At 69.9% G+C, this 103,770-nt stretch carries 104 protein-coding genes (1 of these 104 cut by a window edge); 36 read left to right on the forward strand and 68 right to left on the reverse strand.

Annotated elements, in window-relative coordinates; genetic code table 11:
- Together B7K20_RS08560 and B7K20_RS08565 are read left to right on the forward strand one after the other, a co-directional pair.
- Window positions 1-100, forward strand: the end of a protein-coding gene (locus B7K20_RS08560) for a Fur family transcriptional regulator (RefSeq protein WP_084102109.1). 320 nt of this gene lie to the left of the window's left edge; 100 of the gene's 420 nt are visible here — the last part of the coding sequence; its start codon lies beyond the left edge, outside the window; its stop codon occupies window positions 98-100.
- The gene (locus tag B7K20_RS08565) at window positions 100-630 is read left to right on the forward strand and encodes a DedA family protein (protein ID WP_084102110.1); all 531 of its coding nucleotides are present in this window, start codon (window positions 100-102) and stop codon (window positions 628-630) included. Before B7K20_RS08560 ends, B7K20_RS08565 begins: the two co-directional genes overlap by 1 nt.
- On the opposite strand, the gene B7K20_RS08570 is transcribed toward B7K20_RS08565, so the two are convergent.
- From B7K20_RS08570 to B7K20_RS13070, 11 genes are all read right to left on the reverse strand, one after another.
- Complete coding sequence (locus tag B7K20_RS08570) at window positions 584-1,342, reverse strand: isoprenyl transferase (protein WP_084102111.1); 759 nt, start codon at window positions 1,340-1,342, stop codon at window positions 584-586. The two genes, B7K20_RS08565 and B7K20_RS08570, sit on opposite strands and share 47 nt — an antisense overlap.
- A 53-nt stretch (window positions 1,343-1,395) precedes the next feature.
- Complete coding sequence (locus tag B7K20_RS08575) at window positions 1,396-2,052, reverse strand: HAD family hydrolase (protein WP_084102112.1); 657 nt, start codon at window positions 2,050-2,052, stop codon at window positions 1,396-1,398.
- A gap of 1 nt (window position 2,053) precedes the next feature.
- Window positions 2,054-2,911 carry a MurR/RpiR family transcriptional regulator gene (locus tag B7K20_RS08580; RefSeq protein ID WP_084102113.1) on the reverse strand — a complete coding sequence of 286 codons (858 nt, stop codon included), beginning with the start codon at window positions 2,909-2,911 and terminating at the stop codon, window positions 2,054-2,056.
- Entirely contained in the window at window positions 2,889-3,746 is an 858-nt protein-coding gene (gene phnE / locus B7K20_RS08585) for a phosphonate ABC transporter, permease protein PhnE (RefSeq protein WP_084102114.1), read from the reverse strand. The genes B7K20_RS08580 and phnE (B7K20_RS08585) overlap by 23 nt, the downstream gene beginning before the upstream one ends.
- A complete protein-coding gene (phnE, locus tag B7K20_RS08590; RefSeq protein ID WP_084102115.1) occupies window positions 3,743-4,570 on the reverse strand; it encodes a phosphonate ABC transporter, permease protein PhnE in 828 nt (275 codons plus the stop codon). The genes phnE (B7K20_RS08585) and phnE (B7K20_RS08590) overlap by 4 nt, the downstream gene beginning before the upstream one ends.
- A complete protein-coding gene (phnC, locus tag B7K20_RS08595; protein WP_084102116.1) occupies window positions 4,567-5,403 on the reverse strand; it encodes a phosphonate ABC transporter ATP-binding protein in 837 nt (278 codons plus the stop codon). The genes phnE (B7K20_RS08590) and phnC overlap by 4 nt, the downstream gene beginning before the upstream one ends.
- Window positions 5,404-5,407: 4 nt before the next feature.
- Window positions 5,408-6,457 carry a phosphate/phosphite/phosphonate ABC transporter substrate-binding protein gene (locus tag B7K20_RS08600; RefSeq protein WP_084102117.1) on the reverse strand — a complete coding sequence of 350 codons (1,050 nt, stop codon included), beginning with the start codon at window positions 6,455-6,457 and terminating at the stop codon, window positions 5,408-5,410.
- Between the two features lie 39 nt (window positions 6,458-6,496).
- Window positions 6,497-7,165 (reverse strand): HAD family hydrolase, encoded by a 669-nt coding sequence (locus B7K20_RS08605; RefSeq protein WP_084102118.1) that lies wholly within the window; start codon window positions 7,163-7,165, stop codon window positions 6,497-6,499.
- 335 nt (window positions 7,166-7,500) lie between these two features.
- On the reverse strand, window positions 7,501-8,238 hold the full coding sequence (gene recO / locus B7K20_RS08610) for a DNA repair protein RecO (RefSeq protein WP_084102119.1): 738 nt from the start codon (window positions 8,236-8,238) through the stop codon (window positions 7,501-7,503).
- A gap of 47 nt (window positions 8,239-8,285) precedes the next feature.
- Window positions 8,286-8,936, reverse strand: coding sequence for a TetR/AcrR family transcriptional regulator (locus tag B7K20_RS08615; RefSeq protein ID WP_084102120.1), 651 nt, complete (start codon window positions 8,934-8,936; stop codon window positions 8,286-8,288).
- Window positions 8,937-9,049: 113 nt separating this feature from the next.
- A complete protein-coding gene (locus B7K20_RS13070; RefSeq protein ID WP_159449368.1) occupies window positions 9,050-9,214 on the reverse strand; it encodes a hypothetical protein in 165 nt (54 codons plus the stop codon).
- Window positions 9,215-9,400: 186 nt separating this feature from the next.
- Between B7K20_RS13070 and B7K20_RS08620 the strand changes: the two genes are divergently transcribed.
- Both B7K20_RS08620 and B7K20_RS08625 read left to right on the forward strand, forming a co-directional pair.
- A complete protein-coding gene (locus B7K20_RS08620) occupies window positions 9,401-10,447 on the forward strand; it encodes an NAD(P)-dependent alcohol dehydrogenase (RefSeq protein ID WP_234985781.1) in 1,047 nt (348 codons plus the stop codon).
- A 43-nt stretch (window positions 10,448-10,490) separates the two neighbouring features.
- Window positions 10,491-11,237: a DUF4386 domain-containing protein gene (locus B7K20_RS08625; protein ID WP_084102121.1), complete on the forward strand. Its 747-nt coding sequence runs from the start codon at window positions 10,491-10,493 to the stop codon at window positions 11,235-11,237.
- A gap of 75 nt (window positions 11,238-11,312) precedes the next feature.
- Here B7K20_RS08625 and B7K20_RS08630 read toward each other — a convergent pair whose 3' ends face one another.
- The 11 genes from B7K20_RS08630 to hrcA all read right to left on the reverse strand — a co-directional run bounded on the left by B7K20_RS08630 (window position 11,313) and on the right by hrcA (window position 21,159).
- Complete coding sequence (locus tag B7K20_RS08630; protein ID WP_084102122.1) at window positions 11,313-11,735, reverse strand: GNAT family acetyltransferase; 423 nt, start codon at window positions 11,733-11,735, stop codon at window positions 11,313-11,315.
- Between the two features lies 1 nt (window position 11,736).
- Entirely contained in the window at window positions 11,737-12,219 is a 483-nt protein-coding gene (locus tag B7K20_RS08635; RefSeq protein ID WP_144018605.1) for a hypothetical protein, read from the reverse strand.
- Between the two features lie 74 nt (window positions 12,220-12,293).
- On the reverse strand, window positions 12,294-14,036 hold the full coding sequence (gene leuA, locus B7K20_RS08640; RefSeq protein WP_084102124.1) for a 2-isopropylmalate synthase: 1,743 nt from the start codon (window positions 14,034-14,036) through the stop codon (window positions 12,294-12,296).
- Window positions 14,037-14,217: 181 nt separating this feature from the next.
- The gene (gene era / locus B7K20_RS08645; RefSeq protein WP_084102125.1) at window positions 14,218-15,126 is read right to left on the reverse strand and encodes a GTPase Era; all 909 of its coding nucleotides are present in this window, start codon (window positions 15,124-15,126) and stop codon (window positions 14,218-14,220) included.
- Window positions 15,119-16,375: a hemolysin family protein gene (locus B7K20_RS08650; protein ID WP_084102126.1), complete on the reverse strand. Its 1,257-nt coding sequence runs from the start codon at window positions 16,373-16,375 to the stop codon at window positions 15,119-15,121. Before B7K20_RS08650 ends, era begins: the two co-directional genes overlap by 8 nt.
- A gap of 7 nt (window positions 16,376-16,382) precedes the next feature.
- Window positions 16,383-16,835: an rRNA maturation RNase YbeY gene (gene ybeY / locus B7K20_RS08655; RefSeq protein WP_084102127.1), complete on the reverse strand. Its 453-nt coding sequence runs from the start codon at window positions 16,833-16,835 to the stop codon at window positions 16,383-16,385.
- Entirely contained in the window at window positions 16,832-17,902 is a 1,071-nt protein-coding gene (locus tag B7K20_RS08660) for a PhoH family protein (protein WP_200809055.1), read from the reverse strand. Before B7K20_RS08660 ends, ybeY begins: the two co-directional genes overlap by 4 nt.
- The gene (locus B7K20_RS08665) at window positions 17,887-18,228 is read right to left on the reverse strand and encodes an HIT domain-containing protein (protein ID WP_084102128.1); all 342 of its coding nucleotides are present in this window, start codon (window positions 18,226-18,228) and stop codon (window positions 17,887-17,889) included. The genes B7K20_RS08660 and B7K20_RS08665 overlap by 16 nt, the downstream gene beginning before the upstream one ends.
- A 4-nt stretch (window positions 18,229-18,232) precedes the next feature.
- Complete coding sequence (locus tag B7K20_RS08670) at window positions 18,233-19,009, reverse strand: 16S rRNA (uracil(1498)-N(3))-methyltransferase (protein ID WP_084102129.1); 777 nt, start codon at window positions 19,007-19,009, stop codon at window positions 18,233-18,235.
- A 3-nt stretch (window positions 19,010-19,012) separates the two neighbouring features.
- A complete protein-coding gene (gene dnaJ, locus B7K20_RS08675; protein WP_084102130.1) occupies window positions 19,013-20,146 on the reverse strand; it encodes a molecular chaperone DnaJ in 1,134 nt (377 codons plus the stop codon).
- Complete coding sequence (gene hrcA, locus B7K20_RS08680; protein WP_084102131.1) at window positions 20,143-21,159, reverse strand: heat-inducible transcriptional repressor HrcA; 1,017 nt, start codon at window positions 21,157-21,159, stop codon at window positions 20,143-20,145. The genes dnaJ and hrcA overlap by 4 nt, the downstream gene beginning before the upstream one ends.
- A 156-nt stretch (window positions 21,160-21,315) precedes the next feature.
- Here hrcA and B7K20_RS08685 point away from each other — a divergent pair, with 156 nt between their 5' ends.
- The 4 genes from B7K20_RS08685 (at window position 21,316) to B7K20_RS08700 (ending at window position 22,937) form a co-directional block, all read left to right on the forward strand.
- Entirely contained in the window at window positions 21,316-21,609 is a 294-nt protein-coding gene (locus B7K20_RS08685) for a DUF4870 domain-containing protein (RefSeq protein ID WP_159449369.1), read from the forward strand.
- A gap of 79 nt (window positions 21,610-21,688) precedes the next feature.
- Window positions 21,689-21,997 (forward strand): DUF4870 domain-containing protein, encoded by a 309-nt coding sequence (locus B7K20_RS08690; protein ID WP_159449370.1) that lies wholly within the window; start codon window positions 21,689-21,691, stop codon window positions 21,995-21,997.
- Window positions 21,998-22,070: 73 nt separating this feature from the next.
- Window positions 22,071-22,424 (forward strand): DUF4870 domain-containing protein, encoded by a 354-nt coding sequence (locus B7K20_RS08695; RefSeq protein ID WP_084102134.1) that lies wholly within the window; start codon window positions 22,071-22,073, stop codon window positions 22,422-22,424.
- 99 nt (window positions 22,425-22,523) lie between these two features.
- Entirely contained in the window at window positions 22,524-22,937 is a 414-nt protein-coding gene (locus tag B7K20_RS08700) for a DUF4870 domain-containing protein (RefSeq protein WP_084102135.1), read from the forward strand.
- Here B7K20_RS08700 and hemW read toward each other — a convergent pair.
- Both hemW and lepA read right to left on the reverse strand, forming a co-directional pair.
- Window positions 22,930-24,129 (reverse strand): radical SAM family heme chaperone HemW, encoded by a 1,200-nt coding sequence (gene hemW / locus B7K20_RS08705; protein ID WP_084102136.1) that lies wholly within the window; start codon window positions 24,127-24,129, stop codon window positions 22,930-22,932. The two genes, B7K20_RS08700 and hemW, sit on opposite strands and share 8 nt — an antisense overlap.
- A gap of 2 nt (window positions 24,130-24,131) precedes the next feature.
- Window positions 24,132-25,997 carry a translation elongation factor 4 gene (gene lepA, locus B7K20_RS08710; RefSeq protein WP_084102137.1) on the reverse strand — a complete coding sequence of 622 codons (1,866 nt, stop codon included), beginning with the start codon at window positions 25,995-25,997 and terminating at the stop codon, window positions 24,132-24,134.
- A 150-nt stretch (window positions 25,998-26,147) separates the two neighbouring features.
- Between lepA and B7K20_RS08715 the strand changes: the two genes are divergently transcribed.
- The 3 genes from B7K20_RS08715 (at window position 26,148) to rpsT (ending at window position 28,795) form a co-directional block, all read left to right on the forward strand.
- Window positions 26,148-27,905 carry an EAL domain-containing protein gene (locus B7K20_RS08715; RefSeq protein WP_084102138.1) on the forward strand — a complete coding sequence of 586 codons (1,758 nt, stop codon included), beginning with the start codon at window positions 26,148-26,150 and terminating at the stop codon, window positions 27,903-27,905.
- 38 nt (window positions 27,906-27,943) lie between these two features.
- Window positions 27,944-28,453, forward strand: a complete 510-nt coding sequence (locus tag B7K20_RS08720; RefSeq protein WP_084102139.1) for a type II toxin-antitoxin system PemK/MazF family toxin — start codon at window positions 27,944-27,946, stop codon at window positions 28,451-28,453.
- Between the two features lie 81 nt (window positions 28,454-28,534).
- A complete protein-coding gene (rpsT, locus tag B7K20_RS08725) occupies window positions 28,535-28,795 on the forward strand; it encodes a 30S ribosomal protein S20 (RefSeq protein ID WP_084077945.1) in 261 nt (86 codons plus the stop codon).
- A gap of 72 nt (window positions 28,796-28,867) precedes the next feature.
- Here rpsT and holA read toward each other — a convergent pair whose 3' ends face one another.
- From holA to B7K20_RS13075, 6 genes are all read right to left on the reverse strand, one after another.
- On the reverse strand, window positions 28,868-29,851 hold the full coding sequence (holA, locus tag B7K20_RS08730) for a DNA polymerase III subunit delta (RefSeq protein WP_084102140.1): 984 nt from the start codon (window positions 29,849-29,851) through the stop codon (window positions 28,868-28,870).
- Window positions 29,852-29,855: 4 nt separating this feature from the next.
- Complete coding sequence (locus B7K20_RS08735) at window positions 29,856-32,141, reverse strand: ComEC/Rec2 family competence protein (protein ID WP_084102141.1); 2,286 nt, start codon at window positions 32,139-32,141, stop codon at window positions 29,856-29,858.
- 23 nt (window positions 32,142-32,164) lie between these two features.
- Entirely contained in the window at window positions 32,165-32,863 is a 699-nt protein-coding gene (locus B7K20_RS13305) for a ComEA family DNA-binding protein (RefSeq protein ID WP_234985782.1), read from the reverse strand.
- Between the two features lie 99 nt (window positions 32,864-32,962).
- Window positions 32,963-33,835: a DegV family protein gene (locus B7K20_RS08745; protein WP_084102142.1), complete on the reverse strand. Its 873-nt coding sequence runs from the start codon at window positions 33,833-33,835 to the stop codon at window positions 32,963-32,965.
- Window positions 33,836-33,881: 46 nt separating this feature from the next.
- Window positions 33,882-36,374, reverse strand: coding sequence for a leucine--tRNA ligase (gene leuS / locus B7K20_RS08750; RefSeq protein ID WP_144018618.1), 2,493 nt, complete (start codon window positions 36,372-36,374; stop codon window positions 33,882-33,884).
- Between the two features lie 97 nt (window positions 36,375-36,471).
- Window positions 36,472-36,876 carry a hypothetical protein gene (locus B7K20_RS13075; RefSeq protein ID WP_159449371.1) on the reverse strand — a complete coding sequence of 135 codons (405 nt, stop codon included), beginning with the start codon at window positions 36,874-36,876 and terminating at the stop codon, window positions 36,472-36,474.
- A gap of 19 nt (window positions 36,877-36,895) precedes the next feature.
- On the opposite strand from B7K20_RS13075, the gene B7K20_RS08760 reads away from it, so the two are divergent.
- Both B7K20_RS08760 and B7K20_RS08770 read left to right on the forward strand, forming a co-directional pair.
- Window positions 36,896-38,275 carry an S-layer homology domain-containing protein gene (locus tag B7K20_RS08760; protein WP_144018606.1) on the forward strand — a complete coding sequence of 460 codons (1,380 nt, stop codon included), beginning with the start codon at window positions 36,896-36,898 and terminating at the stop codon, window positions 38,273-38,275.
- 188 nt (window positions 38,276-38,463) lie between these two features.
- Window positions 38,464-40,026: a D-alanyl-D-alanine carboxypeptidase family protein gene (locus B7K20_RS08770; protein ID WP_144018607.1), complete on the forward strand. Its 1,563-nt coding sequence runs from the start codon at window positions 38,464-38,466 to the stop codon at window positions 40,024-40,026.
- Between the two features lie 27 nt (window positions 40,027-40,053).
- Here B7K20_RS08770 and B7K20_RS08775 read toward each other — a convergent pair whose 3' ends face one another.
- The 3 genes from B7K20_RS08775 to B7K20_RS08785 are packed head-to-tail and all read right to left on the reverse strand — an operon-like array spanning window position 40,054 to window position 43,369.
- Window positions 40,054-40,890: a transglutaminase family protein gene (locus B7K20_RS08775; RefSeq protein ID WP_084102147.1), complete on the reverse strand. Its 837-nt coding sequence runs from the start codon at window positions 40,888-40,890 to the stop codon at window positions 40,054-40,056.
- On the reverse strand, window positions 40,887-41,810 hold the full coding sequence (locus tag B7K20_RS08780) for an alpha-E domain-containing protein (protein ID WP_084102148.1): 924 nt from the start codon (window positions 41,808-41,810) through the stop codon (window positions 40,887-40,889). The genes B7K20_RS08775 and B7K20_RS08780 overlap by 4 nt, the downstream gene beginning before the upstream one ends.
- Window positions 41,804-43,369 (reverse strand): circularly permuted type 2 ATP-grasp protein, encoded by a 1,566-nt coding sequence (locus B7K20_RS08785; protein ID WP_234985787.1) that lies wholly within the window; start codon window positions 43,367-43,369, stop codon window positions 41,804-41,806. The genes B7K20_RS08780 and B7K20_RS08785 overlap by 7 nt, the downstream gene beginning before the upstream one ends.
- Before the next feature lie 184 nt (window positions 43,370-43,553).
- On the opposite strand from B7K20_RS08785, the gene B7K20_RS08790 reads away from it, so the two are divergent.
- The 8 genes from B7K20_RS08790 (at window position 43,554) to B7K20_RS08825 (ending at window position 49,340) form a co-directional block, all read left to right on the forward strand.
- Window positions 43,554-44,090, forward strand: a complete 537-nt coding sequence (locus B7K20_RS08790) for a PH domain-containing protein (RefSeq protein ID WP_084102150.1) — start codon at window positions 43,554-43,556, stop codon at window positions 44,088-44,090.
- 119 nt (window positions 44,091-44,209) lie between these two features.
- Complete coding sequence (locus B7K20_RS08795; protein WP_084102151.1) at window positions 44,210-44,707, forward strand: molybdenum cofactor biosynthesis protein B; 498 nt, start codon at window positions 44,210-44,212, stop codon at window positions 44,705-44,707.
- Window positions 44,704-45,117: a molybdenum cofactor biosynthesis protein MoaE gene (locus tag B7K20_RS08800; RefSeq protein WP_084102152.1), complete on the forward strand. Its 414-nt coding sequence runs from the start codon at window positions 44,704-44,706 to the stop codon at window positions 45,115-45,117. The genes B7K20_RS08795 and B7K20_RS08800 overlap by 4 nt, the downstream gene beginning before the upstream one ends.
- Window positions 45,114-46,115, forward strand: a complete 1,002-nt coding sequence (gene moaA / locus B7K20_RS08805) for a GTP 3',8-cyclase MoaA (RefSeq protein WP_084102153.1) — start codon at window positions 45,114-45,116, stop codon at window positions 46,113-46,115. The genes B7K20_RS08800 and moaA overlap by 4 nt, the downstream gene beginning before the upstream one ends.
- A 145-nt stretch (window positions 46,116-46,260) precedes the next feature.
- Complete coding sequence (locus B7K20_RS08810; protein ID WP_084102154.1) at window positions 46,261-46,674, forward strand: molybdopterin-binding protein; 414 nt, start codon at window positions 46,261-46,263, stop codon at window positions 46,672-46,674.
- On the forward strand, window positions 46,671-47,489 hold the full coding sequence (gene modA, locus B7K20_RS08815) for a molybdate ABC transporter substrate-binding protein (RefSeq protein WP_234985783.1): 819 nt from the start codon (window positions 46,671-46,673) through the stop codon (window positions 47,487-47,489). Before B7K20_RS08810 ends, modA begins: the two co-directional genes overlap by 4 nt.
- A gap of 8 nt (window positions 47,490-47,497) precedes the next feature.
- On the forward strand, window positions 47,498-48,337 hold the full coding sequence (locus B7K20_RS08820; protein WP_200809056.1) for an ABC transporter permease: 840 nt from the start codon (window positions 47,498-47,500) through the stop codon (window positions 48,335-48,337).
- Between the two features lie 13 nt (window positions 48,338-48,350).
- On the forward strand, window positions 48,351-49,340 hold the full coding sequence (locus B7K20_RS08825) for a sulfate/molybdate ABC transporter ATP-binding protein (RefSeq protein WP_159449372.1): 990 nt from the start codon (window positions 48,351-48,353) through the stop codon (window positions 49,338-49,340).
- Here B7K20_RS08825 and B7K20_RS08830 read toward each other — a convergent pair.
- From B7K20_RS08830 to B7K20_RS08915, 19 genes are all read right to left on the reverse strand, one after another.
- On the reverse strand, window positions 49,337-49,576 hold the full coding sequence (locus B7K20_RS08830; protein ID WP_084102157.1) for a MoaD/ThiS family protein: 240 nt from the start codon (window positions 49,574-49,576) through the stop codon (window positions 49,337-49,339). The genes B7K20_RS08825 and B7K20_RS08830 overlap by 4 nt on opposite strands.
- Entirely contained in the window at window positions 49,576-49,863 is a 288-nt protein-coding gene (locus B7K20_RS08835; protein ID WP_084102158.1) for a DUF6457 domain-containing protein, read from the reverse strand. Before B7K20_RS08835 ends, B7K20_RS08830 begins: the two co-directional genes overlap by 1 nt.
- A complete protein-coding gene (locus B7K20_RS08840; RefSeq protein ID WP_084102159.1) occupies window positions 49,860-50,420 on the reverse strand; it encodes a molybdenum cofactor guanylyltransferase in 561 nt (186 codons plus the stop codon). Before B7K20_RS08840 ends, B7K20_RS08835 begins: the two co-directional genes overlap by 4 nt.
- On the reverse strand, window positions 50,417-50,887 hold the full coding sequence (gene moaC / locus B7K20_RS08845) for a cyclic pyranopterin monophosphate synthase MoaC (protein WP_084102160.1): 471 nt from the start codon (window positions 50,885-50,887) through the stop codon (window positions 50,417-50,419). The genes B7K20_RS08840 and moaC overlap by 4 nt, the downstream gene beginning before the upstream one ends.
- Window positions 50,884-52,071, reverse strand: a complete 1,188-nt coding sequence (gene glp / locus B7K20_RS08850; protein ID WP_084102212.1) for a gephyrin-like molybdotransferase Glp — start codon at window positions 52,069-52,071, stop codon at window positions 50,884-50,886. The genes moaC and glp overlap by 4 nt, the downstream gene beginning before the upstream one ends.
- A gap of 1 nt (window position 52,072) precedes the next feature.
- Window positions 52,073-52,792, reverse strand: a complete 720-nt coding sequence (locus tag B7K20_RS08855; protein ID WP_084102161.1) for a HesA/MoeB/ThiF family protein — start codon at window positions 52,790-52,792, stop codon at window positions 52,073-52,075.
- Window positions 52,776-53,465, reverse strand: a complete 690-nt coding sequence (locus B7K20_RS08860; RefSeq protein ID WP_084102162.1) for a sirohydrochlorin chelatase — start codon at window positions 53,463-53,465, stop codon at window positions 52,776-52,778. The genes B7K20_RS08855 and B7K20_RS08860 overlap by 17 nt, the downstream gene beginning before the upstream one ends.
- Entirely contained in the window at window positions 53,462-54,574 is a 1,113-nt protein-coding gene (locus tag B7K20_RS12910) for a uroporphyrinogen-III synthase (RefSeq protein WP_144018609.1), read from the reverse strand. The genes B7K20_RS08860 and B7K20_RS12910 overlap by 4 nt, the downstream gene beginning before the upstream one ends.
- Window positions 54,575-55,804: a uroporphyrinogen-III C-methyltransferase gene (cobA, locus tag B7K20_RS12915; RefSeq protein WP_144018610.1), complete on the reverse strand. Its 1,230-nt coding sequence runs from the start codon at window positions 55,802-55,804 to the stop codon at window positions 54,575-54,577.
- Window positions 55,801-56,199, reverse strand: a complete 399-nt coding sequence (gene nirD, locus B7K20_RS08870; RefSeq protein ID WP_084102163.1) for a nitrite reductase small subunit NirD — start codon at window positions 56,197-56,199, stop codon at window positions 55,801-55,803. Before nirD ends, cobA begins: the two co-directional genes overlap by 4 nt.
- Window positions 56,196-58,769: a nitrite reductase large subunit NirB gene (gene nirB, locus B7K20_RS08875; RefSeq protein ID WP_084102164.1), complete on the reverse strand. Its 2,574-nt coding sequence runs from the start codon at window positions 58,767-58,769 to the stop codon at window positions 56,196-56,198. Before nirB ends, nirD begins: the two co-directional genes overlap by 4 nt.
- 11 nt (window positions 58,770-58,780) lie before the next feature.
- Window positions 58,781-60,241, reverse strand: a complete 1,461-nt coding sequence (locus B7K20_RS08880) for an FAD-dependent oxidoreductase (RefSeq protein ID WP_084102165.1) — start codon at window positions 60,239-60,241, stop codon at window positions 58,781-58,783.
- Window positions 60,238-62,412 (reverse strand): molybdopterin-dependent oxidoreductase, encoded by a 2,175-nt coding sequence (locus tag B7K20_RS08885; protein WP_084102166.1) that lies wholly within the window; start codon window positions 62,410-62,412, stop codon window positions 60,238-60,240. Before B7K20_RS08885 ends, B7K20_RS08880 begins: the two co-directional genes overlap by 4 nt.
- 2 nt (window positions 62,413-62,414) lie before the next feature.
- On the reverse strand, window positions 62,415-63,824 hold the full coding sequence (locus tag B7K20_RS08890; RefSeq protein ID WP_084102167.1) for an MFS transporter: 1,410 nt from the start codon (window positions 63,822-63,824) through the stop codon (window positions 62,415-62,417).
- Between the two features lie 414 nt (window positions 63,825-64,238).
- Complete coding sequence (gene hemL / locus B7K20_RS08895) at window positions 64,239-65,537, reverse strand: glutamate-1-semialdehyde 2,1-aminomutase (protein WP_084102168.1); 1,299 nt, start codon at window positions 65,535-65,537, stop codon at window positions 64,239-64,241.
- Window positions 65,534-66,469, reverse strand: a complete 936-nt coding sequence (gene hemB / locus B7K20_RS08900; RefSeq protein ID WP_084102213.1) for a porphobilinogen synthase — start codon at window positions 66,467-66,469, stop codon at window positions 65,534-65,536. The genes hemL and hemB overlap by 4 nt, the downstream gene beginning before the upstream one ends.
- A gap of 41 nt (window positions 66,470-66,510) precedes the next feature.
- Window positions 66,511-67,341, reverse strand: coding sequence for a uroporphyrinogen-III synthase (locus tag B7K20_RS08905; RefSeq protein ID WP_084102169.1), 831 nt, complete (start codon window positions 67,339-67,341; stop codon window positions 66,511-66,513).
- Complete coding sequence (gene hemC / locus B7K20_RS08910; RefSeq protein ID WP_084102170.1) at window positions 67,338-68,258, reverse strand: hydroxymethylbilane synthase; 921 nt, start codon at window positions 68,256-68,258, stop codon at window positions 67,338-67,340. The genes B7K20_RS08905 and hemC overlap by 4 nt, the downstream gene beginning before the upstream one ends.
- Window positions 68,259-68,322: 64 nt before the next feature.
- Window positions 68,323-69,000: a copper resistance CopC family protein gene (locus B7K20_RS08915; protein ID WP_159449373.1), complete on the reverse strand. Its 678-nt coding sequence runs from the start codon at window positions 68,998-69,000 to the stop codon at window positions 68,323-68,325.
- Between the two features lie 116 nt (window positions 69,001-69,116).
- Between B7K20_RS08915 and B7K20_RS08920 the strand changes: the two genes are divergently transcribed.
- Genes B7K20_RS08920 through B7K20_RS08930 form a run of 3 tightly spaced genes read left to right on the forward strand, consistent with a single transcriptional unit; the run spans window position 69,117 to window position 72,267 of the window.
- Window positions 69,117-70,274, forward strand: coding sequence for a glycosyltransferase family 1 protein (locus tag B7K20_RS08920; protein ID WP_084102172.1), 1,158 nt, complete (start codon window positions 69,117-69,119; stop codon window positions 70,272-70,274).
- Window positions 70,271-71,416, forward strand: coding sequence for a glycosyltransferase (locus B7K20_RS08925; protein ID WP_200809057.1), 1,146 nt, complete (start codon window positions 70,271-70,273; stop codon window positions 71,414-71,416). Before B7K20_RS08920 ends, B7K20_RS08925 begins: the two co-directional genes overlap by 4 nt.
- Window positions 71,413-72,267 (forward strand): GDSL-type esterase/lipase family protein, encoded by an 855-nt coding sequence (locus B7K20_RS08930; RefSeq protein ID WP_084102174.1) that lies wholly within the window; start codon window positions 71,413-71,415, stop codon window positions 72,265-72,267. The genes B7K20_RS08925 and B7K20_RS08930 overlap by 4 nt, the downstream gene beginning before the upstream one ends.
- Here the strand turns inward: B7K20_RS08930 and B7K20_RS08935 are convergent.
- From B7K20_RS08935 to B7K20_RS08945, 3 genes are all read right to left on the reverse strand, one after another.
- A complete protein-coding gene (locus B7K20_RS08935) occupies window positions 72,264-72,851 on the reverse strand; it encodes a hypothetical protein (protein ID WP_144018612.1) in 588 nt (195 codons plus the stop codon). The genes B7K20_RS08930 and B7K20_RS08935 overlap by 4 nt on opposite strands.
- 308 nt (window positions 72,852-73,159) lie before the next feature.
- The gene (locus B7K20_RS08940) at window positions 73,160-73,741 is read right to left on the reverse strand and encodes a DoxX family protein (RefSeq protein ID WP_084102175.1); all 582 of its coding nucleotides are present in this window, start codon (window positions 73,739-73,741) and stop codon (window positions 73,160-73,162) included.
- A gap of 169 nt (window positions 73,742-73,910) precedes the next feature.
- Entirely contained in the window at window positions 73,911-74,519 is a 609-nt protein-coding gene (locus tag B7K20_RS08945; protein ID WP_200809058.1) for a TetR/AcrR family transcriptional regulator, read from the reverse strand.
- A 72-nt stretch (window positions 74,520-74,591) separates the two neighbouring features.
- Between B7K20_RS08945 and B7K20_RS08950 the strand changes: the two genes are divergently transcribed.
- Complete coding sequence (locus B7K20_RS08950) at window positions 74,592-76,835, forward strand: glycoside hydrolase family 3 N-terminal domain-containing protein (RefSeq protein ID WP_234985784.1); 2,244 nt, start codon at window positions 74,592-74,594, stop codon at window positions 76,833-76,835.
- An 8-nt stretch (window positions 76,836-76,843) separates the two neighbouring features.
- Window positions 76,844-78,082 carry an MFS transporter gene (locus tag B7K20_RS08955; protein ID WP_084102177.1) on the forward strand — a complete coding sequence of 413 codons (1,239 nt, stop codon included), beginning with the start codon at window positions 76,844-76,846 and terminating at the stop codon, window positions 78,080-78,082.
- 208 nt (window positions 78,083-78,290) lie between these two features.
- Here B7K20_RS08955 and B7K20_RS08960 read toward each other — a convergent pair whose 3' ends face one another.
- The 7 genes from B7K20_RS08960 to B7K20_RS13460 form a co-directional block, all read right to left on the reverse strand.
- Complete coding sequence (locus B7K20_RS08960) at window positions 78,291-83,405, reverse strand: LamG-like jellyroll fold domain-containing protein (RefSeq protein ID WP_084102178.1); 5,115 nt, start codon at window positions 83,403-83,405, stop codon at window positions 78,291-78,293.
- A gap of 112 nt (window positions 83,406-83,517) precedes the next feature.
- The gene (locus tag B7K20_RS08965) at window positions 83,518-85,464 is read right to left on the reverse strand and encodes a glycoside hydrolase family 127 protein (RefSeq protein ID WP_084102179.1); all 1,947 of its coding nucleotides are present in this window, start codon (window positions 85,462-85,464) and stop codon (window positions 83,518-83,520) included.
- 3 nt (window positions 85,465-85,467) lie between these two features.
- Complete coding sequence (locus B7K20_RS08970; protein ID WP_084102180.1) at window positions 85,468-86,295, reverse strand: carbohydrate ABC transporter permease; 828 nt, start codon at window positions 86,293-86,295, stop codon at window positions 85,468-85,470.
- Window positions 86,295-87,254: a carbohydrate ABC transporter permease gene (locus B7K20_RS08975; protein ID WP_084102181.1), complete on the reverse strand. Its 960-nt coding sequence runs from the start codon at window positions 87,252-87,254 to the stop codon at window positions 86,295-86,297. Before B7K20_RS08975 ends, B7K20_RS08970 begins: the two co-directional genes overlap by 1 nt.
- A gap of 81 nt (window positions 87,255-87,335) precedes the next feature.
- Window positions 87,336-88,616 carry an extracellular solute-binding protein gene (locus tag B7K20_RS08980; RefSeq protein ID WP_084102182.1) on the reverse strand — a complete coding sequence of 427 codons (1,281 nt, stop codon included), beginning with the start codon at window positions 88,614-88,616 and terminating at the stop codon, window positions 87,336-87,338.
- Window positions 88,617-88,659: 43 nt separating this feature from the next.
- On the reverse strand, window positions 88,660-89,751 hold the full coding sequence (locus B7K20_RS08985) for a LacI family DNA-binding transcriptional regulator (protein WP_371327881.1): 1,092 nt from the start codon (window positions 89,749-89,751) through the stop codon (window positions 88,660-88,662).
- A gap of 122 nt (window positions 89,752-89,873) precedes the next feature.
- Window positions 89,874-90,059: a hypothetical protein gene (locus B7K20_RS13460; RefSeq protein WP_371327880.1), complete on the reverse strand. Its 186-nt coding sequence runs from the start codon at window positions 90,057-90,059 to the stop codon at window positions 89,874-89,876.
- On the opposite strand from B7K20_RS13460, the gene B7K20_RS08990 reads away from it, so the two are divergent.
- Entirely contained in the window at window positions 89,983-90,807 is an 825-nt protein-coding gene (locus B7K20_RS08990; RefSeq protein WP_304441311.1) for a fructosamine kinase family protein, read from the forward strand. The genes B7K20_RS13460 and B7K20_RS08990 overlap by 77 nt on opposite strands.
- Window positions 90,808-90,813: 6 nt before the next feature.
- Here the strand turns inward: B7K20_RS08990 and B7K20_RS08995 are convergent, their stop codons facing one another.
- Entirely contained in the window at window positions 90,814-91,281 is a 468-nt protein-coding gene (locus B7K20_RS08995; RefSeq protein WP_084102185.1) for a MarR family winged helix-turn-helix transcriptional regulator, read from the reverse strand.
- Between the two features lie 85 nt (window positions 91,282-91,366).
- Between B7K20_RS08995 and B7K20_RS09000 the strand changes: the two genes are divergently transcribed.
- The gene (locus B7K20_RS09000; protein ID WP_084102186.1) at window positions 91,367-91,987 is read left to right on the forward strand and encodes an NAD(P)H-dependent oxidoreductase; all 621 of its coding nucleotides are present in this window, start codon (window positions 91,367-91,369) and stop codon (window positions 91,985-91,987) included.
- A gap of 6 nt (window positions 91,988-91,993) precedes the next feature.
- Here B7K20_RS09000 and B7K20_RS09005 read toward each other — a convergent pair whose 3' ends face one another.
- The gene (locus tag B7K20_RS09005) at window positions 91,994-92,638 is read right to left on the reverse strand and encodes an MBL fold metallo-hydrolase (protein WP_084102187.1); all 645 of its coding nucleotides are present in this window, start codon (window positions 92,636-92,638) and stop codon (window positions 91,994-91,996) included.
- 130 nt (window positions 92,639-92,768) lie between these two features.
- Between B7K20_RS09005 and B7K20_RS09010 the strand changes: the two genes are divergently transcribed.
- From B7K20_RS09010 to B7K20_RS09035, 6 genes are all read left to right on the forward strand, one after another.
- Entirely contained in the window at window positions 92,769-93,956 is a 1,188-nt protein-coding gene (locus tag B7K20_RS09010) for an LLM class flavin-dependent oxidoreductase (RefSeq protein WP_084102188.1), read from the forward strand.
- Between the two features lie 7 nt (window positions 93,957-93,963).
- Entirely contained in the window at window positions 93,964-94,446 is a 483-nt protein-coding gene (locus B7K20_RS09015) for a MarR family winged helix-turn-helix transcriptional regulator (protein ID WP_084102189.1), read from the forward strand.
- Window positions 94,443-95,120, forward strand: a complete 678-nt coding sequence (locus B7K20_RS09020) for a CE1759 family FMN reductase (protein ID WP_084102190.1) — start codon at window positions 94,443-94,445, stop codon at window positions 95,118-95,120. The genes B7K20_RS09015 and B7K20_RS09020 overlap by 4 nt, the downstream gene beginning before the upstream one ends.
- Window positions 95,121-95,242: 122 nt before the next feature.
- Window positions 95,243-95,521 (forward strand): zf-TFIIB domain-containing protein, encoded by a 279-nt coding sequence (locus tag B7K20_RS09025; RefSeq protein WP_084102191.1) that lies wholly within the window; start codon window positions 95,243-95,245, stop codon window positions 95,519-95,521.
- 45 nt (window positions 95,522-95,566) lie between these two features.
- On the forward strand, window positions 95,567-95,872 hold the full coding sequence (locus B7K20_RS09030) for a GNAT family N-acetyltransferase (RefSeq protein WP_084102192.1): 306 nt from the start codon (window positions 95,567-95,569) through the stop codon (window positions 95,870-95,872).
- Entirely contained in the window at window positions 95,869-96,807 is a 939-nt protein-coding gene (locus B7K20_RS09035) for a pirin family protein (protein WP_084102193.1), read from the forward strand. Before B7K20_RS09030 ends, B7K20_RS09035 begins: the two co-directional genes overlap by 4 nt.
- Window positions 96,808-96,810: 3 nt before the next feature.
- Here the strand turns inward: B7K20_RS09035 and B7K20_RS09040 are convergent, their stop codons facing one another.
- From B7K20_RS09040 to B7K20_RS09050, 3 genes are read right to left on the reverse strand one after another with little or no spacing between them, the layout of a single operon-like run.
- Window positions 96,811-98,124, reverse strand: coding sequence for an Ig-like domain-containing protein (locus tag B7K20_RS09040; protein WP_084102194.1), 1,314 nt, complete (start codon window positions 98,122-98,124; stop codon window positions 96,811-96,813).
- Entirely contained in the window at window positions 98,121-100,061 is a 1,941-nt protein-coding gene (locus B7K20_RS09045) for a family 43 glycosylhydrolase (protein WP_084102195.1), read from the reverse strand. The genes B7K20_RS09040 and B7K20_RS09045 overlap by 4 nt, the downstream gene beginning before the upstream one ends.
- A gap of 9 nt (window positions 100,062-100,070) precedes the next feature.
- The gene (locus B7K20_RS09050; RefSeq protein WP_234985786.1) at window positions 100,071-100,706 is read right to left on the reverse strand and encodes an NADPH-dependent F420 reductase; all 636 of its coding nucleotides are present in this window, start codon (window positions 100,704-100,706) and stop codon (window positions 100,071-100,073) included.
- 40 nt (window positions 100,707-100,746) lie between these two features.
- On the opposite strand from B7K20_RS09050, the gene B7K20_RS09055 reads away from it, so the two are divergent.
- Both B7K20_RS09055 and B7K20_RS09060 read left to right on the forward strand, forming a co-directional pair.
- Window positions 100,747-101,562 carry an HAD-IIB family hydrolase gene (locus B7K20_RS09055; protein WP_159449374.1) on the forward strand — a complete coding sequence of 272 codons (816 nt, stop codon included), beginning with the start codon at window positions 100,747-100,749 and terminating at the stop codon, window positions 101,560-101,562.
- Window positions 101,563-101,696: 134 nt separating this feature from the next.
- Window positions 101,697-103,160 (forward strand): MDR family MFS transporter, encoded by a 1,464-nt coding sequence (locus B7K20_RS09060; protein WP_084102198.1) that lies wholly within the window; start codon window positions 101,697-101,699, stop codon window positions 103,158-103,160.
- A 9-nt stretch (window positions 103,161-103,169) separates the two neighbouring features.
- Here B7K20_RS09060 and B7K20_RS09065 read toward each other — a convergent pair whose 3' ends face one another.
- On the reverse strand, window positions 103,170-103,679 hold the full coding sequence (locus tag B7K20_RS09065; protein ID WP_084102199.1) for an NUDIX domain-containing protein: 510 nt from the start codon (window positions 103,677-103,679) through the stop codon (window positions 103,170-103,172).
- Window positions 103,680-103,770 lie beyond the last annotated feature (91 nt).

Raw genomic sequence — 103,770 nt, forward strand, 5'->3', positions numbered from 1 at the left:
GTGGGCCGAGCGCGTCGCCACCGAGCACGGCTTCGCGCGCATGGACCACACGGTGGAGATCACCGGCGTGTGCGCCGCCTGCACGGCGAAGGGCCACTGATGCCGGGAGTGCCCAGCGCGGTCACGGACCTCGGATGGTGGGCGCTGGCGATCTTCCTGTTTGGCGTCATCTTCACCCGCACCCAGGCCACCTACTGGATGGGCCGCTGGGTCCGCACGGGCGCGCGGCGCCTCGCCGACAGCCCCAGCGAACGGTTCCTCGCCCGCGCCTCACGCCGGCTCGATGGCCCCATGATGGCGCGCGGCGAGGCGATCCTGGACCGCTGGGGCTACGTCGCGATCCCGCTGTCGTTCCTCACCGTGGGCGTGAAGACGGTCGTCAATGCCACCGCGGGCTACGTGCGCATGTCGTGGCCGCTGTACACGCTCGTGATGCTGCCCGGGTGCGTGCTGTGGACGGTGACGTACACCGTCGTTGGCGCGTCGATTGTGCACCTGTGGCACCGCTCCCCCGCGCTCGCGATCGGCACGGTCGTGGGCGTCGTGATCGTCGCTTGGGCCGCGACTCGCGTGGTGCGCGAGGTCAGGCGGCGCCGAAGCGTCGATTCCGTCGCGCGTATTCCTCAATAGCCGCCCACAGGTGCGTGCGGTCCACGTCCGGCCACAGCGTGTTCGAGAACACGTACTCGGCGTAGGCCGCCTGCCAGGGAAGGAAATTCGAAGACCGCTGCTCGCCGCTCGACCGCCAAAACAGGTCGACATCGGGCATGTCCGGCTCGTCCAGGTGCGCCGCGAGGGTCTTCTCCGTCACCTTCGACGGATCCAACTCGCCGGCCGCCACGCGCAGCGCGATCTCACGCGCCGCATCGGCGATCTCGGCGCGACCGCCGTAGTTGACGCACATCGTGAGCGTGAGGCCCGTGTTGTGCTGCGTAAGCTCCTCGGCCTTCTCGAGCTCCTTGATGACCGAGGTCCAGAGCTTGGGGCGCCGCCCGGCCCAGCGCACGCGCACGCCCCACTCGTGCATCTCGTCGCGCCGGCGGCGGATCACGTCACGGTTGAAGCCCATGAGGAAGCGCACCTCTTCGGGGCTGCGCTTCCAGTTCTCCGTGCTGAACGCGTAGGCGCTGAGGTGGCTCACGCCGATCTCGACGGCGCCCGCGACGACGTCGAGCAGCGACGCCTCGCCGCGCTCGTGGCCCGCGGTGCGCGCCAGTCCCCGGTCCTTGGCCCAGCGGCCGTTGCCGTCCATGACGACGGCCACGTGCGCGGGGATCGCCTCGGGGGGCAAAGCGGGCGGCGTGGCGCCGCCGGGGTGAGGGAAGGGGCGAGCGTAGGTCACCGGCTCAGCCTATCGGCGGCCGATGCCGTGGCGGGTTTTCCCTGCCCCTCGCCCTATGGGTGGGTCGCCGCCCACGCCTCGATCTGGCCGTACAGGTCGACGATCGACGCGCCGGCCATCGTCACCGGGCCCGGAGGCGCGGACGCGGTGGCTCCCACGAGCGCGGTGTCCGCGCCGAGCGCCGCGGCAGGTGCCAGGTCGTTGACGTACATGTCGCCCACCGAGAGCACGGCGCCGCGGGTCAGGGCTTCGCTCACCGTCGCCTCGATGCCCACGGGCTTGCGCGCGGAGTGCACCACGTCGGCGAAGACGTCGCCCACTCCCAGGAAGGCCAGGGCCTCGCTCAGGCGCGTGTCGGGCGCGTTGGTGACGAGCACCACGGTGGCGTGGGCCGCGAGCCTGTCCATGAAGTCGCCCAGGCCGGGGACGGGTTCGATGGGTCCACGGTCGGTGGCGAGCAGGGTGCGCGACAGGCGGTAGCCGCGCCCCAGGGTGTCCTCGTCGATCCCGAGCGAGTCCGCCGCGATCCGCACCGCGTGATACTCGTCGCGGATATCTGCATCGCCTTCGGCGAAGCGAGTACGAGAGGCGGCCACGGCATCGGCCACCCCCGGGATCCCGGCGACCTCGGCGAGGCTCGCGGCATAGGCATCGATCGGCCCGGACCCGAGCGCGAGGGTGCCGTCGAAGTCAAAGATCACGGTAGGCATGTCAGTCCCCCAGGGAACGCGAGAGCACGGTGAGGGCGGCGGCGCGCGCCTCTTGGGCGCGCGGCCCGCGACGCGCGGCGAGGGCCTCGACGAGCGCCTCGATCACGAGCGTGAGCGCCACGCGAGAGGTCAGGAGCAGCTCGTCTTGGAAGGACTCGCTGACCGGCGGCACCACGAGGGTGTGGGTGGCACGATCCACCAGCGCCGACCGGGTGAAGCTCGTGACGGCCAAGACCGAGGCACCGGTGCCGAGCGCGGCGTCCACCACATCGAGCGTCGCCTGGTTGGCGCCCGAGCCGGACAGCACCAGTAGCACCGCGTCGGACGGCATCTGCGCGGCGAGGATGCGCTGACCCAGGGTGTCGGGAATGAACTCGGCGGGACGGCCGATGCTCGACAGCCTCAGCGCCGCGTCGTAGCCCAGCGGCGCGGACAGCCCGTTGGCGGCGATGAGCACGCGCGGCGCCTCATCGAGCGCGGCGAGGAAGGGCTCGAGGACCTCCTCGGTGATGGCCGCGGCGGCGTGCGGCAGCGCCCGGCCCAGCCGCTCCATGGCGCCGCGGACGATCCCCAAGGCGCCGGGAGCATCGGCCACCGGCGGTCCCGAAAACGCGCGCTCGCGTGCCAGTGCGACCCTCAGCTGCGGGTAGCCGTCGTAGCCGAGCGTCTGCGCGGTGCGCACCACGGAGGCGCGGCCCACGCCGACGCTCTCCGCGATCTGCTGCGCGGTCATATCGACCGCGGCGGCAACGTCGGCCGCGATGGCCTCCGCGACGCGGCGCTCACTGGGCTGCAGGGACGGCGCGAGGGCCGCGATACGCACCGTGGGAGGCGCGTCAGTGGATCCGTTCCACGCCACGAACCTTGGCCCCTTCCATGATCCGCCGCCGGATGGCCCCGGAGATGGCGTCGATGATCATCGTGACCACGATCACGACGATGATGAGGACGCCCACGGTATCCCACTGGCGGAACTGCGTGTAGTTGGTCAGCATCGCGCCGATGCCGCCCACGCCGATGAGGCCCAGGATGGCCGACGTGCGCACGTTGATTTCGAAGCGGTACAGGGCGAGGCTCATGAGCTCGGGGGCGGCGACGGGCCACAGGCCCCAACGGATGACCTCGGTGAGCGAGCCGCCCGAGGCGCGCACGGCCTCGGCCGTACCAGGCGGGACGGCCTCGATGGTCTCGTAGGTCCACTTGGCGTGCGTGCCGATGCCGCCGATGGCGAGCGCGAGGGCGCCGGTAAAGGGAGTGAGGCCCGTCACGGTGAGGATGATGATGGCGATCAGCACCTCTGGCATGGCGCGGATCACGGCGAAGATCCACCGCAACGGCAGGCGCACCCACACGGGGCCCACGCCCTGTGCGGCGGGGATGCCCAGCAGGGTCGACAGCACCACACCCAGGATCGCGCCGATCCATGCCATCGACACCGAGCGCCACGTCTGCAGCGCAGCCTCGCCCAGCATGGACCAGTCGGGGCTGGAGAACATTAGCGCGCTGTAATGCACCAGGTCGGACGGCAGCTGAGCGACCTTGTCCCACTCGAGGTCGATGTCCCAGAAGGCCAGCAGGATCACGGCGGTGACGGCCCAGCTGGCGATGCGGGCGGCGACACGGCGGGGCTTGGGCGGGATGGCGAGGGCCGACGCCGGGGTGGGCTGCGCGGGTTCGGTGGTGGTCGCGGTCATCGCAGCCTCTTTCGCAGCAGGTTGGACGCGACCTCGATCGCGATGACGACCACGAGAATCTCCAGCACGATGGTGCCCAAGGCGTCGTAGCGGTAGAAGCCGCGCATCTCGTCGATGAGGCGGCCGATGCCGCCCGCTCCCACGAGGCCAAGGATCGCCGAGATGCGCACGTTGAGCTCGAGCGAGTACAGCACCTGGCTCGCGATGGCGGGCCAACTCTGCGGCAGCGCGGTGACGCGGTTGATCTGCGTCTGGGTGCCGCCGGCGGCGCGGCCGGCCTCCATGTAATGGGCGTCCGCGGAGTCGATCGCCTCGCTGACCAGCTTGACGACGATGCCGATGTCGAACAGCACGAGCGTGATGATGCCCGGGAGCGTGCCCACTCCGACCATCGCGACGAGGACGGTCGCGTAGACGAGGTCGGGAACGGCCCGCACGACGTTGAGCACAAAGCGCACAGCGCGCCGGGCGACGCCGTTCGGGTTGGTGGGACGCGCGGCCCACAGCGACAGCGGCACCGCGAGCACCGCGGAGATCGCGGCGTCCACGAGCGCCATCTCGAGCGTCTCGAGCAGCGGCTGCCACGTGCGCGGCAAGATCGACCAGTCCGGCGTCAACATCTGGACGATGCGGTCCGCGCCGTTGGTCCAGTTCCGCGCGATGGACGCGAAGTCCAGCTCGACGCCGCCGATTGCGGGGATGGTGGTGAGGATCGTGAACGCCGCGAGGGCCGCCACGATGGCCGCGGCACGCGGCCACGTGCGCGGGCGCGGCGGGATGGTGAGCTGAGAGCGTTCCCCCGCCACGGCATCGGCCGCTGTCACTGCTGACCCAGCCTGTCGCGCTGCTGGACGGGGCGCCCGTAGATCTGCTCGAAGTCGGCGTCGGTGGCCGACGCGGCCGGGCCGTCATAGACCACCTCGCCGGCGCGCAGGCCGATCATGCGGGTCGTGTACTGGCGCGCGAGGTCCATGAGGTGGAGGTTCACGAGCACGGTCAGGCCGCGGTCGGCGTTGATGTCGGCGAGGTCGGCCATCACGGAGTGCGCGGTGGGTGGGTCCAGGCTTGCGACGGGCTCGTCGGCGAGCATCACCGCCGGCTGCTGGGCGAGCGCCCGGGCGATCGCGACGCGCTGCTTCTGTCCGCCCGAGAGCGCCCCGGCGCGGTGCCAGACCTTCTCGAGCATGCCCACGGAGTCGAGGGCTCGCATCACGATGTCGCGGTCCTCGGCGGTGGTGAGGCCCAGGAGGGTGCGCCACGTGGGCGTGTGCGAGAAGCGGCCCACCATCGCGTTGCGGTACACGCTGGTGCGGTCGGCGAGGTTGAACGACTGGAAGATCATGCCGATGTCGCCGCGGGCGCGACGCAGCGCCGCCCCCTTGAGGCGGCTGATCCGGTGCGGGCCGACCGTGACGGTTCCGGCCGTGGGGGTGACGAGGCCGTTGATGGTGCGGATCATCGTGGACTTGCCCGAGCCGGATAGGCCCACGACGGCGACCATCTCTCCCGCGCCGATCTCGAGGCTGACGTTCTTCATAGCGACCACGCCGTTGGGGTAGCGCACGGTCACGTCGTCGAGGGTGATGGGCCACGGCCCGGAGGCCGGGGACGCGTGGTCCCCGGCCTCTGGCCGCTGCGTGGCAGCGGTGTTGTCCACGTGCTTACTGTCCCGAGAAGCGGGAGTTGACCTCGCGGGCCAGGTCGATCGCGGCGGCGTCCGCGGGGACCCAGTCGGTCTGGTCGAAGATCTCCTGCAGGGTCTCCGGGTCGACTTCCGAGAAGCCGTCCATGAGGGTCGTGATCTCGGTGCGCAGGTCCTCGGGCAGCTCGTCCGAGAGGACCACGCCGCCGTTGGGGTACATCTCCGACAGGCCGAACACGACGACCTTCTCGCCGAGGTCCGCGACCTCGGCCGCGTCGATCGAGGAGCGGGCGTCCCAGTAGGCGAAGCCCACCTCAGCGTCGCCGTTGTAGACCGCCATCAGGAGCGTGTCGTTGCCGGTCACGGGCACCTGCTGCAGGTCGTCGATGTTGACGCCCTGCTCCTCAAGCGCGAGGACGGGCAGCTGGTAGCCGGCGGGCGACGTGGTGTTGCCGAACGCGACCGTGGTGCCGGGCTCGATCTTGGACAGCGCGTCCACCGCGACGGGGCCCACGCCCGAGTTGTCCTCGCCCTCGGCGGTGCCGTTGCAGTACAGGAACTCCTGGCCCGTGGCACCGTAGGTCGCCATGACGGGCTCGTCGTCGCAGTACTTGTCGGGGTTGTTGGTGAAGAACATCGAGGCGTACTGCGAGGCGCCAAAGCGGACGTCCTGCAGGACGGCGTGGGCGCCGTACATGTCCTCGGCGGCGGCGAGCGAGCCCGCGTCCGCGATGGCGATCTGGGCCTGGCCCGATCCGATGGCCTCGACGGCGGCCTGGTAGTCCTGGGTCACGACGCCCTCGACGGTGATGCCGAGCTGCTCCGACAGGTAGTCCGTCAGGGGCGCGACGGTCGTGACGAGGTCGGTGACGTTTTCGTTGGGGATCAGGGCGAGGGTGATCTCCTCGGGCCAGTCGGCGCCGGCAGCGGCGCCCGCGTCGGCGGTCGCCTCGGTGGTGGCGCCGGCGCTGGACTCGTCGGTCGCGTCGGCGTCCGAGTCGGCGCTACAGCCCGCGAGTGCGATGAGGGCCGTGGCGGCAACACCGGCGGCGGTGAGCGTGGTGCGCATGGGGTGGGACCTTTCGTATCTGTGCTCGGGGCCGGGCGGCTAACCGAGGAGGACGGACTGGGCCGCCCACGTCTGCATGGCCGGATAGAGCTCCGGCAGGGTGAGGGCGGCCATGGTCACACCGGTGGGCGGCTGGGTGGCGGCGGGGCCCACGAGCGCGGTGCTCGCGCCGAGCGCGGCCGCGGGAGCGAGGTCGTACTCGTGGATGTCACCCACGGACAGGACCGGGCCGCGGGTGAGGCAGTCGGTCACGACGGGCTCGAGCCCTAAGGGCTTCTTCGCGGACGTGACGATGTGCTCGATGCGTCCCGCGGCACCCAGCGCCTCGAGCGCCCGGTCGATGCGGACGTTCGGGGAATTGGTGACGAGGTATCGGTCGGCGTGCTCGCCCAGCGCCTCGAGGAACTCGCTCAGCCCCGCGGGCGCCTCGATGGGGGCCTCGGCGGTGGCGAGCAGCTCGCGGCTCGCGAGGTAGGCCGCGTCCATCGTCGCGGCGTCCACGCCGTGCACGGCCGCCGAGGCGGCGACCGCGTGATAACCATCGCGGAAGGCCGTCGAGCCCGCCGCGATGCGGACCATGGCGTCCTCGAAGTCGTCGACGATGCGGGAGTCCCCCGCGGCGTCCGCCACACACCGCGCGTACGCCCGGACCGGGCCGTCGCCCAAGGCGAGGGTGCCGTCGAAGTCGAAGATGACGGTGGGGCGCATGGGACTCCTCGCGGCGCTCGGGGGCCGCGCGGTCCGCGCCACTCCCCCTCGGTGGACATTGCGTCCACGCTAGCGCGTCGTTGTGGACGGATTGGCCACGAACTGGTTACAAGTATGTGAAATCTTCACGGCCCCAGCCCGCGCGTCCCGTCCCGTCCCGTCCCGTCCCGTCCCGTCCCGTCCCGTCCCGTCCCGAAGTGACGGTGATCGAGCACGACACTCCGGAAACGCGCCTCATCTCGCGGCGTGTCGCCTGCATCACCGTCACTTCGTGACGCGCGCGGAGTAAAAGAACCCGAGGCGGGAGGCGCGTGGAGTGGCGTGCGTGGAGCGCGTCAGGCGCCGGTGCGGTCCACATGGGACAGGGAACGCACCTTGCGCTCAAGGTGGAACTGCGCGTACGCGGCGATCAGGCCCGCGGCGTCCTTGCGTGGGCGCTCTGCCGAGGCGTCGGCCTGCTGCCAGTCCCCGGCGAGCAGCGCCTCCAGCAGCGAGAAGGTCTCGGGCGCGGGAGCGGCGGCGCCGGGAGGGCGGCACGCCTCACACACGGCCCCTCCCCCTGCGACCGCGAAGGCACGGTGAGGCCCGGGGCGCCCGCAGGCGGCACAGTCGTCGAAACTGGGCTCGTAACCCGCGAGTGCGAGCGAGCGCAGCAGGAACGAGTCGAGCACCAGGCCCGGGTCGTGCGCGCGACGGCTGAGAGCCCCGAGCCCGCCGTGGAGCAGACGGTAGTGGTCGTACGAGGGCTCCTTCTCGTGGTCGACCAGCTTGTCGGTGGTCTCGACCATGGCGGTGGCGGCGGTGTACAGCGCGTAGTCCTCGGCGATCCGGCGGGCGTAGGGCTCCTTGGTCTCGACCTGGCTCACGATGTCGAGGCTGCGGCCCTCGTAGAGCTGCACATCGACGAGCATGAATGGCTCCATGCGCGACCCGATGCGGCTCGTGGTGCGCCGCACGCCCTTCGCAACGGCGCGCACCTTGCCGTAGCGGCGCGTGAGCATCGTGACAATGCGGTCCGCCTCACCCAGCTTGTGGGTGCGCAGGATGATCGCGTCGTCTCGGTACAGGGGCACGCCCTATTGTCTCCCGTCTGGCGCGTCGCGCGGGGAGGCGGCCTCGATCAGGCGGCAGCCGCGGCGAGCCCGTCGAGGATCATGTCGAGCCCCACATCAAAGGAAGCCCCGAAGGAGTAGCCGGGCTGCGCCACATGTTCCATGGCAAGACGGGTCATGTGGGGATAAAGCCCGGAGGTGAAGACCTCTGTCATCTGCTCGGCCACCTCGGCAAGGCCCTCACCGCCTTGGTCCGGCAGGTTGGCCTCCTCGATCGCGAAGCCATAGACGTAACTATCGAGGATGGCGTAGCCGTGCGCCATGAGGGCGAGCGGGAGCCCGCCCCGATCAAGGGTGGCAAGCATCGCCTCATGATGCCGGAGCAACTCGGGGCCCGGAGACCTCCTCGATTCGAGCAACGGCACGGCCCAGGAATGACGCACCAACACGGCGCGCGCCGAGCGGCAGCGTGTGCGGATCGCGTCGCGCCACTCCAGCTCCTCGGGCGGGAGTTCCATCTCACCGAACACCCGCTCCACCATCAGATCAAGAAGATCCTCCTTGCCAGCGACGTGTGTGTACATCGTCATGGGCTTGGTGCCGAGCTCTGCGGCGAGGGCTCTCATGGTGAGAGATTCGACGCCGTCACGATCCGCGAGGCCCATGGCCGCATCGACGATGCGATCCTGCGAGAGCTTCGCGCGAGTTGCGGGGGGCATGTGCGCATTCCTCCGTCGAGTCGAGTGAGGCGTAGGGCTGATCAAGTGTCACAGATGCGGGCTTGCGCATCGCCTATCCCGGACCGCGCGTGTCTCGCCGGCATGGCATCCCGTCAGTACGTGGCCGACGACATTTGGGCGATGCCGTACCCGAGGAGCGCGACCATGGCGCCCGAACTCACCATCAGCATGGACAGGATCGCCGGGATCGCATACCAGGGGTACTCCTTCTTTACTGGCTTGCTGGCGGGGTTCGCGGTGGACTCCTGGTGGGTCATGATCTTCTCCTACGGATTGTCGTACTTAGTACGCTTCCGAGCGTACGCCGTACTTAGTACGCAGTCAATGCCCCAGGTAAAGAGTCATGCTTGTCGCGAGCGTTTGCGCGTCGTACTTAGTACGTCTACGCTCGGATGCAGCAGGCGTACTAAGTACGAACACCGCTCATCCTCGGGAGGGACACCATGACCGCACACCACAGCACCACCACCGCAGCCACCGGCTCTGCCTCCGAGCACCCCGCGACGATGGCCGCGGCGGTCCAGCGTCACTACGCCGCACCGGAAGAGATCCACCTCGACAGCGTGGCCGTACCGCAGCCGGGCAAGGGCGAGGTACTCATCGAAGTTCACGCCGCTGGCGTCGATCGGGGTGTGTGGCACCTCGCCACGGGTCGCCCGTTCGTGATCCGCGCACTCGGGTTCGGCCTGCGTCGGCCCAAGCAGCCCGTGATGGGGTCCGACGTGGCCGGCGTCGTGACCGCCGTCGGCCCCGACGTCGACGCCTTTGAGGTGGGCGATGAGGCGTTCGGCACCGCAGACGGTTCCTATGCCCAGTTCGCGATCGCTCGAGCCGACAGGCTCGCGCACAAGCCCTCTGGACTCTCGATGGTCGACGCCGCCGCGATGCCGGTGTCGGCCGTTACCGCGATGGAGGCCGTCCACGATGCGGCCCGCGTCGAGGCCGGGCAACGCGTCCTTGTACTGGGCGCGTCGGGAGGGGTCGGCTCGTTCGCCGTACAGCTCGCTGTGGCCGCCGGAGCCCACGTCACCGGCGTGGCGAGCGAGGCAAAGGCGGCACTCGTGACCGCGCTGGGAGCCGAGCGCTCGATCGACTATCGCACCACCGACGTCACGGAGCTCGACGAGAGCTTCGACGTGATCATCGACGCCGGGAGTCTCACTTCGCTGCGCCGCCTGCGGCGCGTCCTCTCCCCCACGGGCGCGCTCGTCGTTGTCGGCGGCGAAGGCGGTGGCTCGCTCATCGGAGGCTCCGGCCGCGCACTCGTCGCCCCGCTGGTCTCGCTTTTCACCGGGCAGCGCCTCCTGGGCCTCATGTCAGCCACCACCGCTGCACACCTCGAGCGTCTCTCGGCGCTGGTGCAGGCCGGCGTGGTCCGGGCCGCGGTCGACAGCACCTACCCACTCGATGCCGCCGGCCAAGCCGTCACCGATCTGGCCGCGGGCCGTGTCGCGGGGAAGGCCGTAGTCACCATCCGCAACCGCGATTAATTACCCCTACCCCACACCGACCCAGCAGTCAGGAACGCACTCCATGAACACCCGCCATGACCTCGCTCCCGCCACCGCCGCGCGCCTTGCCGGCGTGGGGTACATCGCCATCGTGTTCCTCGCGATGGGCGCGAACTTCCTCGTCCGCAATGAGTTGGTCGTGCTCGACGACCCCGCGGCCACCATGCGCAACATCGCCGAGAACGAGACCACCTTCCGGCTCGGCATCGCTGGATTCTGCGCGATCGCCATGATTGACATCTTCATCGCATGGGCGCTCCACGTCCTCTTGCGTGTCACTGGTGAGCGCCGCTCACTTCTGGCCGCGTGGCTACGCCTCGCCTATACCGTGGCCTTCATCCCGGGTATCGCCTTCATGTACCTGGCGCTTCAGCTCTCTGTGGGAGGCGACCTGCTCGCAGGGCTCGAGGTGAGCCAACGGGAGGCGCTCACGGGGCTCGCCATGGAGGCCTTCGACATTGCCTGGCTGCTCGCGCTGGTCGCGTTCGGGCTTCACCTCACCGTGGTGGGACGCATCATCTTTGCCTCACGCATCGGCCCTCGCGCCCTCGGTGTCGGCCTCGTCATCGCGGGTATCGCCTACATCGCCGACACCTTCGCGCACGCCCTCCTCGCCAACTATGCCGAATTCGCCGGCGCGTTTCTCGCCGTCGTGGCCACCGCCTCGATCGTCACCGAGGTGTGGTTCATGGTCTGGCTGCTGGTGCGCGCCCCGCGCGCCGTGGGGGCGTTCCCCCGTGCCGAGCGGCCAACTCTCGCCACCGCCTAGCGGTCACGGAACCAGAGACTCGGGTCACCTCAACGGCGGTCCGGGGCTCTGTGGCGTCACTGGCGTGACCGACCTTTACTCGCCGATGACGCGCCCCAGGTTGAACGCGTCGAATTCCTCGAAGCCGACGGCGTCGTAGACCGCCAGGACGTCCTCGTTGGAGCGACGCACCTGCAGGTTGACCTTGACGCACCCGAGGATCTCGAGTTCGGCGATCGCGCGCTCGACGAGCATCCTGGCGATGCCCTCGCGGCGACGTTCGGGGTCCACGCCCAGGTGATAGAGCCAGCCTCGGTAGCCGTCATAGCCACCGAGGAGCGCGCCCACCACGGTGTCGCCGTCCGTCGCCACCCAGAACAGGTCGGGGTCGCGTGCGAGCTTACGTTCGATGACTCCCCGCGGCTCGTTGCGCGCGGGGTCGTCCGGGAAGCACGCCTCCCACAGCGCTACCACAGCGTCCGTGTCACGGGGGGCGAAGCGTCTGACGCGGGCGGGCATGCTACTCCTCGGGGGTCTTCTCGGTCTGGACGACGACCTCGACGCTCTGCCCGGCGGCGGCCTGTTCGATCTCGGCGTCCGTCGGTTCGTCGGGGAGCTGGTCGACCACGGCGGCAGGATCGGGCAGCGAGACCACCACGCGGTACATCACCTCGTCGTCGTACGCGGCACGGCAGGCGAAGGCCACGTCCGCGATGATCACGTCGTCGGGACAGATGAACGCGGTCACGTCCTCGGCATCGGTCGCCGACGTGATCGAGCCGATCACGTCGTCGGCGAGCGCATCGAAGGCGACGTCGGGCGCGCCGGTCCAACACTGACGCACGTAGGGATCCTCGACGGGAGTGAGCGCGTCCTGCTGGAGCTCCCCGCAGTCGATCGTGGTGAGCCCGTCAGAGGTGAGGTCGGGGAGGTTGTCGGCGGCGCGCTCGGCCTGCGCGGGGCCGGTGCAGCCGGCCGCGGCCAACGCAGCCGCGGCAAGCACCACGACCAGGCGACCACGGCATCGGCCACTCGAACGCGAAACGTCCGCCGCACGGCCGAGCGCGCCGCCGAGCCTCATCGAGCCGCTCGGTTCACCGCCGAGATGATCGCCTTGAGCGTCGCCGTGGTGATCGAGGGGTCGATGCCGACTCCCCAGTAGATCTCGTCGCCAATCTGGCACTCGACGTAGGCGGCGGCCTGGGCGTCGCCGCCGGTGGTCATGGCGTGCTCGTGATAGTCGAGCACCTCGACCTTGACGCCGCGGGTGCCGAGGGCCGCGACAAACGCCGCGACGGGGCCGTTGCCGGACGCCTCGATGGTGACGGCCGCGCCGTTGTCGGTGATGTCGGCCGCGAGGGTGTCCTCGCCCGCGTCCGTGCTGGTGGTCCGAGTGCCGCGCAGGGAGAAGCGTCCCCACTGCCCCTCGGCCGTAGGCGACGGCAGGTACTCGTCACGGAACGTCGTCCAGATGTTCTCGGCCGTCTGCTCCTTGCCCGAGGCATCGGCGACCACCTGGATCACGCGCGAGAACTCGATCTGCAGGCGGCGCGGCAGGTCGAGATTGCGCTCCGTCTTCAGCAGGTACGCGACGCCACCCTTGCCGGACTGGGCGTTGACGCGGATGACGGCCTCGTACGAGCGGCCCACGTCGCGCGGGTCGATCGGCAGGTACGGCACGCCCCACTCGATGTCGTCGACCGTGGCGCCCGCGGCATCGGCCTTCCTGTCCATCGCATCCAGGCCCTTCTTGATGGCGTCCTGGTGAGAGCCGGAGAAGGCGGTGTAGACCAGGTCGCCGCCCCACGGGTGGCGCGGGTGGACGTCGATCTGGTTGCAGTACTCGACGGTGCGGCGGATCTCGTCGATGTCGGAGAAGTCAATCTGGGGGTCGATGCCCTGGCTGAACAGGTTCATGCCCAGCGTCACCAGGTCCACGTTGCCGGTGCGCTCGCCGTTGCCGAACAGGCATCCCTCGATACGGTCGGCGCCTGCCATGTATCCCAGTTCCGCGGCGGCCACGGCGGTGCCGCGGTCGTTGTGGGGGTGCAGGCTCAGCACCACGGAGTCGCGGTAGTCGAGGTGGCGGTTCATCCACTCGATCGAGTCGGCGTACACGTTGGGCGTGGCCATCTCGACGGTCGCGGGCAGGTTGATGATGACCTTGCGCTCCGGGGTGGGCTTCCACACGTCCAGGACCGCGTTGCAGACCTTCACCGCGTACTCGAGCTCGGTGCCGGTGTAGGACTCGGGGCTGTACTCGTAGAAGACCTGGGTGTCCGGGATGGTCTCCTCGAACTTCTGGCACAGCATGGCACCGTGCGTGGCGATGTCCATGATCTCGTCCTCGTTGGCACGGAAGACGACCTCGCGCTGCAGGACGGATGTGGAATTGTACAGGTGCACGATGGCCTGCTTGGCGCCCTTGAGGGACTCATAGGTGCGCTCGATCAGGTGCTCGCGGGCCTGCGTGAGGACCTGGATCGTGACGTCATCGGGGATCCGGTCCTCCTCGATGAGGGCGCGGACAAAGTCGAAGTCGATCTGGCTGGCCGAGGGGAAGCCCACCTCGATCTCCTTGTAGCCCATGCGCACCAGCAGGTCGAACATGCGCATCTTGCGCTCGACGTTCATGGGCTCGATGAGGGCCTGGTTTCCGTCGCGCAGGTCCACGGCGCACCAGCGCGGGGCTTCGGTGATGGTCTGCGACGGCCACGTGCGGTCGGGCAGGTCAACCTTGATGATCTCGTGGAAGGGGCGGTACTTCTGGATCGGCATCGTGGAGGCGTTCTGCGCTCCGCCGGTGTAGTGCTCGCTCATGCTGTCGTCAATCCTTCGGGTCTCGGGGGCTTTCGCTCAGCCGGCGCACGAAACTCCGCGACGAGGATCCGGCCTGGGTCTAGGCCTCGTCGCGGCAGCGAAGGAGCAGCGAGCGTGCACGCATAGATTCACCATAGCGGACGGCCGATGCGTCAGTCACCATGCCGCCGCGAGGCGGCGGCTAGAACCCCAGGCGCCCCAGCTGCTTAGGGTCCCGCTGCCAGTCCTTCGCCACCTTGACGTGCAGGTCCAAGTACACACGCCGCCCAAGCAGGCGCTCGATGCCGGCGCGCGCGGTCGCCCCGACCTCCTTGAGGCGCGATCCCCCGCGGCCGATGATGATGCCCTTTTGGGACTCGCGCTCCACGAACAGGTGCGCACGAATCTCCAACACGTCGCGGTGCGCGTCCTCGGAGCCCGGCTCCACCATCTCCTCGATCACCACGGCGATCGAGTGGGGCAGCTCGTCGCGCACTCCCTCGAGCGCGGCCTCGCGGATGAGCTCCGCAATGCGCACGTCCTCGGGCTCATCCGTGACGTGACCCTCGGGATACAGCGCCGGCCCCGCAGGCAGGTGCTGGACGAGCACGTCGACCAGGGTGTCGATCTGGATGTCCTTGACCGAGGACACGGGCACGATGTCCGCCCACTCCCCCAGCTGAGACACGGCCAAGAGATGCTCCGCAACGCGCTCGCGCGACACCGCGTCGACCTTGGTGACGATGGCGACGACGGGAGCCTTGGCATCGGCCAGCTCGCGGGCGATCCATTTGTCGCCCGGCCCCACCTTCTCGTCGGCGGGGAGGCAAAATCCGATCACGTCGACCTCCGCGAAAGTCTCGCGCACCAGGTCGTTGAGGCGTTCGCCCAGCAACGTGCGGGGGCGGTGAAGCCCCGGCGTGTCGACCACGACCAGTTGAGCGTCCTCTCGGGTCAGCACGCCGCGAATCGCGCGCCGCGTGGTCTGGGGCCGGGACGACATGATCGCGACCTTTTCCCCCACCAGGGCGTTCATCAGCGTCGACTTGCCCACATTGGGCCGGCCCACAAAACATGCGAATCCGCTGCGGTGCGTCACGGTGTCAGTCATCCTCGTCCTCCTTCGGTGCGGCCTCGACGATCACCGAGGTGAGCCGTCGCCGCCTGCCCTCGACCCTGTCGGCCGTGAGCGTTACTCCATGAATGGTGCCCCGTGCGCCGCGAATCGGCACCTTGCCAATGGCCTTCGCCAACAGCCCCGCGGCGGTCTCGACGTCATCGTCGTCGATCTCGAGCTCGAACAGCTCGCCCAACTCGTCGAGCGGGAACCGCGCCGGGACGCGGAATCGCCCCTCACCCAGAGACTCGACGTCGGGCGCCAGGCGGTCGTGCTCGTCGACCACCTCGCCCACAATCTCCTCGAGAGCGTCCTCGATCGTCACGAGTCCGGCCACGCCGCCGTACTCGTCGACGACGATCGCCATGTGGAACACCTCGGACTGCATACGTCGCAGCAGGTCGTCCACCGGCACGGACTCGGGCACGAACTCTGGCTCGCGCATGAAATCGTCGACCGGTAACTCCAAGCCGCGCGAGTCATCCCAGGTGCGCTCCACGACGTCTTTGAGGTAGATCACACCCACGGTGTCGTCGACGCCGTCGCCGATCACGGGCACGCGCGAGAATCCCGAGCGCAGGAACAGCACCATCGCCTTGCGCGCGGGGGTGCCGGCCGCGATGGTGATCATGTCGGTGCGTGGCACCATCACCTCGCGCGTGAGGGTGTCGCCGAGCGAGACGACGGAGCGCAGCAGCTCCGCGTCCTCCTCTTCAAGCGCGTCCTGGGCCTGCTCGACGAGGTCCTCGGGCTCGGCCAGGGGCGGCGCCTGCAGTGCGGGCACCACGTGGCGCACCGGCGTGGTGAGACGAATGGACAGCCACGCGAGCGGCGCGAGCACGCGCACGGTCCCCAGGGGTTGGCCGCGCCCGATCTGGCGCGGCAGCGCGCGCACCAGCACGAGCGACAGGAATGCCGCGATCGCCGCGGCCAGGAGGGCGACGACAAAAACCGACCACCGCATCGGCGCCACGAGATCAGCCACGATCAAGGTGACGCCCACCAGGCCCACCGCCTCGAACGTCGCGTACGCGACGGAGGTGGCGGCGTCGGTCTGGGCGGCCGCGGCGGCCAGGCGGGCCGATGCCGTGGGTCGCCCGTCGGGGCGCCTCCCCTGGGCGAGCTCGCGCTCCTGCGCGTGTGGGAGTTGCTCGAACGCCGCGACCACGGCGTGCAGGATCGCCGCTCCCACCAGGCTCGTCCCGGCGATGAGCGCGAGGACGAGCAGCTGCGTCCCTGTCACGGGCCCCCTATCCGCGCCCGGCGAGGAACGTCAGCAGGAGCTTGCGCTGCAGCGCGAACATCTCCTTCTCCTCCTCGGGCTCGGCGTGGTCGTAGCCGAGCAGGTGGAGGATGCCGTGTGTGGTGAGCAGCAGCATCTCCTCCTCGGGGGTGTGGCCCGCGGTCTGGGCCTGGCGCGCCGCGACCGTGGGGCACACCACGATGTCCCCCAGCAGCCCGGCGGGCGTGGGCTCGTCGGCGGTGCCGGGGCGCAGCTCGTCCATGGGGAAGCTCAGGACGTCGGTGGGGCCGGGCTCGTCCATCCACTGAATGTGCAGCTGCTCCATGGCTGGCTCGTCGACGAAGATGATCGACAGCTCTGCGCCGTCCGCGACGTGCATCTCACGCAGCACGTACGTGGCGAGCTCGGAGAATTCGATCTCGTCGACGTCGATGTCGGTCTCGTTGTTGACGTCGATCATGAGCGCTCCTCCTTGAAGCGGCGCTGCTGGCCGCCGCCGCGCGGGGCGCGCGACTCGTCGGCCTTGGCGTAGGCGGTGATGATGTCCGAGACCAGGCGGTGGCGCACCACGTCTTGGGCGGACAGCTCGCAGATGGCAATGTCCTCGATGCCCTCGAGGATCTCGCGCGAGGCCCTGAGGCCCGAGCGCGTCCCGCCCGGCAGGTCCACTTGAGTGACGTCGCCCGTGACCACCATCGTCGAGCCGAACCCCAGACGTGTGAGGAACATCTTCATCTGTTCCTGGGTGGTGTTCTGTGCCTCGTCGAGGATGATGAACGCGTCATTGAGCGTGCGCCCACGCATGTACGCGAGCGGCGCCACTTCGATGGTGCCGGCCTCCATGAGGCGCGGGATCGACTCGGGATCCACCATGTCGTGCAGTGCGTCGTACAGCGGCCGCAGGTAGGGGTCGATCTTCTCGTTGAGGCCGCCGGGCAGGAACCCGAGCCGTTCGCCTGCCTCGACCGCGGGGCGGGTCAGCACGATGCGGTTGACCTTCTTGGCCTGCAACGCGGCGACGGCCTGGGCCATCGCGAGATAGGTCTTGCCGGTGCCCGCGGGGCCGATGCCGAACGTGATGGTGTGGCTCTCGATCGCCTCCACGTAGGCGGCCTGGCCCTCGGTCTTGGGCCGGATGGTGCGGCCGCGCGTGGACAGGATCGAGCGGCTGAGCACCGACACGGGACGGGCCGATGCGTCGGCCGGCTCCCGGCCCACCGCGCCCGCCGCTGCGGTCACCACGCCGCGCGCGCCCGCGAGCATGCGCACGCTCTCGCGCGCGACCTGCGGGGTCAGGGGCACGCCGGCGGCCATGACGGAGCGCAGTTCATCCACCGCGCCCGCGGCCGCGGCGACGTCCGCCTCGTCACCCGAAAAGGTGATCTCGTTGCCGCGCACCAGGATCTGGACGGAGGGGAAGGCCCGCTCGATTTCCCTCATCACGGCGTCGCCGGAGCCCATCAGCTCCTGCATGCGGTCCGCATCCTCGACGATGACGACCTGTCGTGTGCTCACGCAGGCTCCCATCCGAGCTCGCCGCCGCCCAAGACGTGGCCGTGGACGTGGAACACGCTCTGGCCGGCCTTGGCGCCGGTGTTGAAGATCCAGCGGAACTCGCCGTCGCACTCCTGGTCCGCAATCTGCTGCGCGGCGGCGGCCATGTGGGCCAGCAGCGCAGCGTCAGTCGCGGCCAGTTCCGCGACGTTGGGGACGTGCAGCCGCGGCACCACCAGCACGTGGGTGGGCGCCTTGGGTGCGATGTCGCGGAAGGCGATCACGTGGTCGTTCTCGAGGACCTTGTCGGCGGGGATGTCGCCCGCGACAATCCGGCAGAACAGGCAGTCGTCACTCATACGGCTAGCGTAGGCCCCCGCGCAAGGAGCCATCGGCCCAGGTGCCGCGCGAGGCCGCGAGCGCCGCGATGGCCGCCGGGCCCGCGCTCGAGGCGCGCAGGACGTGCGGGCCCAGCAGGACGGGCTCCGCGCCGGCGTCGGCAAGCAGGCCGATCTCGTCATCCGCGATGCCGCCCTCGGGGCCCACGATGAGCCACACCGGCTGGTCGGCGGCGGCCCAGGTGAGGGACGTGAGCGGGGTCGAGGCGTCCTCGTGGAGGACCAGCACCCTGGCTCCCGCGGCGACGGCGCGGTGCACCTGCCACGTGAGTTCCTTGGTGGTCACGACACCCTCGACGTCGGCGATGCGGGCCCGTCGCGACTGCTTGGTCGCCGCGAGCACCAGGTCCACCCACTTCTGGCGCGCCTTGTCTGCCTTGGGGCCGCGCCATTGCACGATGGCGCGCTGCGACGCCCACGGGATCACCGAGGTGACGCCCAGTTCCACCGAGGCCTCGACCGCTTGCTCGTCGCGGCCGCCCTTGGCGAGGGCCTGGACCAGGACGATTTCGGGGTCCTCGTCGCGCCCCACGGCGCCCACCCGCACGCTCATCGCGGCCGGCTGGGTCTCGAGAATCTCGCCGCGCACCCGTCGGCCATCGCCGTCGATGAGGTCGATGACCTCTCCGACCTCGCGTCTTTGCACCGTCACCGCGTGGCGAGCCTCCGCCCCGGTGACCGTGATCGTGTCGCCGACCGCGGCATCGGCCGCCTGGGGATCGACGAAGACGGGCGCGCTCACGGGTCAGCGACCCTTGAAGGCGTCGCGCAGGCGGTGGAAGACGCCGCCGCCCACGGGTGCGAGGTTCGCCTCGGGCATCTCCTCGCCGCGGAGGGCAGCGAGCTGGCGCAGCAGTTCGGCCTGCTCGTCGGTGATGTCGGTGGGGGTGTGCACATCGAGCTGGACGATGAGGTCGCCGCGCCCGGCGCGCTGGAGGCGGCCCACGCCGAGCCCCTTGAGCTTGACGCTCGAGCCCGCGTGGGTGCCCGGGCGTACCTCGACCGGCTGCTCGCCGTCGAAGGTGTCGACCATCATGGTCGCGCCCAGCGCGGCCGCGGTCATGGGGACCTCAAGCGTGCAGTGCAGGTCGTCTCCGCGGCGCTCGAATACCTCGTCGCGCTTTTCACGGATCTCGACGTAGAGGTCACCCTTCTGACCGCCAGCCACGCCGGCGTCGCCGCGGCCGGCGAGGCGGATCCGGGTTCCGGTCTCGACGCCCGCGGGAATGTCGACCTTGATGGTGTGACGCGAGTGCGTGCGTCCCTGTCCCGAGCAGTCGCCACACGGCGAGGGGATGGTGGTGCCGTAACCGCCGCACGCGGGGCACGGAGACGTGGTCATGACGTTGCCCAGGAGCGAGCGCGCCATCCGCTGCACCACGCCCTGGCCGTTGCACTGGCGGCACTGCTGAGGCTGGGTGCCCGGCGCGCAGCACGAGCCGTGGCAGGTCGAGCACACGTCGGCGAGGTCGACCTGGACCTCGCGGCTGACGCCGAACACGGCCTCCTTAAGGGTGACCGCGGTCTGCACCAGGGTGTCGCCGCCGCGCTGCGTGCGCGAGGCGGGACCACGCTGCTGGCCGCCAAACGGGCTGCCGCCGCCGAAGAACTGCTCGAAGATGTCCTCGAAGCCGAAGCCCTGGGGGCCTCCCTGCGCGCCTGCGTGGCCACCGCGCGGGTCCACGCCGCGGTCGTACTGTGCCTTCTTGTCGGCGTTGCCGAGCACCTCGTAGGCGGCTGCGACCTCCTTGAAGCGCTCCTCGCCGTCGGGACCGGCGACGTCGGGGTGCAGCTCGCGTGCGAGCTTGCGGTAGGCCTTCTTGATGTCCGCCTCGGAGGCGTCCCTGGAAAGCCCCAGGGTGGCGTAGTAATCGTTCACTCGTTCTCCACGACTCTCGACAGATAGCGGGCGACGGCACGCACGGCGGCCATCGTCCCTGGGTAGTCCATACGGGTGGGGCCCAAGGCGCCCAGCAGCGACGACGACTCTCCCGTCGGGCCGTAACCCGCCGCGACAATCGAGGTGCGCGCCAGCGCCTCGGTGTTGGTCTCGGCTCCGATGCGCACGGCCACGTCTTGGCCGGTGCCGGTCATCTCATGCAACAGTCTGAGCAGCACGACTTGTTCCTCGAGCGCGTCGAGGATGGGGCCAATCGCGTCGGATTCGAAGTCCGTGCTGGCCCTCGCCAGGTTGGACGTGCCAGCGAACACGACCCTGCGCACGGTGCCGCCCTTGGCGGCGGCCACCACCGCATCGGCCACCCCCGCGGCCCACACCACCTGGCCGGGGCGCGACACCCAGCGGGCAAGCGACTCGATCAGCGGCGCCGGGGTGTGCCCCACGGCCGCCTCGTTCAGGTCGCGCGCGACGGTCTCGAACTCGTCGTCGCTGGGTTCCATCCCGAGCGCGACGGTGGACTGTTCCACGCGGGCGTCGGCCGAGACCACCACGACCAGCGCACGATCGGTGCCGATGCGCACCAGCTCGACGCGGCGCACCGCGGACTCCCTGAGGCTCGGGTACTGCACCACGGCCACCTGGCGGGTGAGCTGGCTGAGCAGCCTCACAGACCGCTCGACGACGTCGTTGAGGTCGACGGCGTCGGACAGAAACGTGCGGATCGCGCGCTTGTGCGGGTCCTGGAGCGCCTGCGCGGCGACGTGGTCCACGAACGACCGATAGCCCGCATCGGTGGGGATGCGCCCCGCGGAGGTGTGGGGCTGCGCGATGAGCCCCTCCTCTTCGAGGATCGCCATGTCGTTGCGGATGGTCGCGGGGCTCACACCCAGGTGCCGCGACGATGCGAGCGCCTTCGATCCCACGGGCTCCGAGGTGGAGACGTAGCCCTCCACGATCGCGTGCAGGACGGCGCGGCGGCGGTCCTCGCTCATGCAATCCCTCCCGTGGGTCGTACTGGCACTCGCAGGGTTCGAGTGCTAATCCTAACGCGAGGGTGCGACAGGTAGCGTGAGCGCGGGAGGTGGGGCATGTCTCAGACACGGCGAAACGAGGGCGCCGGCGCGGCCGCGTGGGCTCAACTGGGTGCGGTGCTCGGCCCGCTCGTGCCATGGCTCGTGTGGCTCACCCAGCGCCGACGATCGGCGTGGGCGGCGGCGCAGGCGGCGGCCGCCACGAACTTCGGCACCCTGGTGCTCGCGGTGTTCGCCTCGGCGACCCTTGTGCGTGTTTTCGTGCCGCTGGTCGGATTTGTCGGTACATTGACACAGTTGGCGGTCGTCGTGGTGTCGCTTTCGCTGGGGATCCAGGGCTTTCGGGCGGTGCGCGGTGGTTTGCCGGCGACGTATCCCTATGAGATCAAGGTTGTGAGACGCCATGACTGACAGCACCACACCTCCCCCGCCTCCGCCCCACGACGGGCAGCCCTCCGGTGGTTCCGCTGGGGGTTCCAACGCCAACCTGATGCCTGCACTGGCACACATCACCACGCCGCTGGGGTTCTTGTTGCCTCTGATCTTCTGGCTCGTGGGCAAAGACCAGTCCTCGTTCGCCGATTCCGAGGGCAAGACTGCCCTGAACTTCGGCATCACCGTCACGATCGGCTACGTGATCTCCGCGATCATCGGCTTCATCCCGATCATCGGGCTGCTGTCGCTGCTGATCAACCTCGCGATCTTTGTCGTCGCGCTGATCTTCGGCATCCAGGGCTTCCAGGCCGCCCAGCAGGGCCGCTCGTACCGCTACCCGTTCACGCTCGACCTGGTGAAGTAGCCCCCACACGGCACCCGCCCCTCGCATCGGCCGGTCCGATACGAGGGGCGACGTGTGTGCAAGGCTTATCGCCATGACCGACAACTCTCCCAGCAACGCCTCCGGCAACGCGAATCTCATGGCGGTGCTCGCCCACGCCAGCGTCTTCACCGGCTTCCTGTTCCCGCTGATCTTCTGGCTCGTGGGCAAGGATCAGTCGTCGTTTGCCGACACCGAAGGCAAGAAGGCCCTCAACTTCGGCATCCTCGTCACCCTCGGGTACGTCGCGGCGAGCGTGCTGGGTGTCATCCCGTTCATCGGCTGGCTGTCGGGAATCGTCTCTGCCGCGGTCTTCGTGGTGGCCGTCATCTTCGGCATCCAGGGGGCGGTCACCGTCAACCGCGGCGTCGCGTACCGCTACCCCTTCACGATCGACGTGATCAAGTAGCCCCCGACCGTCCCTGACGGCGCACCCTGACATCCTCAGGGACACCAATCGATCAGGGGGCCGATGCCGTGGCTGGCTTGACCGTGCCAGGCTTTCCCTATGAGCGACAACAGTGTTCCCGCCTACGGCCAGCCTGCCGTCGAGCCGATGCTCGAGTCCGAGGCCCGCCAGTACTCGTTCCTGATCCACCTCATCGCCGCCATTGCGGTGGTGCTGTCGGCAGGATTCCTCGGCTTCGTGGCGCCGTTGGTCATCTGGTTGATGTTCCGCCAGCGCAGCGCCCTGGTCGACTTCCACGGCAAGCAGCAGCTCAACCTGCAGATCACGGTGTTGCTGGGCGGCCTCGCCGCCATGCTCGTGGGCCTCGCCCTCTTCGGAGTGGGGATCTTCCTCACCCTGCCGCTGTACTTCGCGTACTGGGTCTACTCGATCGTGATCTCGTTCATCGCGGCGAGCAAGGCCAACGCGGGTCAGTACTACCCGATCCGCTTCGCGGTCCCGTTCCTTAAGTAAGCAGCCGCACCGCGGCATCGGCCAACAGGCGGCCGCGCAGTGTGAGCCGAAGCGTTCCGCCGATCGCGGCACGGCCGTCGAGCACACCGTCAGCCACGAGCGACGCGATCTGCGCGGTGCGCGGCTCGGGCAGGTCCGCGACCGGCATGCCGTCGGCAAGTCGCAGGCGCAACATGACGGACTCGAGCGCCAGGTCGTCGTCGCTGAGGGGTTCGCGTTCCGCCGCAGGGTCCTCCCCCGCCGCAAGCCGCGCGGCGTAGGCGCGGGGAAGCTTGACGTTCCACCAGCGCTCGGCTCCTCTTGCGTCTCCCTCGGGACCGATACGCGGGCTCAGGTAGCTATGCGCCCCGGGGCCCACGCCCCACCAATCCTGGCTGGTCCAGTACGCGACGTTGTGTCGGCAACGCTGATCGGGCTCGCGCACCCAGTTGGACACCTCGTACCAGGCGTAGCCCGCCTCGGCGAGGCGTGCATCGGCCGCCTCGTACATATCCGCCTGCGTGTCGAGGTCCACCGCTTCGATCTCGCCGCGCTTCAACTGCCTGCCCATGCGCGTGCCGGGCTCGATGACCAGCGCGTAGGCGCTGATGTGGTCGGGCTCGAGCATGATCGCGGCGTCGAGGCTCGCGTGCCAGTCCTCGAGCGACTCCCCTGGCGTGCCGTAGATGAGGTCGAGGCTCACCGCGAGGCCCGCCTCGCGCGCCCACGCCACGGCGCGGCCCACGTTCTCGGGCCGATGCGTGCGTTCGAGCGTCGCGAGGACATGCGGCACCGCGGATTGCATGCCGAAGGACACCCGGGTGAAACCGGCCTGGGCAAGCGTGGCGAGCGACTCTCGCGTCACCGAGTCGGGGTTGGCCTCCGTGGTGACCTCGGCATCGGCCGTCAGCCCCCAGGTATCGCGCACGCCGTCGAGCATGGCGACCAACGCGCGTGGGTCGAGCATGGTGGGAGTGCCGCCGCCGAAGAAGACGGTGCGCGCCGGCCGCTCGTCGCCCGCCATGGCGCTGCGAGCCTGCGACATCTCCGCGAGCGCGGCGCCCACGTAGTCGTCGCGCGAGGAGAACTCGGCCTCGCCCGGCGCATACGTATTGAAGTCGCAGTAGCCGCACCGCACGGCGCAGAAGGGCACGTGGATGTAGACGCCGAAGTCACGCTCCGGCGCGGTCACGGTACGCACCGTGTCCGTCACCGCTACTTCTTCTTGCCCTTGTCCGAGCCGTCGTCGGAGGTCGACAGGGCCGCGATGAAGGCCTCGGGCGGCACCTCGACCGAGCCGATGTTCTTCATGCGCTTCTTACCGGCCTTCTGCTTCTCGAGCAGCTTGCGCTTACGGGAGATGTCGCCGCCGTAGCACTTGGCGAGGACGTCCTTGCGGATGGCACGAATGGTCTCGCGGGCGATGATGCGCGCGCCGATCGCGGCCTGCACGGGGATCTCAAACTGCTGACGGTCGATGAGGTCCTTGAGCTTGCCCACCATGCCCACGCCGTACTTGTAGGCGGCGTCCTTGTGGACCACGGCCGAAAAGGCGTCGACGGTCTCGCCCTGCAGCAGGATGTCGACCTTCACGAGGTCGGCGGCCTGGTCACCGTCGGGCTCGTAGTCGAGCGAGCCGTAGCCGCGCGTGCGGGACTTGAGCTGGTCGAAGAAATCGAACACCACCTCGGCCAGCGGCAGCGTGTAGTGCATCTCCACGCGCGTCTCCGACAGGTAGTTCATGGTGCCCATCACGCCGCGGCGCTCCTGACACAGCTCCATCACGGTGCCGATGAACTCGCTCGGTACCAGGATCGATGCCTTCACGACGGGCTCGCGTACCTCGGCGATCTTGCCGCCGGGGAACTCCGAGGGGTTGGTGACGGTGTGGATCTTGCCGTCCTCCATCTGAACCTCGTAGACCACGTTGGGCGCGGTCGAGATGAGCTCGAGCCCAAACTCGCGCTCCAGGCGGTCGCGGACGATCTCGAGGTGCAGCAGGCCCAGGTAGCCGCAGCGGAAGCCAAACCCGAGCGCGACCGAGCTCTCGGGCTCGTACACGAGTGCGGCATCGTTCAGCTGCAGCTTGTCGAGGGCGTCGCGCAGCACAGGGAAGTCGGCGCCGTCGAGCGGGAAGAGTCCCGAGTAGACCATGGGCTTGGGGTCGCGGTAGCCGCCCAGCGACTGCTCGGCACGGCGCGCGGCCGTGGTGACGGTGTCGCCCACCTTCGACAGGCGCACGTCCTTCACTCCGGTGATGAGGTAGCCCACCTCGCCCACGCCCAGGCCCTTGGTGGGCTGGGGCTCGGGGCTGATCACGCCAATCTCAAGCAGGTCGTGGGTCGCGAGAGTAGACATCATCGCGATCTTTTCCCGGGGCTTGAGCTTGCCGTCGACCACGCGGACGTAGGTCACCACGCCGCGGTAGGTGTCGTACACCGAGTCGAAGATCATGGCGCGCGTGGGGGCGTCCGCGTCGCCCACGGGCGCCGGGATGTCGCGCACCACACGGTCGAGCAGCTCGGGCACACCCGCGCCGGTCTTGCCGGACACGCGCAGGACGTCCTCGGGCTCGCAGCCGATGAGCTGGGCGAGCTCCGCGGCGTAGCGCTCGGGGTCCGCCGAGGGCAGGTCGATCTTGTTGAGCACCGGGATGATGGTGAGGTCGTTCTCCATCGCCAGGTACAGGTTGGCGAGCGTCTGGGCCTCGATGCCCTGCGCCGCGTCGACCAGCAGGATCGCGCCCTCGCACGCGGCCAGCGACCGCGACACCTCGTAGGTGAAGTCGACGTGGCCGGGGGTGTCGATCATGTTCAGCGCGTGCGGGGTGCCCTCGACCTCCCACGGCATGCGCACGGCCTGCGACTTGATGGTGATGCCGCGCTCGCGCTCGATGTCCATGCGGTCCAGGTACTGAGCCTTCTGCAGCCGCTCCTCGAGCACCCCCGTGATGCCCAGCATGCGGTCGGCGAGGGTCGACTTGCCGTGGTCGATGTGAGCGATGATGCAGAAGTTGCGGATCAGCTCGGGGGCGGTCGCCGCAGGCTCGATGCGGGTCGCGGATGACGCAGCAGGTGACACGGTGAAGAGCGTTCCTCGTCTGGGGTGCGGGTGGGACGCACCATTGTCCCACGTGTGACGTGATTCTCATGCGTGGGATAAACGTGCCGATAGACCCCGTGGAGGCAGGGCCACTGAGGCGCCCCGCCCGGAACCTGGGGAGATGCGATCGTGAACCACGACGCCGAGGCCTTCACCGGCACCTTCCGCGACTCGCCCATCGGGATGGCCATTCTCGATGCGAGCGGCCGGTTGGTGGACGCGAACCCTGCCCTCACCACGCTCATGGGACGCACCTCCGCCCTGCTCGCCGGCGCCGGCATTGCCGGTGCGGTCCACCCCGACGACCGCGATCAGTTTCGCCAGGTGGTCGCCCATGTGGCCCGCGGCACCTCCGAGCGCGTGCAGATCCAGGTGCGTGGCCTTCACGCGTCGGGAGACGTGCTGTGGACGAAGACCACGCTCTCCCGCATGCCGGGCGCGGCCGGTCACGTCGTCGCCTATGTCGAGGACCTCACGGAGGTGCGCCGCGCTCGTGAACTCGTGGAGCACCACTCCAATTACGACCTGCTCACGGGCCTCGCCAACCGCACCCTGCTCATTGACCGCCTGACCGTCGCCCTGCAGCGCTCCGCCGCGTCCACCGCGTGTGTGTTTCTCGACCTCGACCACTTCAAGGTCGTGAACGACTCCCTGGGGCACGAGGCGGGCGACCTCCTGCTGGTCGAGATCGCGCGCCGCATCCAGGCGACCGTGCGCCCGGGCGACATCGTGGCCCGCCTGGGCGGGGACGAGTTTGTCGTCATCCTCGAGGACATGGACGAAGAGGGCGCGACGGGCACCATGAACGCCCTTCTCGCCGCGCTCCGCGAGCCCGTGCTCATCGCCACCCATGAGGTCGTACCCACCGTGTCCGCCGGCGTCGCCGTCGGCACGCCGCGGACCACCGCCGAGACCCTGGTGCGTGACGCCGACATCGCCATGTCGCGGGCCAAGGCCGCCGGTCGAGACCGTGTCGAGGTGTTCTCCGAGGAGTTCAGGGACGACGCCATCGTGCGTCTGTCGATCGAGTCGGAACTGCGCGTTGCCCTCCGCGAGGGCCAGCTCGAGGTGCACTACCAGCCGGTGGTCGACATGGGCACCCGCGCCGCCGTCGCGTACGAGGCGCTCGTGCGGTGGCGCCACCCCCAGCGCGGCCTGCTGCTGCCCGATGCGTTCATCGAGGTGGGAGAGGAGGCGAACCTCATCATTCCGTTGGGCGAGTTCGTCCTCGACGAGGCCTGCCGCTTCATCGCGTCGCGTCCGTCCTTCACCGGCAAGGTGCTCGTCAACGTCTCCACGAGGCAGATTGGCCTGCCGGACCTCACCGGCGTGGTGTCCCGCGCGATCGCTCGGCACGCCATCGCGCCGGATCGCCTCGCGCTCGAAATTACCGAGTCCGGCATGCTCGTCGCCACGCAGGCGGCGCTTGCCGATCTCCAGGGCCTCGCGGATCTCGGCGTCGACCTGCTGCTCGATGACTTCGGCACGGGCTATTCGGCACTGTCGAGCGTGCTGCGCTCCCCCGTCACCGGGCTGAAGCTCGCCCGAGAGTTCACGCTTCGCCTGGGCGACCGTTCCACCGGCGACCGTATTTCCACGGCCGTGGCGAGCCTGGCCGACAGCCTGGGCATGCACGGCATCATCGAGGGCGTCGAGACCGAGGCGCAGTACCGCCAGGCCCTCGCCCAAGGATGGAAGCTCGCACAGGGGTTCCTGTTTGGCCATCCCACGCCCGCGGAGCAGATTCCTGGCGCCGTCGGCGCCCCCGCATCGGCCGATGCGGCCGTCACCCCTCGTACGACGCCCCGCTTCCCGTCGCCACCGGTGGGGCCTCGGTCCCCCATAGACGTGGCGGCGGACGTCCCGCTGCTCCCCTCACGCCTGTAACGCTCTCCGCGGCGCGCCGCGGCCCCTAGCCTGACGGTATGGAACTCGTCTTTGGCGTGCTCGCCGTCGTCGCCCTCGTGGTGGCCATCGCGCTCAAGGGCCGTCGGCCCGCCCCACCGGCCGGACCTCGACGCGCCGGGGCCTACCCAGGGGACTTCACGGGCACGCCAGCCATTTCATACTCACCGTCCCTCGACGGCGCGCCCGATCCCGGCGAAGTGGTGTGGACCTGGGTGCCGTTCGAGGAGGACTACTCGCAAGGCAAGGACCGTCCCGTGCTGCTCATCGGGCGCGACGGTCGCTGGCTACTGGGTCTCATGCTCACCAGTAAGGACCATGATCACGAGGGTGGACGGGATCCGCGCGGGCGCCGGCGATGGGTCGACATCGGCACGGGAGCCTGGGACCGCCGAGGGCGGCCCAGCGAGGTGCGGATCGACCGGGTGGTGCGCGTGGACCCCGCAGCGGTGCGCCGCGAGGGCGCTATCCTGGACCGAAAGCGATTCGACACGGTCGTGCGGGAGGCGAAAACCCGCCAAGGCTGGTAGCATAATCGTTCGTGTGTGAGCGCGGCTCGCGCTCCAGCCCTCTAAGTTTTCCAGATTTCACCACCATCGAGAAGGATCGCTGTGGCAAACATCAAGTCGAAGATCAAGCGTATCGGCACCAACGAGAAGGCCCGCCAGCGCAACGTTGCCGTTAAGTCGGAGCTGAAGACCAACGTGCGCAAGGTGCGTGAGGCCATCACCGCCGGCGACAAGGACAAGGCCGTCGCCGCCCTCAAGGTCGCCGAGGTCAAGCTGGACAAGGCCGTCTCCAAGGGCGTCATCCACAAGAACCAGGCCGCGAACCGCAAGTCGGCGCTGGCCAAGAAGGTCGCCGCGCTGTAAGCGCCCCGACTGACACGTCAAGCCCCGTCGCACCTCACGGTGCGGCGGGGCTTTGTCGTCTGCCGGTGCGACCTAGCGTTGCTGGGCGAGCTGCGCGACGCTGCGCACCGCACGCTCCAGCGCGAACTGCGGGGCGCGTGCCGCGCCCTTGATCTCTGCATCGGCCGTCGCCACCGCCTCGATAGCCGTCGCGAGAGTCTCGGCGTTCCACCGCTGCAGCTCCCGGCGCGCGCGGTCCACCTGCCACGGAGAGATTCCCAGGTCGCGCGTGGGGTCGAGCCTGCGACCGCGGGCGGCCCCCACCTTCGCGAGCGTGCGCAGCTTGGCGGCCATGGCCGCGTTCAGCGGCACAGGGTCGTTTCCCGTGGCGAGCGCGTGACGCACCAAACTCAGCGCCTTCGCCACATCGCCGGCGACCGCGGCGTCGGCCACCGCGAACGCCGTGGCGTTCACGCGCGTGCCGTAGTAACGCGTGACGGCGGCCTGATCGATGGTGCCGTCGACATCGCTCATCAGCTGATGGCACGCGGCCGCGACCTCGGCGATGTCGGTGCCGACGGCGTCGACCAGGCTGCGCACCACGGAGGCCTGCACCGGCCGCTTGCCGCGTTCGAACTCGCCGCGCGCGAAGTCCATGATCTCGGCGTCCTTCTTGACCGCGGGGCACGTGTACTCGGGTGCGCCGCCCTTGCGCAGGGTGTCGAGCAGCTTCTTGCCACGCACGCCGCCGCCGTGGCGGATGATCACGATGACCTCGGGGTCGGGCTGGGCGACATACGCGAGGGCGTCGGCGAGGAACTCGTCGTTCATCGACTCGGCTCCCTCGACGAGCACTATTCCAGCGTCATCGAACAGCGACGGAGACGCGGCCGCGAGGAGCGCTCCACGCGTGTACGCGCCCGCATCAAGCCGTGTCACGGCCGCGCCCGGGCGGGCCGCGACGATGCGCTCGACCGCGCGCTGACCGAGCAGGGCCTCGGGCCCCGAGACCAGCACCACAGGGGCGGGGGCGGCGCGATGCCAGGTCGGTTCTGCGGAACGAGTGCGGGCTGCCATGGCTCTAGGGTGCCATGCCGCTACGACACCGGACCGCAGCGTCCCCCGCAGCCGAGATGCTCACCACGATGTCCCCGCACGTGGCCGTCACGGCCAGGGTCCCCACGCGGTCCTCGTACAGGTCGAGCGCGGCGCGAGCCGGGTGACCGTAGTCGTTGTCACGGCCCGCGCCGATCATCCCCACGGTGGCGGTGAGGTCCGCCGCGAGCGCCTCGTCCTGCGCCGCCGAGCCGTGGTGCGCGACCTTCACGACGTCCACCGAGAGCGGCGGGAGCACGTCGGCGAGGGTGCGCTGGGCGCCGGGCTCGAGGTCGCCCAGCGCGAGCATGCGGGCGCGCTCGCCGTCGACGAGGACGACGATCGAGGCATCGTTGGCGTCGTCTGGCTCGCGGTCGAGATGCCCAAAAGAGAGCACCCGCACCGCGGCGCTCCCGGCGCTCACGGCCTGGGCAAGCGCCGGAACTTCGACCGCGACACCGGCCTGGGCGAGGTCCCTGTGGGCCCGGCCGTTCCAGCCGGCCCGCGAGATCCATGCCCGGTCTACCGTGGCGCGGGCCGCGACCGCCGTGACCGCGCCGTCATGGTCGGCGTGCGGGTGCGTCAGGATCAGCAACGGCGCATGCCGCACGCCGTAGCGCCGTAGGCACGCGTCGGCGAGCGCCGCGTCCCTTCCCGTGTCGATGACCACAGCGCTGTGGGGTCCCGCCCGCATCAGGGTCATGTCCCCCTGGCCCACGTCGCACATGACCACATCCCAGTCATCGACGACCCGGCCGGGCCACGCGCTGACCGCCAAGGCGGAGGCCGCGACGGCGACGGCGAGCGCCGCGGTGGCACGCCTGCGACGCCGCGTAGGAGCCACGGTCGCAAGGATCGCGACGAGGACCACCGCTGATGCGAGCGCGAGTCCCCGCGGCCCCTCGGGCCACGCGAGCATGGCACCCGGCACGCGCGTCACCGCCTGCGCAACCGCCGCGACCGGGATCGCAGCGGCGTCGCTGACGGCCAGTAGCGCATGGCCGGCGCTGGGCCACCAGGGCCCCACGCACGCGGCCGTCAGTCCGGCCATCATCAGGGGCAGCAGGAAGGGCACCACGACGAGGTTGGCGGGGATCGCCCATCCGGAGATCCCCGGCTGCAGCATCAGGAGGATGGGAGTCAAGGCCGCCTGGGCCGCGAGGGGGACGGAGACGGCGCGAGCGGCCCGCGGGGTCATGCGTCGCCCCATGAGGCGCGCGAGCACCGGCGCCCACAACACGATCGCGCTGACAGCGATGACGGACATGAGAAAGCCAATCTCGACTGTCAGAGCCGGCGCCGTCGCGACCACTGCGAGGACGGCCGTCGATAACGCGGGCAGGCCGCGAGCCTTGCGGCCGAGAGCCAACGCCGCCGCGACGACGGCCGCCATCACGGTGGCGCGCGCGACCGACGGGGCCGCTCCCACGAAGGCGGCGAACACGACCGCCGCTCCCGCCACGGCCACTGCCGCGACGACCCGTGGTGCCCGCACGGCGCGCGCCGCGGCGATGACGAGGAGCGTGACCACCGCGAAGTGCGCGCCCGAGACTGCCGTGAGGTGCGCGAGGCCAGAGGTGCGCATCGCGGCAACCTGGGCGTCACTCATCGCGCTCGTGTCCCCCGTCAGCATCCCGCGCACCAATCCACCACGCTCGGGCGGAAGAGCCGCGGTCGCTTCCGCGATCCATGTCCGCCCGGCCGCAAGCGCGCCCCGTGGCTCCCCCACCGCCTCCAGGGTCGCGCTCCATGCAATGGCGCCCTGGTCGCTCGCGACAAGATCGGCGGCGACCTCGATGACCTCGTCACGCTCGACAACATCGGGCTCGAGGACCACGGTGACGCGCCCCTGAACGGCCTCCCAGGCGCCCGAATCCTGCGGCCGCCACTGGGTGAGAGCCATATCGACCATGGCGGCATCCCCCGAGCGCAACGCGACGACCCGCGGTGCCTCGATGACGGTGCCACGCAGCCCCACCTCGCCTGTGTCGACGGTGGCTGTGGGGAGCCCCGAGACTGCCGCGACCCCTGCGTAGATCAGGCCCGCCGCGAAGGCGACGCTGGCGAGCGTGACCGCACACGCCACACGCGCGGCTCGCTCTGTCCGGTTCCGTGGCGGCGCCAAGCCTCTGCGTCGCTCGTGCAGGTCTCCCGCCCACTGCGCGGCGCCGGCAAGGAGTGCCATGAGCGCCACGACGGCGACAGTGGCGACGGCGTCCAGGCCCCTGTCCGCACACGCCGCCGCGCTCCATGCGGCCGCCGCTGCGGGCACGAGGCGCGCGTCATGCGCTGGCCTCACATCGTGACGAGCCCGTCGAGGCGTGCCACGAGGGCGGGACCGATGCCTGGGACGCGCTGCAGGTCATCGAGGCTCGCGTAGGGGCCATTCGCGTCCCTATCCGCGACGATATTGGCGGCCGTCACGGGGCCCACGCCCGGCAGTCCCTCGAGAGCGGCGGCGTCGGCAGTATTGAGGCGCACCGTCGAGTCCTCCTCAGCACCGGCCTCCCCCACGCGGGGCACGGAGATCTGTTCGCCGTCGAGCGGCACACGCGCGAGGTTGAGCGCGGACAGGTCCGCGTCCGCGAGGGAGCCTCCCGCACGCTCGATGGCATCTGCCACACGCTCGCCGGGGCTGAGCTCGATGAGACCAGGTGTCGCGACCGCGCCTGCGACGTGCACCACGGCCATCGGCCCGACTGTGCTCACCGAAGGAGCTGGCGCGGCGCTCGCCGCCGGCGTGGGCGTCGCGTCCGCCCCGAGGGGCTCCGACACCGCGGGGCGGGCGAGTGCCCACACGAGCAGCGCGATGAGCCCGATAGCGCCCGCCGCGGTCAGTGCGACCCGCGGCGACAGCGCCCAGCGCACCCCGCGTGACTCGTCGTCGATCTCGCGCCCGTGCGCCGTCTCGTAGGCGCGGCCCGCGGCGCGCATGGCGCTGTCGCGCCAACGGGTGAGGGCCTCGTCCTCGCTCTCGGGTGTCGTGGGAACCATGCCTGCGACGCTAGGCGGGCATCCTCACCTCCGTATGACGGCTGCCCGCACCCGTGGACGGCCGCGCACCCCGAACGCGCCTGGGGACGACGCTCGGATTCAGTGCCGCGGGGTGGCCTCAGGCGCGTCGAGGAGAGCGGCCGGCAGCTCCGCCGTCACGACGCCGAGCGCGCCTGGGCCCGCATGGACCGCGAGGACCGCGCCAATGTCGGTTCGCACCAACATCGCGGCGTCGGCGAAGGCCTCGGCCGTCGCATCGGCATACGCACCGTCGCCGACCGTGAGGATGCCGACACCGGGCCGTGTCAGCGTATCCACGGCGCGCCGCGCGCGAGTGGCCACCGCCTCCCTGGCGCGGGCCGTCGATCGCACCTTCTCCGCGGCCACGACCTCCCCGTCCACGATCTCGAGCACCGGCCGCACCTGCAGCATGCGCCCCACGGCCGCGGCCGCGGACGACAGCCGTCCGCCGCGCCGCAGGAACTCGAGTGTGTCCACGGTGAAGACGCAGCGCGCGGACGCGGCCACCTTCACTGCCGTCGCGGCGACATCCTCCGGGTTGTCGCCCGCGCGCGCGGCCGCGGCCGCGGCGAGCGCCGCGAAGCCCGTGCCCAAGGCGACCTGGCGGGAGTCCACGACCTCGACGGGGATGCCCACGGCATCGGCCGCCTTCCTGGCCCCAGCGACCGTCCCCGAGAGTCTCGACGACAGCAACACCGCGACCACGGCCGACGCCCCGGCCACCTCGACGGCACGGAAAGCCTCCGCGAACGCCTCGACAGCGGGCTGCGATGTCGTGACGGACTTGCCCGCCAGCAACGCCTCGAGGACGCCGTCGGCTCCCACGCCCTCCGGGCGCGCCTCACCGTCCACCACGACCTTTAAGGGCACCACGGTGATACCCCAACGGCGCACCAGGTCGTCGGGTAGCGCCGCGGACGAGTCCGTGACGACGGCGACGCGCTCGGTCATGACCCCACGCTAGCGGCGACCGGTCCCCTGGGGCCCGGCGCCACCATCAGGCGGTGACGATGTTGACGAGCTTGGGTGCGCGCACGATCACCGTACGGATCGCGGCGTCACCCACCGCCCTCACCACTCCAGGTGCGGCGAGGGCCAGCTCGCGCAGGGCGTCCTCGGAGATGTCGGGCGCCACCTCGAGGCGGTCACGGACCTTGCCCTTCACCTGGACGATGCACGTGACGGTGTCCTCGACCAGCAGCGACTCGTCCACGTCGAGCCATCCGGCGCGCGACACGTTCTCGTGTCCCAGAATCGACCACATGTCCTCGGCGACGTAGGGCGCGAAGAGGCTCAGCAGCACGGCGACGGCCTCGGTGGCCTCGCGCACGGCGGGGTCGGCGGGGCCGGCACCGCTGTCGATGGCCTTGCGGGTGGCGTTGACGAGCTCCATGGTGCGCGCGACCACCACGTTGAAGCGGAAGCCCTCGACCAGTTGGGCGGCGTCGTGCATGGTCTTGTGCGTCACCGCACGCAGGGCGGCGTCCCCAGTGGCAGGGTCTACGCCCGGTGCGGAGGCGACGTCGCGCGCCAGGCGCCAGGCGCGGGCGAGGAAGCGCTGGGATGCGCCGGGCGAGACGTCCGCCCAGTCGATGTCGTCCTCGGGCGGGCCTGCGAACGACATGGTGATGCGCACGGCGTCCACGCCGAACTCGTCGAGTTGCTCGCTCAGGCGCACCAGGTTGCCGCGTGACTTCGACATCGCGGAGCCGTCCATCTGGACCATGCCCTGGTTCAGCAGCGCGAGGAAGGGCTCCTCGAAGTCGATCATGCCCATGTCATGCAGCGCCTTGGTGAAGAAGCGCGCGTACAGCAGGTGCAGGATCGCGTGGGTGACGCCACCCACGTACTGATCGATGGGTGCCCACTTCTTCGCCTCGTCGAGGTCGAAGGGGCCGTCGGTCTTGCCCGGCGACAGGAACCGCAGGAAGTACCAGGACGAGTCTACGAAGGTGTCCATGGTGTCCGTGTCGCGCAGGGCCGGGCCGCCGCAGTCGGGGCATGTGGTGTTGACCCAGTCGGTCGCTCCGCCGAGCGGTGAGGTGCCCTTGGGCTTGAGGTCGAGGCCCTCGGCCGGCGGCAACTCGACGGGAAGCTGGTCGTCCGGCACGCGCACCTCACCGCACGCGTCGCAGTGGACGATCGGGATGGGCGTGCCCCAGTAGCGCTGACGCGAGATGAGCCAGTCGCGCAGGCGGTAGTTGGTCGACGAGTGGCCCAGGCTCTTGGCCTCGAGGTCCGCGACGATGGCGTCGATCGCGTCTGCCTTCGACTTGCCATCGAGGTCGCCGGAGTTGATCAGCGTGCCGTCGCCGGCCGCGGCGACGCCGGAGACGGCCGGGTCCTCGACCGGTTCGCCGTCCTCGCCGCGCACGTCGAGCACCACGCGCACCGGCAGGTCCATGGCGCGGGCAAAGTCGAGGTCGCGCTGGTCGTGCGCGGGCACGGCCATGATCGCGCCGTGACCGTAGTCGGCGAGCACGTAGTCGGAGGCCCAGATGGGCAGGCGCTCACCGTTGACGGGGTTGATCGCGTACCGATTGAGGAACACACCGGTCTTGGGGCGCTCGGTCGACAGGCGGTCGATCTCGCTGGCGGCCTTGACCTCATCGACGTACGCCTCGAAGGCCTCGGCGACCACGGCATCGGCCCCCTGAACCAGCTCGGCCGCAAGGTCGGAGTCCGCCGCGACGACCATGAAGGTCGCACCGTGGAGGGTGTCGGGGCGGGTCGTGTAGATGTCGACGGGCTCGTCGCGACCCTCGATCGTGAACGACACGTCGGCGCCGCTGGAGCGTCCGATCCAGTTGCGCTGCATGGCGATGACCTTGGACGGCCACGAGTCCTTCAGCGTGTCAAGGTCGTCCAGCAGGCGGTCCGCGTAGTCCGTTACCTTGAAGTACCACTGGTTCAGCTTCTTCTTCGTGACGGGCGTGTCGCAACGCTCGCACAGGCCGCCCACCACCTGCTCGTTGGCGAGCACGGTCTGGTCCTTGGGGCACCAGTTCACGTTCGAGTGCTTGCGATACGCCAGGCCCTTTTCATGCATGCGCGTGAAGAACCACTGGTTCCAGTGGTAGTACTCGGGACGGTGCGTCGCGAGCACGCGGTCCCAGTCGAACGAGCACGCATAGCGCTCCATCGAGGACCGCTGCTGGGCGATGTTGTCCTCGGTCCAGCCGCGCGGGTCCAGGCCGCGGGTGATCGCGGCGTTCTCGGCGGGCAGGCCGAACGAGTCCCACCCGATGGGGTGCATCACGTTGAAGCCGCGCTGGGTCCAGTAGCGCGCGATCACGTCACCGAGCGCGTAGGCCTCTGCGTGGCCCATGTGCAGGTCGCCCGAGGGGTACGGGAACATGTCGAGCACGTACTTGGTGGGACGCGAGTCCTCGGGGTCGCCCGAGCGGAAGGGCTGGGTTTCCCGCCACACGGGTAGCCAGCGGTCCTCGATCGCGTGGAAGTCGTACCTGGTCTCGTCGTTCTCGGGCATGGCAGTCACGCGTTTGATTCTATCGGGGGCGCACGCCGGCGAGGACGGCAGCAGTCCCCACGGCATTTGCGGCGAGTGTCCGTTGTCACATCAGGCTTCACCATGGCACCGCTATCGCCGATAATCTCGGCAGGCGGCGCTCGGTCGAGGGCGTCTCACGACCGTAGGAGCGCACCATTTCTTCCGTCCCCACCGCAGCCCCCGTCAGCGTCCGCGTCCGCGCGGTGCGGGCGGCTGCCGTCACCGTGTTGGGAGCGGGCCTCGCCGCGGGAATCGTGCCCAGCGCCGTTGCCCAGACCGATCCCGCCGATCCGACGCCGACCACCGTGACGACACCGACGATGGCGCCGACGGTGACACCGATCCCCTCGTTGTCACCCGAACCCTCGGCCACGCCTGCCGCCACGCCGTCCCCGACCGCCTCGCCCGGGCCGTCCGCCTCGCCCGGGCCGTCCGCGAGCCCGTCGCCTACGCCAAGCACGGACGCCTCGTCCCCTCCCACAGCCGCGCCGTCGGGCGACGTGGAGGAGCAGACCGACGCCGCAGAGCCGCAGCCGGCCATGTCGGCGCGCGGCGCCGAGCCGGCCGACGTCACCCCCACCGAGGCCCTCGAGCCTCCGTCGGTCGGCGTGCTCGCCGCGACGGGGATCACCTTCACCGACGTGTCGGCCCGCGTCGGGAGCTCGTCCTACTCGAAGTTCGCCACCGAGATCGGGTGGCTGGCCCAGGCGGGTATTACCCGCGGCTGGACGCTGTCCGATGGCACCCGCGAGTACCGCCCCCTCGACACCGTGGCGCGCGACGCCATGGCCGCGTTCCTGTACCGCTACGCGGGCGAGCCGGCCCACTACGCTCCGTCGCGATCGCCGTTCAGCGACATCACCTCAAAAACCGCCTTCTACCGCGAGATCACGTGGGCCGCGGACGCCAAGGTCTCGACCGGGTGGCGCGTGGACGGCGCGGCCGAGTTTCGCGCTCAGGAGGACATCTCGCGCGAGGCGATGGCCGCATTCTTGTACCGCTTTGCCGGCTCACCTGCGGTCTCGCTGCCGTCCCGGTCCCCGTTCACCGACGTGAAGACCTCCGACCCCTTCTATCGCGCGATCGTGTGGCTGTCGCAGACCGGCGCCACGACCGGCTGGAAGACGTCGTCGGGCGCCGAGTTCCGCCCCCGCAACGCCATCACGCGTGACGCCATGGCGGCGTTCCTGTACCGACTCGACGGCGCCGGAATCACCTATAACCCCGCCGTGGGCACCGCGACCCTGCTGCGTCACTCCACGCTGTACGTCTACGGGGCCTCGAGCCTCGCGGTCCGCGCCGCCCCCGGCACCGCCTCCTCATTGCTGGCGTACCGTCCGCGTGGGGCGGCGGTCACCCCCACGGGGAACGTCTCGCCCGACGGCTGGATCGAGATCGTGGTCGACGGCGGTCGCGGCTGGATGTCGGGCTATTACCTGCGCGGCACTGGGGGCGCGGCCGTCACGCGCGTCACCACGACCTACTCCAACGGAGCCCTGCCCCGCGATCGACTGTGTTCGCTGTCGTGGGATACGAGCGAACTGCTGCTGTGCCAGGCCGCTGCCGACCTCGAGCGACTCAACGCCGCTTTCCGGGCCCGCTTCGGGCGCAACATCCCCGTGAACGACTCGTACCGGGACTACGACGAACAGGTGCGCGCACGCGCCCTGTACGGCACTATCGCCGCGATTCCCGGCACGTCGAACCACGGCTGGGCGGCCGCCATCGACATCGCGGGGGCGTCGCTGCCCGGCGGATACCAGGGCTCCGCTTACCTGTGGCTGCGTCAGCAACTCACCGGCTACAACTGGGTCCTCCCCACCTGGGCGCGCCCCGATGGCAACAAGCCCGAGCCGTGGCACTTCGAATACACGGGGTAGCCACGCCACCTGCTCACGACATGTGAGAGGACTGCCGATATCACAGACGGCCGATGCCGCGGCGACTCCCGTTGCCCGGTTGGGGCTGACAACTGCGCACCCGCGTGCGACTCTTGTCAGGAAGCGGGCGCACATGTGCCCGTGCACCGGCGTAGCTGAGGGGCTGATGCCGGAGAAGGAGACGGGCGATGCGGCGCATCTCATCGCGGTCCATGGCACGGCGAGCATGGGCCGGGCACGTGGCGGTCATCACGCTCGCTGGCGCGTGCTTCCTTCCCGTCAGCGCGGCCAGCGCCACCGAGACGACCGACACCCCCGAGGCCTCCGCTCCGGACACCACGCAGACCGCCACCGCAGCGGCGACAGCTCCGGCGACCGAAGAGACCACCACTGCGGAGCCCACGCCGACGTCCACCTCGACACCCAAACCCACCGCGACGCCCAAACCCACCGCGACGTCGTCTCCCAAGCCGACCGCAACATCGACGCCCAAGCCCAACGGAACCGCGACCCCCGAACCCTCCACGACCTCAAGCCCGGAGCCCACGGTTACCCCGTCGCCCGAGCCCACCACGGCATCGGACCCCGATCCGGTTCCCTCCGCCACGCCCACCCCGACGACCGACGAGGCTCAGGAAGACGACGACGAGGCGAGCCCGCCCTTGTCCGTCCTGTACGCGTCGCCGACGGTGTGGAAGGCGGAGCCGGTGCGCACCACGTTCCGTGACGTCTCGGCGGCCGGTGCCGGCGGCGTCTCGGCCCCGCAGGCGGAGGCGATCGCGTGGCTGGCCCGTCTGGGCGCGGGCTTCGGGTGGGGCCTCGCCGAGGATTCCGCGACGTTCTCCCCCACCGCACCGGCAACGCGCGCCGACCTGGCCGCCTTCGCGTACCGCGCGGCCGGACTGCCGCTGCATGTCATGGACGAGGACGGCCCCTACGACGACGTCGATGCCGACCACGCCTCGGCGACGGAGGTCTCATGGCTCGCCTCTCGCGGCGTGGAACTGGACGACGACACCTCCTCGTTCGACCCTGACCGAGCCACCACGCGCGGCGAGGTCGCGCTCACGCTGCACCGCCTGGCAGGCGAACGGCGGATCGTGTTCGTGCCGGGACTGTCGTTCGAACCGGTCGAGGCACCCTCCGAGCACGAGACCTCGACCGAATGGCTCGAGAGCCTCGGAGTGGCGGCGCCCGGCTCCGACGCCGAGGCTGCGGCCGAAGAGCTCACGAAGGCCGACCTGGCGGCGCTGCTCTACGAGGTGGTCGACGCGGGCCTGGTGCTGTCGCACGAGCCCTCCCTCACGGAACGACTCGATTTCTCCGGCAGCGAGGTGCCCTCGCTCGCGGGTCTGCGCAACGGCACCCTCACGTCCGCGGTGCTCTGCGCGGTGCCGTGGGACGCCGACCAGACCCTGTCCTGCCATGCCGCCGCCGATCTGGAGACGCTGAACGCGGCGTTCTCCGAGCGTTTCGGTGTCGACATCCCCATCACCGACTCCTACCGCAGCCTCTCCGGGCAGCGCGTCGCCAAAGCCACCAAGGGCGTCATGGCCGCGACACCGGGGACCTCGCAGCACGGCTGGGGCGCCGCGATCGATCTCAACTCGGGTGGCCTCCCGGGTGGATTCCGCGGCGAGGCCTACCGGTGGCTCGTCGACCAGGCGCCCGCGTACGGCTGGGAATTGCCCGCGTGGGCGCGTCCGGGCGGACCGAAGCCCGAGCCGTGGCACCTCGAGCACCGGGGCTAGGAGCACGGCGGCGAGGACTACCCCGGCTCAGGCGATCTGAGTCACCTTCACCGTGACGTCGAGATTCTCGGTGGTGCCCGCGACCACGCCAGACAGCGGGGGCACGTCGCGGTACTCGCGTCCGCGGCCCACGATCACGTGATGGTCGCCCACCTCGCGGTCGTTGGTCGGATCGAAGCCGGTCCACTCCCCCGTCCACCACTCGACCCACGCGTGGCTCTCGCCCGCGACGGTCTCACCGATCTCGGCGTCCCGCTTGGGGTGCAGGTAGCCCGAGACGTAGCGCGCGGGGATGCCCACCGAGCGCAGCGCACCGAGCGCGAGTTGGGCGAAGTCCTGACACACGCCCGAGCGGGCACCCCATGCCTCCGCGGCAGCGGTGTGGACGGTGGTGGCGCCGGGCACGTACTTCACCTCGGAATGCAGATACTCACACACCGCGCGGGCCGTCGCCTCCGGGCCCAGCTTGTGCGAGGCCTCGCGCGCGAACTGCTCGAGATCCTCGGGCGGAGCCGTGGCATCGGAGTTCTCCAGGTACTCGCACAGCAGGTCCTGAAAACGCGGGCCTTGGAGCGCGTCCCATCCGGCCTTCTCGCCTCGGGGCACCTGGGTCGACACCTCGACCACGGACCTCGCGTCGACGGTCAGCGCGCGGTGCGGCTGCAGGACCTCGAAGGTCGTGACGTCGCACTCCCAGTAGTCGCGGTAGGACGATCGCCACGTCACCGGGGAGATGTCGACCGCGGCATCCAAGACCCGCTGACGCGGCAGCCATGCGGGGGTGACCCTGGCCTCGTTGTAGGAGCTGGTGACGTCCGAGGCGTAGCGGAAGTGCGTACGGTGCTCGATGCGAAGGGTGGTCACAATGCCTCCTGGTTCCACACGACGGTGGCGTCGGGCAGGAAGTAGCGGTCGCGGATGATGTCCGATGCCGTGGCGCACGCGCGCTGCACGGCCTGCATCTGGCCGGGAAGGTCGTCGAGGATCTCCCTGACCGGCGAGTACTCGAGGTTGGTGCGTGCCCGACCCAGCGCGAGTTGGGCGCGCCCGGCGAGGGTCCGCGAGCGCTCCGAGCCTTCGATATCGGTCAGGATCGACTCCGCCATCTCGAGGTTATAGGCGATCGAGCGCGGGAACAGGCGATCCACCAGGAGGAATTCCGCGGCGCGTTCCTCGGTGACGAGGGCGCGCACGGTGCGCAAGTACGCCTCGTGGGCCGAGCAGGTGCGCAGCAGTGTGGTCCAGTTGACGCCCGTGGTGCCGTCGAGTGAGCGGGTCATGAGGAGGCGGGCGATCATGTCCGCGCGCTCCAGGGAGCGGCCCAGCTCGAGGAAGTGCCACGCGTCGTCGCGCGACGTGGTTGCCGAGGCGAGCCCCCGCACCACCGCGGTGCGCTCGCGCACCCACACGAAGTACTCGTGAGGACGAGCGGCCTGGCTCCAGCGCGACAGCTCCATCCTGGTGGTGTTGAGCGACTCCCACACCTCGGTGGAGATGACCTCGCGGGCCCGGCGTGCGTTCTCGCGGGCCGCGGTCAGCGACCCGGCGATCGAGGACGTGCGCTCCCGGTCGAAGGCCAGGCGCTGCAGGACGTCGGAGCGGGTGACCGGCGCCTCGGTGCCCGCACTCATGACGGTAAGGATCGAGGCATTCGCGCTGGGCTCGTCGACCCAGGGGTCCTCGAGCAGGACATTGAGGTGCACGTCGAGCAGGCGCGCGGTGTTGTCGGCGCGCTCGACATAGCGGCCAATCCAGAACAGCGACTCGGCGATGCGGCTCAGCATGATGCGCCCCCGTCCTCGCCCGGCTCGGCCGGTGGCTCACTGTGCTCCTCGCGCTGCTGTTGTTGCTGCTGCGCCTGCTGGCCCGCGACCACATCCTCGGGGTGGGCGGCCTGCGGCACGGCGTGCATGCCTCCGAACTCGACCTTCGACTCGGGCGCCTGGCGTGGTGCGCGGTCGCGCACGCCGCCAAGGACCCAGGTGTCCTTGGAGCCGCCGCCCTGGGACGAGTTCACGATGAGCTGACCGCGCTGGAGTGCCACCCGGGTGAGCCCGCCGGGCAGCACCCACACGTCGTCGCCGTCGTTCACGGCGAAGGGGCGCAGGTCCACGTGACGCGGCTCGAGCCCGTCGTCGGTGAGGGTCGGCACCGTCGACAGTTGGATCACGGGCTGCGCGATCCAGCCGCGCGGGTCCTCGCTGATGCGGTCCTTGGCCTCGGCCAGCTCCGCTGCAGACGCCTTGGGGCCGATAAGCACGCCCTTGCCTCCCGCGCCGTCGACGGGCTTGACGACGAGCTCGTCGAGCCGGTCGAGCACCTCCTCGCGAGCGGCGGGCTCCTCGAGACGCCAGGTATCGACGTTGGGCAGGATCGGGTCCTCGTCGAGGTAGTAGCGCGTGAGGTCGGGCATGTACGTGTAGATGAGCTTGTCGTCGGCCACGCCGTTGCCGATCGCGTTGGCGATCGTGACGTTGCCCAGGCGCGCGGCGTTGACGAGCCCAGGCGAGCCCAGCGCCGAGTCGGGCCGGAACTGCACGGGGTCCAGGAAGTCGTCGTCCACGCGGCGGTAGATCACGTCGACGCGGCGGCGCCCGGCCGTGGTGCGCATGTAGACGCGGCCGTTGACCGTCTCAAGGTCGCGCCCCTCGACGAGCTCGACACCCATGGTGCGCGCCAGGAGCGAGTGCTCGTAGTACGCCGAGTTGTACACACCCGGGGTGAGCACCACGATCGTGGGGTCGTCGACGCCCTCGGGGGCGGACTTGGCGAGCGCCGAGCGCAGCCGTCGCGAGTACTCCAGCACGGGCCTAATCCCCATAGCGCCGAACATCTCGGGGAACATCTGGCTCATGGCGCGGCGGTTCGACAACACGTAGCTCACGCCAGACGGCACGCGCACGTTGTCCTCAAGCACGCGCCAGATGCCGTGCTGGTCGCGCACCAGGTCGATGCCGCCCACATGGACGCGCACGCCGTTGGCCGGCTCGATGCCCGCGACCTGGCGGTAGTAGTACTGGCTCGACGCGATGAGGCGGCGCGGCACCAGGCCATCCGTCACGCAGCGCTGGGAGCCATACACGTCCGCGAGGAACGCCTCGAGGGTGCGCACGCGTTGGGCCACGCCGGGCGAGATGATGTCCCACTCGTCCGAGCCGACCACGCGCGGCACGAGGTCCAGCGGGAAGGGCCGCTCCTCGCCCGCATGGTCGAAGGTGACGCCCTGCGCGAGGTAGGTCGACGCGAGCGCCTCCGCCTTCGAGTACAGGTCGTCCCCGCTCATGCGTTCGAGTTCGGCGTAGACCCGCCGATACGGCTCGCGGACCTTGCCGTCCACGTCCATCGCCTCGTCCCACGCCGCGGCGGGCGTGTAGCCGCTCCAGGGTGTCGCCGCATCGCTCATGGGCCCACGTTAACCAGGAATCATGTCTACCGCGTGGCAATAGTGTGTCGCGGCGATTGCGCGGCGCCGATGCCGTGGCTGGCTTTCCTTCCCCGGCCGGGTCGCGCTCACTACAGTGAGCGTTATGGGATACCCGCGTGGATTGCTGGCCGCCGATGAGGAGGTCGTCGTCGACCGCCACCCGCACTGGAAGGCGCTGTTCTGGCCCGTCGTGGTGTCGGTCCTCGCGATCGCGGCCGTCATCGCCATCGCCTGGTGGGTGTCGACCACTGAGTGGAGCGACACGACCCGCACGTGGGTGGGCGTGGTGACGGGCGCTCTGTTCGCCATCCTCGTGGGCTGGCTGGCCGTCGCGCCGTGGATTCGCTGGCGCACCACCCACTTCGTCGTCACCGACAGGCGCGTCATCTACCGCACAGGTGTCTTCACCAAGAGCGGCATCGACATCCCGCTGCAGCGCGTCAACACCGTCCAATTCCGTCACGGCCTGATCGACAGGCTGTTTCGCACCGGCACGCTCATCATCGAGTCAGCCTCCGATGACCCCCTCGAGTTCGACGACATCCCGGACGTCGAGAAGGTCCATGCACTGCTGTACAACGAGGTCTTCGACTCCCTCGACGGCGACAACGACCCCACGCCGGGACCGTCCGCCACCTAGCCACCTAGCCGCCTCGCGGACGAGCCTCACGGCCGAGGGCGTGCGGCCGCGAAATGCCCGCAACACGGGCGTCGAGCGAGGCGCCTAGACTGGCCCGCACCCCGACGTTTGGAGGGCCGATGCCTCACGACCTTACGGGCGTGACGGTCGCCGTGATCACGGTGTCCGACCGCCGCAGCGCGGGCGCCGCGACCGATACCGCGGGCCCCGCCATCGCCGCCATTGTGCGCGACGCCGGCGCCGCGGTTGTCGCGACGGTGGTGCCCGACGGCGTCGCGTCCGTCCGCGACGCGATCCTCGATGCCCGCACCGACGGCGCCCGGGTCATCATCACCACCGGAGGCACAGGTGTCGCTCCGCGCGACCTCACCCCCGAGGCCACCGCGGGAGTGCTCGAGCGCGAGATCCCCGGCATCCCCGAGATGCTGCGTCGCGAGGGCGCCGCATCCACGCCGATGGCGGCCGTCAGCCGCGGCCTCGCGGGCGTGACCGCGGGGCCCGACCGCGCGCTCGTCATCAACCTTCCGGGTTCGGAGGGCGCCGCCCGCGACGGCGCCACCGCCCTGATGCCGATCCTCGGCCACCTGGTGGGCCAACTCGATGGGCGCGACCATTGATCGCGCGCATCACGGCCCAGCCGCTCGACCTCATGGCGCACATCGCGGCGGTCAGTACCAGCGCCGATGGCGCCGTGGCGACCTTCGTAGGCCTGGTGCGCGACCACGACCCCTCGGTCGAGGGCGAAGTCGTCGCGCTCGACTATTCGGCGCACCCCGACGCCGAATCCGTGCTCTCCGCCATCGCGTCCGCCATCACCGCGGAGGGTGATGTGCGAGCGGCGGTCAGCCACCGCATCGGCCACTGTGACGTCGGTGAGGCCGCCATCGTGGCGGCGGTGTCCTCCGCCCACCGGGCACGCGCCTTCGAGGCCTGCCGCGAGCTCGTCGAGCGAGTGAAGGCCGAGGCCCCCATCTGGAAGCGCGAGATCCTCGCGGATGGCACACACACGTGGGTGGGGATGTCATGACGCACGCCGGACTGATCGATCGCTTTGGACGCGTCCACCGCGACCTCAGGATCTCGCTCACCGATCGGTGCTCGCTCAGGTGCACCTACTGCATGCCGGCCGACGGGGTGCCGTGGCTGCAGCGCGACACCATGCTCAGCACCGACGAGCTGGTGCGGGTCGCGCGCGTGGCCGTCGAGATGGGCATCGAGGAAATCCGGCTCACCGGCGGCGAGCCCCTTCTGCGCGCCGACGTGGTCGATGTGGTCGACCGGCTCGCGCACCTCGACGGTCCGGCCGGGCACCCCGAGATCTCGCTCACCACGAACGCGTTGCGCCTGCCGCAGCTCGCCTCGCAGCTGGTCGACGCGGGCCTCACGCGCGTCAACGTGTCTCTCGACACGCTGCGGCGGGACCGGTTCATCGAACTAACCCGCCGTGACAAGCTCGTCGAGACCCTTGCGGGCATCGCGGCGGCCGAGGCCGCCGGGCTCGCCCCGATCAAGATCAACGCCGTCGCGATGCGCGGCGTCAACGACGACGAGGTCGTAGACCTCACGCAGTTCTGCGTGGACCACGGCTACCAGATGCGCTTCATCGAGCAGATGCCGCTCGACGGCGGGCACACGTGGGACCGCCATCAGATGGTCACCGGGGAGGAGATCCTCGCGGCGCTGCGAGCGCGCTGGACCCTCACCGAGCGCGACGATCGGGGCGCCGCTCCCGCCCAGGTGTGGGACATCGCGGGGACTGACGCCTCGGTGGGAGTCATCGCGTCCGTGACCGCGCCGTTTTGCGGAACGTGCGACCGGGTCCGGCTCACGGCCGACGGACAGCTCCGGGCATGCCTGTTCGCGCGCGAGGAATCCGACCTCCGAGGGCTCCTTCGCGGGGGCTGCACCGACGAGGTCCTTGCGGACGCGATCGCCGCGAACCTGCGACTGAAGAAGCCCGGCCACGACATCGACGATCCTGGCTTCCTGCAGCCGGACCGGCCGATGAGCGCGATCGGCGGCTGAGCGCCGCCCCTTCCCCGTGGTGGCGCAGACGGGGACATTACCGCCACGCAATCCGCTTTCGTGGCACACATGAGGACATCTGCGCCTGTGGTGGGCGGGGTTTCCGGCTTGTTTCACACGCAGATGCGGCACTAGCGTCGCTCTCATGCCGCATCTGCGAATCAGTGAAGCCGCGTCCCTTCTCGGCGTCTCGGACGACACTGTGCGTCGATGGATCGATGCGGCCGGGGTCGCCACCGTCAAGGACGGCGCGGGACGACTCCTCGTCGACGGCGTGGACGTCGCCAGCTACGCCAGCCAACGCGCCGCGGAGCACACCACGAGCCGTGACGACGCCAGCGTCTCCCGCTCGGCCCGCAACCAGTTCGTCGGCATCGTCACGCGCGTGGTGGCGGACACCGTCATGGCCCAGGTGGAGTTGCAATGCGGCCCCCACCGCGTGGTCTCGCTCATGAGCACCGAGGCCGTACAGGACCTGGGCCTCGAGCCCGGCGTCGTCGCCACCGCCGTCGTGAAGGCCACCACCGTGATCGTCGAGCGCCCGCGAGGTGCGGCATGACTCGCGTGTTGAAGCACCCGCACGGCTCGCGCATGCGTGCACGCGCGAGCGCGTGTGTGCGGGCACTCGTGCGCGGGAGCGTCGCCATGCTCGCGCTCGCGGCGGCGGGATGCGCGGTCGACGACACCAGCGACGACGTGCTTATCGTGCACGCCGCCGCCTCGCTCACGGACGTGATGGACGTCATCGCCGCGGACTTCGAGGCCAACAACCCCGGCGTCGACGTGCAGATCAATGTGGGCGGCTCCTCCGCCCTCGCCTCCCAGATCGTGGAGGGTGCACCGGGGGACGTCTTTGCCTCGGCCGACCTCGCCCAGATGGGTGTCGTGCACGACGCCGGGCTCGCTCCACACCCCCTGGCCTTCGCGACAAACACCCTCACCATCGCGGTGGCGCCCGGCAATCCCCGTGGCTTCGCCGGGCTGGCTGACCTCACCGATCCCTCGCTCGACGTGGTGGTCTGTGCCGCTCCGGTTCCCTGCGGCGAGGTCGCGCTCGCCGTGGAGAAGGCCGCGGGCGTGGACATTCAACCCGTGAGCGAAGAGCTGTCGGTGACGGAGGTTCTCGCCAAGGTCACCTCGGGCCAGGCCGATCCCGGACTCGTCTACGTCACCGACATCGCCAGGTCGAAAGGTGAAGCCGAGGAGGTCCCGCTCGGCGGCGACGAGTCCGTCGCGATCGCCGCGGGCACCCAATATCCGATCGCCTCTCTCACCACCGCCACCGATCCCATCGTGGCCGATGCGTTCGTGGGCTTCGTCCTATCCGACAGCGGGCAGAGCGCGCTGGAGAACGCGGGATTCGGCTCCCCATGACCTCGACGATGCCGACAGCCCCCGCGCCTACCCTGGAGGGCACGCCCTTCGCGCCGCGCTGGTTGGCCGTGCCCGCCATCGCCGGCGCGGCCCTGATTGTGCTGCCGCTGATCGGCCTGGCTACCAGGGTCGAGTGGGCGCAGTTCCCCGCGCTCGTGACGAGCGATGCGGCGCTTGCGGCGCTCGCACTCTCAGCGCGCACCGTCGCCTGGTCCACGGCGCTCGTGGTCATCCTCGGGGTCCCGCTCGCCGTCATGCTGGCGCGGCTCGAGTTTCGCGGCATGGACGTGGTGCGCACCGTCATCCTCGCTCCCCTGGTACTCCCCCCGGTCGTGGGGGGCCTGGGGCTGCTCTACGCGTTCGGGCGCACGGGGCTCATCGGCGAGCGCCTCACACTCCTCGGCATCGACATCGCGTTCACCACCACGGCGGTGGTGCTCGCGCAAACCTTCGTCGCCCTGCCCTTCCTGGTGTTCAGCCTCGAGGGGGCGCTGCGTGCCGACGGCACGCGCTTCGAGGCCGTCGCCGCGACCCTGGGCGCCGGCCCCTGGACCACGCTCACACGGGTGACCTTGCGCCGCGTGTGGCCCGCACTCGTCGCAGGCACGGTGCTCGCCGCCGCGCGGGCACTCGGCGAGTTTGGCGCGACGCTCACCTTCGCGGGCTCGCTCCAGGGCGTCACGCGAACCGTGCCCCTCGAGATCTACCTCCAGCGCGAGGCCGATGCCGATGCCGCCGTGGCGCTGTCCCTCGTCCTTGTGGTGGTGGCGCTCGTGGTGGTCGCCCTCGCATACGGAGGCGCGACGCGCGTCGCCCGCGCGCGGGTGGCGAGCGGACGGTCGTCATGAATGGAAGCACACCGTGAGGCTCGACTGTTCCGCGTCCGTGCCCGAGCGCGCCGTCGCGGCGCGCATCACGGTGGAGTCCGGGCGCACGCTCGCCCTCCTTGGCCCCAACGGCTCGGGCAAGTCCACCATGCTCGAGGTCGCGGCGGGACTGCTGCGCCCCGCCGACGCCCATGTCACCCTCGGCGGCGCCGACCGTGTGCTCTGCCAGGACGCCACCGCCTGGCTGCCCCCACACCGCCGCCCGGTGACGCTCCTCACCCAAGACCCCAGCCTCTTCGCGGGGATGTCGGTGCTCGACAACGTCGCGTTCGGGCCGCGCGCCGCGGGCCACGGCAAGCGCGCGTCACGCGAGGTCGCACGCGACTGGCTCGACCGAGTGGGCGCCGCCGACATAGCCAACGCACACGCGTCCACCCTCTCCGGTGGCCAGGCCCAGCGCGTGGCCTTGGCGCGCGCGCTGGCCACGCGACCCGCGGTATTGCTCCTCGACGAGCCCTTCGCCGCGCTCGACGTGGACGCCGCCGGGCACATGCGCACGCTCCTGTCGACCGTGCTGGCTGACCTCACCGTGGTGATGAGCACCCACGATGTACTGGACGCGGCGATGCTCGCGGACGACGTGGTCGTCATGCATGACGGTGCCGTCGCGGAGCGCGGGACCCGTGCGGAGGTCCTCGGCCGGCCTCGTCACTCATTCACGGCGCGGCTCGTGGGACGCGGGCTTGTGCGCGTGGACGCGTCGACGTGGACCGCGCCGCGCCCGTCGCAGGTCTCACTGCGCCTGGCGGCGGATCTACCCGAGTCCTCGACGGCGGAAGACACGTGGCACGGGACGGTGGCGCGGGTCGAAGGCCATGACGACGTCGCCCGAGTCTGGGTCGACACCGACGCCGGCGATCTCGTTGCCGACGTCGACCCGCTCATCATCGATCGGCGCATTCTCACCCCTGGCGCTGCCGTGGCGTGCACGGTCGCGAGCGACGTCGAGACCTATCCCGCCTAGCCTCCGGCAAACGGCGGCAGCACGTCCACGAGCGCCTCGGGTCCGACCGCCGCGTCGTCGTCCGCGCGCACGCGGTCGACCACGATCGAACACCGTCGCAACACGCGGTCGAGGTCGTCGCCGAAGAGTTCCGCGAGGCGAGCACGCAGCTCCCCCACCGTCGCGGCGCCGCTCACCGCAGCTTCGTCGACTCCGGCGGCCTCGGCAGCCGCCGCAAAGAAGCGCACACGCGCCATCAGCCGGGCATCTCCTCGGTCCAACTGCGGGCCAGACCAGCCGCCGTCGCCACCGCGTTCTCGAACGCCTCTTGCGCGGCACCCTCGTCAAAGCCCTCCTCGCCCATGGCGGCCTGACCGACGGCGTAGCCGACGAGGAAGGTGGTCAGCGGCGCGCTGGGACGCGCGACCGCATGCGCGGCCTCACGCGCGACGTCGAGCAGCGCCTGTACATCCACCACCGCGGTGTCGATGCCGAGTTCCCCCGCGAGCGCCTCGACCCAGCCGTCCAGTTGCGTGTCCGTCATGACAGTTCCTTCCGCAGACGTTCCACATCATCCCAAGTATCCGCGTCGAGCGCCGCGCGGCCCACCGCAATGGGCGTCATCGTGAGCGTTGCCGTGAGCGCCCGCATGGGAGCGTTCACCACCGAGTCGAGCGCGTCGAGCGCCCCGGCCAAGGCGTCGCGGCGATAGACGGCGAGGAGCGGCTGCTCGCGTCCCTCCTGGTCGACGGCCCACGCGCCGTCGGCGCCACCGCCGGCCAGCAGTTCCCCCACGGCCTCCGCCGCGAAGGGCATGTCGCACGCGAGCACCAGCACCCGATCGGCGGGCGGCGACGGCAGCGCCGCAAGTCCCGCCGCAATCGCGGCGACCGGACCGGCAAACGGCGGTTCCTCGCGAGCGGTGAGCATGTCCTCGGGAATTCCATCCCGCGCTCCCACCACCACGGTGGCGCGGGCCGACGACGCTGCGGCGAGGGTGCGCGCCAACAGAGTCCGTCCGCCCAGCGTCAGCGCGCCCTTGTCTGCTCCGCCCAGGCGCGACCCGCGCCCACCGGTGAGCACGATGGCGTCGACCGTCATGGCCGCACCCAGTCCCCCGACTTCCCGCCACGCTTGGACAACAGCCGGACGTCGCGAATGGCGGTGGCCTTGTCGAGCCCCTTGACCATGTCGACCACGTTCAGCGCCGCGACCGATGCCGCGGTGAGCGCCTCCATCTCGACCCCGGTGCGGTCGGCGGTGCGGCACGTGACCTCGATGCGCACCCCCTCGTCGTCGATCTCGGCGTCGAGCGAGACCCCGTGAACCCCAATGATGTGCGCGAGCGGCAGCAGCTCCGGCGTGCGCTTCGCGGCGGCGATGCCCGCGACGCGCGCCACGGCAAGCACATCGCCCTTGGGCACCGTGCCGTCACGCAGCGCCGCGACCACCGCAGGCGAGCACGCCACAAAGGCCTCGGCGGTGGCCGCTCGCACGGTGGGCTCTTTGTGGGTCACGTCCACCATGCGCGCATGGCCGCTGGCATCGAGGTGGGTGAACTCGCTCACGTCAGGATCTCCAGGTGGCTCATCATGAAGCCCACGCTATCGCCGGGAAGAACCTCGTCGACATCGGCGGGCACCACGGCGAGCACTCGACCCTTCGCCAAGGATGCGACCAGGTGAGACTGCGAGCCGCGCGCCGTCGCGGGACGCACCGTCCCATTGGGCTCGACCACGGCAGGCACAAATTGGGTGCGCCCGCGCGGGCTGCGCCATCCCACGGCGGCGATCGCGCTGGTCATGGACGGCTCGGGCGCGACCAGCATCGAGCGCAACATCGCGCCCACCACCACCTCGAAGGTCACCGCCACGGAGACAGGGTTGCCCGGCAGGCACGCGATCGGGATGCCGCGGTAGGTTCCCAGTCCTTGAGGCTTGCCCGGCTGCATGGCCACCGCATGGAAGCCCACTCCGCGCTCGGCCAGCGCGGCCTTCACCGGGTCATACGCCCCGACGGACGCACCGCCTGCGGTCACGATCAGGTCCGCGTCCACACCATCCAAGGACTCGAGCACGGACGCGGCGGTGTCTCCGGCGCGAGGCAGCACGAGCGGCACTCCGCCCACGCCCAGCACCATCGCGGCCAGCAGCGTGGTGTTGGAGTCGACGATCTGCCCAGGTCCCGGCTCGGTGCCGGGGTCGACGAGTTCGTCGCCGGTGGTGAGGATCGCGATCCTCGGCGCACGGCGCACCGCAACCGACGCGACCCCGGCGGAGGCCGCCGCCGACAGCTGCCATGACCCCAACTGGACCCCCGCGGGCACCACCACGTCGCCGGCGCTCACGTCCTCGCCGCGACGGCGGATATGAGCACCCACCACGGGCGCCACATCGATCCGCACCTGCTCCACACCGCCATCGGTGTTCTCGACGGGCACGACGGCATCGGCCCCGGCAGGCACGGGAGCGCCGGTCATGATGCGTGCGGCCGCGCCCGGCGCCACGGGCGCAGGCAGGCCCGAGCCGGCCGGGATATCCGCGGTGACGGTCAGAACGGACCCAGCAACGGCATCGGCCGCCCTGACGGCGTAGCCGTCCATGGCCGAGTTGTCGAACGGTGGTCCGTCGAGCGTGGCGACCACGTCGCGGGCGAGCACGCGGTTCATGCCCTCGATCAGTGGCACGGTTTCGATGGCGAGCGGCGACACCAGAGACACCGCCTCGGCGAGATGCTCGCTGAGCAGCCTCATGTCACCTCCCACCGTCGTGGGGCGCGAGCGCCACGTCGCGCCACCGTCCGGTCCTGCCATCGACGATAGCGAGAGTGCCCGCGAGCGACGGCGCCACCCCCGCGGCGAGTCGCGCAGCCTCGCTCGCCATGGCACTCCCGACCTGCCCACACAGCGGCCCCCACACGGCGCCGCCGTCACACGTCTCGAGGTCGACGGCGTCGGGACCGGGGAAGACGTCGTCGAGCCGATGCGTATCGTCGAAGACCGTCACCTGACCGTGCCAGCCCAGCACCGCACCCCACGCGACCGGGATGCCCGCGGCGTGGGCGGCGGCCTCGATCACACGGCGCACGGGCATGGTGTCGGTGGCGTCCACGACCACGTCATGGCCACTGAGAACGGCCGATGCCGTGGCCGCGTCGAGCCTGTCCGTCACCACGGTCACGGAGCACCCTGGCGCCAGTCGCCCCAGCGCCTCGCGAGCCGCGTCCACCTTGAGCCGACCGATGTCGTCGGGGCCGAACAGGATCTGGCGATGCAGATTGGTGATCGAGACGTGATCGGCGTCGATGAGCGTGAGCGAGCCCACGCCGGCCGCGGCGAGGTATTGCGCCGCCGGGCAGCCCAGCCCCCCGACCCCCACGATCGCCACACGAGCGGCCGCGAGGGCCTCCTGGCCGGGCGCACCGAAGCCGGTCAGGCCCCGCTGGCGCACAAAGGGATCAGGTGTCGAGGACATCGGCGAAACGGTCGGCCACGATCTCGAGCAGCATGGGGTGCGGGGCGAGGGGACCCGTGACGTAGTCGGCGCCCGCCTCCTCGAGGCGGCGCTGGAAGAGCCCGGGAGCGAGCAGGTAGGAAGCGACGGCCACCACCCCATCCTCGCCGTTCACGCGTGCCTCCGCCACAGCATCGGCCACCGAGGGCTTCGGCCCGGCCGCGAAGCCGACGCGCACGGGCCCTCCCCATCGCTCGCGCAGCAGCTCCGCGGCGGCGGCGGTGTCCGCCTGGCTGCGGGGATCGGAGGAACCGGCGGCCGCCAGGACCACCGTGGCATCCTCGGGCACACCCTGTTCCTCGAGGCGCTGATGCACGATGTCGAGCAGGCGCGGGTCGGGGCCCAGCGCATGCGCGGCTCGCACGTCGGGGCGGGCCTCGACCGCATTCGCGATGTCGACGTACACGTGGTAGCCGCCCGCCAGCAGGAGGGGCACCACGACGGCACTCACGCCATCCGCGGCGTCGATGCCACCGACCACATCGGGAAGTTCGGGCCCGTGCACGTCGACGTAGGCCTCGCGCACATCCAGCCCGGTGGCCTCGCGCAGCTGGCCGATGACGGTGCGGATGGTCGCGCGGCCCTCCTCGGAGCGGGTGCCGTGCGCGCAGGCGATGAGGATCGGGGAGGTCATGCTGTCACCGCCAATGCGTAGCCGCGCTTGACGACGGTGCGCACCAGGGCGCGGGACCCGGCATTTTCGCGCAGTCGATTGATCGCGGCCTCGACCGCGTGAGGTCCCGCCTGGGCGCCGGGCAGGAGTTCGCCCAGCTGGTCGCGGGTGAGGACGTTGCCGCGTGCGGCGGCGAGCGCCTTCAGGATTTCGAGCCCCGTGGGGGTCAGCGGTAGGACGCGACCGTCGAGGATCGCGGCGGTCGCACGAATGACGAGCGGGCCGTCTGGGGTCTGTAGCGCCGCCGTGTTCTCGCTGTAGTGCTTCACGAGCTCGCGTACCAGCGCGCCCAGGCGCCAGCGGTCGGGCCAGTGTGCGTTCAGGCCAGCCTCCGTGAGCGGAGCCGCGGTCACGGGGCCCACGCAGGCGAGGACCAACTCGCCGGTCGCGGCCTTGGCGGCGATGCGGTCGAACACCCCGGCCTCGTTCAGCCCTGCGAGCCACGCGGACGCGCCGGGGGCGGACGTGAACAGGACGGCATCGACGCAGCCGTCGGCAGCCGCACGGATCATGGCCTGGTGAGGCTCGGGGTCGAGTGGCGGCCCCCAGCCGTAGACAACAAGGCTCTGCACGCGGGCGCCGGCGGCGGTGAAGGCCTCATCCAGGCCGTCCGAGCCGTTGCCGTGGTGCTGCACGGCGATGGTGAGCCCGGCGACCCCCTCGGCAAGAAGATAGTCCCGTAGTTCCGCGGCCGTCTCCGACTCGGCGACCCAGTCGGCCTCGAGGCCCTGCTGCTGAATCGCGCCACGCGCCTTGGGACCGCGGGCGATGAGGCGGGCGCCGCGCATCGCATCGATGAGTTCCTCGGCGAGGCCCACGGCATCGGCCGCCTCGACCCAGCCGCGAAAGCCGATGCCCGTGGTGGCGACGATGATGTCGGGCGGGTTGGCGATGACCGCACGGGTGTCGGCGAGCAAGCGCTCGTCGTCGAGGTGAGGAACGGTGCTGAGCGCCGCGGCGTGACGCACGGTCGCGCCTCGCCTTTCGAGTGCTGACGCGAGTTCTCGCTTGCGCCGGTCGGCGGTGATGACCATCACGCAGCCGGTGAGCGGCTCTCCCGCGTCGGTCATTCAGTCCCCCTTCGGCTCGGGCGTCGCGGCGATGGCCGAGGCCAGGAGGCCCGGTCTCGCGACGTCGCCCACGACGATAATCGCCGGAGGTTTCACCCCTGTTTCACTCGCAATACGGCTAATGTCCGCGAGCGTGCCGCGCGTCACACGCTCCCGTGACGTGGTCCCGTTCTCCACGATCGCGACCGGTGTTTCACCGTCACAGCCGGCGCTCAGCGCCGCCTCCACGATGTCCGGCAGGGCACTCACGCCCATCAGGATGACCACCGTGGCGCCGGCCGCCATCGCGGCGCGCGCCGCCGGGTCCGCGCCCGCGTGCCCCGTCGTCACCAAGAGCGACGTGGCCACCCCACGCTGAGTCACGGGAATGCCCGCGAGCGCAGGAACGGACAGCGCGCTCGTGACGCCCGGCACGACCTCGACGTCCACGCCCGCCTCGATGCATGCGTGGACCTCCTCGCCGCCGCGGCCGAACACGTACGGGTCGCCGCCCTTGAGCCGCACCACGGTCTTCCCCGCGAGCGCGCGATCCACGAGGATGCGGTTGATCTCATGCTGAGGCACAGGATGGTTCGTGGGGCTCTTGCCCACGTTGACGACCTCCACGTCGTACGGCACCGTCACCAGCAGCTCGGTGGCGCCCAGGCGGTCGGTGACCACGACATCGGCCTCCGCGAGGGCCTGGCGGCCACGCACGGTGATGAGGCCGGGGTCTCCGGGGCCGGAGCCCACCAGGATGACGCGGCCGGCGCCAGAGCGTTCGCGGCGCAGGTCCATCTCCCCCGCGTCGATCCGCGCGGCGATCTGGTCGCGCACCTTGCGGATGCGTCCGGGGTCGGGCGCCCCGGTCGACAGCACGCCGATGCTGACCTCGCCGTGACGGCTCACGGCCGCCTGACGCGCAGAGCCGCGGGAGGCGTCCGAGGCGTCGATGCACCAGATGCGCCGCTCGTCGGCCCAGCGTGCGACCTCGTGGTTCAGATCGGCGTCGTCCGTGGCCGCGAGGACAAACCACGCGTCGTCGAGGTCGGCCGGCTCGATGCCGCGACGCACCAGGGTCACGTCGCCGTGCAGGGCGTGACGCTCGAGATCCTCGTCCATCCGGGGCGCGACCACGCTCACGTGGGCGCCCTCAGACACAAAGCGACGCACGCGCCTGGCGGCCACCGTGCCGCCTCCCGCCACGACCACGCGCCGCCCGCGCAGGTCGAGACCGAACAGTGCCGTCATGCAGTACCTACCAGGTCGATGATCACCTGGCCATTGTCGAGGGTCACGGGGTAGACCACCAAGTCGGCGGCGTGTCCTGCCTGGGGTTTCTTGTCCATCGTCACCAGGCACTCGCCGGTCAGCAGGGAGAACACCTGCTTGTAGATGGGGGACGCGATGGTGGGTGCGTCGCCTCGCGTGCCGGTGATGCCGCGGCTCATCACGTGCGCGCCCGAGAACGGGTCGAGGTTCTGCACCGCATGGACCGTGCCGTCGGCCAGGCGGAAGATCGCCACCTGCGTGTCGCCGATGAGCGCCGCGACGCCCAGGTCGGGCGTCAGCCTGTCGTAGGTGCACACGGCCATGCGGGTGGCCGATGCGGCGGCGGGGCGGGTCTCGTGGCTCACCGTGGTCATGAGCGCACCTCCAGTCGGGTCGGGGCGATGAGTACCGCGGTGTCGCGGCGCTCGGCATCGGTCGCGGGACGGCGCTGGCCGCGCTGCTCGACGTAGGCCAGCGACGGGTCGGGCTCCTCGGGGGCGTTCACGAAGCTCGTGAACTGCTGCAGGCGCTCGGGGTCGTTCAGCACGGCCTTCCACTCGTCCTCGTACGAGTCGATGTGGCGGGCCATGTGGGCGTCGAGGTCGGCGCAGATGCCGAGCGAGTCGTCCATGATGACGGCCTTGATGGCCTCGAGCCCACCCTCGTGGTCCTCCTGCCAGGGCGCGGTGCGCTGCAGGCGGTCGGCGGTGCGGATGTAGTACATGAGGTAGCGGTCGATGAGCGTGAAGACCATGTCGTCAGGCACGTCCTCGACGAGCAGCTGCGCGTGCTTGGGCGTGAAGCCGCCGTTGCCGCCCACGTAGATGTTCCAGCCCTTGTCCGTGGCGATGACGCCCACGTCCTTGCCGCGCGCCTCGGCGCACTCGCGGGCGCAGCCGGAGACTCCCAGCTTGAGCTTGTGGGGGCTGCGCAGGCCGCGGTAGCGCAGCTCGAGCGCGATCGCCATGCCCACCGAGTCCTGGACGCCGTAGCGGCACCACGTGGAGCCCACGCATGACTTCACGGTGCGCAGGCTCTTGCCGTAGGCGTGGCCCGACTCCATGCCGGCGTCGACGAGCCGCTGCCAGATGCCCGGCAGCTGCTCGAGGCGCGCGCCGAACATGTCGATGCGCTGGCCGCCCGTGATCTTCGTGTACAGGCCATAGTCCTGGGCGATCTGGCCGATGAGAATGAGGTGCTCGGGGAGGATCTCGCCGCCGGGCACGCGCGGCACCACGGAGTACGTGCCGTCCTTCTGCATGTTCGCCATCACGCGGTCGTTGGTGTCCTGCAGCGCCGCGCGGTCAGCGGCGAGCACGTGCTCGTTGTAGATCGAGGCGAGGATCGAGCCGACCGTGGGCTTGCAGATGTCGCAGCCGCGGCCGGTGCCGAAGCGCTCAACGATCTCGGAGAAGGTGCGCAGCTCGCTCACCTGGATCGCGTTGAACAGCTGCGCGCGCGACATGTCGAAGTGCTCGCACAAGGCGTTGGACAGCTCGATGCCGGACTTCTCCAGCTCGGTGCCCACGATCTTCTTCACGAGCGGCAGGCAGGATCCGCACGAGGTACCGGCCTTCGTACAGGCCTTGACCTCGCCCAGCTCGTGGCAGCCCTGCTCGCTGACCGCGTGGCGGATCGCGCCGGCGGTGACGTTGTTGCACGAGCACACGCCGGCCTCGTCGGGCAGTTCCACGTTGGGACGCTCGACGGTGCCCTCGGGCAGCAGCCAGCCGGCGGGGTCGCCTCCGAGCTCGGATCCCACCAGCGGTCGCAGGCTTGCATAGGCGGAGGCGTCGCCCACGAGGATGCCGCCCAGAAGGGTGCGAGCGTCGTCGGTGACGACGAGCTTCTTGTAGACGCCCGCGACCGGGTCCGCGTACGTGAGTTCGAGCGCGCCGGGGGTGGTCGCGAACGCGTCGCCGAAGGACGCGACATCCACGCCCAGCAACTTGAGCTTGGCGGCCGTGTCGGCGCCGGGGAACGTGGACTCGCCTCCCAGCAGCCGGTCCACCGCGATCTCCGCCATCGTGTTTCCGGGAGCGATGAGGCCGATGCACGCGCCCTGAATGCACGCGACCTCGCCGATCGCGCTGACCGCTGGGTCGTCCGTCAGGCACGTGTCGTCGACCACGATGCCGCCGCGCTCGCCAATGGTGAGGCCCGCGTCGCGGCCCAACTCGTCGCGCGGGCGCACACCGGTGGCGAACACCACGACGTCGACCAGCTGCTCGCCATTGTCGGCAAACTTGAGGCTTCCCACGTGGCCGTGCTTGTCGGGGCGGATCGCCTCGGTCGCGGTGTTGCAGCGCACCTTCACGCCCATGTTCTCGATGAGGCGCGTGAGCGCCTGGCCGCCGCCCTCGTCGACCTGGAGGTTCATGAGGCGGTCGGCGAACTGGATGACCGTGCTCGTCGCGCCCAACTCCTGCAATGCGCCGGCGGCCTCGAGTCCCAGCAGACCTCCGCCGATGACGGCGCCGCGCACGGCCCGGCCCAGCTCCTTGCGCCGGCGCTCGACGTAGATGCGCAGCGCCGCGACATCGTCGATGGTGCGATAGACGAACACGCCGGGCAGGTCGCTGCCCTTCACCGGCGGCGACCACGCGTAGGAGCCGGTAGCCATGACGAGGTGGTCGTAGGGATGCACCACGCCGTGGGCGTCGGTGACCGTGCGGCCTTCGCGGTCGATCTGGACCGCCTTCGCGTCGCGCTTGAGGGTGACGAGGTCGTCGTCCCACAGCGCGGGATCGCCCAGGGCCAGGTCGTCGGGATCCTTGCCGGTGAAGTAGCTGGTGAGTGCCACGCGGTCGTAGGGCGCGCGCGGCTCCTCCGCGAGCACGGTGACCGCGTAGCGGCCGTCGGTGTCGCGGGCACGCATGGCCTCGGTGAAGCGGTGGGCGACCATGCCGCCGCCGACGACGACGATCTGCTGGATGTCGGTCATGGTGATCCTCCTCAACCCGCGAGCGCGGGAACCTTGTCGTGTGCGGCGGCCTCGATGAGCCGGGTGACGTTGGCGCGGCAGTCGCCGCAGCCGGTGGATGCGCGGGTCGCCTTGGCGACGTCCTCGACGGAGTCGCAGCCGTCGGCGATGGCGGCGCAAATACGCCCCTTGGTGACGGTGTTGCATTGGCAGACGGTGTCGGCGTCGTCCATGTCCTCGACGCTCGCCGCGGCCGCGGGACCGGCGCCCGCGAGGGGGCGGATGATGAGGTGCGCCGGGTCGGCGGGGACGGGGATCATGCGCGTGTACATCGCGGACAGCTGCGCGGCGCAGTCCTTGTCCCCCACCACGGTCGCGCCCACGAGCAGGCCGTGCGAGACGACGACCTCGACAAACCGGCCGATGCTCGGGTCGGCCAGCCGCACCGCGCGCAGCTCGCGTTCGCCGTGCTCGAACTTTCCCGACAGGCCCATGGTGACGACGTCGAGGCCCGATGCCTTGACGCGCACGATGCTCGTGGGGTCGTCGTGGGCGGGCCGCGCGACCGGCACCGACGCGCCGGTCCAGGCGTCGACCAGGCGCGTGGCCTGATCCCAGCCCTGCGCGACGAGCCCGGTGCCGCCCTCGGGCGGCTGAGCGCAGTCGCCGATGGCGAAGACCGCGGGGTCTGTGGGGCTCGCGAGGTCGCTTCCCACCACGATGCCGCGCTCGCAGGCGAGGCCCGCGCGCCGCGCGAGCGTGGCCTCGGGAATGGTGCCCGCGCACATCACGAGCAGGTCGGTCAGCACCTCGGTGCCGTCCGTCAGGCGCACCGCGCTGAGCTGCCCGCGTCGGTCGATGGCCTGTGCCACGGAGGAACCGGTCACTACCCGCACTCCCAGGCGGCTGAGCGACCCGGTGGCGATCTGCGCGGCCGCGTCTCCCAGTTGGCGCTCCATGACGCGGTCCGAGTGGTGCACGAGTGTGACGGTGAGGCCGCGCGCCGCGAGACCCGTGGCGACCTCGAGGCCCAGCACGCCGGCGCCGAGCACCACCGCGCGACGGGACTTCGGCAGCCGCGCGAGGATGCCCTCGGCATCGGCCAGGTCCTTCAGCACGCTCACGCCGGGCACCAGGCCGCGGTCGGTGGCGATGCCGAGTATGTCCGGGATGCGGGCGGCCGATCCCGTGGCGAACACCAGCCGGTCGTAGGCATGCACGTCGCCGCGCGAGTCGGTGACGGTGCGGGCGGCCCTGTCGACGTCGACCGCATGGATGCCGTCGAGGACCCGGGCACGCTCGCTGTCGACGGCGCTCATGGCCAGCATCGCGGGGTCGGACTTGCCGGCGACCACCGAGGACAGCAGCACGCGGTTGTACGGGCCGTGAGGTTCGCGACCCAGCACCGTTACATACGCGTCCTGGTCGCGGGCGATGAGGTCCTCGACCAAGCGCGATCCGACCATGCCGTGGCCGATGACGACGATTCTCATGCGAGCGCTCCTTCCGTCACGCGCGCGGGTGCGATGGCGACCGCGGTGACCTTGAACTCGGGCATCCCACTGATGGGGTCGGTGACGTCGTTGGTGAGGCGGTTGGCGCTTCCCTGGCCCGCCCAGTGGAAGGGCATGAACACCGTGTCGGGACGCGTGGCCTCGGTGATCCGCACCGTCGCGAGGCCCTCGCCGCGTGCGGTCGTCAGGTTGGCCAGGCCGCCCTCGGTCAGGCCCAGGCGGTCGGCGAGCAGCGGGTGCACCTCGACGAACGGCTCGGGCTGCGCCGCGTTCAGCTCTGCGACGCGGCGGGTCTGCGCACCGGACTGGTAGTGCTGCAGCACGCGACCGGTGATGAGATACAGCGGCGCGTCGCCGCGCACGTCGTCGTCGGGCGCATGGTGGTCGACGGCGATGAGGCGCGCCTTCCCGTCCGGCGTCGGGAAGGCGTCGAGGAACACCCGCGGCGTTCCCTCATGCCCCTCACCCCGCACCGGCCAGTACAGCGCCTCGCCGCGGTCGAGTCGCTCGTAGGTGACGCCCGAGTAGTCGGCCTTGCCTCCGGCGGATGCCGCGGCGAGCTCCGTAAACACCGTCGCCGCGTCCGTGGGGAAGCCGCGGTCGACACCCAGGCGGGCCGCGAGCCGATTGAGGATCCACAGCTCCGATCGCGCGTTGCCGGGGGCTTCGACGGCCTGGCGTCGGCGGATGATGCGACCCTCGAGGTTGGTCATGGTGCCCTCCTCCTCCGCCCACTGGGTGACGGGGAGGATGACGTCCGCGAGCAGCGCGGTCTCGGACGGCACCAGGTCGGCCACCACTAGGAGGTCGAGACGGCCGAGGGCCTCGCGGACCTTGTCCGCGTTTGGTGCGGACACGACGACATTGCTGCCGTGCACGAGGAGGGCCTTGGGGCCGTCGGCCGTGCCCAAGGAGTCGAGCAGCCGGATGGCCGGGACGCCCGGGCCGGGCAGCGAGCCGGGGTCCACGCCCCACACGCCGGCGACATGTTCCCGCGCGGCGGGATCGGTAATCATCCGGTAGCCGGGCAGCTGGTCGGACTTCTGGCCGTGCTCCCGGCCGCCCTGGCCATTGCCCTGACCCGTGACGGGACCGAAACCCGAGCCCTCGCGGCCGATCAGCCCCAGCAGGAGTGCCAGGTTGATCGCGGCGGTGACTCCGGCGGTGCCCTGGCTCATCTGCTCGAGACCTCGACCGGTGAGGACGTAGGCACCGCGCCCGCCGCGCGACGGCGAGGCGGCGGCGAGCAGACGCGCGGTGCGGCGCAGCTCGTCGGCGGGGATACCGCACACCTGCTCGGCACGCTCGGGCCACCAGCCTGCGACGGAGCGGCGCACGTCATCCAGTCCTGTGGTGCGCTGGGCGAGGTAGTCAGCGTCCGCCAGACCCTCGGCGAGCACCACGTGGGCGAGTGCGAGCAGCACCACTAGGTCCGTGCCGGGCACGGGTGCGAGGTGAATGCCCTTGGCCTCGTGGGTCAGCTTCGCCGTGACCGTCTCGCGCGGGTCGACGACCACGAGGCCGCCGCGCTCGCGCGCACCGGCGAGGTGCTGCACGAAGGGAGGCATGGTGACGCCCATGTTGGAGCCCACGACGAGCACCGCATCGGCCCCGCCCAGGTCCGACAGCGGGAAGCCGAGCCCGCGATCCATGCCGAGCGAGCGGTTGGAGGCCGCCGCGGCCGACGACATGCAGAACCGGCCGTTGTAGTCGATGTAGGGCGTACGCAGGACGGTCCGAGCGAACTTGCCCAGCGCGTACGCCTTCTCGTTGGTGAGGCCCCCGCCGCCGAAGATCGCTATGGCGTCGCGCCCATGCGCGGCCTGCAGCGACTCGATGCGACCGGCGACGAGGTCGAGTGCCTCGTCCCAGCCCGCCTCGCGGAAGCCGCCGTCGGCGGTGCGGATCATCGGGACCGTGATGCGGTCCTTGGCACGCAGGACCTCGGCCGAGGTCCAGCCCTTCTGGCACAGCCCGCCCCGGTTCGTGGGGAACTGGCGACCCGAGACCTCGACCGGAAGTGCGGCATCGGCCGCAGTCCTGGTGAGGGTCTGCGCGCACTGCAAGGCGCAGTACGGGCAGTGGGTCGCGACCGCGCCACCCGGGGCGCTGAGGGCCCCGGGCGACGTGGTGCCGTGCGATGCGGGCACGATTAGACCCCCTGCATCCTCGCGCCCTTGCGCAGGTAGAACACCCACGTGAGCGCGGCCATCAGGAGGAAGACGCCGATGTAGATCTGGAGCGCGGGGACGATCGAGCCCTCGAAGGCCTCACGCGACCACTTGTAGACGAAGGGGATGGCAAATCCACCGAAGGCTCCGATCGCGGAGATGATGCCGACCGCGCCCGCGCTTTGACGCTTGAAGTCGAGCGTGCGCTCCTCGCCGGGCTCGCCGTCGGCGTCGCGCAGGCGGTTGAAGATCGACGGGATCATCCGGTAGGTGGAGCCGTTGCCCAGGCCCGTGATGAGGAACAGCGCCATGAAGCTCACGAAGAACAGCGGTAGGTTCTCGCCCTGGACGCCCTGCACGGCGCTGAAGCCCGCGATAGCCATGAGCACGAACGCCGCGACGGTGATGATCGAGCCGCCGAACCGGTCCGCGAGCTTGCCGCCGTAGGGGCGCGCGAGCGAGCCGAGCAGCGCGCCGAGGAAGCCCCAGCCGAGAGCGATGTCGGGGCGTTCGAACACCACCGTGAGGAGCGTGGGGAACGCCGCCGAGTAGCCGATGAACGATCCGAACGTGCCGACGTACAGGAACGACATCAGCCACGTGTGGCCGTGACGCAGCGAGCGCACGGTGGGCTTCGGGTCGGCCTTCGCCTCGCGCAGGTTGTCCATGAAGACGAAGGCGAGCACCGCGGCGATCACGGCGAGCGGGAGGTACACCAAGCCGGCCATCGCGAGGCCGATGCCGCCGATGCCGATGACGATCGGCACCAGCTTCTGGGCGACCGCGACGCCGATGTTGCCGCCCGCAGCGTTGAGCCCGAGTGCCCAGCCCTTGGCCTTGTCCGGGTAGAAGAAGGTGATGTTGGACATCGAGGAGGCGAAGTTTCCGCCGCCGAAGCCCGCGGTCGCGGCGATCGCGACGAGCACGCCGAAGGACGTCTCGGGCCGGCCGACCACCCACGCGAGTCCGGCGGTGGGGATGATCAGGAGCAGCGCCGAGATCACCGTCCAGTTGCGACCGCCGAAGATCGGCACGGCGAAGGTGTAGGGGATGCGCAGGAAGGCGCCGACGCCCGAGGCGACCGCGAGGAGCGTGAGGCCCTGCTCGGCGGTGAGAGCCCAGCCGTTGGCGCCGGTGGCGACCAGGTTGCCCGCGTCGTCGAACGTGCCGTACATGCGCACCACGACGATGGACCACAGCATCCAGATGGAGAAGCCGATGTGCTCGGCGACGATAGAGAAGATGAGGTTGCGGAAGGCGATCGCCTTGCCCTTGGCCTCCCAGAAGACCTCGTCCTCCGGAGTCCAGCGCTCGATCCACCGGCCCTTACCGATGATTCCGGGCTCGACGGATGCGGATGCTGTCTGGTCCTGCCGGTCCTGAACAGTCATGACCCCTCCCCAGGGTTCCTTGTGATGTGAGAGTCCTCGCCATCGTTGGCTCTCGATCACCCCGCATCGGCGATCTTTCGGACACTCACCACAGTAGGAAGGGGATGTTTCACCGGCCCGCGGCCTGTGTGAAACATGGAGAAACTCTTCCTCACCTCACGGGAGGGGTCGGTGTGAAGTGAGGTCGCGGGGCCGGTCCCCGTCACCCGCGTCACCCGTCACCTCCGGCGTTGTCCGTCGCCCCGGCACCACCCGTTCCGAAGTGACGGTGATCTGGACGACACACCGCGTACGCGACTTCACGCTACGGCGTGTCGCATTCATCACCGTCACTTCGTGACACGAGCCGCACAACCCAGGGCACTCAGGACGTGCTCAGGCGCGGGAGAGAAGCCGCGCGGACGACGACGCGGTTTAGCGCGCGTGTGCCCAGGCAGCGGCCGCGGCCACGATCGCGTCGACGTCAGCCTCGGTGTGTTCGTTCGACAGGAACCACGTCTCGAAGGCGCTCGGCGGCAGGTAGACGCCGGCGTCGTGCATCGTGTGGAAGAACGATGCGAACGCCGCGGTGTCCTGCGCCGCCGCGTTCTCGAACGTCACCGGCGGCTCCGAGAGACCCAGGAAGAACGAGAACAACGTGCCCGCGCGGCCCACGGCGTGCTCGACGCCCGCGGCGTCGAATGCCCCGGATACCCCAGCGATGAGGCGGTCGCCCAGCGTGCTCAGGTGTGTGTACACGTCGTCGGTGAGCAGGCGCATGGTGACGAGGCCAGCCGCCACCGCGACCGGGTTACCCGACAGGGTACCCGCCTGGTACACCCGCCCGAGCGGAGCGAGCTGCTCCATCAGATCCGCGCGGCCACCGAGCGCAGCGACGGGCATGCCGCCGCCAATGACCTTGCCGAACGTGATGAGGTCGGGCTGCCAAGGCTCCAGGCCCGCGGCAAGGTCCGCGTCGCGCTCCACGCCCCAGTACCCGGCGGGGCCGGCGCGGAAGCCCGTGAGGACCTCGTCGACGATGAAGACGGCGCCCTCATTGCGGCACAGGGTCGCGATCAGGCGGTTGAAGCCTCGCGGCGGCGCGACGGTGCCCATATTGGCGGGAGCGGCCTCGGTGATGACGGCCGCGATGGACTGGCCGTGCTCGGCGAAGGCTGCGGTGAGCGCGTCCTCGTCGCCGTAGGGCAGCACCAAAGTGTCCACGGCGGCTCCCTTAGTGACGCCCGCGGAGTCCGGCACGCCGGCCGTGGCGAGGCCCGAGCCCGCTGCCACCAGCAGTGAGTCCGAGTGACCGTGGTAGCAGCCAGCGAACTTCACGATGACGTCGCGCCCGGTCGCGCCGCGCGCGAGTCGGATCGCGGTCATCGTCGCCTCGGTGCCGGTCGACACGAGGCGCACGCGCTCGGCGGGCGCGTAGCGGCCGCGGATCTCCTCGGCGAGCTCGACCTCGTGCTCCGTGGTGGCACCGAACGACAGCCCGCGCGCGGCGGCCTCCTGGACCGCCTGCACCACGGTCGGGTGGGCGTGACCCAGGATGGCGGGGCCCCAGGAGCCGACCAGGTCGATGTACTCCCGGCCGTCCGCGTCGGTGACGCGAGCGCCGCGAGCCGAGGCGATCGGCACCGGCTCTCCCCCGACGCCATTCCAGGCGCGCACGGGCGAGTTCACGCCGCCGGGCAGGATGGCCGCGGCGCGGTCGGATCGGATACTCACATGTCCTCCTTGAGCCACGCGGCGACCTCGAGGGCCGCATAGGTCAGCACAATGTCTGCTCCCGCACGCACGATCGAGGTCACGGCCTCGAGGTGGGCGGCGCGCCGGTCGATCCAGCCGCGCTCGGCGGCCGCCTCGATCTGCGCGTACTCCCCCGACACGTGATAGGCGGCCACAGGGACGGCCGATGCCGCGGCGACGTCCGCGAGCACGTCCAGGTACGGCAGGGCTGGCTTGACCATGACAACGTCGGCGCCCTCGGCCTCGTCGAGCGTGGACTCCACGAGCCCCTCGCGACGGTTGGCGGGGTCCATTTGGTAGGCCTTGCGGTCGCCGACGAGCTCGGACTCGACCGCCTCGCGGAACGGGCCGTAGGCGGCGGAGGCGTACTTGGCGCTGTACGCGAGGATGCTGACCGAGGTGAAGCCCTCGGCGTCCAAGGCCGCCCGGATGACCGCGGTCTGGCCGTCCATCATCCCGCTGGGCGCCACGACGTCGGCCCCCGCGCGCGCCTGGGCGACGGCCATCGCGGCATAAATCTCGTTCGTGGCGTCGTTGTCGACGGTGCCGTCGGCGGCCAGGACGCCGCAGTGGCCGTGGTCCGTGAACTCGTCGAGGCACAGGTCCGCCATCACGACCAGGCGACCCCGAGAGGCCTTGGCCGCGCGCTCAATCGCGAGGTTGAGGATGCCGTCCGCCGCGCACGCGGCGGTCCCGGTCGCGTCGCGCACCTCGGGGATCGCGAACAGCATCACACCGCCGACGCCGGCCTCGGCGGCAGCGTCGATGACCGCGGGCAGCGCCTCAAGCGAGTGCTGCTGCACGCCCGGCAGCGACTCGATGTCGCGCGAGCCCTCGAGTCCCTCGCGCACGAACAGCGGCAGCACCAGCTGCGCGGGGTGCACGCGAGTCTCGCGTACCAGGCGGCGCATCGCCGGCGTGGTGCGCAGGCGCCGAGGGCGACGCGTGAGGCTCACTGGTGTGCCTCCTCGGTGACCTCGTTACCCGGCTCAGCCACGGCATCGGCCGTCTCAGAAGGCCCGGAAAGGGCTTCGGTGAGACCGGTGAGGATGCCGTCATAGGACGGCGCCTGGGAGGTGGCGGCGATCGTGAGGCCCGCACCGCGCGCGGCGGCGGCGGTCATGTCGCCGATCGCGATCAGCATGACGTCGGGCGAGATGTCTGGCACGGTCGCCGCGAGACGCTCGGCCACCGAGCCAGAGGTGAGCAGGACGGCGTCGATGGTGCCGTCGGCGAGCATGTGGCGCACGTCGGGGTCGGGGCCGTCGCCGTCGACCGTGCGGTACGCCTCGACGACGTCGACGGTCCAGCCCTTGCGGGCCAGGCCGCGCTCAAGCACGGGCGACGCGAGATTACCCAGGGGCGCGAGAACCTTGCCCGTGCCCTCGGGGAACTCGGCGACCATGCCGCGCGCGTTCTGCTTGTCGGTGGGGACCAGGGTAATCTCGAGGCCGAGGTCGGCGCACACCGAGCGCGTCGCCTCGCCCACGGTCGTCACCTTGGCCTCGGGCTGGGCATTGCCGAGCGACGTGCCGCGCCTGCGCGCGATGCGATCCATCGCGAGGACCGCGTTGCGGCTCGTGACGGCCATCCAGTCGTAGTCGCCCGCGCACCACGCCAACACAGCCTCCTCGAGCCGCTCAGGCTCGGACGACTCGGCGATCGCGATGAACTCGACCTCCTCGACGATGGCGCCGGCGGTGGCCAGGCGCTGCGCGAGGTGGCGGCGCTCGGCGGTCACGGGAACCAGCAGGCGCTTGCCCTCCAGAATCGACAGGTTCACTTGGTGCCTCCCATCAGGCGCGCGGCGCCACGGCCGAGCAGGGTGTGTCCGGTGGAGCGTCCCAGCGCGGCGGCCTGTGCCACCGGGCCGGACGCGGTCTCGTTGAGGACGAGTGTGCCCGCGGTGTTCACGACGCGGGCGTGCAGGGTCAGGCGGGGTCCGTCGACGGTCGCGTAGGCCGCGACGGGGGCCGCACAGCCCGCCTCGAGCACCTGGAGCACGGTGCGCTCCGCGGTGACGGCGGCACGCGTGGCGGGGTCGTCGAGCGAGCGCACAATGTCCGCCCACGCGGGATCGGCGTCGGGCTTGATCTCGATGCTGAGCGCGCCCTGGCCGGGAGCCGGGACCATGGAGTCCTCCGCGAAGAACTCGGTGACGTCATCGCTGCGACCGAGCCGCGCTAGCCCGGCTGCGGCGAGCACCACGGCGTCGAACCCGTCGTGAAGCTTGCCCAGTCGGGTATCGACGTTGCCGCGGATGCCCTCGACGGTGAGATCGGGACGCAGCGCGAGCACCTGAGCGGCGCGGCGCGGCGAGCCGGTCCCCACGCGGGCGCCTGCGGGAAGGTCGGCGAGCGCCTCGCCGCGCGTGCACAGGGCGTCGCGCACGTCCTCGCGGGGCGGGACGGCAGCGAGCTCGATGTCCTCTGGTTGCACCACGGGGATGTCCTTGAGCGAATGCACCAGCAGGTCGCATTCGTCCGCGAGCAGTGCGTCACGCAGGGCATTCACGAACACGCCGGTCTGGCTCAGCCCCACCAGCGACGCGCGGTTCACGTCGCCCTCGGTCGTGATGTGGACGAGCTCGACCTCGACGTCAACGCCGCGTGCGGCGGCCGCGGCTTCAATGTCGCGCGCCACCATGCCCGACTGGGTCGTGGCGAGCTGGGAGGCCCGCGTCCCAAGGCGAAGCTTCATGGGTTCAACTCTTTCACAGGTTCGTGGGGCCGATGCCGGCCGTGGGTTCCGTGGCTGCGTGCGGCTACGCGGTAGGCCGGCGCCGCGTCACCATCGCGAGCGCGGTAGCGGCGCCGCCGATGACGACCGCCCCCACCACCCACCACAGCCATGCGGGGTTGTCGGACTCGGCGTCGCCCGTGGCGCTCGGCGAGGGCGACGGGGAGGCCGATGCCGACGGCGCCTCGGAGGCGGACTCCGTGGGCGAGTCCGTCGGGGACGGCACCGGTGCAGCGCTGGCTGCATCCGAGGGCTCGGCAGACGGGCTCGGGCTCGTGGTCCCTGCGTCTGTCGCGCCGTCCGGCGCGCCCTCGGTGGCCCCGTCGGGCACAAACGTGAAGTCGATGACACCCTCGATGGGGTGGCCGTCCTCGGCGACCACGCGCCACACGAGCTGCGCGTCGCCCGGCGCCAGGCCCGTTTCCACCGCCGCCGCGACCGTGTCCTCGGCCGGGAACGTGGGCTCGAGGGCAGTCGTGGTGCCCTCGGCGTCCACCAGGCTGAGCTCCGTGCCGATGTCGAGCAGGGTGCTCGTGAACTGCAGCGACACCTCGTCGAGAGTCGCCACGCTGTCGCCCTCTGCCGGCGTCGAGGACCGCAGATCCGTGTGCGCGTAGGCGGCCGTCGCGGGGACGAGCGCCGTGATGAGCGCCACCAGTGCGGCGAGGGCAACAACAACGGACGGACGTGCGGTGGCGGGCATGGTCGCCATTGTCCCACGCGCACTCGCCGCCCCTTCACGGTCCAGACACCCAAGATTCACCCGTGTTTTGCCTGGACTTCGCCCGGTCGGTGCCCCGCCGTGGCCACCATGGACACGTGAGAGTCGCGCTGGTCGCCGAGTCGTTCCTGCCGCACGCGAATGGGGTCACCCACTCGCTGATGCGGGTCATCGAGCACCTCACCCAGCAAGGTCACGAGGCGATCGTCATCACGCCCGATCCTCGCGGGGGCCACGGCCCGGTGCGCTACGGCGTCGCGCCCGTGGTGCGGCTGCCCTCCGTCGGATGGCCCGGCTATCCCGAGGTGCGGGTGTCGGTGGCGACGGTGGGGAGGGTGACACGCATCCTCGAGGACTTCACCCCGGACGTGGTCCACCTCGCCTCTCCCCTCATGCTGGGCTGGACCGCCGTCCGCGCGGCCGCCGCCCTGAACCTGCCGACCGTCGCGATCTATCAGACAGAGGTGCCCAGCTACGCCGCCCGCTACCACGCACCATGGGGCGAACAGCTGCTGTGGAACAGGGTGCGCGACCTGCATTCGCTGGCCGACGTCACGCTGGTGCCATCGACCCACGCGCATGACCAACTCGCCCACCACGGCGTCCCCCGTCTTAGCCGCTGGGGTCGCGGCGTCGATACCCGCCGCTTCGATCCGCGACGGCGCGACCACGATCTGCGGGCCCGGTGGGCTCCCGCTGGCGAGGCGATCGTGGGTTATGTGGGCAGGCTCGCGCCGGAAAAGCGCGTGGAGCACCTCGCGCTGCTCGCCCGGCTGCGCGGCGCACGCCTGGTGATCGTGGGCGACGGACCCAGCCGCGGCGAACTCGAGCAGGCACTTCCCGACGCAGTCTTCACAGGCTTCCTGGGCGGCGACGCGCTCGCCACCGCGATGGCCTCCTTCGACACGTTCGTGCACTGCGGCGACCTCGAGACCTTCTGCCAGACCATCCAAGAGGCGCACGCCTCGGGCGTGCCTGTGGTCGCGCCCCGCCGCGGCGGCCCCGTCGATTTGGTCGAGGAAGGCGTGACGGGCTACCTGTACGACCCCGATCGCCCCGAGGAGTTCTTTGCTCGCGTGCAGTCCGTGGTGGACGACGCCGAATGGCGCGACCGAGCGGGAGCCCACGCGCGCGACGCCGTCCGCGACAGGACATGGGACCGCATCTGCGATCAGCTCATGGGGTATTACGAGGAAGCCATCGACACCCGCCGCGGCGCGCCCGGGCACGGCATGGCTCTGGGGGCGAGCGCGTGAGGATCGCGCACGTCGCGAACTTCTATGGTCCGCGTTCGGGAGGCCTGCGCACCGCCATGCATGCGCTCGGCGCCGGCTTCCTCACACGCGGTCACGACGTCCTACTAGTGGTGCCCGGCGAGCGCGATGCGCGCGAGGACACCCCGCGAGGCACCCGGGTCACCATCGCCTCTCCCGTGGTGCCGCGCACGGGCGGCTACCGAGCCATCGTCCGTCCCGCGGCCGTGCGCGCCGCGCTGACCCGCTTCGTTCCCGATGTCATCGAGGTCTCCGACCGCACCACCCTCAGATGGGTGGGCCCGTGGGGCTCCGAGCGCTCGATACCCACGACTTTTTTCGCACATGAGCGGTCCGACGGCGTGCTGCGTGCCAACCTCTCGCCCTCGCTTGCGAGCGCGCGGTGGCTGCGCCGGGCAGTGGACGCCCACAATGCCGCCACGCACCGCAGCTTTGATGCCGTGGTGTGCACCACGGACTACGCCGCGGCGGAGTTCACCCGGCTGGGCCTCACGACGACGACCGTGCCGCTGGGCGTGGACCTGTCCCGTTTTCATCCGTCGCGCCGGGACCCGGCCATGCGCGCCCTCCTCGCTGCCGACGACGAGGCCCTGCTCGTGCTCGCCTCGCGCCTGTCGCCCGAGAAGCGCCCCGACCTCGCAATCGACGCCGTTCGCCACCTCACCGACGCAGGTGTGAGGGTGCGGCTCGTCAGTGCTGGCGCGGGAGTGCAGGAGGCCGCTTTGCACGTGCGCGCCGCCGGGCTTCCGGTGGACTTCCTGGGCTTTGTCGACAACACCGAACGCTTCGCGGCTCTCCTAGCGACGGCCGATGCCGTGGTCGCCCCGGGGCCCATCGAGACTTTTGGCTTGGCCGCCTTGGAGGCGCTCGCGTCCGGCACTGCGGTGGTCGCCCACGCCGAGTCGGCCCTGCCCGAGGTGATTGGCGGCGCCGGCATCGCTGCGCGCGGCACGCCCGGAGACATCGCCGCGGCCGTGCGAGCGGTGCTCGCGCGCGAGCCGGACGCACGACGTGCGGCGGCGCGGGCGCGCGCCGAGGAGTTTCCGTGGAGCCGCACGGTGGAACAGATGGAGGCACTGCACGAGGCCCAGCTCGCGGGGGTACGTGTTGCGGAGACGGCATGAGTGGCCCGCGGGTCGTCGCGATGGGCGATTCGATCACCCTGGGTGTGGGCGACGGTCTCGAGGAGGCTTGGGGACGGGTCGGCTGGGCGTCTCACGTCGCCCATGCGACGGGAGCCACGGCCTTTCTCAATCTCGCCGCGAACGGTGTACGGGCGCGGGACCTTGCGACCCAGCTGCCTGACGCGCTCGCGGCGCGCCCCGATGTGGTGCTGTGCACCGTGGGCGGCAACGACGCGCTGAGGGGGGACTTCAATGCGACCGAGGTCGAGCGCTACACGCGGGAGACGCTCACGGCCCTCACCCATGACGGACGTACGGTGATACTCGCCACCATCGACCGCATCGGCCTGTTCGATTTGCTCCCGCGCGCCATCGCCGACGTGATGGCCCGCCGCGCCCATGCGGTCAACAGCGCCCTCAGCGCCGCGGCCGCTCCCACCGGCGCAGTGGTGCTCGATGGCGCGGTGATCTTTGCCGCGGCTGGGTCGAGCGCCTGGCACATCGACCGCATTCACCCGTCACAGCGCGGCCACCGCGCACTCGCCGCCGCCGCTGTCGGGACGCTCGCGCCCCGGTGGCCTCAGCTCGCCGCCATCTCCCCCGCCGCCGCCACGCCGGCGCTGCACGCGCGGCTGTGGTGGCTCACGCGCCGCGGGATCCCCTGGGCCGCACGGCGCAGCCGCGACCTCTTGCCCCAAGTCGTAGGAGTCGTCGCGAGCGAGCTGCGAGCCACCCAGGCTCGGGTGGGCGACAAGCCCACCACGGCATCGGCCATCGCCAGTGAGGCACACACACCAACGGCGGGGCGACCCGAGGGTCGCCCCGCCGTCCGCGGGTCATCGTTGACCTAGATGAGCCAACGGTTCTTCTTCACGATGTCGAGGCGCTTCCACCACGATCCGAGGCCGATGGCCTGGTAGCGGACCTCGAGGAGGACGGCAGCCCACACGGCGACGATCATGATGATGTGGTCGTCCAGGAACGGGTTCGTCGACAGCGGGATCTGCGTGGTGTACATCATGAGCAGCATCGCGGAAGCGGAGATCGCGCCGATGCGGGTACCGATGCCGAGCATGAGCGCAAGACCCACACCCAGCAGTCCCAGCATGAAGGGGATATCCGTCCAGGCCTGGCCGCCGAGGTTCACGTAGAAGTCGTTGAACGGGCTCTGCGAGTTGCCGCCGTAGACCAGGTAGCCCTCGGTGATGCGCGAGCCGCTGATCCACGCGCTGTCGCAGAACGCGTCGATGGTGAACGAGCCGTCCTCGGCCGTGGTGCGGCACGTCGAGAAGCCCAGGCCGAAGGTCTTGTCGAGGAAGGCCCACAGGAAGTAGAAGCCGATCACGATGCGGGTGGTCGACAGAAGGACCCAACCGGCCTTCGAGCCGACCGGGCCGGCGACGGCGGTCTCGGCGGGGACTGTTGCAGTGGACATGGCGTGCTCTCCTTGTGCGCGTAATGGTCCGTAACTGGTGAGGCTTCCTTGTGGGATTTGCCTCACTGCAAACCTATCCGCGCCCAGGGTGCCCATCGCAACAAAATCCCAGGTTAAGTGCCGAATTGAAGGGTTTTCCATAACGCCGCGCCAGGGCGCGAAACCGGGACTTTGTTCTTAGTTTTTCGGGTATTTTTCGCCGGAAGCCGGGCCCTTCGAGGCGTTCGCGCTACGGGACTTTGGGCCCACCCACGACAACGGCGGGACGGCCCGAAGGCCGCCCCGCCGTTCGCGAATGAGGAGAAGCGCTAGACGAGCCAGCGCTGCTGCTGGACCACGTCGAGCCGCTTCCACCATTCGCCGAGCCCGATGGCCTGGTAGCGGACCTCGAGGAGGACGGCTGCGGTGATGGCGACGATCATGATGATGTGGTCGTCGACGAAGGGGTTGGTCGTGTTGCCGCCCTCGCCGGGCCACGAGTGCGAGATCCACATCATGGCCAGCATGAGGATCGCGGACACCATGCCCACGCGCGTGCCGATGCCCAGCATGAGGGCGAGGCCGATGCCGCACAGGCCAATCATGAACGGCCAGTCGGTCCAGGCCTGGGTCCCGAGATCGGCGAAGAAGTCGGCAAAGGGGCCCGAGGACGAACCCAGGTAGCCCTCGGTGATGCGCGCTCCGCTGAGCCACGCCCGGTCACACATGACCTCGACCGAACCGTCCTCCTGACGGCAGGTGGAGAACCCGAGCCCGAAGAGCTTGTCGATGAAGGCCCAGAAGAAGTAGAAGCCGATCACGATACGAGTGATCGACAGGAAGATCCAGCCGGTGCGGGATCCGACGGGGCCCGGCGCCGCGGCGTCGGTGGGGACGGGGGCTGTGGACATGGCGATCCCTCCTGATGCGCTTGCAGTCCTGAACGGCGAGGCATCCGAGGCGCCTCACTACTCAAAGTAGCGCTCACACGCCTCCGGCGCGCGGTGAAACCGCAGGTCTTTGCCGAGTTGTCACATGCGCCACAGTCGTTACGCCGCGGCGCTGTGCATGCGTCAACTCCTACAGGCCCTTCACCAGGGAGGCGAAGTGATCGTGCATCGCGTCACCCATCGACATCTCGGTCGAACCCAAGAGCCACTGCACCTGCAGTCCGTCCATCACCGCGACGGATCGCACCGCGGCCGATGCCGGCTCCACGCCGTCGCGCAGCCCGCCCTGAGCCGCGACGACCTCGAATGCCTCGGTGAGGCGTGCCACGAGCCCGCGGTACCGATCGATAAAGAAGTCATGGGCGGGGTGGTCGGGCGCCGTCGCCTCCGCCGACACGGCGGCGAACAGTTCCACCACACCGCGGTGCGACTCGTTGCGATATGCCGAGGCAATGAGGTTCTCGATGGCCAGCATGCCGTCCTCGCCGCGGACGGGATGTACCTCGCCGTCGACCTGGTCGCGCCGTTCCAGCACCGCCATCAAGAGGGCTTCCTTGGTCGGGAAGTGATAGAGCAGCCCGGGGTGGGACATGTTGGCACGCTGCGCGATGTCACGCAGCGAACTGCCGCGGTAGCCGACCTCGGCAAAGTGGTCGCGCGCGACATCGAGGAGATGCGCCTTGGTGGCCCGTCCGCGGGCGTACGTACGATCCTGACCGACGGTCGATTCCTGGCTCACGCGGCCTAACCTACCACACGGTAGAAATTGCGTTACAGTGGGCCACATCGGCCCTATCGAAAGGATTCGTGCGTGACCACCGTCGCTTACCTCGACCCCTCCCTGACGACTCGCGAGCGCGTTGCCGACCTCCTCGGTCGCATGACGCTGCCCGAAAAGGTCGGGCAGATGATCCAAATGCACACGTACTCCGGCGTCCCCCACCTGATCGAGGAAATGCACGTCGGCTCGATCCTGCACGCCTCGCCCGAACGCCTGGCCGAGGCCCACGAGTTGAACTCCCGCACGCGCCTCGCGATCCCGCTGCTGGTGGGCGAGGATTGCATTCACGGTCACTCCTTCTTCGAGGGCGCCGAGATCTACCCCACCCAACTGGGCATGGCGGCGTCGTTCGATCCCGCCCTGCTCGAGCGTGTGGCCCGCGCCACCGCCGTCGAGGTCGCCGCCACCGGCATCCACTGGACCTTCTCCCCCGTCCTCTGCATCGCCCGCGACCTGCGCTGGGGCCGCGTGTCCGAGACCTTCGGCGAGGACCCGTACCTCCTGGGCGAACTCGGTGCTGCGATGGTGCGCGGCTATCAAGGCGACGGGCTATCCGATCCCACCGCCGTGCTCGCGACCTCCAAGCACTTCGCCGGGTACTCCGAGACCCAGGGCGGACGCGACGCCTCCGAGGCGGACATCTCGCGGCGCAAGCTCCGCTCGTGGTACCTGCCCGCCTTCGAGCGCGTGGCACGCGAGGGCTCCGCCACCTTCATGTTGGGCTACCAGGCCACCGATGGCGTGCCCATCACCATCAACAAGTGGCTCCTCAACGACGTGCTGCGCGGCGAGTGGGGCTACACCGGCACCCTCATCACCGACTGGGACAACGTCGGCAACCTGGTACGCGAGCAGCGCCTGTTTCCCGACTATGCCGAGGCATCGGCCGCCGCCGTCAACGCCGGCAACGACATGATCATGACCACGCCCGCGTTCTTCCAGGGCGCGCAGGACGCGGTCGCCCAGGGGCTGCTCGACGAGTCCCGCATCGACGAGGCCGTGTCGCGCATCCTCACCCTGAAGTTTGACCTGGGCCTCTTCGAGGACCCGCGCCTGCCCAACGTGGAGCGCCAGCGCGAGGTCATCGCCGCGCCCGCGCACCGGGAACTGAACCTCGAGGTGGCGCGGCGCTCGCTGGTGCTGCTCGAGAACGACGGCACGCTTCCGCTGGCCGACGACCGCCCGCTGAGGCTGGCCGTCGTGGGCCCCAACGCCGACGACCCGCACACCACGCTGGGCGACTGGGCCGGCGCCTCCGGCCAGGCCGACTGGCTCATGCATGGCCACCCGCGCCACATGATCACGACGGTGCTCGACGGCGTGCGGGCGGTCGCACCGGCCGGCTCGGAGGTGACCTATGCGAAGGGCGCCGAGATCATCACCACCGGCCCCGACCCCAAGGGCGCCTTCTTCCCCGACGGCCAGCCGCGCCCGCACATCGCGTTCCCGGTCGAGCCCGACCAGTCGATGATCGACGAGGCCGTCGCCGCCGCCCAGGGGGCCGATGCTGTGGTCGCCGTCCTCGGCGACCGCATCGAACTCGTCGGCGAGGGCAAGTCGACCGCCACGCTCGAGCTGCTGGGCGGGCAGGTGGCCCTACTCGACGCCCTGGTGGAGACCGGCACGCCGGTCGTGTTGGTGGTGCTCGCGTCCAAGCCTCACGTGCTCCCGCCATCCGCGTCGCGAGCGGCGGCTGTCGTGTGGGCGGCCAACCCGGGCATGGCGGGCGGGCGCGCTCTCGCCGAGTTGTTGTTCGGTGCCATCGAGCCCTCGGGACGCCTGCCAATCTCGTGGCCGCGTCATGTGGGCCAGCAGCCCACGTTCTACAACCAGATCGACGCGCAACACGGCTACCGCTATGCGGACCTGACGCAGGAGCCGCAGTGGGTATTCGGCGACGGGCTGTCGTATTCGAGCGTCGAGTACGCCGACCTGACGGTCGCGGAGGCCTCTGTGGCCGCCGATGGCGTGGTGCACGCCTCGGTCACCGTCACCAACACCGGCGACAGGCCCGTCCTCGAGACCCTCCAGGGGTACGTGCGCGACAACGTGACGTCGGCGACCTGGGCGGACCGCGAGCTGAAGGCGGCGGCACACGTGGCCCTCGCGCCTGGCGAATCCGCCTCCGTGTCACTCGAAGTCGCCGCGATCGCGTGCTCTATCGTGAATGCCGCCGGTGAGCGCGTGGTCGAGCCAGGAGAGTTCACCCTGCTGGTGGGCCCGACGTCGCGACTGACTGACCTGCTCGCGGCTCCCTTCACGATCACCGGCTAGGAGTCCTCGTGGCAACGTCCCCGCTCGCCCCCGTCGCGCCGCACCTGCGCCGCGCACGCGTCGGCGTCGCGCTGATCTTCTTCACCAACGGCATCGTGCTGGGCGGCTTCGCCCCGCGCGTGCCAGAGATCCGCGCCAACCTGGGCATCTCGTACGGCACGCTGGGCGTCGCGATGGCGATGTGGTCCATCGGAGCCCTCGCGCTTGGGCTGTTCGCGGCGAACCTCATCCGTCGGTTCGGTTCGGGCAAGGTTGCGACCCTCACCATGCTGGCCTCGGCGGGCGCCATGCTCGCCGCGGGCGCCGCGCCCAACGTGTGGCTGTTCGGTGCGGCGCTGTTCCTGGTGGGCGTCACCGACGCATGGGTCGACGTGGCGCAGAACGCGCACGGCCTGCAGGTCCAGAAGCTCTACAAGCGATCGATCCTCAACGCCTTCCATGGCCTGTGGTCCATCGGGGCCGTCGCCGGCGGCCTGATCGGTGGACTCTTCGCCGGGTTGGGCTGGGCCGTTCCATGGCAGTTCGCCCTGTCGCTCGTGATTGTCATCATCGTCAACCTCGTCGCGTATCCGATGCTCCTGCCCAAGGACGCGGCCGCCGAGGCCGAGGTCGACGAGGCCGCGGCCGAGTCCGCGGTGCCGCAGCACACGCCGCTGCGGAAGATCCCGCTGCGCACCTGGGGCGTGCTGCTGGCACTCACCATCATCGCGATCGGTGGCGGCTGGGCTGAGGACGCCGCGGCGACGTGGTCGGCCTCCTACATGCAGGACGAGCTGCTCGCCGGCGCGGGCCTCGCGGCCTTCGCGTTTATCGCCATGCAGGGCTCCCAGTTCATCGGCCGCATGGTCGGCGACGGCATGGTCGACCGCTGGGGTCAGCGTGCGGTGGCGCGCTTCGGCGGCCTGCTCGTGGCAGTGGGCATGGGCCTCGCGCTTGCGTTCCAGTCGCCGTGGGGCACCATCGCCGGGTTCGGCGCGGCGGGCTTTGGCGTTGCGACGCTGATTCCCGGCGCGATGCACGCCGCAGACGAGATCCCTGGCCTACGCGAGGGCACCGGCCTCACGATCCTGTCGTGGCTGCTGCGCCTCGCCTTCCTGATGTCGCCGCCGGTCGTGGGCTGGATCGCGGACGCGACATCGCTGCGGGTGGGGCTCTCCCTGGTGCCGGTCTTCGGCGTGCTGGTGGTGCTGCTCGCCGGCGTCATGGCGCCGCGCAAGGCGAGCGGAGCGGTGACCGCTGCGGCCTGAGCACGTGAGACAACGCGCGGATTCCCCCTCGATGGCCAAGGTCGGGCGCGAGCATGCCGCTCGCGCCCGACCCCGGTCACTCACGCGAGTCAAGGAGGAGAGGACTGTCGCCCCGCGTGTGTGATGGTGAGGCTGGCGCGCCGTCCACGCCACGCCCCGACGGCCGGCCCGACCGGGGATGGTGTCCCCCGCCGGGCCGGCCGACAGATCACGGCATCGGGCGCGGCCCGTTGCCCTTGTCATGGCCGTTGCTCTGGCCATTTCCCGTGCCAGGGCCGTTGCCGTTGCCGAACCCGTAGGCATTGCCTTGACCGTTGCCGGCGCCGTATCCCGGCCCCGCCGCACTGGTCACCGCGGCGAGCGGCGACACCGTGATGCGGTCGACGATCGGGGCCGAGTCTGCGCGCAGCCAGCCGTAGTCAGGCCACGTGTCGCTGATGTACGACTCGCCGTCATAGTTCGGCAACTCCTCACCGCGCAGGGCGATCGTGTTGACCCCCTTATCCAGGTCGAGCACCAGGGTGCGTTCCCAGAAGTTGTTCTCGTGGAACGTGGGAACGAACGCGTACCGCTCCTCGTCGGCGCCGTTGACCGAGATGCGCGCGTACCGCACCATCGGGTTCGGGTTGTAATGCGAGGCCGGAGCCTGCTCCGGGTTCGAGAACCGGACCACCACGGCGTGCTGGCCGGCCTTGTCGGCCTGGACGTCGAACGTGAGCGTGTTGGCATTGCCAGGATCACCGCCGATGCCGGAGACGGCCTGGCCGCCCTCGGCAAGGGAGAGGTCGACGACAGTCGCGCTTCCAGTCACTGTCGCGTCCTCCGCCTGGTATTCGACCGTGTCGAGCAGACCCTGCGAAGCACCGATGGTGAGGCTATCCACCACGGCGGGACCGGTCACCACGACCTTGTTGATCCCGCCAGCGAGGTGGACGGCGGCCTGCGTCGCGCGCGACAGGTCGAGCACGTCGTAGCCGTTGATCGCCACCGCGCCGCTGGCCCCGGCATCGGCCGCGACCTCGAGCTGGTGCTCACCGTCGTGGTCGCCGTAGACCCAGAACGTCGCCTGGCCTCCGTCCGTCAGCGTGACCACGCCGGACCCCGACCCCGCCGCGCCGTAGGCGCGGCTGGCCGACGACTCGGCGAGCTCACCCTCGTAGGTGTCCACGGCATCGGCCGCCGCTGTCGTGGCAAGCACGATGCGGTCGATGAGCGCGTCGCCTTGGGTGTGGCGAGCGCCGTCGAGGCTCTGCGCCGCCAAGGTGATGGTGTGCTCACCGGCGGACAGGTTCACCGTCGTGTCGGCGTGATCCCATACGACCCACTTGTACGCCAACGGCAGGTGAATCTCCTGCTCATCGCCGCCGTCGACCCGCACGAAGATGTTCGTGGGGCCCTGATCGGCGACGCTGGCGAACGAGTTGAGCGTCGATGAGAACACCGAGAGGTCGTACTCGCCGTCCTCGGGTACCGCCACATCGAAGGTCAGCTCGAGGTCGGAGTCGGTCCGCAGGCCGCCGATGTTGTAGCCGCCCGAGGTGTAGAACTTCGCCACGTCGCTCGGCGACCCCTCGGGGCCGTTCAAGAAGCGCGGCTCACCGGTGTAGCTCGCATCCTCGGCCTCGTATGAGGCCTCCCACGCGGCGCTCGGCGCACCGTCCGTCGCGTTGCCGGCCGGCGTCACGATGATCTCGTAGGCCGACGACTCGGTGAGTTCGGGCAGCCACTCGGATCCGAACTCCACGGTAGCGGTGGCGTCGGTGACGGGCAGGACGCGCTCGGCCAGCACGGCGGGCTGAGCGGAGTCGCCCAGCTGACCGGTCCAGTCGATTTCCTTGACCCAGACTCGCACCGAGTCGCCGAAGGACTCGGGTACGTCGACGAAGTCGACCGGAGCTGCGCCTTCGCCGCCGCCGATGATCGCGCGTGCCTGCTGGATGTCCTCGTCGAGGGTGGCCACGCCCTGGAGCGTGTAGTTCTCGCCGGGGTTGGGGGGTGTCACCTGCACGGTGTGCCCCGTCATCTGCGAGTAGGCGTGGTAGAGCCACCACTGGCCGTTGCCACGGTTGGACTGCACCGCGGAATCGGACAGGTTGCCGTTGATGTTCCAGAACGCGATCATCGCATCCACCTTGGAGTCCTCGATCGCGGAGATCCACTGGATCATCTGGCCGGGAACCGACGTGTGGTAGTTGAACGCGTACTCGTTGATGTTGAGGGGAAGTTCGGTGCCCTCCCACGCGGTGCCGGCGAACACGTCGGCCTCCCAGCCGCGGAACTCCTCGACGGACTCACGGATGGCCTGAGGGTGAGTCAGCTCGTGCCACGTGACGATGTCGGGGACGGTGCCCTCCTGGACGGTGTGAGCGAGCCAGCCCTCGATCTGAGGCCACAGTTCGATGGCACCAGGACCCGCGACACGCATGTCCGGGAATCGTGCCTTGATGGTCCGGTACGTCTCGTCCCACGCGGCAAAATAGTCAGTGGGATCACTGAGCCACGACGTTCCCGTGAGGCTCCAGGTGCCGGTGCCAAACATGTTGCCGCCGGGCTCGTTGTAGGGCTCGATGACGAGGTTGTCGCGGTATTCCTCCGGAACGTCCTCGATCATGTCGAGCTGGGTGTTCAGCACCTCGCGGTAGCTGGCGAGCCGCTCCTCCTTCGTGGCGTTGGGGGACTCGCTGTCCGGCCACTGATAGGGGAAGCCGCGGTACCAGTCGGTGACGCGCAGGTAGACGTCGCCGTCGGTGGAGTCGGCGAGCATCGGAAGGATCTCGAGAGCGTCCGAACCGGGGTGCTGCGCCCCGTCCTGCGCCTTGGTCGCGACCGTACGGATGTTCATGCCCTCGATGAGATTCTTCGTCGGCATGCCGTCGCCATAGAGGCCATAGAGCAGACCGGAGGCACCGCCCATGAACTCGCCGGTGTCCGTGCCCAGGTCCACGCGCACCTCCCCGCGGTTGACGAGCACGGTCGCGGTAACCGTCTCCCCCGCGGCAATGCCAGTGACGGTGAACTCGCCCGACTGAGCGTAGTCCGCCGGGTCGACGTCCTCCCACTCGACCGCCACATCACGGTCGTAGCCATCGCTGTAGGTCGCGCGCACCGCGGCGGGAAGCTCGGGAGCCTCGCCCACCTTGGTATAGACCTGGATGGCGTCCTCGACGAGACCCATCGCGACGGGCACCTCGTCGACGAGGTCGGCGACCTCGGTGGCCGTCAGCGCCTCGCGGTACAGCACGAAGTCCTCGAAGGCGCCGTCGAAGGCGGGGTCCGGGTAGAAGGACTTGCCCAGGTAGCCGGCCATGGACGCCGACGAGCCGAGCAGGTCTCCCGCCGCGATGGTGCTCGGCGTCGCACTGAGAGCCACACCGTTGACGTAGACGGTGAGCAGATCGGCCTCGGTGTCGAGCGTGACGGTGAGGTTGACCCACTCGCCGGTCTTCAGGGGGCCGTATCCGGTGACCTGGTCCTCGCCGCCGCCGCCGGCGGTCGTGATGGCCGTTCGGATGTCACCGCCGTTGGATGGGGTGAGGAAGAGGTAGCGGTTGGTGCTCGACCCGAGGTCGAAGACGCGCTGCCACGCTCCCCCGCCGGCCCACTTGATGGTGGCCGATGCGGTGATGGAGTCCGCGCCGGTGAGCGCGGCTCCCGGTATGGTGACGTGCGCGCCGCTCAGCTCGAGGGCCGATGCCGTCGCCTCGCCGTCGACGCTCGCGTAGCCGGTACCCACGAGGGTCCCGTCGAGTCCGTTGCCGGTGGCATCAATGATGTTGGCACCGTCGATGCCGTCCATCGTGTAGTGGACGAAGGGCTCGCCGGGGACGGGCTCCGGGATGTCGCCGTCGCCGCCGTCGGACGGGTCGGCGAGGTCGCCGGTCCACGCGAGGGTCTTCACCTGATCGGCGCTCAGGGCGCTGCGGAAGATCTGGAAGTCGTCGATGAGGCCGTCGAACGTGGGGTCCCACGCGAAGGCGGAGCCGCCCAGGCGGCCACCGATGGGGTCGTCTGCGTCGACGAGGTCCGCGACGGTCACGGTGGTCTCGAACGTCGTCGCGAGGGTGCCGTCGATGTAGGTGCGCAATTCATCGGCGTCGTCGTCGAGAGTGAGGGTCACGGTGGACCACTCCTCAGTGGCTAGCGGAGCGTCCGCGTACGCATATCCCGCGGCGGTCACGTCGCTGCCGAGGCCCACGTCGGTGCGGAGCACCCCCTGCGGAGAGACCTCCGGTCCTGTGCTGGGAATCACCGCGGCGAAGGCGTCGCCCGTCGCGCCGAGCCCGTACAGCCAGCCCCAGTCGTGGGTGCCGTCCCAGCGCACCCGCGCCGACACGGTGACGTTGGTGGTACCGGCGACCGCGGACGCGGGGAACGTCACCGAGTCGCCGGCTCCGGAGAGGTCAAGCGCGGCGCCATCGCCGACACCGTCACGCGCGGTGGCGCCGCTGCCCAGCAGGGCGCCGTCGTGGCCGTTGCCCGAGGCATCGGCCACCGTCGTGCCGTCGACATCGTCCATCGTGTAGTGCAGCTCGGCGGCGGGTAGCGCCGCGGGAGTGATGGTCGCGATCTGTTCGGCGGTGAGCGCCGTGTCGTAAACCTGGAAGTCGTCGATGACCCCGCCAAAGAAGCGGTCAAAGCCGAGCGGGGAGCCTCCAATGCGTCCGCCCACGCCGTCGGCGTCGAAGAGGTCCGCTGCCGTCACGTCTGTCACGACGGACCCCACGGCCTCGCCATCAAGATAGGTGGTAACGGTGCCCGCCGCGGTGTCGAGCACCGTCGCGACGGTCACCCACGTGTCGACGGGTACCGCCTCAGATCCGGTGGTCTGCGCCTCGGTGCCAGGACCGGTGAGGCCGATGCCGGCGCGCATGAACGCACCGAAGTCCGCACCCGTACGCGCATTCAGAATCATCCATGCCTGGTCATTGCCGCCGAGGGAAAACACGGGGTCCCAGTCGGTTCCGGCCTCCCACAGGATGCGACTCGTCACCGTCACGGAGCCCGCGCCGTCAAGAACGCTGTTGGGGATCTCGACCACGCCGGCGCCGCTGCCTGCGGCTCCTCCCGGCAGTCGAAGGTAGCCGCCCGCCAGCGCCTCGGCGCCGGTGCCGGCGATAACGCCGTCGAGGGCGGTGTCGTGGGAGTCGGGCACGGTGGTGCCGTCGATGCCATCCATCGTGTATTCGACGATGGGCTCGGGAATCTCGACCGCTGTAGCCGGGATCGGTGCCGTCAGGGTGATCCCTGCCGCGGTGATCCCCACCGCGGCGACGCTCGCGATCGCACGCCGGCTTGCCGGTCGATGCGTCATTGCATCTCGCATGGAGTAGACCTCTCTGTCTCGCTCATGTGCTGTCGACGGCCGCGGCGGGGCCCGCGGCCGTAGTGCCCGGCGTCCGTGGCGCCGGGGTGATGCTGTCGAAGGTGGACGGGTGTCAGGCGGTGGGCAATGCGACGGGCAGGAACACACGCATGGTTCCTGGCTCGCGCTCGGACCACCGGTGATACGGCACCAGCTGAATGTCCTGACCGGCCTCGTGAGAGGCCGATGCTTGAAGGGCACCGTCGTAAGGCACGCGCCCGGTGGGCACGTGCGGGCGGGAAATGGCGGCACCGCGAACGACGGCGCCGTCGTCAGACGCGCGCGGCGGGGCGGCGGGATCGATGCTGACGTTCTCGAGCGCAATCTGGGCGGGCAGGTCGGTCTGCTCGAGGCACAGCACGAAGGGACCACGCTCCACCGCAACCGTCCCACGGACGGCATCGATGCGCGGGTCGGGCCAGCTGAAGCGCGGCTCCACGGGGATCGACAAGACGATGGTGTCCCCGGGCGTGAACACGCGACGGACGTCCCACCAGCCCCCCGCGACGCTCTGTGTGACGCCGTCGGGAGTGGTGCCCGTCGCTCCCTCTGCCCACTGCGGGACGCGGAGTCGCACGGCGATCTGTGTGTCAGGAGCCTCGGTGACGGTCAGCGTTACCTCGCCCTCGCGTGGGTAAGCGGTATCGACGCGCAGAGCGAGCGTGGCGCCCGCGATCTCCACGCGGATGTCGCCAGCCCCATAGAGCAGGACCGATGCCACGTCGTGCTTCACGGCGGCGGCGTACGTTTCGATCGAGGCAAGCGTGCGCGCCATATTGGTGGGGCAGCAGGAGACGTCGAACCACGGTGCGCGCGTGCCGCCCTCGGCCCTCATGTTGACCTCCTCGCGCACCGCCGCCTCCGGCGCCGTACGCAATTGGAGCGGGTTGGCGTAGAAGAAGGCACGGCCATCGGGAGCCTGCGCCGTGGCGATGACGTTGAAGAGCGTGCGTTCGATGAGGTCGATGTGGCGGGCCTGACCGGTCGCCAGGTACAGACGCCACGCGAACATGATCGAGGCGACGCCGGCGCACGTCTCGCAGTACGCGCGATCCGGCGGAAGCTCCCAGTCCTCGCCGAACCCCTCGTCCTGGTGACGCGATCCCATGCCGCCAGTGATGTAGGTGCGGCGTTCGACGGTACGCACCCACTGCTGCTGCAGGACGTCGAGGAGCTCCGCGTCCTCAGTCTCCACCGCCACGTCGACGGCACCCGCGGAAAGGTACAGGGCGCGCACGGCGTGACCACGCAGCGCCTCGGCGTCGCGCACCGGGACGTCGTCTTGGAAGTAGTCGGCGGCGAGCAGGACCCGGACGGGGAGGGTCCCGCGACCGCGGCGGTCGACGAACAGTCTCGCCTGCTCGAGGTACCGGTCGTCGCCGGTGGCGCGCGCGAACTCCGCGAGCGCGACCTCGATCTCGGGATGTCCGCACAGGGTTTGACGACCGTCCTGGCCAAACTCTCGGCAGATGTGGTCGGCGGCTCTCGTGGCGACGCGTGTGAGCGTGTCCTCGCCGTAGGTGCGCAGCCGCGCCACGCCGGCCTGGATCAGGTGACCCATGTTGTAAAGCTCGTGGCCCATGGACATGTCGCTGTAGCGCTGCGGCAACCCGGGGTGGCCGAACGCCGTGCCCAGGTAGCCGTCCTCGTCTTGGGCCGCGGCGACGCGAGCGACGAGTCCGTCGTAGATCCCCGTCAGCGCATCGTTGGGCTCGCGCGCCATCTCCCACGCGAGGCCCTCGAGGAGCTTGTACACCTCAGAGTCCGAGAACTGCCAACCTGGGCGGTCGACGGTCTCCTCGCCGCTAGCGACGCGGTCGAAGTTCTCGAGCCACCCCAGGCGCTCCATCCACGCCACACAGTGGTCGAAGGTGTTCTCGGCATTGGTGCGGATGCGGGTTCCCCAGAAACTGGTCGCGTCCCAGCGGACCTCACCGACGGACGCGCCGCGGCGCGGTCCGCGAGTGGGCACGACGGGACTGGCGCCAGTCGCGGTGGCGGTGTTGTCGGCAGTCGTCATGGATCAGTCCTTCACCGCGCCGGCGGTGACTCCCGCGGCGACGTACTTCTGCGCAAAGACCAGCAGGAATGCTGCGGGGATCGAGGCGACGACGGCGGTGGCCATGATCGCGTTCCACTGCGTGGTGTTGTTGCCGATGTAGTTGTAGATGGACAGCGTGATGGGGATCATGTCGCCGTTGCGTGCCAGGGTCGACGCGAAGATGAAGTCGGACCAGGCCCACAGGAACGCGAACAGCGCGACGGTAAGCGCGGAGTTCCGGCTGAGCGGCATCACAATCGACCGGAACGTGCGCCAAGCGCCCGCGCCATCGATGCGCGCCGCCTGCATGAGCTCCTTGGGCAGGCCACTCATGAAGGCCGAGAACAGCAAGACACCGAAGGGGACCGCGATAGTCGAGTCCGCGAGGATCAGACCCCAGATGCTATTGAGCAGATCCAGGCGCACGTAGATGGCGTAGAAGCCCATGGACATCACGACCGCGGGGATCATCTGCGCCACGAGCAGGATGAAGTTCAACGGGCGACCACCGCGCATACGCAGGATGGCCAGGCCGTAGGCGGCGGGCGCGGCGATCACGATGGTGAGAACAACCGTTCCGAGACCGAGGAGCAGCGAGGTACCCAGGGCCGGGAGTTGCTGCTGGAAGACCGCCTCGTAGCCCTCGAACGTGGGGTTGAGGGGAAGCAGCGACGGCGGGGACTGGCGGAGGTCCTGCGTCTGCGTGAGCGAGACGTTGAACATCCAGTAGACGGGGAACAGCATGAGGACGGTGAAGACCAGCCCGAGGACGGTCTGCCACCACGTCCGACGCTTGTGCTTGGTGTGCATTAGTGGTCCTCCATCCTCTTCTGCATGCGCAGGTAGAAGAACCCAAAGATGAGGGCGATGATGATCAGCAGGTTTCCGATCGCGGCCGCGGGCGAGAAGTCCGGCTGACCGGTGCCGAAGGCCTCGCGGTAGGACCAGATCGCCAGGGTCGTCGTCGCGTTGGCGGGGCCGCCAGTCGTCATGACCCAGATGATGTCGACGACCTTCAGCGTGTACACCAGGCCCAGCAGCAAGGTGATCGCGGAGACGGGACGCAGCAGCGGAAATGTGATGCGGGTGAAGGTCTTCCAGGGGCCCGCGCCATCGAGCGACGAGGCCTCGTACACGTCCTCGGGGATGTTCTGCAGGCCCGAGTAGAGGATGACCAGGTTGAACGGAATGCCCAGCCAGATGTTGGCGATCACGACGGCGGTCATCGCGGTGTCAGGGTCGGTGAGCCAGTTGATCTGGTCCACGCCGAACACCGCGAGGAATGAGTTGATGATGCCGTAGTCGCCGTTGAGCATCCACGCCCAGACGGAGCCAGAGACGATCAGTGGCAGGAGCCACGGCACGAGGAAGAGTGCTCGCAGGACTCCCGACAGGCGGAATTTGTTGCGGAAGAACACGGCCAGGCCCAGGCCGATCGTGTACTGAAAGACCAAGGAGAGGAACACGAACACGAAGGTGTTCCACAACGCTGTCGGGAACAGATCCGACGTCACCACGTCCACGTAATTCTCGAGTCCCACGAACTCGGCGTTGCCCTGGACGAAGGCGCGGATGTTGTAGTCGTGCACCGACAGGTCGATGCTGCGGTACAGCGGGTAAGCGTAGAAAGCGATGAGGTAGGCGATCAGCGGTGCGACAAATCCCACCGCGATGAAAGGCGAACCCTTCGCGGAGCCGCGCCATGCGGCGCGGCGACGCGGTTGCCGCTCGGCGCCGTTAGCGACGCTCGTGTCCTGCGTTGTTGTCATGGTCCTTCCCAACTGAGAGACGGTGCGGGGTGGGGTGTGCCCCCACCCCGCACCGGTGTGTGGCGTGAGTCCTCAGCGGACCTAGCCGAGCTCGGACTGTGCGGCCTCCTGCGCGGCGTCCAGTGCCTCCTGCGAGCTCTGGGCACCGGACATCGCGGCGTTCACCGCGGTCCACAGCTGCTCCGAGATGATCGGGTAGTCGGTACCCAGGTTGTCCGAGGTGCGGCCCTTCGCGGCGCGCACGGCGTCGACCCACACCTCGAGCTCGGGGTGCGCCTCGATGAACTGGTCCTGGCCCTCGGCCGTCGGCGGGATGTAGTACGCGAACGTGTCGGCCGTCTCGACGAAGCCCTCAGGGGTCGTCATGCACTCGATGATCTGGGTGGTCACCGCGTAGCGAGCGGTGTCATCCTGCACGGGTGCCATCACGAACTCGCCGCCGGTCGGAGCCGGGGCGGCGCCGCCGTTCTTCGCGGGCAGGGTGATGTAGCCGGTCTCGAACTCAGCCTCGGCGGCCGAGTTCACCTGCCAGGTGCCGTTCTCGACGAAGCCGAAGTCACCGGTGAGGAACTCCTCCCAGGTGGTGTTCTGCGAGTTCGAAATCACGGTCTGAGGGGCAAGGCCGGAGTCGACCCAGTTGACCCACAGGTCGAGAGCTTCGACGGCCTGGGGCGAGTTGAGCTCGGTCAGGTCGGCGCCTGCGCCCCAGAACCAGGGCAGGAACTGGAACGAGCCCTCTTCGGTGTTGATGCCGGCGAAGGTGATCGCGTTGTGTCCGGCAGCGTCGATCGCCTCGAGCGCCGCGTTGAGCGAGTCCCAGTCGGTGACGGAGGCCGGGTCCACGCCCGCCTCCTCGAGGATCTCGGCGTTGTAGTACAGCGCGAGGGTGTTGGCGCCGATAGGGATGCCGTAGGCGGTGCCGTCCACCACTCCGGCGGCGAGGAGGTTCTCGTCGATCGAGCTGGTGTCGAAGCCCAGCTCGTCCATCGACACGATCGCGCCGGTGTCGGCGAGGGTCGAGACGGCGGGGTTGTCGAGCAGCACGACGTCGGGTGACGTGCCTTCCTGGGCGGACAGCAGTAGCTGGTTGGTGAGGGCCGTCGTGTCGTAAGCGGTGCGCTCGAGCGTCACCCCGGCTTCCTCACCACAGGCCTGGACGCGCCCCTCCCAGTCGGAGCCGGCCTCGTGCTGGGGGTACGGGTCCCACCAGGTGTAGGTGCCGCCAGGGGCCTCGGACGAGGTCTCACCCGAGCTGCTGCCGGTGGCCTCCGGGTCCTCGTCAGACGAGCAGCCCGCGAGCGCGCCGACCGCAACTGCGGCGACGGCGAAGGCCGTGGTCGTGCGTAGGTGCTTGATGTGCATGGTGTTCCTCCTTGAACACGCGCCGCGGGTGCGGCACGAATGGTTAGCCCCGAGGGGCCTTGGTGGGTGCGGCGATGGAGCCGCGGTCGTGAATGACGGGCGGGATCAGTTCGACAGTGTGAGGAGCGGGGGCCTCGTCCCCACCCTCGATGCGGGCCACGAGCTGGCGCACGGCTCGGCGTCCCAATTCGTCCGCGGCACTGTCGATCGCCGAGAACGGAAGTGAGAAGGTCTTGGCGAAGTCGTCGGAGTAACGCCCCACCACGGAAAGATCGACGGGGACGCTGATGCCCCGTGCCAACAGGACCGATGGGAGCGCTGCCGCGGCGGCCTCGTTGTTCAGCAGCAGTCCTGTGGCGCTCGGGTGTGCGTCGAGCAGACGCTTCAGATCGTCGCCGATGCCGGGCTGCTGGGATGCCCCAAAGGACGAGTGCAGCGTGACACCGAGTTCCGCGGCGCGTTCTCGAGCCGCATTCGCCAGGCGCCACACATAGGCACCGCCTCGCTCCACGACGTCCTCGGGTTGCGATACCAGGATCAGCTCCCGGTGACCCAGCTCGTGGAGCGTGTCGACCATCAGTCGTCCCGATGCCACGAAGTCGAGGTCGAAGACGTCGAAGCCGTCGGGATCGCCAGGGAGTCCCACCATCGCGCCGGGCTGCGGCGCCTTGCCGAGGACTGCGAGGCGCTCGTCTTCCTCCGAGACGTTGAGCAGCACGAAACCGTCGACCTGGCGCGACGACGACAGGCGCTGCAACGCGTGGACGCCGTCTTCTTCCGACACCAGCAGCGTGTCGTAGCCCAGCTCACGGGCTCCATTCGTCACGCCGAGGATGTATTGCAGCATGGCGGGGGCGAACTCGTCGTCGAGGAACCGGGCCAAGAGCGCAATCACCTTGGTTTGCGACGTCGACAAGGCACGGGCGCCCGCGTTGGGCACGTACCCCAGCTCCTGGACAGCATCGATGACGCGCTGCTTGACCGCGGGAGAAATGGAGCGCTTGCCGGTCAGTGCGTATGACGCAGTGCTGCGTGACACCCCTGCCGCCTTCGCGACATCTCCAATCGTGACCACTTCGTCACCCTCCTCTGCGACATCACTGTCGAACCGGTTCGAGTCGTACCGGTTCGACACTAAGGGCATGTGAACGCTCAACTCAAACGGCGAGGGGCGACCGTAACCATTTCGTGATCTTTCGTGTCGAACGCGCTGTCGAACGGAGATCTTTCGGGCCTACTGGCCAGCCCCTCGAGTGCTCAGGAAGGCAGCGTCACCCCGTGCGCGCGCCCATCACGAGCGAACACGGGAATCACGTCTAGCGGCGCCGCGGCAGGCGCCATCGTGCCGCCCTCGTGCACCTCGCCCGTGGCAATTTCGGTCCACCGGGCGCCCGCAGGTAGGTCCACGGCGCGGGCCCCATGCGAGGCTGGGACGATGGACACGTTCGTCAAGCGCCGGGAGGATGCCCCGGCGGGGTTTTTCGAGGCCGAGGCGGCGGGACTCAGGTGGCTCGCGGCCGCGGGCGGCGCGCGGGTGGTCGAGGTGGTCGACGCCTCCCCCGACGAGATCAGGCTGGCCCGTGTGAACAGGACAATGCTGACGGCCGATGCCGCACGCACCCTGGGCCGCAACCTCGCCACGACGCATGCTGCTGGGGCCGCGGCGTTTGGCGCGGGGCCCGTTGCGTACGACGGCCCGCTGTACATCGGCAGCCGCGAGATGCCGCGGATCGAGTCGGCGTCGTGGGGCGAGATGTACGCGCGCGGCCGCGTGGAACCCTTCCTCGCGCCCGCCGTCGCCGCCGGGCACCTGATGCGCGACGAGGCCGACCTCGTGCGCCGTGCCTGTGATCTGATCGCCGCAGCCCGGTTCGACGACGCCGCTCCCCCGGCACGCATTCATGGCGACCTGTGGGCGGGAAACGTTCTCGCCGATGCCGACGGAGCGATCCTGATCGACCCTGCCGCGCACGGGGGTCATGCGGAGACCGACCTCGCGATGCTTCAACTTTTTGGGCTGCCACACCTCGACGCGGTCATCCGCGGCTACCAGGACGCGGCGCCACTACGCGACGGCTGGCAAGATCGGGTGCCGATGCATCAGCTCCACCCGCTCGCCGTCCACGCGGCCGGGCACGGGCGCGCGTACGGCATCGAACTCGCAGCGGCGGCTCAGGCGACGCTGGGCTGAGCCGGGTCAGCGCGGCCCCGACCGGCCGGCCGTTGCCTCCTGTACTGCGGCGACCATCGCGTAGAGCCCCTCAACCATGGACTCGGCACGCTCGGGCTCGCGCTGTGCGAACGCCGCGATCTCCGAATGCAACAGCGCCGCGTCACCCGCATCGACCACGGCACGGCCCGCCTCGGTGAGTGTCACGACCCGCTCGCGGCGAGACGACGGCGACGGCGCCGTGACGGCGAGCCCGGCGGAGCGGGCCCCGTCGAGGAGGCGGCTGACCGTGCCCTTGGTGAGACCCAGGCGGTCCGCGATCGCCTGCTGACTGACGGCCGCGTCGCGCGCATGGAGGACGCTGAGCACCATGTAGAGCCCAAGCGACACCCCCGTCTCCCGCGACACGATCGCCTCCGCGTGGCGCTCCATCATCGTCGCGGCCTTGCGTAGCGCGAACCACAGCGCCTCGGGTCCCGTCAGTTCATGTGCCATGACACTGGTCTACCAGACAACCGTTTGACACTCAACCATTCTGATGAGATAGTTGAGTATCAAACCTTTAGCCCAGGAGGCCGTCATGAATACCCTCATCGTCTTCGATCACCCGCACATCCGCACCGCTTCCGAGAATGTTCCGCACCAGCGCAGCTTCACCGCGGCGATGGCGGCCGCAGCCGAGCGCGAGCTTGGCCAGTCCGGCCACAGGGTCGACCCCATCGACCTTCACGCGGACGGCTTCAACCCCGTCATGAGCGCAGAGGATCTCACCGCGTGGCGCACGCAGCGAGTCGTCGACCCCCAGGTGGCCGACTATCAGCGCCGTGTCCTCGCGGCCGACTCCATCGTGTTCGCGTTCCCCATCTCGTGGGAGTCGATGCCAGCCCTGACCAAGGGCTTCCTCGACCGGGTGCTCACCAAGGGCATCGTGTACAGCGAGGTCAAGAAGGGTCGCCCGTTCGTCAACCACTTCGAGCAGCTTCAAGGCGTGACCGCGCTGACCGTCATGAGCACGCCGCAATGGATCTACCGCACCGTCTTCGGCAGCCCGCTCACCAAGATGATGTTCCGCGGCGCGTTCCGCAAGATGGGCGTCAAGAACCTGAAATGGATCAACGAGTCCGACCCCGCGGGCCGCACCCTCGAGCAGCGCGAGCGCGCCCTGGCGGGCATCGAGCGCCGCTTCGCACGGGCGGCGTAGGCCGCGTCAGACCTCGGTCGACTCCCCCGCGCGCAGGCGTTCGACGTCGACCGGCGACAGCATCCCAGAACTCAGCCACCGGTCGGTCGCGGAGAGTCCGACCTCGGACAGCATCATGTCGTGGATCATCACGGCACGGCGCGGCTGGATGGCCCGCAGCTGCTCGACAGCATGGGCCAGAATCGCCCACGGACCAGACACCCCGACGAGCAGCATGTCGACCTCGACCGCCGGCACGGTGTACGAGTCACCGGGGTGGAACACGCGCCCGCCGATCATGAAGGCGACGTGCTCCGGCAGCGGAATCTCGGGGTGAATCGACGCGTGAGGGGCGGGAAACACCTCGACCGAGATACCACCCGCGTCGATGTTTTGGCCCGCCTCGGCGACATGGACGCGATCCTCGAAGTCCCCCAGCCATACCGCCACGGCCTCGCGCGGCCCCCACACGCGTAGGTTCGGGTTGGCCGCGAGCGCCTCGCCCACAGCGGCGACGTCGACGTGGTCAGGGTGACCGTGGGTCATGAGCACCGCATCCGTGCGAGCCAACAGCTCGGCCGCGTTCGGTGTGTAGCTGCCTGGGTCAACCAGCAGGTGGCCAGTTTCATCGTCGATCTCGATGGTCGCGTGCGCGTGCTTAGTGAGGATCACCTCGTCAGGCTACGCCCGTGCGTGCGCCGGCCGGCCGATCACGGGGAATCCTCCACGGCCCCTCGCGTTATTACATGCAAACGCATATATTGGGCCTCAGGTCCTAGCCCTCACACCCCAGGAGCACATCATGCAGTTCGGCATCATGTCCGTCTCGGACATCACCCGCGACCCCGTCAACGACTACACGCCCTCCGAGGCCGAGCGCATCCGCGACCTGGTCCGCATCGCCAAGAAGACCGAGGAGGTGGGCCTCGACGTCGTCGCCGTCGGCGAGCACCACAACCCGCCGTTCTTCTCCTCCTCACCGACGACCCTCCTGGCGAGCATCGCCGCGCAGACCGAGCGCCTCACGGTGACGACGAGCACCACGCTCATCACCACCAACGACCCCGTCCGCATCGCCGAGGAGTACGCGATGCTTCAGCACCTCTCGGGCGGGCGCATGGACCTCATGCTGGGGCGCGGCAACACCGGCCCCGTCTACCCGTGGTTCGGCCAGGACATCCGCCAAGGCCTGCCGCTCGCGCTCGAGAACTACAACCTGCTGCACCGCCTGTGGCGCGAGGACGTCGTGGACTGGGAGGGCTCGTTCCGCACTCCCCTGCAGGGCTTCACCTCCACCCCGCGCCCGCTGGACGACGTGCCGCCCTTTGTGTGGCACGGCTCGATCCGCACCCCGGAGATCGCCGAGCAGGCCGCCTACTACGGCAACGGCTTCTTCGCGAACCACATCTTCTGGCCCAAGGAGCACACCAAGCGGATGGTGCAGTTCTACCGTCAGCGCTTTGAGCACTACGGCCACGGCACCGCCAAGCAGGCGATCGTGGGCCTGGGCGGTCAGACCTTCATCGGCAAGACCAGCCAGGAGGCCCGCGACCGCTTCCGCCCCTACTTCGACAACGCCCCCGTGTACGGCCACGGCCCCACGCTCGAAGACTTCTCGACCATGACCCCGCTCGCGGTCGGCTCGGTCCAGGAGGTCATCGACAAGATCATGGGCTTCCGCGAGTACGTGGGCGACTACCAGCGCCAGCTGTTCCTCATCGACCACGCAGGCCTTCCCACCGACATGGTACTCGAGCAGCTGGACCTGCTGGGCGGCGAGGTGGTCCCGGTCCTGCGCAAGGAGCTCGAGTCCAAGCGCGACCCCGAGGTGGCGGCCAACCCGCCCAGCCACACCGACCTCGTCAAGGCCAAGTACGGCGACGCCGAGCCGCGCCAGCCGCGCCCCAACGCCAACCGCGGCGACAACGTCACCGGAGCCAGTCCGTACCAGGACTCCGAGGGCGCCGAAGCCGTCTACCCCACCCTGTGAGGCGACCATGACCGCCAGCCCGGCCACGGCATCGGCCACCCGTACGCGCACCAGGCTCGCCAACGAGTCCTGGGAGGCGGCCCTTCGAGCCCACGCCGTCCTCATGCGCCGCTTCGCGGAGCAGGACGTGTGGGAGGGGCTGTCGATGCGGGAGTACGACGTGCTCTACACCCTCGCGAAGGCGGACCACCCGCTGCGCCTGCGTGACCTGGGCGAGGGCGTGCTGCTCAGCCAGCCGGCCCTCAGCCGCCTGGTGGACCGCCTGGTGCAGCGGGGCCTCGTGTTCCGCTGCACCAATCCGGACGACGCCCGCGCGCACCAGCTCTCGCTCACCGACGAGGGCCGCGCCCTCCAGCGCACGGTGGGCCGCGCGCACGGCGCCGCCGTCGCCGAGTCCATCACCACGGCCCTCACCGACGACGAGATGCGCCTCCTCGAGGCCCTCTCACTGAAACTTGCCACCGCACCAACATCACAGGAGCCGTCATGACTCACGACCCGTTCCGCCTTGTCGTCGTCTCCGCTGGCGCCTCGGACCCCTCGTCCACGCACCTCTTGGCCGACCGCACCGCACAGCGCGCCATCGCGCTGGCCCGCGAGCACGGCCGCGACGTCCAGCTGAGTGTCATCCAGGTCCGAGAGCTGCTGCCGGAGCTCCCGCAGGCCCTGTCCAGCCAGTTCATGGGTCCCAAGTTCCGCGCCGCGATCGACACTCTCGTGGCCGCGGACGGCATCATCGCGGCCGCCCCCGTGTACAAGGCCGGCGCCTCCGCGGCGTTCACCGGGTTCTTCCAGGTGCTCGACAACGACCTGCTCATCGGCAAGCCCGTCATCCTCGCCGCGACCGCCGGCACGTCCCGGCACGCGCTCGTGGTGGACGAGGAGATGCGCTCGCTGTTCGCCTACCTGCGCACCCTGCCCGTCCCCACGGGGCTGTTTGCCGCGCCAGAGGACTTCTCCTCGACCGCGCTGACGCAGCGCATCGACCGCGCGGCCAAGGAGCTGGTGCTGCTCATGGAGTCCGGCTTTGCACGCTCGGTGCGCGAGGACTCGTGGGGCTCGTACCAGCACGAGTACGGCTCCGCCGGCGGCACCGAGGTGGGTGTCAACTTCGACACGGATCTGATGCGCCTGGCCACCGGAGGATCGCATCGTCCCACGTAAACGACGGATGGCCGATGCCGTGGCGGGCCGGGAGCACCCGGCCCGCCTCGCGCGTTGGCTGGGCACGCCGTGGCGCCGCTGGCGCCACGGCACCACGATCCCCTACCCCGAGGAGACCGACCATGAAGTGCCCCGTTGACGACGCCACGCTCATGATGAGCGACCGCCAGGGCGTCGAGATCGACTACTGCCCGCAGTGCCGCGGCGTGTGGCTGGACCGCGGCGAACTCGACAAGATCATCGAGCGCTCCGCGTCGCACGAGGCCCCGGCACAGCAGCAGCGCCGCGTGGCCGACGACCGCTCGCGCCGCTACGACGACTCGTATCGCGGAGACGGCCAGTACTACGGCAAGCGCAAGAAGAAGGAATCCTGGTTGGGCGACCTGCTCGACTTCGGATGACCCGTCGTTAGGCTGGGCGGCATCGACCCCGCACGAGAGGACACCATGACCGAGTCGCAGAACATCCAGGTTTCCAGGGACGATGCCGCCCACCGCTACACGGTGAACGTTGATGGCGAGCCCGCCGGCTTCATCGACTACATCGAGGGCGACGGCACGCTCGCCATGACACACACCGAGGTCTTGGAGCGCTATCAGGGCACCGCGACCGCGCGCACGCTCGCAGGCGAGGCCCTCACCGACGTCGCGAGGCGAGGCCTCGCCGTAATCCCCCTGTGCCCCTACATCGCCCGCTACCTCACTCGCACCGAGGTCGACGACCTGACGGTGCTCTGGCCCGAACGGTCATGACCCGCCCCGGGCCGCGCCTGATACCGCTCGAGGCACGCGAGGTGCCGCTGGGTGGCCTGCGCGCCATGAGCGTCCAGCGCGTCCTGCCCTCGCGCGACCTGCCCACCATCGGCGCCTGGTGCTTCGTGGACCGTTTTGGTCCCCAGCGCGTGACAATGACCGTCGACCCCCACCCCCACACGGGCCTCCAGACCGTCACCTGGCCGCTGACCGGCCGCATCCGCCACCGCGACACCCTGGGCTCGGACACCGTGCTCGACGTGGGCCAACTCAACCTCATGACCGCGGGAGACGGCGTGGCGCATTCGGAGTACTCGCTGGGCGCCGAAGACGACCTGCTCGACGCGCTTCAGCTCTGGATCGCTCTACCCGAGCGCTCGCGCGCTGGCGACGCGGACTTCGAAACCCACACCTTCCTTCCGCGCCTCACCCTGCCCTCCCTGCACGGCGCCGATGCCGTGGTCACCGTGGTCATGGGCGCCTTCGCGGGTACGCGGTCACCGGCCACGACCCACACGCCGCTGGTGGGGGCGCAGGTGTCCCTGACCGCTGGATCCGTTGTCGACCTGCCGCTCGATCCCGCCTGGGAGCACGGCCTCGTTCACGTCGATGGCGACGTCACCGTCGAGTCCGGCGAGATCACCATGCCCGAACGAGGGTTGATCTACCTAGGCGACCGCCGCGAACGCGTGCGGGTAAGCGCCGCCACCGACGCGACGCTCTTCGTCCTGGGAGGCGAGCCCTTCGCCGAGGACATCGTGATGTGGTGGAACTTCATCGGCCGCACCCACGAGGACATCGCCACGGCACGCGACGACTGGGAGGCGCGCTCGGAGCGGTTCGGAGAGGTTGCCGGCCACGGCGACGTGCGGATCCCCGCTCCCCCGCTGCCGGGAGTGCGACTCACTCCCCGACGCCGCCGCGCCTGGGACTGAGCGCTACTCGACGGCCACCGTGGCGGTCACCGTGAGCGCCGTCGCCGAGAGCGACGATTTACCCGCCGCGTCCCAGTCCCGCGAGCCGTCGGCCGCGATCCAGTCGTTCGCGTTCGCGCCCAGGGTTCCGCGCAGCACGCCCACGACCTCAACAGGACCAGCGACGCCCGTGCGGACCGCATCGAGGTCCCAGTCGACCGCAAACTCCGCCGTGCCGCCCCCGTGCAGCGTCGCCTCCACGGTCGCGGGAAGCGCCGCGAGCACCTTGGATCTGTCCGCGCCCGTCGGAACCACGGCATCGGCGAGGTGAGGTACGACGGGTGCCGCAGCATCGGCCGCCCGTAGTGCCTGGTAGACCTCTCGTGTGAGCGAGATGACGCCACCGTGCTTGGTCGCCGGCGCGAGGTCGAAGGCGCCGTCCTCGACGTACTCCCACGGCTCGTCCGCGTCCAGGTCGGTCGCGATCATGGGTCGGTAGCCCACGTCGGGGATGACGTCGACCAGCAGGTGCCAGCGGTCCTCGCCGCGCACGCGGAACATCGCGGGGCCCTCGACGAGTCCCGGGTCTCCCCCGGAGTACGCGGCACCAATGTGCGTCTGGGTCTGCGTCCAGGTCGCCTCCGGCAGCCACCAGCGCGCGTCGTCCGTGTACTCCATGAAGAGGCCGCGGGCGGTGCCGTTGTCTTTGGTCACACGGTAAGTGCGCCCGCCCTCGCGGATCATCGTGGTGTCGATGACGTCGCCCGGTGCGTCGATGAGCACGCCGCCCGTCACCCAGCCTGCCTGCGTGAAGTCCCTGGTCGCGCCCCACAGAATGCGTTGCCGGCCGTCCTCGCCCGAAGACGCCCAGTAGACGACGAACGCCCCTCCATCGGCGTCGTAGTCGTCGACCCATAGGGCCTCGGGAGCCCACATCATGCCCATGTGCGGGGTGCCGGGATCGGGCGCGCCGTCGGGGCCGCACGCGACGTCGATCTGGCGCTGCGGACCCCAGTGGATGAGGTCGTCGGACTCCCACACGTTCATTTTGGTGGAGTAGTCCGTGGCCCAGGCCTGCCAGCCGGCGTCGTCGGCGCCGAACACCCTGAGGTCCGTCGCGATCAGGTAGTACCGGCCGGTGTCGGGGCGACGCAACAGATAGGGATCGCGCACGCCGGTAGTGCCCAGGTGCGAGGCGAGGATGGGCTCGCCGCCGTTCAGCCGGTCCCACGCGGTGGGGTCGTCGCCGCGCGATAGAGAGAAATGCACCTTCTCGCGATACCCGTGGGGGTCCTCGACGAAGTGGACCATCAAGTAGCCGTAGGGTTCCTCGGTCATACGTCACCATCCCCGACTACCACGCGCGCGGCGACCTCGCGGAAGCGGGGTGCCAGCTCCTCCTCGGTCTCCATGTCCAGGCGGGGCAGGCCATCCGCGGTCCAGTGGACGCGGCGGACGAACGTGTCGCGGCCCGTCAGCCCCAGGTGATCGGTGCGGGCGTGGAAGACATAGAGGTCGTTGCCGTCCTCGTCCACGGACCACATCCCGTGACCGGTGCCCAGTTGGTACTCGCCGTTGTAGGGGCCGGACTTCTGGATGGGGGCGTTGAGCCGCGTCCACGCCGCGGGATCGGTGAGATCGCTTCCGGACGCCGCGGTCGCCAGCCCGGTCGTGTAGGTGTCTCCCACCGTCGAGCCCGAATACAGCATGAACACACGGCCGTCGCGGATGATCATGTTCGGACCCTCGGCGATGGTGTTGTCCCACGCGTACTCGGGCGCGAGGATGCGCACGGGCTCGCTGGTCAGGCGCGCGGGGTCCGCGGGGTCGAAGGTCGCGATGAAGATCGACCCGAGCATCTGCCAGGCGTAATAGTGCGTGCCGGCATCTTCCAGATAGGTCATGTCGAGCGAGATGCCGGCGCGATCGTTGAGCACCGAACCGTCGGCGCGCGTGACGTGCCTGGCGGCACTCCAGCTGGCCGGATCCGTGGGGTCGAGGTGGGCGCCATCGGCGTCGCGCCCCAGCTGAATGATGCTCGCGCGGCCCGTCCACATGTCGGTGCGGCCATCCTCGCCGTCATAGGACGGCATGAAAAGGATGGACAGCTCACCGCCGATGACGTGAATCTCGGGCGCCCAGAAGCAGCCGGTCATGGCGTCACCGTGGGCGTCGAGGTCGCCGGCGACCAGGATGTCGCACTCGAGGCCGTCGCCACCGGCCGGGTCCGCGAGCGCCGCGATGGTGTCGGCCATGCGGATCGGCATCCCGATGGGACCACCGTCGTTCGCGATCGGGTCCAGGTTCAGGTCCTTCGTCGCGATCATGAGGAACACGTCGCGGCCGTTGAAGTGGAACGGCACGATGCTCGGGTCGGCCCGCTCGTCCGCGAACGGCGTGGGATAGATGGGCTGGCGCACGGTTCCGGTGACGGCGTGCTCACCCAGAACGCTTGTGTCGATGGCAGACAGCGCCTCGTTGTCCCAGGTCACCGCGAGCGAGCCCGTGGAGCCGTCCGAGTACGCGAGGTCCACGCGCGCGGGCAGGTCGGCCACGGTGAGCGCCGCACCCACGGGCACGGCCACCGGCGCCACCGACGCGTCGGTGTTCGCCACGGGACCGAACCGCTCGCGCAGCCTCGCGGCAAGGTCCGCCGGGATCTCGATGGCGTTGCCCGAGCGCAGGTCGGGGATGCCCGATGCCGCGGCGTCTCCCGCGACGATCTCGCCCGGGATGGGGTGGTCACCGGGCGTGGGCTCGCCCAACGCGGTGTGGGGGGCGAAGAGGTCGAGCGTCGCATGCCACGGCTCGCCGGCATCGGTGCTCCACCGCATGACGTAGCCGTCGCCGTCCGCGACGACGGCGGGCGCATTGACGCCGTGGGTCACACCCAGGTCGAGCAGGCCGAGCTCCGTGTAGTCGATGAGATCGTCCGAGCGCAGCAACAGCACGGACGAGGCCCGCGTGCCGTCGTCGCCGCCCCCGCGTGCGGTGCGCGTCGCGACGATGCCGTAGCCGCCGTCAGCGAGCGCCACCACGTGCGGATCGATGAGCCCGCGCAGGACCGGATCGAACGTGCCGTCGGGGCCGGGCGTCTCGCTCACGTGGGCGAAGGCGACGCCGTAGTTGTCGAACAGCGGCTCACCGTCGAGCGCGAGGTGAACGCTGAGGGCAATGTCGGCATTATTGGCCTCCGCCTCGGAGGCCGGCTCGCGGTCGTACACCGTCAGCGTCGCGGTCGCGACAGCATTTTCTACATCGTTGTAATCAGGCACGGAATGAGCCTACAGCCGTCCGCGCGCGCGAGCCACCACGCGCCCGCGTTGGGTGTCCCAGAATCGCTCCAGCATCGCGCGCGCCTCGGCCCGGTCGGCATCGGCGCCAAACAGCTCCGTGCCTGGCTCGAAGCGCATACCCTCGGCCAGCTCCCCGGCGACCACCGGGTCATACCCCAGCGCATCCACCAGCCCCTCGACGAGCTCCACCGCCCCGGCGTCATCCCCCGCGAGCGCGACCGCGATGCGATCGGGCTCACCCGCCGGTCGCGCAAGCTCCTCGAGCGCGTAGCCCGACAGGTGGTTGAAGGCCTTGACGACCCGCGCTCCTGGGAGGAACGCCGCCACGGTCTGTGACGTGGACGTCGTGGGATCGTCAAGGTCGGGGCGCGCGCCATCGAGCTCCCACCAGTAGTTCATGGCATCGACGACCACGCGCCCGGCGAGCCGCTCGGACGGTAGCGAGCGGTACTTGCCCAGCGGGATCGCGAGGACCACGGCATCGGCCGCCACCACCTCGTCCACGGGGTCGCCTGACCCCGCCATCGCGACCGTGAGCCCCGCATCGCGTGCGAGCGCCGCGATGGCCTTGCCCACGCGCCCGGCTCCCAGAATTCCTAGCGTCTGCACCGTCTGTCCTGCCACGGGACGTACCGTACGCGATCGCACGGATAGGCTGACGGGCGTGAGCGTGATCTTCCTGGACGTCGACGGTACCTACGCCTCCCACGGGGAGGTCCCCCCGGCTCACGAGGAGGCCGTCGCGCGGGTGCGCGCCAACGGTCACCAGGTATTTCTGTGCACGGGGCGCTCGCGCTCCACCGTCTCGGACCGCCTGCTCGCCGCCGGCTTCGATGGCGTGGTGGGCGGGGCAGGGGCCTACGCCGAGGTGGGCGGCGAGGTCATCCACGACGTGTCGTTCCCTCGTGAGCTCGCGGACAGGACCATCGACGTCCTGCTGGAGCATCACGCCCAGATGCTGGTCGAGGCACCCGAGGCGATCTACGTCCTTCCCCAGGCCGCCGAGCTCATGGACCGCCGCGCCCCTGGCGCCGATGCGTCCGGTGCACAGGTCGCGATCTGGGAGGACCTGCTGGCCGCGCGGCGTGTGGTGGATTCCCTCCAGGGGCTCGACTTCGCGAAGATCGTGACGCTGTCCGCCGGGCGCGACTTGGGCGAGATCGTGCCGCTCATCGGCGACGAGGTCGCGGCCGTCGAGACGTCGATCAAGGACCTGGGCCGCGGCGCCGGCGAGGTCTACCTGTCGCACATCACCAAGGCCGTAGGCATCCAGGCGGTGCTCGATCACCTGGGATTGACGGCGGCCGATGCCGTGGGCGCCGGCGACGGCCCCAACGACCTCGAGATGCTCGCCATGGTCGGCACGGCGATCGGCATCGAGGGCGGCCACCCCGGCGTCATCGCCGAGGCCGACATCGTGGTGCCCGGCCCCGAACGCGCCGGACTCGTCCAGGCCTTCGCCCGCCTGGGGCTGAGCTAGAGCGTCACCCAACCCCGGCATCGGCCGGTCGCGTGTCACCGCTCAGTGACACAATGTGAAACGTCCCCGCACCGGAGCGCGCCGTCTGCCCGGCCACCGCCGCGCCCACGCTCCGTGCCCAGAAAGGCCCTCGTATGTCCCCCACGCCCGCCCCCGCAGCCGCGCCCGCCACCGTGAGCGCTCGCGACGAGCTCGTCATTCGCGTGCTGATCGTCTCCGCCTTCACCGTCATCCTCAACGAGACCATCATGGGCGTCGCGATCCCGCACCTCATGGAAGACCTCGGCATTACGGCGGTGCTCGCCCAGTGGCTCACGGCCGCGTTCCTGCTCACGATGGCGATCGTCATCCCCATCACGGGCTTCCTTCTGCAGCGCTTCCCCACGAGGCCGCTGTACATCGTCGCGATGTCGCTGTTCGCGGCGGGCACGCTGCTCGGGGCGTTGGCGCCCGGCTTCGAGGTGCTGCTCGTGGCGCGCGTGATCCAGGCCTGCGGCACGGCCGTCATGCTACCGCTGCTCATGACGACCGTCATCTCCATCGTCCCCGAGCGCGAGCGCGGGCGCCGCATGGGCACCATCGGCATGGTGATCTCGGTCGCCCCCGCGGTGGGCCCCACCATCTCAGGGCTGATTCTTGCGGTCCTGCCGTGGCGCTACCTGTTCCTGTTCGTGCTGCCCGTCGCGCTGACCGTCCTGGTGTTCGGCGTCTTCAAGATGCGCTCGACCAACGAGACGCGCGAGACCCGCATGGACGCGCTTTCGGTGATCCTGTCGGCGTTCGGCTTCGGCGGCATCGTCTTCGGCCTGTCCCAGGTTGGCGAGTCAGCGGAGGGCGACATCGCCTCGGCTCTGGTGGCCGTCGCGGTGGGCGTGGTCGCGCTTGCCCTGTTCGTGTGGCGTCAGCTGGTGCTGCAGCGCACCGACTCTGCCCTTCTCGATTTGCGCGTGTTCCGCTCGCGCACGTTCGCCATCGCGTGCGCGATGTTCGTGGTGTGCATGATGGGCCTGTTCGGCGGCATCATCCTGCTCCCGCTCTACACGCAGGGTGTACTGGGACTGTCCGTGCTTGCCTCGGGACTCATGCTGCTGCCCGGCGGACTCGCGATGGGCCTGCTTGCCACGCCCATCGGCCGTGCCTACGACCGCGTGGGCCCGCGCCCACTGCTCATCCCCGGCACCATCCTGGTCTCGGCGGCGCTGTGGATCCTCGCCCTGTCGCTCACCGCAACCACGCCGTGGTGGGTGGTACTCGCCTCGCATGTGGTGCTGAGCCTGGGCCTCGCGCTCGTGTTCACGCCGCTGTTCTCGTCGTCGCTAGGCTCGCTTCCCAAGAAGCTGTACTCCCACGGCTCCGCGATGGTGTCCACGCTGCAGCAGGTCGCTGCCGCCGCGGGCACCGCGCTGTTCGTCTCGACGATGACGGCCGTGGCGCTCACCCGCGTCGACCAGGGCGCGACCGAGGTCGTCGCCCAGGCGGCGGGCATTCGCACCGCCTTCTTCGTGGGCGCGATCCTCGCGATGGGCGGCATTGTGCTCGCGATGTTCATCCAGCGCCCCGAGCACGAGGACGGCGACATGGCCGTCGCGGCGCACTAGCGGCGCCGCTCAGAACTCGAACTCGGCCACGTCGTCGCCGCGCAGGGCCGCGGCAACCCGCACCGTCATGTCCTCACTCATCGGGGGCATGGCGGTGACGGGGAACCAGGCGGCCTCCAGGTTCTCACCGTCGGCGGGATGCGGATCTCCGCTGACGTAAACGAAGCGGAACGTCAGGTCTAGGTACTGCGAACGGTCGCCGTTGTCGTAGGTGATCTCGGGCGTGACTCCCACCCGCACGAGGGCCTGTGGCACCGCGACGATGTTCGCCTCCTCGAGCACCTCGCGCGCCCCGGCGACCGCCGGATGTTCACCCGGGTCGATGATGCCGGTGACGGGCGTCCACGCTCCGGTGTCGGCGCGGCGTACCACGAGGATCTCGCGGGCGTCGCTCGCGGGGGGAACGCCTGGCTCGGTCGGAGTCGCGCCTCGCAACACCACGGCGGTGACTCCCGAGAGCCACAGCATCTCGGTCCCGATCTTCTCTCGCAGGGACAGGATGAAATCGGGAGTCGCCATGCGCCCAGGCTAGCGGCGCGCATCGGCGGCGCCCGCCCTGTCCCCACCGAGCAGTGCGAGCCCAGCTCGTGGGACATGAGTGTCGATTTCA

It is taken from the genome of Demequina sp. NBRC 110051, assembly GCF_002090055.1.
Classification (GTDB): domain Bacteria; phylum Actinomycetota; class Actinomycetes; order Actinomycetales; family Demequinaceae; genus Demequina.

Bases quoted from the DNA above. Each gene is read 5' to 3' on its own strand.
- B7K20_RS13070 (WP_159449368.1), bottom strand. From the start codon at position 9,214: ATGACCCACCAGGAGTCCACCGCGAACCCCGCCAGCAAGCCAGTAAAG.
- B7K20_RS08880 (WP_084102165.1), bottom strand. From the start codon at position 60,241: ATGAGAATCGTCGTCATCGGCCACGGCATGGTCGGATCGCGCTTGGTC.
- B7K20_RS08840 (WP_084102159.1), bottom strand. From the start codon at position 50,420: ATGACGGTCGACGCCATCGTGCTCACCGGTGGGCGCGGGTCGCGCCTG.
- moaA (WP_084102153.1), top strand. From the start codon at position 45,114: ATGACGCACGCCGGACTGATCGATCGCTTTGGACGCGTCCACCGCGAC.
- B7K20_RS09035 (WP_084102193.1), top strand. From the start codon at position 95,869: ATGACCCGCCCCGGGCCGCGCCTGATACCGCTCGAGGCACGCGAGGTG.
- B7K20_RS08690 (WP_159449370.1), top strand. From the start codon at position 21,689: ATGCCTGCACTGGCACACATCACCACGCCGCTGGGGTTCTTGTTGCCT.
- phnE (WP_084102114.1), bottom strand. From the start codon at position 3,746: ATGACCGCGACCACCACCGAACCCGCGCAGCCCACCCCGGCGTCGGCC.
- hrcA (WP_084102131.1), bottom strand. From the start codon at position 21,159: ATGAGCGAGGACCGCCGCCGCGCCGTCCTGCACGCGATCGTGGAGGGC.
- era (WP_084102125.1), bottom strand. From the start codon at position 15,126: ATGACTGACACCGTGACGCACCGCAGCGGATTCGCATGTTTTGTGGGC.
- hemB (WP_084102213.1), bottom strand. From the start codon at position 66,469: ATGCGCCGCCTGGTACGCGAGACTCGCGTGCACCCCGCGCAGCTGGTG.
- modA (WP_234985783.1), top strand. From the start codon at position 46,671: ATGACTCGCGTGTTGAAGCACCCGCACGGCTCGCGCATGCGTGCACGC.
- B7K20_RS08930 (WP_084102174.1), top strand. From the start codon at position 71,413: ATGAGTGGCCCGCGGGTCGTCGCGATGGGCGATTCGATCACCCTGGGT.
- B7K20_RS09030 (WP_084102192.1), top strand. From the start codon at position 95,567: ATGACCGAGTCGCAGAACATCCAGGTTTCCAGGGACGATGCCGCCCAC.
- B7K20_RS08630 (WP_084102122.1), bottom strand. From the start codon at position 11,735: ATGCCCGCCCGCGTCAGACGCTTCGCCCCCCGTGACACGGACGCTGTG.
- B7K20_RS08860 (WP_084102162.1), bottom strand. From the start codon at position 53,465: ATGACCTCCCCGATCCTCATCGCCTGCGCGCACGGCACCCGCTCCGAG.
- B7K20_RS08995 (WP_084102185.1), bottom strand. From the start codon at position 91,281: ATGGCACATGAACTGACGGGACCCGAGGCGCTGTGGTTCGCGCTACGC.
- glp (WP_084102212.1), bottom strand. From the start codon at position 52,071: ATGAGGCTGCTCAGCGAGCATCTCGCCGAGGCGGTGTCTCTGGTGTCG.
- B7K20_RS08780 (WP_084102148.1), bottom strand. From the start codon at position 41,810: ATGCTGAGCCGCATCGCCGAGTCGCTGTTCTGGATTGGCCGCTATGTC.
- B7K20_RS08935 (WP_144018612.1), bottom strand. From the start codon at position 72,851: ATGTCCACTGCAACAGTCCCCGCCGAGACCGCCGTCGCCGGCCCGGTC.
- B7K20_RS08770 (WP_144018607.1), top strand. From the start codon at position 38,464: ATGCGGCGCATCTCATCGCGGTCCATGGCACGGCGAGCATGGGCCGGG.
- B7K20_RS08960 (WP_084102178.1), bottom strand. From the start codon at position 83,405: ATGCGAGATGCAATGACGCATCGACCGGCAAGCCGGCGTGCGATCGCG.
- B7K20_RS09000 (WP_084102186.1), top strand. From the start codon at position 91,367: ATGAATACCCTCATCGTCTTCGATCACCCGCACATCCGCACCGCTTCC.
- B7K20_RS09040 (WP_084102194.1), bottom strand. From the start codon at position 98,124: ATGACCGAGGAACCCTACGGCTACTTGATGGTCCACTTCGTCGAGGAC.
- B7K20_RS08820 (WP_200809056.1), top strand. From the start codon at position 47,498: ATGCCGACAGCCCCCGCGCCTACCCTGGAGGGCACGCCCTTCGCGCCG.
- B7K20_RS13305 (WP_234985782.1), bottom strand. From the start codon at position 32,863: ATGGTTCCCACGACACCCGAGAGCGAGGACGAGGCCCTCACCCGTTGG.
- B7K20_RS08605 (WP_084102118.1), bottom strand. From the start codon at position 7,165: ATGCGCCCCACCGTCATCTTCGACTTCGACGGCACCCTCGCCTTGGGC.
- B7K20_RS08620 (WP_234985781.1), top strand. From the start codon at position 9,401: ATGACCGCACACCACAGCACCACCACCGCAGCCACCGGCTCTGCCTCC.
- B7K20_RS08980 (WP_084102182.1), bottom strand. From the start codon at position 88,616: ATGCACATCAAGCACCTACGCACGACCACGGCCTTCGCCGTCGCCGCA.
- nirB (WP_084102164.1), bottom strand. From the start codon at position 58,769: ATGACCGACATCCAGCAGATCGTCGTCGTCGGCGGCGGCATGGTCGCC.
- B7K20_RS08745 (WP_084102142.1), bottom strand. From the start codon at position 33,835: ATGACCGAGCGCGTCGCCGTCGTCACGGACTCGTCCGCGGCGCTACCC.
- B7K20_RS09020 (WP_084102190.1), top strand. From the start codon at position 94,443: ATGACTCACGACCCGTTCCGCCTTGTCGTCGTCTCCGCTGGCGCCTCG.
- cobA (WP_144018610.1), bottom strand. From the start codon at position 55,804: ATGACGGCACTGTTCGGTCTCGACCTGCGCGGGCGGCGCGTGGTCGTG.
- B7K20_RS09025 (WP_084102191.1), top strand. From the start codon at position 95,243: ATGAAGTGCCCCGTTGACGACGCCACGCTCATGATGAGCGACCGCCAG.
- B7K20_RS08625 (WP_084102121.1), top strand. From the start codon at position 10,491: ATGAACACCCGCCATGACCTCGCTCCCGCCACCGCCGCGCGCCTTGCC.
- B7K20_RS08835 (WP_084102158.1), bottom strand. From the start codon at position 49,863: ATGACGGACACGCAACTGGACGGCTGGGTCGAGGCGCTCGCGGGGGAA.
- ybeY (WP_084102127.1), bottom strand. From the start codon at position 16,835: ATGATCGACGTCAACAACGAGACCGACATCGACGTCGACGAGATCGAA.
- B7K20_RS08720 (WP_084102139.1), top strand. From the start codon at position 27,944: ATGGAACTCGTCTTTGGCGTGCTCGCCGTCGTCGCCCTCGTGGTGGCC.
- B7K20_RS08915 (WP_159449373.1), bottom strand. From the start codon at position 69,000: ATGCCCGCCACCGCACGTCCGTCCGTTGTTGTTGCCCTCGCCGCACTG.
- leuS (WP_144018618.1), bottom strand. From the start codon at position 36,374: ATGCCCGAGAACGACGAGACCAGGTACGACTTCCACGCGATCGAGGAC.
- B7K20_RS09015 (WP_084102189.1), top strand. From the start codon at position 93,964: ATGACCGCCAGCCCGGCCACGGCATCGGCCACCCGTACGCGCACCAGG.
- B7K20_RS08600 (WP_084102117.1), bottom strand. From the start codon at position 6,457: ATGCGCACCACGCTCACCGCCGCCGGTGTTGCCGCCACGGCCCTCATC.
- B7K20_RS08970 (WP_084102180.1), bottom strand. From the start codon at position 86,295: ATGCACACCAAGCACAAGCGTCGGACGTGGTGGCAGACCGTCCTCGGG.
- B7K20_RS08965 (WP_084102179.1), bottom strand. From the start codon at position 85,464: ATGACGACTGCCGACAACACCGCCACCGCGACTGGCGCCAGTCCCGTC.
- B7K20_RS08790 (WP_084102150.1), top strand. From the start codon at position 43,554: ATGGGATACCCGCGTGGATTGCTGGCCGCCGATGAGGAGGTCGTCGTC.
- B7K20_RS09010 (WP_084102188.1), top strand. From the start codon at position 92,769: ATGCAGTTCGGCATCATGTCCGTCTCGGACATCACCCGCGACCCCGTC.
- B7K20_RS12910 (WP_144018609.1), bottom strand. From the start codon at position 54,574: ATGACCGACGCGGGAGAGCCGCTCACCGGCTGCGTGATGGTCATCACC.
- B7K20_RS08795 (WP_084102151.1), top strand. From the start codon at position 44,210: ATGCCTCACGACCTTACGGGCGTGACGGTCGCCGTGATCACGGTGTCC.
- nirD (WP_084102163.1), bottom strand. From the start codon at position 56,199: ATGACCACGGTGAGCCACGAGACCCGCCCCGCCGCCGCATCGGCCACC.
- B7K20_RS09060 (WP_084102198.1), top strand. From the start codon at position 101,697: ATGTCCCCCACGCCCGCCCCCGCAGCCGCGCCCGCCACCGTGAGCGCT.
- B7K20_RS08890 (WP_084102167.1), bottom strand. From the start codon at position 63,824: ATGACTGTTCAGGACCGGCAGGACCAGACAGCATCCGCATCCGTCGAG.
- B7K20_RS08700 (WP_084102135.1), top strand. From the start codon at position 22,524: ATGAGCGACAACAGTGTTCCCGCCTACGGCCAGCCTGCCGTCGAGCCG.
- B7K20_RS08975 (WP_084102181.1), bottom strand. From the start codon at position 87,254: ATGACAACAACGCAGGACACGAGCGTCGCTAACGGCGCCGAGCGGCAA.
- B7K20_RS08665 (WP_084102128.1), bottom strand. From the start codon at position 18,228: ATGAGTGACGACTGCCTGTTCTGCCGGATTGTCGCGGGCGACATCCCC.
- hemC (WP_084102170.1), bottom strand. From the start codon at position 68,258: ATGAAGCTTCGCCTTGGGACGCGGGCCTCCCAGCTCGCCACGACCCAG.
- B7K20_RS08810 (WP_084102154.1), top strand. From the start codon at position 46,261: ATGCCGCATCTGCGAATCAGTGAAGCCGCGTCCCTTCTCGGCGTCTCG.
- holA (WP_084102140.1), bottom strand. From the start codon at position 29,851: ATGGCAGCCCGCACTCGTTCCGCAGAACCGACCTGGCATCGCGCCGCC.
- B7K20_RS08660 (WP_200809055.1), bottom strand. From the start codon at position 17,902: ATGGGAGCCTGCGTGAGCACACGACAGGTCGTCATCGTCGAGGATGCG.
- B7K20_RS09065 (WP_084102199.1), bottom strand. From the start codon at position 103,679: ATGGCGACTCCCGATTTCATCCTGTCCCTGCGAGAGAAGATCGGGACC.
- B7K20_RS08695 (WP_084102134.1), top strand. From the start codon at position 22,071: ATGACCGACAACTCTCCCAGCAACGCCTCCGGCAACGCGAATCTCATG.
- B7K20_RS08855 (WP_084102161.1), bottom strand. From the start codon at position 52,792: ATGTCCTCGACACCTGATCCCTTTGTGCGCCAGCGGGGCCTGACCGGC.
- B7K20_RS08565 (WP_084102110.1), top strand. From the start codon at position 100: ATGCCGGGAGTGCCCAGCGCGGTCACGGACCTCGGATGGTGGGCGCTG.
- leuA (WP_084102124.1), bottom strand. From the start codon at position 14,036: ATGAGCGAGCACTACACCGGCGGAGCGCAGAACGCCTCCACGATGCCG.
- B7K20_RS08785 (WP_234985787.1), bottom strand. From the start codon at position 43,369: ATGGACGTGGACGGCAAGGTCCGCGAGCCGTATCGGCGGGTCTACGCC.
- B7K20_RS08615 (WP_084102120.1), bottom strand. From the start codon at position 8,936: ATGCCCCCCGCAACTCGCGCGAAGCTCTCGCAGGATCGCATCGTCGAT.
- B7K20_RS08830 (WP_084102157.1), bottom strand. From the start codon at position 49,576: ATGGCGCGTGTGCGCTTCTTTGCGGCGGCTGCCGAGGCCGCCGGAGTC.
- B7K20_RS08940 (WP_084102175.1), bottom strand. From the start codon at position 73,741: ATGTCCACAGCCCCCGTCCCCACCGACGCCGCGGCGCCGGGCCCCGTC.
- B7K20_RS08575 (WP_084102112.1), bottom strand. From the start codon at position 2,052: ATGCCTACCGTGATCTTTGACTTCGACGGCACCCTCGCGCTCGGGTCC.